Source organism: Mesorhizobium sp. M0028, assembly GCF_040323855.1.
In the GTDB taxonomy this organism is placed as follows: domain Bacteria; phylum Pseudomonadota; class Alphaproteobacteria; order Rhizobiales; family Rhizobiaceae; genus Mesorhizobium.
On the sequence record NZ_JAMYVG010000002.1, the window covers coordinates 390,085 to 499,521 of the forward strand.

Below are 109,437 nucleotides of genomic sequence, written 5' to 3' on the forward strand. Positions count from 1 at the left end.
CGCTGGCCCGCCAGATACCGGAGGCCAACGCCTCGACCCATGCCGGCAAATGGGAAAAGAACCGCTTCATGGGTGTCGAGATCACCGGCAAGACGCTGGGCATCATCGGCTGCGGCAATATTGGCTCGATCGTCGCTACGCGCGGCGTCGGCCTGAAGATGCATGTCATCGCCTTCGATCCGTTCCTGTCGGACAGCCGCGCCGAGGAGCTCGGCGTCGAAAAGGTCGAGCTCGACGAGCTGTTCGCCCGCGCCGACTTCATCACGCTGCACACACCGCTCACCGACAAGACGCGCAACATCATCGATGCCGCGGCGATCGCCAAAATGAAGACCGGTGTGCGCATCATCAATTGCGCGCGTGGCGGGCTGGTCGTCGAGGCCGACCTGATCGCGGCACTGAAAAGCGGCAAGGTGGCAGGCGCCGGCATCGACGTGTTCGAGGTCGAACCGGCGGAGTATAATGAACTGTTCGGCATGGAGAATGTCGTGGCGACGCCGCATCTCGGCGCGTCGACCACCGAAGCGCAGGAGAATGTCGCCCTTCATGTCGCCGAGCAGATGTCCGACTATCTGATCAAGGGCGCCGTTTCCAACGCCATCAACATGCCGTCGATCACCGCCGAAGAGGCGCCGCGGCTGAAACCTTTCGTCAAGCTTGCCGAAGTGCTCGGCGCCTTTGTCGGCCAGGTCACCGAGGATCCAATCAAGGAGGTCGAGATACTGTTCGACGGCTCGACCGCGACGATGAACACGCGCGCGCTGATCAGCGCCACCCTTGCCGGGCTGATCCGGCCGCAGGTCTCCGACGTCAACATGGTGTCGGCGCCGATCATGGTGAAGGAGCGCGGCATCATCGTCGCCGAGGTCAAGCGCGACAAATCCGGCGTGTTCGACGGCTATATCAAGCTCACGGTCAAGACCGAGCATAGGACACGCTCGATCGCCGGCACCTGCTTCTCGGATGGCAAACCGCGCTTCATCCAGATCAAGGGCATCAATCTCGACGCCGAGGTCGGCCAGCACATGCTCTACACGACGAATGCCGATGCGCCTGGGATCATCGGCCTGCTCGGCACGGTCTGCGGCGAGAACGGCGTCAACATCGCCAATTTCCAGCTCGGCCGCAACCGGCCGGGCGGCGATGCCATCGCATTGCTCTATCTCGATGCGCCGTTCCCGGAAAAGGTGTTGGCGCAGGTGCGCTCGCACAAGTCGATCGACTCCGCCAAGCGGCTGCACTTCGACGTCGGCGTGGCCTGAAATTCGGTCACCCCGTGTGCAGCAGCACGCGGGGCGCTTCCACGGTCGTTGATGGACCGCAGTCAAACGTCGCGGCAAGCGACTTCATTCAGCGGCGGATATCGCCGTCTTCCGTCCGCTGTATTCGGCGAGGCTGATGCCGCTGAGCACCAGCGCGAGTGCCAGCGCCTGATAGAGCTGGAATGTCTCGCCGACGATCAGCACCGACAGCAGCGTACCGAAGATCGGCACCAGATTGATGAACAGGCCGGCCCTGTTGGCGCCGATCAGTTCGTTGCCCCTGATATAGAAGATCTGCGAAATGACCGAGGCACCGATGGCGGTATAGAACGCGACCGCCCAGCCGCGGGCATCGGGGACGATGACCTTGCCGGCGGCAATCTCCCACAGGAAGAAAGGCAGCGATGTGATGAGTGCGGCAACCGACAGCGCCAGCATCAGGCTCTGCCAGCGGATGGCCGGCTTCAGCCGCAACCCGACCGAATAGAAGGAGTAGCAAAGCACGGCGATCAGCATGATGGCGTCGCCGAAGTTGAGATCCAGCCTGAGAAGCTGGCGTGGATCGCCATGGCTCGCCGTCACCGCGACGCCGGCGATGGTCAGCACGACGCCGATGATCTGCACGCCGTTGACGCGCAGGCGAAAGAACACGAAATTGGCGATGATGATGACGATCGGGATCGCCGCCTGCTCGATCGAGACGTTGATTGCCGTGGTGTAGTTAAGCGCCGTGTAGAAGATCGTGTTGAAGAAGGCGAAGCCGCAAGCGCCGAGCCCGCCAAGCAGCAACCAGTGCCTGCGCACCACCGACCAGTCTTGGCGCAGCGTTGCCCAGCCGATCGGCAGCAAGATCAGAACCGCCAGCAGCCAACGCAGGAAGACAAGTGTCATCGGCGAGATATGACCGACCGCCAGCTTCCCCGCCACGGAGTTGCCGCCCCACAGCAAGGTGGTGAACAGCAGGAACAGATAGGCGGCTCGATGCATCGTGAAGTCCCGGCCAGGCGGAGAGAAATGCGCGGTCGATGCGGGCCTATTGCGGCAGCTCGCGCAAGTAAATGATGTCAAAGGCGAAAATTGTTGTGCCTCGGAGCGTTTTGGGCGGCAAAGAATGGTCGCGCTCGCCCGGTCTTGACGCTATAGAGGCCTGTCGTTTCGAACCGTTTCAAGCTGCCTGGCGCGGCATCTCAAGGGAAAAGAAGCATGGCCAATGTGGTGGTCGTCGGCTCGCAATGGGGCGATGAGGGCAAAGGCAAGATCGTCGACTGGTTGTCCGAGCGCGCCGACGTTGTCGTGCGCTTCCAGGGCGGCCACAATGCCGGCCATACGCTGGTCGTCGATGGCAAGGTCTACAAGCTGTCGCTGCTGCCGTCCGGCGTGGTGCGGCAAGGCAAGCTGTCGATCATCGGCAATGGCGTCGTCTTCGATCCGCACGCTTTCGTCGCGGAGGTGGCGAAATTGAAGGCGCAGGGCGTCGAGGTGACGCCGGACCGCCTGAAAATAGCCGAAAACACCGCGCTTATCCTGTCGCTGCACCGGGAGCTGGACGGATTTCGCGAGGACGCCGCTTCCAATTCCGGAACGAAGATTGGCACGACCCGTCGCGGCATCGGTCCGGCCTACGAAGACAAGGTGGGCCGACGCGCGGTCAGGGTGATGGATTTGGCGGATTTGGAAACGCTGCCCTTGAAGGTCGACAGGCTGCTGACGCACCACAATGCGCTGCGCCGTGGGCTCGGCCATGCCGAGGTCACGCATGAGGCGATCATGAGCGAGCTGATCTCGGTCGCCGACGAGATTCTGCCCTATATGGACCGGGTCTGGAAAATCCTCGATGACAAGCGCCGCGCCGGCGAGCGCATCCTGTTCGAAGGCGCGCAAGGCACGCTGCTCGACATCGACCATGGCACCTATCCGTTCGTTACCTCCTCCAATACGGTTGCCGGCCAGGCCGCCGCTGGATCCGGCGTCGGCCCGGGCGCCATCGGCTATGTGCTCGGCATCACCAAGGCCTACACGACGCGCGTTGGCGAAGGCCCGTTTCCAACCGAACAGAAGAACGAGATCGGCGAGTTCCTGGGCACGCGCGGCCATGAATTCGGCGTCGTCACCGGCCGCAAGCGCCGCTGCGGCTGGTTCGATGCCGTGCTGGTCCGCCAGGCTGTCGCCGTCAACGGCATCAAGGGCATTGCGCTGACCAAGCTCGATGTGCTCGATGGGCTGGACGAGATCAAGGTCTGCACCGGCTACCGCCTCGACGGCGAGGCGATCGATTACCTGCCGGCCAGCCAGGGCGCGCAGGCGCGCGTCGAACCGGTCTACGAGACGCTGGAGGGGTGGAAAGGCACCACCGCCGGCGCGCGCAGCTGGAACGACCTGCCGGCCCAGGCGGTGAAGTACGTCCGCTACATCGAAGAGCTGATCGGCGCGCCGGTCGCACTCCTTTCCACCAGCCCTGAACGGGACGACACGATACTTGTGACCGATCCGTTTCAAGACTAGTTTCTCAGCCTTTCCGGGCATTGCGGCTGATTTGCGGGGGCCGGCCCAGAAACAAAATGCAGGTCGACTGAAGCATGGTAGATTTTGTTTCTGTTCTGAAAAAGACGCTCGACAATCTCGGCGAGCCGTCGGCGGAGGTGCGCGCCAGGGTCTACGACAAGGCCCGTTCGACGATTGCAAAGAAGATTGCCGAACGCGATCCACCGCTTGCGCCGTCGGACGTCGCCAGGCAGAAGCGTGCACTCGAAGATGCCATCGCAAGCATTGAGCGAGAGTATGGCAAACCGGCGCCGGCATCCGATCCGCTGGCGGAGCTGGAGGACATCTTCTCCTCCATCGACCGCAACAAGAACCAGCCCAGCCATGTCCGCCAGCCGGCCAAAACCGAGCCGGCCAAGACCGAGCCGGCAAAGACCGGGCCGGCACAGACTGGGCCGGCATGGCAGCCCACGCCCGCCAAGCCGGCGTCGAACTGGCAAAAGCCGCAGCCCGTCGCTCTTTCTCAGGAGCGCGCTGGTCCGCCGCCGTCCGACATGGATCTTCCGACAGCCGATGACCAAGACGGGGTTTTTCGGGGCGATGACTTTTCCAACGACGGCGACCCCGCGGAGGACAGGTTCCAGCGGCTCCATCCTGCCGAGCGCAGGCGCAGCTATGGCGGTGTGATTGCCGCTGCCGTCGCCTTGCTGGTCATTGCCGGTGGCGGTTACGGCATGTGGCTGAACAAGGATGCGTTCGGCAGCATGCTCGGCCTCGACGGGACCAAAACCGTCGCCACCGAACCGCTGGTAAAGCCAGCCCCGGCCAAGCCGGTGGCCGATGCGGCCGTCCCGGCCGCCGCGCCTCCGACGGAGGCCGGCGAAGGCGCGAAGTTCACGCAGCGCCTGACGCCCGAAGGCCACGAGGTCGATCCCGGCCCCGCGGCCGGGCAGGCGGGCATCGGCGAAGGCGAATCCGTCGCCGCGCTGACCACGCCGCCGTCGGCCGCACAAACGCCGACCAGCCCGGTACCCGCCGCGCCGGCACCGGCCGCGCCCGCAGACGCGCAAGCCACGGCCAATGCTCCAGCAGTCGACGGGTCCGCTGCACCAACTCCCGCAACGCCGCCCGCCAACGGGGCGGCAGCGCCGGCCGATGCTGCAGCTGTCCCGCCAGCGCCTGCAGCGGCCGCCACACCGCCCGTGGCGGCAGCGGCACCGACGGTAGTTCCGCCGGAAGCCGCGCTGGCCGTCGGCCAGAAAGCGATCTTCTACGAGGAGCGCACCAGCACCGCTCAAGGCTCGGCCGAGCCCGGCAATATCGTCTGGTCACTGGTGCAGGAATCGCCCGGCGGCGACCTGCCGCCCGAGCCGGCGATCCGCGCCGAGGCGACCATTCCAGGCAAGGATATCCAGTTGCGCATGACGATCCGTCGCAACACCGACCAGACACTGCCGGCCAGCCATATCATCGAGATGATCTTCCTGACGCCTGACGGCTTCGAGGGCGGCGGCGTCGACAACATCCTGCGTGTCGCCATGAAGGGCTCCGAGCAGGATGCCGGCAGCCCGCTGATCGGCATCCCGGCCAAGATCGCCGACGGTTTCTTCCTGGTTGCGCTCAACGATACCAAGGCAGATGAAGACGCCAATCTGACCTTGCTCAGGGGCCAGGACTGGATCGACGTGCCGGTCGTCTACAAGACCGGGCGGCGGGCGCTGCTCACGATGGAAAAGGGCATTCCGGGCGAGAAGGTGTTCGACGAGGCGCTGAAGGCCTGGCAAACCAAGACGGCGGGTTGAGGCCGGCTCACCAGCCCAACCCCTCTTTGGCTCAGAAGCCTTGGAACAACATGTCGATTGCGCTCACGATGTCGTCGTGATGGCGAGAAAGATTTCCTTCGGCAATGGGCAATTCAGATGTCATCAAGGCTGACATGAATTGAGTGACCATGACATGGTCCTTACCGTTGATGGTGAAGATAGGATTTAGCCGGCGGCCCGGCACTGGAGCCTTATTGGCTGGCATCAGCGGGACGACTACCTTGGTGTCGAGCCGTCCCAGAAGGTCGGACTGGAGATCGAGAAGATAACCGTCGCCTTCGGCAGTCTGGTAGAAATCATAACGCGCCATCAAAACAGCCGGTGCTTGGCCAGAGGCAAGCCGTTGCGCCTGACATAGTCATTGGAACTCTCGATCGCTTCCTTGTTTTCCTCCTGCCATCGCCGGGTTTTTTCGGCCGAAATCGCCTTGGCGATACCCTCTTCTGCAGCGCGGGATATATTGATGCCCAACGCCTTGGCGTCCTCGATCAATCCGGAGTCGATCGATGTATTAACCGACTTTCTTTGGGTTTTTGGATTCGATCGAGGCATGGAGCCGCTCCCATTTATGCGCATAATGTAGGCGCATATGAGCGTGCATTCAACCTCTCACCCCTCCATCTCTTCGCGCAGCATCTCGAGTTCCAGCCATTCCTCTTCGAGCGCTTCCAGCGTGGCGCGCTCCTTGTCGAGCGCGGCAATCGTCTTCTGGAACGACGCCGGGTCGCGCTCATAATAGGCCGGATCGGCGATGTTGTTCTCCAGCCGCGAGATCGAGGCCGACACCGCCTCGATCTTCTTGGGTAAGGTTTCCAGCGCGAATTTCTGCTTGAACGACAGTTTCTTGGCCAGGCCCCTGCTAGCGGCCGCTTCGCTCCTGCTTGCCGCCGTCGCCTCGCCGGTCTCTGCCTTCGGCCGCGCCTTGCGGTCGTCCAGCCTGGTGCCGCCGCGCTGCGCCAGCATATCGGAATAGCCGCCGGCATATTCGATCCAGCGGCCGTCGCCATCCGGCGCGATGATGCTGGTCACCGTGCGGTCGAGGAAATCGCGATCGTGGCTGACCAGGATCACCGTGCCGGCAAAGCCGGCGACCAGTTCCTGCAGCAGCTCCAGCGTCTCCATGTCGAGATCGTTGGTCGGCTCGTCGAGCACAAGCAGGTTTGCCGGCCGCGCCAAAACGCGGGCGAGGATCAGCCGTGCCCGCTCGCCGCCCGAAAGCTCGCGCACCGGCGTGCGCGCCTGTTCCGGCTTGAACAGGAAGTTCTTCATGTAGGACACGACGTGGCGCTGCTCGCCATTGATGACAAGGTTCTCGCCGCGTCCGTCGGTGAGATACTGCGCCAGTGTCTCCTGCGGATCGACGGCCTCGCGCTTCTGGTCGAGCGTGGCGATCTCCAGGTTGGTGCCGAGCCGCACCGTGCCTGCGTCCGGCTTCAATTCGCCGGTCAGCATCTTCAATAGCGTCGTCTTGCCGGCGCCGTTCGGCCCGACCAGACCGACGCGATCGCCGCGCTGGATGCGTGTCGAGAATCCCTTGACCAGGGTCAGATCGCCAAAGCTCTTCTCGATGTTCTTGGCCTCAATCACCAGCTTGCCGGATTCGGCGGCGTCGCTGGCTGTCATCGTCGCCGCACCCTCGGCGCCACGATGACCGCGAAAGCGCTGGCGCATGGTCTGCAACTCACCGAGCCGGCGCATGTTGCGCTTGCGCCTTGCCGTCACGCCATAGCGCAGCCAGTGCTCCTCGCGCACGATCTGGCGGCCGAGCTTGTGCTGCTCGCGCTCTTCCTCCTCCAACACCGTGTCGCGCCATTCCTCGAAATAGGCAAAGCCCTTATCGAGACGGCGGGTCTGGCCGCGGTCGAGCCAAATTGTGGCGCGTGACACGCGTTCGAGAAAACGGCGGTCATGCGAGATGACGACCAGGGCCGAGGAGGTGCGGGCAAGCTCCTCCTCCAGCCATTCGATAACCGAAAGGTCAAGATGATTGGTCGGTTCATCGAGGAGAAGAATGTCGGGCTCGGGCGCCATGACGCGGGCGAGTGCCGCGCGCCGCGTCTCGCCCCCGGAGAGGTCGTTCGGCCGTTCCTCGCCGGTCAGGCCGAGATGCTCTATCAGATAGGTGGCGCGGTAGGGATCATCGGCGGGCCCGAGCCCCGCCTCGACATAGGCGCGAACGGTCGCAAAACCGTCCATGTCGGGCATTTGCGGCAAATAGCGCACCGTCGCCGAAGGCTGGCGGAAGACTTCGCCGTCCTGCGGTTCGATCAGCCCGGCAGCGATCTTGAGGAGCGTCGACTTGCCAGAGCCGTTGCGCCCGACCAGGGCGATCTTGTCGCCAGCTGACGCCGTCAGGGCGGCACCGTCGAGCAGCGGCGCGCCGCCAAAGGTCAGCTTTATCCCGTCGAGATTGAGAAGCGGCGGCGCCATGTCAGCTTTCAGGTAGGGAAAAAGGATGCGCGAGCAGCAGCGCGCGGCCGCTGGCCAGCGCGATTTCCAGCCGGCCCTTGACCTCGTTGGAAATGGTCAGCGACGAGCCGAAGGCAACCTCGACATGGGCGAGCGGCCATTTGGCGCCGGTGACTGTCAGGCCGGCGAGATCCGAAAAGCCGAGCACCGAAAACAGCGTACCGTCGACATAATCGAAGCCAGTCTTTCCAGGCAGCAAAGGAATGCCTTCCTGTGCGCCGCTGGTCAAAAGCACTTCCGTTCCGCCTTCCGCCAGCCGGACGCTGAGCGCCAAATGCAGGAAGATGTGGTCGGTGCGTTTGCCGCCGAAGGCGCCTGCGAGCACAAGGCTGGTCGCACCGCGTTCGAGCGCGGCGGCGATAGCGAGTTCACCGTCGGTCTTGTCCTTTTCGGCGGGAAACACCTGCCGTGGCACGGCGGCCAGATCCTCCGGCAAATCGGCAGGCACGGAATCGAAATCGCCGACCCAGAGTTCCGGCATCAGGCCCAGCATAAGGGCATGGCCGATACCGGCATCGGCAGCGATGACGCGGGAGCCTTCGACCTGGCGGTCGAGCAGCGGCGTGCGGATGAGATCGCCGCCAAGCAGGATGGTGAATGTGCTCATATCTCGTGGCCCTTACCAGCCCTGCCCCGGAAACGGAAGATGAAACGGCAGATGAAACAGGACGCCGCGCTTTGGATGCCCGGCAAACTTCCGCTTGCGCAGCACTTCGGCCGGGCCTATGTGTCGAAACGCTCTAACGGGGTGCCGGACGCGATCTTCGCGGACCGGCTGAGAGGCAAGACTGCCAACCCGCTGAACCTGATCCGGTTTGTACCGGCGGAGGGATTAGACGTTTCGGACAGCCCGACGCCTCAATTCCTTTCAACGCGAACGAAGGAGGCGCCGATGCGCAGTTTTTTCCACTCTCTTGCCTCGATTATCCTGCTTGCGGCATCCGCGCTTGCCCTACCGGGGCAGGCATCGGCACAGGATAAGCTGACCGTCTATACCTATGAAAGCTTCACCGCCGATTGGGGTCCGGGACCGGCGGTGAAGAAGGCCTTCGAGGCCGAGTGCACCTGCGTCGTCGAATTCGTCTCGGTCGCCGACGGCGTGGCACTGCTCAACCGTGTGAAGCTGGAAGGGGCCGCGACCAAGGCCGATATCGTGCTTGGCCTCGATACCAATTTGACGGCGGACGCCAAGGCAACCGGCCTGTTTTCGCCGCATGGCGCCGTGACGGACGTCAGTGTGCCGGGTGGCTGGAGCGACGATATCTTCGTGCCGTTCGACTATGGCTATTTCGCTATCGTCTACGATAGCGAAAAACTGAAGAGCCCGCCGAAGAGCCTCAGGGAATTGGTCGAGGGCGATGCCGGCGACAAGATCGTCATCCAGGATCCGCGCACCTCGACGCCGGGCCTTGGCCTGCTGTTGTGGGTCAAGTCGGTCTATGGCGACAAGGCTCCGGAAGCCTGGGCCAAACTCAAGGCAAAGGTGCTGACGGTGACGCCGGGCTGGAGCGAGGCCTACGGCCTGTTCACCAAGGGTGAGGCGCCGATGGTGCTGTCCTATACCACTTCGCCAGCCTACCACATGGTTGCCGAAAACACCTCGCGCTACCAGGCGGCGTCCTTCGAGGAAGGCGAATATCTGCAGATCGAGGTCGCTGGGATCACCACCAAGGGCGCGAAGAACCCGCTGGCGGAAAAGTTCATCGCCTTCATGACCGGGCCGAAATTCCAGGATCTCATTCCCGAAACCAACTGGATGTTCCCGGCCGGCAAGACCGACAAGCCGCTCAATCCGGCGTTCGACAAGCTCGTCAAACCGACCAAAACCTTGCTGTTCAGCTCGGAAGAGGTCGCCGCAAATCGCAAGGCCTGGGTCGACGAGTGGCTGGCGGTGATGAGCAAGTAGCTCGGATTGAAAGATGATCGCCCTACGGCGCCCCCCTCTGTCCTGCCGGACATCTCCCCTACAAGGAGGGAGATTGGCCGTCATGCCGGCTTTCGCCAATCTCCGACATTGCCGGAATGAGCGGAGCGCTGAACCTGCCAATCTCTCCCCATGTGGGGGAGATGTCCGGCAGGACAGAGGGGCGCGCGAAGGAACGCAATCCTCGCTAAGAATCTCGAATCTGGTGGTCTAGCGTGCAACGCGCGCCATCATCGGATACCCGCGTCGCTGCCGGTATCGTCGCGCTCGCCGCCATCGCGCTGCTGATCGGCGGGGCATTCGCCGGGCTCGTCGTCGAAGCCATGCGCGACCTGTCGGGCGCCGCCTCCGCCTTTGATTCCTATCTCCTCCGTGTTGCGCGCTTCACGCTCTGGCAGGCTCTGTTGTCGACCCTGCTCTCCGTCGCACCGGCGCTGTTCGTCGCGCGCGCGCTGTCGCGGCATCCACAGTTTTTCGGGCGAGGCTTTGTCCTGCAGCTTTTCGCCGTGCCGCTGGCGCTGCCGGCCATTGTTGCCGCACTCGGTGTCTTGGCACTCTATGGCCGCGCCGGGTATTTCGCCGGCTTGCTCGGTGCGATTGGCGGCCAGAACTGGCCCGGCATCTATGGCCTATCGGGTATTCTCGTCGCCCACGTCTTTTTCAACCTGCCGCTGGCAACGCGACTGTTCCTGGAAGCGTTGCAGACGGTGCCGGCTAACCAATGGCGGCTGGCGAGCCAGCTTGGCATGGGTGCTGCGCCGGCCTTCCGGCTGATCGAATGGCCGGCGTTGCGTGCGGCCCTGCCGGGCGTTGCCGGGCTCGTTTTCATGCTGTGCATCACCTCCTTCACCATCGTGCTTACGCTCGGCGGCGGGCCGCGCGCGACGACGCTGGAGGTTGCCATATACCAGGCGCTGCGTTTCGACTTCGACCCGGCGCGGGCGGTGACGCTGACCTTGTTGCAGATTGCCCTGACCTTCGTCGTCGTGCTGGCACTAACGCGGCTTGGCGCCAATATGACCGGCGACGCCAATCTGCCGGTAGCCCCGCGCCGGTATTTTTCAGCCGGTGCGGCCGAGACCGTGCTGAACGCACTGGTGATCGGGCTGGCACTGCTGTTTGTCGCCGGACCGATGGCGGCTACGCTGTCGGCCGGGCTTGGCGCCGATCTCGGCCGCCTGGCCGGCGAGAGCGCGGTGCGGCAAGCGACGGCGACCAGTGCCGTGCTCTCCCTCCTATCGGCGCTGCTCTCCTTGGCGTTGTCGCTGTCGCTGGTTATGGCGCGCCGGGCGCTGGCGCTCACCCGGCGGACCGGCAGGCGGACGCTGCTCGAACACCTGGCCGACACCGGTGCGGGGTTCGTCCTGGTGGTGCCGCCCATCGTCATCGGTGCCGGCTGGTTCCTGCTCCTGCGCAGCGTCAGCGATGTCTTTGCGATCGCCCCTGTCATGGTGGTTGTGGTCAATGCGGTGATGGCGATGCCGTTCGCCATCCGCGCCATCCGCCCCGCCTATGACGCGGCGAGCGAACGCCACGAACGGCTCTGTGCACAGCTTGGCATCTCGGGCTGGAACCGGTTGCGTCTGGTCGACTGGCCGTCGCTGCGGCGGCCGCTCGCCACCGGCTTCGCCTTCGCCATGGCGCTGTCGCTCGGTGATCTCGGCGTCATTGCGCTGTTCGGCAGCGATTCCGTGCAGACATTGCCCTATCTGTTGCTGGCGCGCATGGGCAGCTACCGCACCGAGGATGCGGCCGGCCTGGCGCTGCTGCTCGGCCTTGTCTGCCTGGCGCTTGTGCTGACCGCGGACTGGCTGGGAAGGAGGGAGAAATCATGATGCCGATCAGCCCGGAACGGTCGATTTCGGTCGAAAAAGGCGCGGCCGTGCGGCTCGATAATGTCTCGTTCAGCTATGGTGAAACGCCGCTTATATTCGATGTCGATTTCCCGGCGTCGGAAATCACCGCCATCATGGGGCCGAGCGGTTCGGGAAAGTCGACGCTGCTCAATCTGGTGGCCGGTTTCGAGGCGCCGCGGTCAGGCCGCGTGCTCATCGGCGGCGCCGACGTCAGCACTGCGCCGCCATCAGCGCGGCCGGTGTCGATGGTGTTCCAGGAAAACAACCTGTTTGCCCATCTGTCCCTCGAGCAGAATGTCGGGCTCGGCCGCTCGCCTTCGCTCATGCTGAGCGAGGCTGACCGCGCCGCAATCGCCGCAGCGCTGAAGCGCGTCGGCCTTACCGGCAAGGAAAGCCGGCTGCCGCGCGAACTCTCCGGCGGTGAGCGGCAGCGCGTCGCGCTCGCTCGGGTCCTGGTGCGCGACCGGCCGGTGTTGTTGCTCGACGAGCCGTTCGCTTCGCTCGGACCGGCACTGCGCGACGACATGCTCGACCTGGTCGCCGACGTCCATTCGGAGCAGCGCATGACGGTGCTATTCGTCACGCACCAGCCGGACGATGCGCGCCGTATCGGGCAAAACATGGTTTTCCTGGATGGTGGCACGGTTGCCGCGACGGGCACTGCGGCCGATTTTTTCGTCGGGGCTGGACCGGAGGCATTCCGACGCTATATCGGCTCGGGTCCGTTTGCGGCTGGATCACGAGATGTTGCCCGGAAGCGGACATAATTTATGGTCAAACCGGCGGAAGGCGAAGCGGCGCTTGCTTGCCATGGTCGAGGTAGTGTGGCTAGGTCCGCCAGGAGCTGGTCCGGCTTAGACCGTGATTTGCCCTTGCTGCCTCGTATCTGTCGGACGCCGTAGCACTTGATTTTGCGCGTGATGCTTTCCGGAAATCGCGCCCGATTTTCGCGGTCACGTGCCAGGACTTGAAAGGAAGCCGATCTGCCGACCGGCATCGACAATCGGAGGGTGAAACCGCTGGCGCGCTTTCTGGCGCTGGCCGGTCTTGCCGTGGCGCTGGCAAGCTGCCAGATGTTCACGCCTCCCGACGTGCAGGAATCAGGCTTTCAGCCCTCAGACAAGCCGATCACGGTCGACAACGTCGCCGCCAACGGCAAGCTCGCCCAACTGGCGAAGGCGCAGCACCCGCGCATCCTCGCCACCTATGGCGGAGAATATTCCGACCCCAAGCTCGAGCGCATGGTGGCCAAGATCGTCGGCAGACTGACCGTAGTGTCGGCCAACCCGACCCAGACCTACCGCATCACCATCCTCAACTCGCCCAACGTCAATGCCTTCGCGCTGCCGGGCGGCTATCTCTACATCACCCGGGGCCTGCTTGCCTTGGCCAACGATTCAGCCGAGCTTGCCGCCGTCATTGCGCATGAAATGGGCCATGTTACGGCCAATCACGGCCTGCAGCGCCAGCAGCTGGAAGCCGAAGAGGGGTTGGCGACCAAGGTCGTTTCGGATGTGCTCGGCGACAACCCGACGGCCAAGGCGGCGCTGATCCGCGGCAAGCTGAGGCTGGCCCAGTTCTCGCGCAATCAGGAGCTGGAGGCCGACGCCATCGGCATCAAATCGATCGGCGAAGCCGGTTTCGATCCCTACGCCGCCGGCCGCTTCCTGCAATCGATGTCGGCCTATACCGATTTCCGCTCGATCAGCGGCGCCACCGACGCCAGCCTCGACTTCCTGGCGACGCACCCCAACACGCCGCAACGTATCGACCTCGCGCAGCGCCACGCCCGCCAATTCGGCGCGCCCGGTGTCGGATCGCGCGACCGCGATTCATTCCTTTCCGGCGTAGACGGGCTGCTTTACGGCGATACACCGGAGGAAGGCTATGTGCGCGGCGAAACTTTCCTGCATCCTGGCCTCGGCGTGTCGTTCTCGGTGCCCAATGGCTTCATCATCGACAATTCGGCAGCGGCGGTGACGGCGACAGGCCCGGGCGACATCGCCATCCGCTTCGACGGCGTTTCGATCGACAAGGGCCGCTCGTTGACCGACTACATCCGCAGCGGCTGGGTTGCCGGCCTCGACGACAGCAGCGTGCGCCAGGAGACGATCAACGGCAACGAAGCGGCAACCGCGCATGCTGGCGCCGATGGCTGGCAATTCGATATTGCGGTGATCCGCGCCGGCGGCCAGGTCTACCGCTTGCTGACCGCGGCGCCTTCGGCCAGCACCTCGCTGAGCACGGTGGCGCGCTCGGTCAGCGGCTCGTTCCGCATCCTGAGTGCTGCCGAGAAGGCGGCGTTGAAGCCGCTGCGTATCCGCATCGTCACGGTGCAGCCCGGCCAGACAATGGGCTCCCTGGCCGCACAGATGGTCGGCGTCGACCGCAAGCTGGATTTGTTCAGGGTGCTCAACGCGCTGTCGCCGGGCGCCGCCGTTTCGGCCGGCGACAAGGTCAAGATCGTCACCGACAAATAGCAGCCGACGCGATTCAGGCTGCGAGAAATTCCGGGTTCTGCTTCACCAGCGCCGCCTTGAGCTTTTCCATGGCGCGCGCCTCGATCTGCCGGACACGTTCCTTGGAGATGCCGAGCGTCTCGCCGAGCGCTTCGAGCGTCGCGCCCTCGTCGCTCAGCCGGCGCTCCTCGATAATCCTGAGTTCTCGCGCATTGAGCGCGCCGAGCGCCGTCTTCAGCCAGACAGAGCGGCGTTCGACATCGATCGTGTCGCCGACGACCTCGTCGGGCAGCGGGTCATCCGAAACCAGGAACTCCATCCGCTCGGTTGCGCCCGCATCGTCGGCAAGCGGCGTGTTGAGCGAGCTGTCGGGTGCCGAAAGGCGGGAATCCATCATCGCCACATCGGCCTCGGAAACGCCGAGAGCCGCCGACACTTCGCGGTAAAGCGTGGCATTCGACGTCTGCTCGGCGCCGTTTGCCAGGCGGGCGCGTAGGCGCCGCAGGTTGAAGAACAGCGCCTTTTGCGCCGAGCTGGTGCCGCCGCGCACGATCGACCAGTTGCGCAGGATATAATCCTGCATCGAGGCGCGGATCCACCATGTCGCATAGGTCGAGAACCGCACCTCGCGCTCGGGCTCGAAACGGGCCGCGGCCTCCAGCAGCCCGACATGGCCTTCCTGGATCAGATCGCCCAGGGGAAGGCCGTAGTGGCGGAACCGCGACGCCATAGAAATGACCAGCCGCATATGGGCGACGGTGATGCGGTGCAGCGCGTGCTGGTCATTGTTCTCCTTCCAGCGCAGCGCCAGGAGATGCTCTTCGTCGCGCTCCAGGTAAGGGGCTTTCATCGCCGCGCGAACCATGGTCCGTCCTGCACTGTCTTGCATCATGCCGCGCTCCTGCTTCAGGCGTTGCGGTGCGATCGCTGAATCGTGAGTTGGCGCCGATGGTTGAAATGGCGGCGCCGCGCCCTACAACAGCCAAGAACGTGCGATGCGGGGGAATGTTCCCCCGGACTGTCATGCCGATTGCGCTGTTCCAGGCGATTCGCCATCGGCCTTGACTCAGCCGGGTGGCGCCGGGAGGTGTTGGTTGAGAATGGGATTTCAAGGGCGCGAGATTTTTGAAATTTAGTTTCTTATTTTGGCATCGCGCATCTGTCATTTTCCGGCACTCGCAACGACGCCGGACATCGGCCAAGGACGGGATCACAGAAAAATGAAATGGCTCAAATCGCTCATTATCGCCGGAACGCTGCAGGTTCTGGCAATCGCCGCCGGTCATGCCGGCGCCAATCTCGACCAGATCAAGCAGTCCGGCGTCTTCAAGGTCGGCACGGAAGGAACCTATGCGCCCTTCACCTATCATGATGCTTCCGGCGCGCTGGTCGGCTTCGACGTCGAGATCGCCCGGGCCATCGCCGAGCGCCTCGGCGTCAAAGCCCAGTTCCTCGAAGGCAAATGGGACGGGCTGATCGCCGGTCTCGACGCCAACCGCTACGATGCCGTCATCAACGAGGTCGGCATCACCGAGGCGCGCAAGGCCAAATATGATTTCTCCGATCCTTACATCGCCTCCAAGGCGGTGCTGATCGTGCGCGGCGACAACACCGACATCAAGGGTTTCGCCGATCTCAAGGGCAAGAAGGCGGCGCAGTCGCTGACCTCGAATTTCGGCAAGCTGGCTGAAACCAATGGCGCCGAGCTCGTCGGCACCGACGGCTTCGACCAGTCGATCCAGCTTCTTCTCACCGGCCGCGCCGACGCCACCATCAACGACAGCCTGTCCTTCCTCGACTTCAAGAAGCACAAGCCCGACGCCAATGTGAAGATTGCCGCGCAGGAAGAAAACGCCGACTATTCCGGCGTCATCGTGCGCAAGGGCGATCCGGAACTGGTGGCCGCCATCAATAAGGCGCTGGCCGACATCAAGGCCGACGGTACCTACCAGAAAATCGCCGATACCTATTTCGGCCAGGACGTTTCGAAGTAAACGGCTTTTCTCGCGTGGGCCGAATGCCGGCCCGCGTCGTTCATGTCGCGGCGAGCTGTCTTTGACGGCCCGCCGCTTTCGCGTGATATGAGCGACGGCAATCTGGCAAGGAGGAGGCTTCGTGCCGCACTGGCTGCAATTGATGCTGGAATCCCTGCCTACGCTGCTGTGGGCTGCACTGATCTTCACCGTGCCGTTGACGCTGCTGTCGTTTGCATTCGGTCTTGTCCTCGGCCTGGTCGTGGCGCTTGTCCGGCTGTTCGGTCCCAAACCGCTGGTCGCCGTGGTCCGCTTCTATGTCTGGATCTTCCGCGGCACGCCGCTTCTCGTGCAACTGTTCCTTATCTTCTACGGCCTGCCATCGGTCGGCATCCTGCTCGACGCCTTTCCGGCAGCACTGATCGGCTTTACCTTGAACATCGGCGCATATTCGTCGGAAATCATCCGCGCCGTCATTGGTTCGGTGCCGAAGGGCCAGTGGGAAGCGGCCTATTCGATCGGCATGACCTGGGCCCAGGCAATGCGGCGCACCATTCTTCCACAGGCGGGGCGCGTCGCCGTGCCGCCGCTGTCCAACACCTTCATCTCGCTGGTCAAGGATACATCGCTCGCCGCCGCCATTACCGTGCCCGAGATGTTCCAGGCGGCGCAGCGCATTGTCGCCACCACCTATGAGCCGCTGATCCTCTATGTCGAGGCAGCGGCTCTGTACCTGGTCATGAGCTCCGTGCTGTCGGCCTTGCAGGCCCGATTGGAAACGCGGCTTAACCGCTATGGTGGCTTCCTGGAGGCGCGTGCATGATCGGCCTCACCAACATCGAAAAGCGTTTCGGCGACAATTTGGTGCTGAAGGGTGTGACCGTCACTATCGAGGAAGGCAGTGTCACCGCGCTTGTCGGGCCATCGGGCGGCGGGAAAAGTACGCTTTTGCGCTGCATCAACCTGCTCGAACTGCCGACTTCAGGCACGGTGCGGATCGGCGACGATGCACTCGAATTCCACCCCGGCGGCAGGGTCTCGACCAGGGATATCCAGCGGCTGCGGCTGCAGACCGGCATGGTGTTCCAGAATTTCCAGCTGTTTCCGCATCGCACCGCGATCGAGAACATCATGGAGGGGCTGGTGACGGTGCTTAAATGGCCCAAGGAAAGGGCGCGCGAACGGGCGCTCGCCCTGCTCGAAAAGGTCGGCATGGCGCACAAGGCCGACGCCTGGCCGGCGACGCTGTCAGGCGGCCAGCAGCAGCGCGTGGCGATTGCCCGGGCGCTGGCGCCGTCGCCGAAAGTGCTGCTCTGCGACGAACCGACCTCGGCACTCGATCCGGAACTGGCGCAAGAGGTGGTCGACGTGCTCGGCAAGCTCGCCAGCGAGGGCACGACCATGGTGATGGCGACGCATGATCTGAGGCTCGCCTCCAAGATCGCGCGGGAAGTGGTGTTCCTCGATGCCGGCAACATCGTCGAACAAGGGCCGGCCGCGGTGCTGTTCAGCAACCCGGAGCGCCAGCGGACCAAGCGGTTCATCGCCACGCTGAAGCAGGAGGCGGAAAGGGAGGGCGGTGTCGAAGGTTAGATATGCATTCGCCGATCCCAAAAATAAAAACCCGGCGCGAGGCCGGGCTTTTCTGAATTCGAAGGCGAAAAGGCTCAGGCGGCCTCTTCCTGCTCGGCTTCCTCGTTGTCGGCCTTGGCGCCGCGCTTCGGGCCCTTGTTGAGGTTCACCTCGATAAGGCGCACCGCTTCGGTCTCCGACATGCGGTTGACGGCCGCGATCTCGCGGGCCATGCGGTCGAGGGCCGCCTCGTAGAGCTGGCGCTCGGAATAGGACTGCTCCGGCTGGTTGTCAGCGCGATAGAGGTCGCGCACCACTTCCGAGATCGAGATCAGATCGCCGGAGTTGATCTTGGCATCATATTCCTGGGCGCGGCGCGACCACATGGTGCGCTTGACGCGGGCCCGGCCCTGCACGACCTTCAGCGCGCGCTCGACATAATCCTCTTCCGACAGCTTGCGCATGCCGATCGAGGTCGCCTTGGCGACTGGCACCTTCAGGCGCATCTTGTCCTTCTGGAAGTCGATGACGAACAGTTCCAGCTTGTGGCCCGCGACTTCCTGCTCATCGATCGAGACGATCTGGCCGACACCATGCGCCGGATAGACGATGTACTCGCCGGTCTTGAAACCGTGGCGCGCTGCGGTGGACTTCTTCTGCGGGGTGATCGTTGCCATTACGCCCTGAACTCCTTGTTGTGGTACCGGCATCGTGCCGGCCCGAACTCGTGCGACCGGGGTGACCGGTCCTTAGCCACACAACGATGAACTCACCGGAAGGCCAGGACCGGCAAATCGCAACATTGCGACCGCCTGCCCCAGATCGCTCTGGTCCGGATTGAGAAATTCACCTTTCAGTGATTTGGGGCGTTTGCGCCATAAATCGACGTTGTGTCACCGGCATGTTGGGCTGATATAACACAAAAAGTCGGAAGAATCAAGGTTTTGCTGCACGCGCGAAGGCCATGCGCCATCGCCGCCTGTCAAGGCAGTTAATGTATCACGTCTGTTACGCCGCGTCAGGCTGCCGCAATCAGCGCTCTCGTTAATCGCCTTCGCCGGGCTCCGGGGAGAAATATTTCTCGAATTTGCCAGCTTCCCCGTCGAAGGATTTGGCGTCGGCCGGGGGCTCCTTCTTGGCGGTGATGTTGGGCCATTTATCGGCATATTCGGTGTTGATCTGCAGCCATTTGTCGAGGCCCGACTCGGTGTCGGGCTTGATCGCGTCGGCCGGGCATTCCGGTTCGCAGACGCCGCAGTCGATGCACTCGTCCGGGTGGATGACGAGCATGTTCTCACCTTCGTAGAAACAGTCGACCGGACAGACCTCGATGCAGTCCATGTATTTGCATTTTATGCAATTGTCGGTCACGACATAGGTCATTGGTCGGCTCCGGGACGTCCCATTTTGTTGGGCTTTTTTGGTGAGGTAACGCCTTTGTCCGCCGCTGGCAAGGGCAGCCCTTGCCAGCGGTGCCGGGGTTTCCGGAATGGAATTCCAGAGGCCCGGCAAAGCGGAAGTTCGACCTTGCTCAATCGTCGCCGAGCAGGTGGTCGGTCTGGCGGCGTTCCTTCTTCGTCGGGCGACCGCTGCCGGCCTCGCGCAACGGCGGCACCGCATCCGGAAGCGCCTCGCCCTTGGGCGCGGGGGGCGGCGACATGTCCTCGTAAAGCAGGCGGGCTTCTTCGGCCGGGCCGCGCCGTGCGCCGGTGCCAAGGACTTTCCAGACGAAGATCCGCCGCTCGAGCGTGATGGTCAAAACGTCACCCGGCCGGACCGTATCGGATGCCTGCGCTGCTTTGTCGCGATTGATGCGGACGCGTCCGGTGACGACCAGCTTGGCTGCCAGCGTGCGTGATTTTACCGCGCGCGAGAAGAACAGCCACTTGTCGATGCGCTGGCGGGCATCAGTGACCATCGGACGAACAGCTTACTTCTTCAGCTGGTCGCGCAACGCGGCGAGCTTGGCGAAGGGCGAGTCCGGATCGAAGCGGACCGGGCGTTCCTCACGCGGCTTTGGCTGGAAGGCGGGCTTTGCGCCTTGGGCGCCGCCTTTGCCGTCCTGCCGTCCAGCCTTCCAGTCGGGCCGGTTTTCGCGCCGGTCGAGGCGTTCGCCTTGCGGCTTGCCGGCGCGCTGCTCTGCCGCCTCGCCTTGCGGCTTGGGCTTGAACTTGCTGCGGTCGAAGCGTGGCTTGCCGGCGCCGTCGCGCTGATCGTGGCGCCCTTGACGGGCGGGCCGGTCGCCCGGCGTCGGTTGCCCGCCGGCATCTACCGGCGCATCGCTGCGGCCGTCCGGCGCAGCTTGACCATTGCGCGGGCGACTGTCCCGATGATTGTCCCGGGGGCGGTTGTCATGCTGGCGATGACGCGGGCGCTGGTCGAAACGACCCTGCCGCCACAACAGCACAGGTTTTGGCTCCTCGGCTTCTGGGGCAGCTTCGCCGGCGACGGCTTCCGCCGTTGCTGCAGGTTCGGCCGGCGATGCTTCCATAGTGTCGGAAACCGGCGGCTCTGCCGGTGCCGTAGCCTCAGTTTCCGCCCCAAGTTCCGTCCTTGGCTCAGCCGCTGGTTCTGCAGCCGCTTCGGCGGCGGGCTGGGTCTCTTGCGTGACTTCTGCCGCAGCTTCAGGGGCTGGAGCTTCCGGCTGGTCTTCCGCGACAGGCTCTGCCGCCGCTTCGGTCACGGCTTCGGCCGCCTCCGCAACAGGAGCCGCATCCGACACAGGCTCCGAAGCCTCCGCCGAAACCTCCGCCGGCGGCTCTGCCGCGGCAGCTGCTTCCGCCATCCTCGCCTGCTCGGCTCGCGTTGCCTCTTCCGCCGCCTGCTTTGCAGCGGCCGCTTCACGCGCGGCATTGTCCTGTGCTTCGAGCCGCGCCTTGACCTCGGCCGCCGGCTTGGCATCGGCGCGATAGCCGAGCCCCTTCAGGATTTCTTCCATGTCGTCGGCGGTGGCGCCGAGGATCGACATCATCGGCGGCGTCACCATGAAGGACTGACCGTCATAGGCGCCGTCGGGGCGAGGTCCGAGGCCCGGCTTCCAGTTGGTCGCCGGCCGGATCAGGTCGGCCAGCCGTTCGAGAATATCGACGCGTACAGCACGCCGGCCAAGATTGCGGTAGCCCGCCAGCTTGTAGAAAGTCTTGTCGAAGGTTGGATCGATGACCACCGAGGTGCGGCCGGAGGCCAGTGCGTGAACGACATCGCCGAAGCCGGGCTTGTCCTTGCCGTCGTTTCTCAGCGCCCACAGCAGCGTTATCAACCCGGCCGGCGCCGGCTTGATCAGCGCCGGCACGAAGACATGGTAGGCGCCGAAGCGCACGCCGAGACGGCGAAGCGCCGCGCGGCCCTCCTGGTCGAGCGACTTCATCTCGTCGGCGATGTCGCGACGGTTGATGAGGCCGAAATGCTCGACGAGCTGGAAAGCGATGCCGCGGCCGATGCCGGTGATCTGCTCGGCATTCTTGAGATCGACTAGCGGCTTCAGCAGGGATTCGATCTGGAAATTGACGAAGCGCTCGGCGCGCGCCGCAACCTTGTCGCGGGCCGGGCCGGTGAGTTGCTCGTCGGCGAGCAGAACGAGACGCGGCTTCAAAGCGTCTTCGCCAGCGACCAGCGTGCCGATCGGCGCGCCGATCCAGCGCAGCGTGCCATCCGAACCCAGCGCGATGTCGCCATTGGCCGAGGCGCCGAAGCGTTCGGCCCGCGCCTCGAACTCGGCGGCAAGCGCCTTCTGCGCCGCCGCCCGCACCGCCTTGGCGTCCTCGCCGCCGGCGCTCTGGTCGGCGGTGAAGCGGAAACCCTGCAACTCGCCGACGTGATGGCCTTCGACGAGGACGGTTCCGGTTGGGCTGATTTCGGCTTCAGGCATCGTGTTTTCTCTAAGGCGCCGCATGAGGACGGAAGTCCTGCGGTCTACAAAACGTTTCGTCAACCGCTCATGCAGCGCATCCGACAATCTGTCTTCGATTTCGCGCGTCTTTTCCTGCCAGTGTGCCCGATCGGCCAGCCAGCCGGGCCGGTTGGAAACGAAGGTCCATGTGCGGATCTGGGCAATCCTGTGCGATAGCGTGTCGATATCGCCTTCAGTGGTGTCGGCGCGGCGCACCTGCTCGGCCATGTAGTTCTCGTCGACATGGCCGTGCCTGGCAAGGTCCATGTAGATGGAGGCGATCAAGTCGGCGTGCTGGGCCGGCGCGATCTTCCTGTAGTCGGGCAGCGCGCAGGCTTCCCACAGCAGCGCCACCCGCCTGGCGTCGGTGGTGAGTGCCCGGATGTCCTCGTCGCGCGACAGATGCTCGAGCGCCTGCGCGTCCACGGCCGGCAGTGCGCGCGTCAGGCCTTCGACCGGGGCGTTGGTCTCGATCGAGCGCTTCAGCGCATCGAGGTTGGCGAAATCGAAATGCGCGGTACGCCACTGCAGCACTTTCACCGGATCGAAATCATGCGCCTCGATCTTCTTGACCAATTCCTCATCCAGCGGATCGACCTGGCCGGTGACGCCGAAGGTGCCGTCGCGCAGATGCCGGCCGGCACGGCCGGCAATCTGGCCGAGCTCGGCCGCGGTCAGGTTGCGGTACTGGTAGCCGTCGAATTTGCGATTCTGGGCGAAGGCGACGTGGTCGAGGTCGAGGTTGAGGCCCATGCCGATGGCGTCGGTGGCGACGAGGTAGTCGACATCGCCCGACTGGAACAGCGCCACCTGGGCGTTGCGGGTGCGCGGGCTGAGCGCGCCGAGCACGACGGCGGCACCGCCCTGCTGGCGGCGGATCAGCTCGGCGATGGCATAGACCTCGTCGGCTGAGAAGGCGACGATCGCGGTGCGCCGCGGCAGGCGGGTCAGCTTCTTCGAGCCGGCATAGGCAAGATGCGACAGCCGTGGCCGGGTCACCACCGACACGCCCCGCAGCAGGCGCTGCAGAATGCCGTGCATGGTGGCCGCACCCAGCAGCAGCGTCTCCTGGCGGCCGCGCAGATGCAGGATGCGATCGGTGAAGATGTGGCCGCGTTCGAGATCGCCAGCGAGCTGGACCTCGTCGATGGCAACGAAGGCGGCGTCGGTCTCGCGCGGCATCGCTTCCACCGTGCAGACCGAGTATTTCGCGCCCGCCGGCTGGATCTTTTCCTCGCCGGTGATGAGCGCAACCTTATGGGCGCCGACCTTCTCGCAGACGCGCGTATAGACCTCGCGGGCAAGCAGCCTGAGCGGTAGGCCGATGACGCCGCTCTCATGCGCCACCATGCGTTCGATGGCGAGATGGGTCTTGCCGGTATTGGTCGGGCCGAGCACGGCCGTTACGTCTCGACCCGACAGGATCAGCGGTTCAGTGTGTTTCGGATGGATGTTCATCGGCCTGGAAATAAGGCTCTCTGCCTCGCATTGTCGGGAGCGCGCCCATATTGGCCGCGTATGACAGGCGACACATAGGGATTTCGGGCGCGAAGCGAAAGCGGAATGTGCCGAGGGCAGGCTGATTGGTCGGTTCGAAGCCAGAAATCTGTTCCCGATTAACAGTTGGAACGAGTCTGGAACGAATCAGCGACGAATCACTGACTCGCGCTGATTCAGGTTTTGTTCACGGCTACATCTGGGATTTCTGCCGGCGAGTCTCACCACATGCTGAATCACAGAAACTGGCCCGATTCATGCAGGCGGCATTCAAACGAGCACCACCGTTAACCTTTGCCGGTGAATGATCGTGGCCGGCCAATCTGCTTCGCCCAACATTATGAAATTATTGATGTTTCCTAATGCGCTTTAATCATTTCGAGGGTGTTTTCGGCTCTCGCCGTTAACGTTCCGCTCAAAGCCGGAACGAATCGGCGACGAATCAGCGATAGGCAAAGTTTCTTGGTTTGTTCACCGCAACATGTTGTGTTGTGAACAGCTTTTCCACCGAGAATCCACAGGCTGCCGGGCAGTTTTTGCACAGGCTGCGCAGCGGCCGTTAACCTTTGCGTGCCGGATTGGGGGGAGATCTTGCAACGGGAAGACCGCTATAGAAACGGGCCGTTTTGCAGGCCCGTTCGTCCAAGCGCGTATCTATCTCAACGTAAAGATAAACGGTCAGGCGATGTACTGCCCGCCATTGGCTGATATGGTCGAGCCGGTGATGAACCCGGCATCGTCGGAAGCGAGGAAGACGACGCAGCGCGCGATCTCCTCCGGCTCGCCGAGACGGCCGACCGGGATCTGCGGAAGGACACGCTCGTTGAGCACCTTCCCGTCCATCGCTTTGACCATCTCGGTGGCGATGTAGCCGGGGCAGATGACGTTGACGGTGATGCCGGCGCGCGCGCCTTCCTGGGCCAACGCCTTGGTGAAGCCGATATCGCCGGCCTTCGAGGCCGAATAATTGACCTGGCCGACCTGCCCTTTCTGGCCATTGATCGAGGAGATGGTGATGACGCGGCCGAATTTGCGGTCGCGCATGCCGCCCCACAACGGATGCGTCATGTTGAAGACGCCGGAAAGGTTGGTGTCGAGGACCTCTTTCCATTGCTCGCGCGTCATCTTGTGGAACATCGCGTCGCGCGTGATGCCTGCATTGTTGACCAGCACCGATACGGGACCGAGATCGGCCTCTACCTGTTTGATGCCGGCAGCGCAGGCCTCGTAGTCGGCAACCGACCATTTGTAGACCGGGATGCCGGTCGCTGCCTTGAACTTTGCTGCCGCTTCCTCATTGCCGGCGTAGTTTGCGGCAACCGAATAGCCGGCGCTTTTCAAGGCGACCGATATCGCCGCGCCGATGCCGCGCGACCCGCCTGTGACGATTGCAACCTTTGTCATGTGTCCTCCCGGGAAATGCAGATGACTGAGCGTTGAAGCGGTAGGTTTTGCCCTCTATTCCCTACTCGCTTTGCGCCAGTATCCTATTCGTATCGCTTATCTCATCACAATGCTTCCACGCACATGGCAACGCCCATGCCGCCGCCGATGCACAGCGTGGCAAGACCTTTCTTGGCACTTCTGCGACGCATTTCGTAGACCAGCGTGTTGAAGATGCGGGCGCCCGAGGCGCCGACCGGATGGCCGATGGCGATGGCGCCGCCATTGACGTTGACGATGGACGGGTCCCAGCCCATGTCCTTGTTGACGGCGCAGGCCTGCGCGGCGAAGGCCTCGTTGGCTTCGACCAGATCGAGGTCGCCGACCGACCAGCCGGCCTTGGCCAGCGCCTTGCGCGAGGAGGGGATCGGTCCCGTCCCCATGATCTGCGGGTCAACGCCGGCGGTCGCCCAGGAAACGATACGCACCAGCGGCGTGATGCCGCGCCTTGCGGCTTCCGCTTCGGTCATCAGCACCACGGCGGCGGCGCCGTCATTGATGCCGGAAGCATTGGCTGCTGTCACCGTGCCGTCTTTGTCGAAGGCGGGCTTGAGCTTGGTCATGGCGTCGATCGTCGCGCCATGGCGGATGTACTCGTCCTGGTCGACTATCGTGTCGCCCTTCCTGCCCTTGACTGTGAAGGCAACGATCTCGTCGTTGAATTTTCCGCCTTTCTGCGCAGCCTCGGCCTTGTTCTGGGAAGCCAGTGCGAACTGGTCCTGGTCGTCGCGGGTGATTTGGAACTGGCGGGCGACGTTCTCCGCCGTGTTGCCCATATGATAACCATAGAAGGCATCGGTCAGGCCGTCCTTGATCATGGTGTCGATCAGCTTGAAATCGCCCATCTTGACGCCACCGCGCAGATGCTGCGCATGCGGAGCCATCGACATCGATTCCTGGCCGCCGGCAACGATGATTTTTGCATCGCCCTGGGCGATCTGCTGCATGCCGAGCGCGATGGCGCGCAGGCCGGAGCCGCAGAGCTGGTTCAGGCCCCAGGAGGTCGCCTCCTGCGGCACGCCGGCGGCCATGGCCGCCTGCCGCGCCGGGTTCTGCCCTTGAGCCGCGGTCAGGATCTGGCCGAGAATGACCTCGTCCACCTCCTTGCCGTCGACGCCGGCGCGGGCAAGCGCTTCCCTGACGGCGACGGCACCCAGTTCATGAGCTGGCGTGTTGGCGAAGGCGCCGTTGAAGGAGCCGACAGGCGTGCGCGCCGCACTGGCGACAACGATGGCGTTGGAAGCGGACATGTTCTTCTCCAGACTTTCGGGGAGCGATTTCGGGTGCCGTCGGGGACTTTTCTTGCCCTTTCCACAACCCGAGTCAAACCCGAAATGGGCATGGCGTTCCTCCGCGGCAAGCAGGCCGCGCGTCGCTGCGATGACGGCCCATCCGTGCTGCGCAGCATAAAATGTTCCCGCACTGCACAAACAGCTTGGATTCATGACGCTTTTGCGCATATCCTTTAACAAGGCGCAATCGTTACCGGCGGCTTACTTAAGCTGGCCGGTGTCCGGGGAGGATGCAGATGGCCGCGAAAGACGAACCTATTGTTATCAAGAAATATGCCAATCGCCGTCTCTACAATACGGGCACCAGCACCTATGTGACGCTCGAGGATCTCGCAGAAATGGTCAAAAAAGGCGAGGACTTTACTGTCCAGGACGCCAAGACCGGCGACGACATCACGCATCCGGTGCTGACCCAGATCATCTTCGAGCTGGAGAACAAGGACGGGCAGAACATGCTGCCGATCCCGTTCCTGCGTCAGCTCATCGCCTACTACGGCGACCAGATGCAGATGATCGTGCCAAGCTTTCTCGAACAGTCGATGCTGGCCTTCTCGAAGGAGCAGGAACGCTTTCGCGAACAGATGAAAGATGCCCTCGGCAAGTCGCCGATGGACATGATGAAGATCGCGACGCCGATCAAGGTGCTGGAGGAGCAGACTCGGCGTAACATGGAAATGTTCCAGAACGCCATGCGGCTGTTCACGCCGTTCCCGCCTGCGGGGTCTGCGCCGGCAGCAGCACCGGCCGAACAGGCCAGGAAAGAAACACCGGAAAAACCGGACGACCTTCAGGAGCTGAAGGAGCAGATCGCCGCGATGCAGCGCAAGCTCGACACGATGTCGTGACTGCCGGCCGGCGAAGCGCCGGCCCAAAATTTCCCTCAGCAGGCCTGTGTCAGAAAACATCTTCGCCTCGAACGTGAAGATGTCATCCACGCTCTATTTTGTGGCACGCTCTATTTCGTGGCATGCCCTATTTCGTGGTCACCGTCACCAGAGCGGTAACAGGTTTGCCGTCTACTAGAATGGGCCGGTGATGATCATCGGCAAGAAGCACGCCGATCACGTGTCTGCCGGCGGCATCCGGGCAATGGCCGAAACGGGCCTTGATAAGATCACCGCCAAAGTCGCTGTTCATGCTGTTGTACGGCTTGCCGGGGATGTTGCAGGTGTCTCCGTTGGGATCGATCTTCATATGCACGTGGCCGCATTGCTTGATTTCCCCGCACTCACCCGCAGTGAGCAGCCTGAAGTTGCTCCTGACGACAACGCCTATCGCCTTCTCAGGAGAATTGCCCAGTTCGACAACTGAACCCGCCGTCGGCCAGACGACTTCCAGGGTGGGCCGATCCTCGGCCTCGGCAGATACGAGCGACAATAAGGAGAAAGCGAGGGCAGTCGTTGCGGTGATGCGAAACATGGTAACCTCCGTTGCGATGTAAACATTGATTACATACGCAGCGCTCGAACACAAGGGAAATAATCAGTGATTACATTCCGCTCTCGTGCTATTTGACTGAGATGACCAAGACAACTGATTCCGACGAAGCCGGAGATGCCAAGCGATACCATCACGGCAATCTCGTCGAGGCCTTGATCACGGCAACCGTGGAGATCATCGAGGAGCGGGGAGCCGAGCATGTGTCCGTACGCGAGGCCGCAAAACGTGCCGGCGTTTCGCCCGGCGCGCCATTCCGGCATTTTCGATCGAAAACAGCGCTGCTCACCGCGGTCGCCGAACAGGCCATGGATCGGCTGACAAAGGCCGTTGCCAAGGCGCGGTCGAAAATCGACAGCGCAGATCCCATTGAGGCCTTCGAAGCAATCGGACAAGGCTATCTGGAATGGGCAATTAGCAACCCCACGCATTTCCAGATCATCAGTTCCCGAACCCTGATTGATTTTGAAGGGTCGGACAGCCTTCGTGATCAGAATGAGGCTATTCGGCGGACGATGATCGACTTGCTGACGCAAGCGCAACAACAGGGTCGGCTTGCTCCCGGCACCGACTTTGATCATCTTGTGCTTGCCGCGCGTGCACTCGTTTATGGGTTGGCACGCATGGCGATCGATGGTCATTTCCGGGAATGGCATCCGTCCGAGCCGCCAGCCCTGGCCGCGCAGCGGGCTCTCCGACTTTTCATGAGCCGGATGACCATTCCATCTAAAGCTTAATCCGCCAGCACCCAAAAAAAGGGCCCGCGATTGCGTCGCCAGCTAATGGAACTCCGGCAGCGGTCCCTGGTAGCGGGCGCGTGGTCTGATCAGGCCGCTGCTTGTCACCTGCTCCACGGCATGCGCGGCCCAGCCGATGCTGCGGCCGAGCGCAAACAAGCGAAACGGCGCATCGGACGGCAAACGGAGGCTGCGCGTCAGCGCGGCCAAGGCGAAATCGACGTTCGGGCGCATGCCCGTTGCCGCAAAGGCCGCATCGCAAAGCCGTAACAGCCCATCATCGACATCGATCGCGGCCAGCAACGGTTCCGCACGCGGATCGCCGTCGGGATAAAGCGGATGGCCAAATCCGGGCAGTGGCCTGTCGTGACCGAGCCAGCGTCCGACAGCCGCATCCGGCCCCAATCTCTGCGCATCCTCCGCCAGCATCATGACCGCCTCCGCGGCGCCGCCATGGCGCGGACCGGAGAGCGTGGCGAGGCCAGCAAGCAGGCAGGCCGAAACAGGTGCACCGGTGGACGCGGCGACCCGCGCGGCGAAGGTCGATGCGTTCAGTTCGTGATCGGCCAACAGCACCAGCGAGCGGCGGATCAAGTCTGCGCCGGCTGCATCGAGGGACCAGCCCTGCGCCAGTCGTTCGTGCACGGCACCGATTCCGCGAACCGCGCCGAGCGCCTGGGCCAGAGCGGCGATGGCGCCGGCCGCATCGTGGTTGAGCGAAGCCGCCCTGCGGCCGAGCGAAGGCCGGCCCTTGGCCGCCAACGCGGCCAATTCCGCGAAGGCAGCCGGCCGGCCAGTTGCGCCGTTGCCATGGCGGCTCGCCGACACGAACGACACTGGTGCGTCAGATGCCCAAAGCAGGTTTGCCGTCTGCTCCAGCGTGGCAGTCTCGCAGAGTGCAACCGCATCCTGGCCACGATAGACGAGGCGGCCGTGCAAAACGGTCGAGATCGTGGTGGCGATCGCCGGCTCACCCCAGGCAATTGCACTTTCGGCGATTGCCTGGGGATTTCGGCCGCGCGCCCGGCGGCTCGCCAGCGCCGCGATGTCGTCGGCGCGATACTGGCTGCGGCGTGGGTCGGCCCGATCCGGCCGCATGCCGATGCGTCCGCGGCTGACATAGGCATAGAGCGTCTGGGCGCGCACCTTGAGGCGCTCCAGGGCTTCGTCCCGCGTCAGCCACTCAGTCATGTAAACCTGGCACGTTGATTCGGTTGATCAAGATTGATGGTCCAGCCGCCAACCCTTATCTACGACCCGGAAAGGGTCAAGGAGAAAACCAATGGCGAATGGGCTCGATGATGTGGTGGTGGCAGAAACGGTGCTCTCCGATGTCGACGGTCTTGGCGGCCGCCTGACCATCCGGGGCCATTCGTTGCCGGAACTGGCAGGCCGCTGGAAATACGCCGACGTGGTTCGGCTGCTGTTCGACGGCTCTTTCGACGATCTTCCCGGCGAAAAGGAGCTGGCGAAAGCGATCGGCCGGGCGCGCAGTGAAGTGTTCGAGCGGATCGAACCCTTGCTGCCGTTTCTCGCATCCCTCGATATCTACAGCGCGATGCGCGCCGGCATTGCCCTACTGCCGGACGGCGACAAATTGCCGGACGCGCTCAGGCTGGTTGCGGCACCTGCCGTGCTGACGCCGGCCTTGCTGCGCTTGCAGCGCGGCGAAAGCCCAATTGCGCCTGATCGCAAGGCCGATCATGCCGCCGACATGCTGCGGATGCTGACCGGCATGGCGGCCTCGCCGAAGTTGGCGAAAGCGCTCGATACCTATCTTGTGACGGTTTGCGACCATGGCCTCAACGCATCGACCTTCGCCACGCGCGTGGTCGCCTCGACGCAGGCGGGGCTTACTTCGGCGGTGCTGGCCGGACTCGGAGCACTCAAGGGGCCGCTGCATGGCGGCGCGCCAGGTCCGGTGATCGAGATGCTGGATGCGATAGAGGCGCATGGCGACGCCGCCATCTGGCTGCGCGACGAGATCGCGCGCGGCCGCCGCATCATGGGCTTCGGGCATCGCATCTACCGTGTGCGCGATCCGCGTGCCGACGTGCTGAAAGCGGTGGTGCGGCAACTCGGCGCCGAGGGCGAAGCCGGCCACCGGCTGGCGTTTGCCGAAAGCGTGGAGCAAGCGGCGCTTGAAGTGCTTCGCATCGCCAAGCCGTCGCGCTCGCTCCAGACCAATGTCGAGTTCTTCACAGCACTTCTGCTGGAGGCCGCGGGCTTTCCGAAAGAGGCGTTCACCAATGTCTTTGCTGCCGGGCGCGTCGCCGGCTGGATCGCCCACGCCCGCGAGCAGCAGACGAGCGGACGGCTGATCCGGCCGCAGTCGCGCTATATCGGGCCGGTGCCGGACCTCGTCGCCTAAGGATTTTCCCCCGCATGCTTTGCGGAAACCGGCCCCGCTACAGCCGGTGCCAGACACTCTCTCGTCAAGGTGAGAGAGGTCCTCATGACAAAAATTTCATGTCATTGCTCCACACATCCGCTGTTCTTGGGTGGCAGAGAGCCTATATGCTGCAGTGCAGCATGGTTCCGCGGGAGCCCGCCTCGAAAGGAATAAGCCGCCTTGACCGCCAGAAAAACCGCCATCGTCACCGGTTCCACCTCGGGCATCGGCCTGGCCATTGCCCACGCGCTCGCGGCCGAAGGCTGCAACATCGTCGTCAATTCCTTTTCCGACACCGCCGACGACCACGCCATCGCCGACGCAATTGCGAAACACCACAAGGTCCAGACCGCCTATGTCAAGGCTGACATGTCGAAGCCGGCCGAGTGCCGGGCTCTGGTCATGAAGGCAGCCGAGACATTCGGCTCGGTCGACATCCTGGTCAACAATGCCGGCATCCAGCATGTCGCGCCGGTGGAAAGCTTCCCGATCGAGAAGTGGGATGCGATCATCGCCATCAACCTGTCATCGGCCTTCCACACCATCGCCGCCGCCATCCCGTTGATGAAACAGGCCGGTGGCGGCCGGATCGTCAACGTCGCCTCGGCCCATGGGCTGGTGGCCTCGCCGTTCAAGTCGGCCTATGTCTCGGCCAAGCACGGCATTATGGGCCTGACCAAGACGGTCGCCCTGGAACTGGCGCGCGACAAGATCACCTGCAATGCCATTTGTCCCGGCTATGTGCTGACGCCGCTGGTCGAGGCGCAGATCCCCGACCAGATGAAGGCCAACAAGATGGACCGCGAGACTGTGGTCCGCGAGGTCATGCTCGAAAAGCAGCCGACCAAGGAGTTCGTCACCGTCGAGCAGGTTGCGGCGGCGGCAGTGTTCCTGTGCTCGGATGCGGCAGCGCAGATCAACGGCACGCACATCTCTGTCGATGGCGGCTGGACCGCTCAGTGAGCCGTCCAGCGGTCAAGGGTCACGCCATGCCGAAAAACGGCAAGGCGGAGGAGCCAAAGAAGATCAACATCGCGCTGCAAGGCGGGGGTTCGCACGGGGCGTTTTCCTGGGGCGTGCTCGATCGGCTGCTCGAGGACGGGCGCCTCGATATAACGGCGGTTTCGGGCACCAGCGCCGGCGCCATGAATGCCGTCGCGCTGGCCGACGGCTTCGTTCGCGGCGGCGTCGAGGGCGCACGGCGGAAACTTGATGATTTCTGGCGTGCGGTGGCGGCAAAGGGCCGCTTCAGCCCAGTGCAGCGCATGCCGTGGGACGTCGCCTGGGGCAATTGGTCGATCGAGAACACGCCCGGCTATTTCCTGTTCGATACGATGTCGCGAGTATTTTCGCCCTATGTCGCCAATCCGCTCGCCATCAATCCGCTGCGCGATGTGGTCGAACGTGAGATCGATTTCGACAATGTGCGCGCCTGCAAGTCGATGGAACTGTTCATTTCCGCGACCAATGTCGAGACCGGCCAGTTGCGTGTCTTCTCGGACGGCGAGATCGACCTCGACACGGTAATGGCGTCGGCCTGCCTGCCGCAATTGTTCCGCGCCGTCGAGATCAAGGGCGTGCCCTATTGGGATGGCGGCTATGGCGGCAACCCGGCACTGTTCCCGTTCTTCAAGACGGCGGCCACTGAGGACGTGCTTTTGGTGCAGATCAATCCGGTGGTCCGCGAAGGGACGCCGAAGAGCGCCAATGAGATCCAGAACCGCATCGACGAGATCACCTTCAATGCCGGGCTGTTGCGCGAATTCCGCTCGATCGCCTTCGTCAAGGAACTGATCGCCGCCGGCCGATTGCCGCACGGCGAATATCGCGACATCCGCATGCACCGCATCGATGCCGACGAAGCGTTCAAGGATCTGTCGGCATCGTCCAAGGTCAATGCCGAATGGGCGTTCCTTGCCTATCTGCGTGACCTCGGCCGCACCGCAGCCAGTGATTGGCTGGAAGAAAATTACGACGCCGTCGGCAAGCGGCCGACGATCGATCTGTCCGGCGAGCTCGACGACGGCTTGAAGCCGGTGCGCGGGCCGGCGCCGGGCCGGCGGGTCAAGGAGTTTCTTGCGGCGCGCAAGCAGCCCGAGGCCGCCCGCCGTCCGGCCTAGAACGATTTACCGTTTCACGGAAACGCCGAACCGCTCTATCTTTTTTGACGCAATTCCGGACGGAAAACCGTTTCACACTTTTCCTGGAATTGTTCTGGCTCCCCCGCAAAGCAGATGACATCGCAATCTGTCCAATCATCCTGACACTTGCTGCCATACCGCTGTTTTGGCGATCAACAGCCGATGCTGCAGCCGCATCTTTGCGGACAAAGCAACAATCCATCAACTTTTCTGACTATATTGCGACGCAACTTTAAGGTAGAAGCGCGCTTCGCCGATCACGGCAATTTGAATACGGCCTCGCGCGCACCCATATCGGCGACGCGCCCCAAGTAGAAGATGCGGCCTGGCCGAACCCCGCGCACTGGAAAAAATGACGATGCCGAAATTCAGGTTTCACAAGCTTGCAGCCATTATTGTGCTCATCGGGTTCGCCGGCTGGATGGCGACAGGCGAATTCTCGTCCGTCGGCAGCGCGTCCGCCGACAACAAGCCCAAGGCAGGAGAGGTGGAGCAGCCCAAGGCAGCCGACGCAGGCAAGCCCCAAACTGGCGAACAGGGAGCTGCCAAGCCGGGGACTGCCGACGCAGAACAGCCCAAGGCGCCGTTGCGCACGGTCGCGGTCATAACCCCGCCGCGGCGTACCTATGCACGCGCTATCCGCATTTCCGGACTGACCGAAGCCGATAAACGCGCCGTCCTGGCGACACGCGTAGCAGGCGTCATCGACAAGCTGCCGGTCAAGCAGGGTCAACACGTCAAGACAGGCGACCTCGTGCTAATGCTTGCCGCCGAGGAAAAAATCTCGGCGGTCGACAATGCCAAACAACTTGTCGTGCAGCGTGAGGCGGAACTGGCTGCGGCCTTGCGGTTGATGAAAACCGGCAATCTGCCGACGCTGCAGCTCGATACGGCCCGCTCCAACCTGTCGCTGGCCAAGTCGCAACTGGACGCCGCGCAAGCCGAACTCGACCGCAACGAGGTGAAGGCGCCCTTCGACGGTGTCATCGACCGGGTGCCGGTGGAGCTTGGCAGTTCCGTCATGCAGGGCGGCGAGGTGGCGACCATTCTGAAGCTCGATCCGGTGATCGCCCGCGGCGAAGTCAGCGAACGCGATCTCGGCTATCTGAAGATCGGTGACGAAGCCAACGTGCGCCTGGTCAGTGGCCAGATCGTCAAGGGTACGGTGCGCTACATCAGCCGGGATGCATCTTCGGCAACCCGTACCTTCCGGGTTGAAGTCGCTATCCCCAATGCCGATGGGTCCGTACCGGCCGGCATGACGGCAGAAATTGCGCTCAGCGCCCAGCCGACCGACGCCGTGATGCTGCCGCGATCGGTGGTGACGCTCGGCGACAAGGGCGACCTCGGCATCCGCGCCGTCGACAAGGATGACAAGGTCGTGTTCTTCCCGATCGACCTGGTCGACGACACGCCGACCGGCCTGGTGCTCGGCGGCATTCCGGCCGACGCCCGCATCATCGTCGCTGGCCAGGAGCTGGTGAAGGAAGGCGAAGTGGTCAAGCCGGTCGAGGCCGACCAGGCGACCATTCAAAAGCTGTTGGGCGAAGCGACCACCGGGACGCAGTAATCATGGACATCGTCAAACTTGCAATCAGCAATGCCCGGCTGACCATTGCGGTCCTGGTCTTTCTCATCCTTGCCGGTGCGGTCGCCTACCAGTCGACGCCGAAGGAAGCGGAACCCGACGTTCCGATTCCGATGATGTATGTCAGCCTGATCTACCAGGGGATCTCGCCGGAAGACTCCGAACGCCTCCTGCTGCGGCCGATGGAAGCCAAGCTGAAGAGCCTGAAGGGCCTCAAGGAGATGCGCTCGGCCGCCTTCCAGGGCGGCGGTTATGTGCTGGTCGAATTCCAACCACAGACGGATCTCGCCACCGCGCTGCAGGACACGCGCAGCAAGGTGCAGGACGGCAAGGCCGACCTGCCGCAAGCGGCTGAGGAGCCCGTGGTCTCCGAGGTCAACATCTCCGAGTTCCCCGTCCTGGTCGTGACGCTGTCGGGCGAGGTGCCCGAGCGCGTGCTGACGGCGGCGGCGCGCGAGTTGCGCGACCGCATCGAGGAAGTGCCTGGCGTGCTCGAGGGCTCATTGCAGGGTGCGCGCGACGACCTCGTCGAAGTGGTCATCGATCCGATGAAACTTTCGTCCTACGGGCTGCAGCTCGACCAGTTGATCGGTGCGGTCGGCGCTTCCAACAGTCTTGTCGCCGCCGGCAACATCGAAGGATCCGAGGGCAAATACGCAGTCAAGGTGCCCTCGCTTATCGAGACACCAGAAGATGTGGCGGCGCTTCCGGTCGTCGCCGGCCCCAACGCGGTGGTGCAGGCCAAGGATATCGCCACCATCCGCTCGACCTTCAAGGACGCCGAGACGGTTACCCGCCTGGACGGCAAGCCGGCGATTGCCATCGAGGTGAAGAAGCGCATCGGCTCCAACCTGATCGATACGATTGGCAAGGTCAGGGAGGTGTCCGACGCCTTCATCAAGACGATGCCGGAGGGCATGCACGTCACCTACACGCAAGACAAGTCCGTCTTCGTGAACCAGTTGCTCGGCGACCTTCAGAACCACGTGATGATCGCCGTCATCCTGGTGTTCATTGTCATTCTCTACGCGCTGTCTGGCCGTGCCTCGCTACTGATCGGATTGGCCATCCCCTCATCCTTCCTGATCGGCATCCTGTTGCTGGCGATGATGGGCTACACGATCAACATGATCGTGCTGTTCAGCCTCATCCTGGCGGTCGGCATGCTGGTCGACGATGCCATCATCGTCACCGAATTCGCCGAGCGACGCATGAGCGAGGGCATGCCGAAGGAACAGGCGTTCGCGCTTGCGGCCAAGCGCATGGCCGGCCCGGTCATCGCCGCGACGATGACGCGCATTGCCGCCTTCTCGCCGCTGTTGTTCTGGCCGGGCATCATCGGCGATTTCATGAAATACATGCCGATCACGTTGATCGTGACGCTCTCGGCCTCGATGCTCTATGCGCTGGTCTTCGCGCCGACGCTGGGCGCCATATTTGCCAAGGCGCCGGCTCATCACCCCGACGACAATCGCGACGGCTGGTACATGGCCGTGGTCAAGCAGGCGGTGCATTATCCCATCACCGTGCTTGTCCTTACCGTCGCGCTGTTGTTTGGCGTGGGCTACGCCTATTCGAAATTCGGCGCCGGCGTCGAATTCTTCCCGAATGTCGAGCCTGACTACGGCCTGCTCTATGTCCACGCCCGCGGCAATCTTTCGCTTGCCGAAATGGACGCGGCCACCAAGACGGCGGAAAACCGGCTGCTCGGCTGGCCGGGCGTGAAGTCTGTCTATACCCGTGTCGGCAAGACGCAGGGCGGCGGCCAGGACGTTCCGGAAGACGTGGTCGGCGTGATCCAGTATGAATTCGTCGACTGGCGCGAGCGCAAATCGGCGAACTCAATCCTCGACGAACTGCGCGGCGTGATGGCCGGCATTCCCGGTGTCGACGTCGAGGTTCGCGTGCCGGAAGCCGGCCCGCCTACCGGCAAGCCGATCCAGATCAGGCTTTCGGCCGTCGATCCGAAGGGTCTTGACGACAAGGCCCGCGCCGTCGCCGCGCGCATTGCCAAGGTGCCCGGCGTCATCGATATTTCCGATGGCCTGGCGCCGCCCGGGGTCGATTGGGCGCTCGAGGTCGATCGCGCCAAGGCGGCGCAGTACGGCATCAGCCCGACCGCGGTCGGAACGGTGGTGCAACTGGTGACCAACGGGCTGAAGCTCAGCGAGTACCGCCCCGCCGGCGCCGACGATGCAGTCGACATCAGACTGCGCCTGCCCGAGGATCGGCGCACGCTGTCGACGCTCGACGAACTCAGGGTTCAGACCGCGCAAGGCTCGGTGCCGATCTCGAACTTCGTCGTACGCAAGCCGGAGCCGACGGTCGGTATCCTCAATCGCATCGACGGCGCGCGAACGGTGGTCGTCCAGGCCAACGTCGCTGCCGGCGCCCAGGTGGCTGCCGTCCAGCAGGAGGTCACCAAAGCTGTCGCCGACATGAACCTCGGCAGCGGCATTCGCTGGAAGCTTGCCGGTTCCAATGAGGACAGCGCGGAGGCCGGGGCCTTCCTCAGCAAAGCCTTCGGTGCCGCGATCTTCCTGATCTTCATCGTGCTTCTGGCGCAGTTCAACAAGTTCACCAGCGTCTGGCTGGTGCTGTCCTGCGTGGTCATGGCGACGATCGGCGTGTTCCTAGGGCTGCTGCTGACGGGAGAGGCATTCGGCATCGTCATGTCGGGCATCGGTGTCATCGCGCTGGCCGGCGTGGTGGTGAACAACAACATCGTGCTGATCGACACCTACGACCGGTTGCGCGAAGAGGGCTGGGACAAATACGAAGCCGTTCTGCAGACCTGCCGCGAACGTGCCCGCCCGGTGGTGCTGACGGCGGTGTCGGCGATCCTCGGCGTGCTGCCGATCGCTTTCGGCCTCGGCCTCGAAATCTTCCATCACGAGACGACGATCAACGCGCCGTCGACGCAATGGTGGATTTCGCTGTCGTCGGCGATCGTCTTCGGCCTGTCCTTCGCCACCGTGCTGACGCTGGTGGTGACGCCGTCAATGCTGATGGTGTTCACCCGCGCCAAAGTAAAACCCAGTGCGCGTCGGGGCTGGTTCAGTCGCCTGTTCGGGCGCGGCAAGGCCGAGATCTCCTCGGAAGGCCTGGAGGCCGATCTGGGCGCCGAACCGGCGATCGCCTTCCCGAAGGCCGCCGAATAGAGGCTGAACCGCCGTCCTGATCAAGCAAAGGCCGCCCGGGAACAATGGGCGGCCTTCTGCATTGTTCCGTCATTGCAACCTCAAAGCGAGGATTTTCTGATGACGATAAGCACCATTCTCATCATTATCCTTATTCTTATCCTGATTGGCGCGGTTCCGGCGTGGCCGCATTCGCGGTCCTGGGGTTACGGACCATCCGGCATCGTCGGCGTCATCCTGATCGTTGTCCTGGTGCTGCTGTTGATGGGCCGGATCTGACCGCAATCATTGGTCCCCGACAAGCGGCGGATGACCGTCAGGCCATCCGCCTTTTTTCAGATTGCTTCTGCGCTGCCTTCACCGTGGCGATACCGATGTCTTCAAGCGCTTCCGACACTGCATTTTCCAGCGGCGTGTGGGGGATCGCACCGATAATGCCTTCAAGCCCGCCTGAAACCAGCCGGTGCGGCTCGAAGCGGAGATAGGACATCGAAACGATCTCGCGCCACATCGCCACAAACGGGCTGCCGGCACGCAGCACCCACCACGGCATCGACGTCAGTTTCAACGTGCGCCCGAGCGCCTTCTCAGCGGCCGCCTTGATCTCGAGATCGGTCACCGCATGGCCGGGAAAGTTCAGCGCCTCGTAGGAGCCGAGCTTGTCGAGATTGTCGGCCAGTCCGACGAAAGCCTTGGCCAGGTCGGGCAGATAGGCCCATTCATGCACGAGATCGACCGGCCCTGGGGCGGTATAGACGCCCTTGGTCATCTTGGCGGCAACGACCAGATCGAACCACGATCCGCTGCCGGTGCCGCCGAAGAAGTCACCGGCGCGCAGCAGGATGGTGCGCACCCGACCCGCGTCGGCCTCGCGGCGAAACAGGTCTTCCATGGCAACGCGGATGCGGCCCTTTTCCGTCGTCGGACGAAACGGCGTGTCCTCGGCGATCACCGCCGGCATCGGCGAGCCGTAATTGTAGACGGTGCCCGGGAAGAGATGCAGTGCGCCATTCGCCCGGCAGGCAGCCATCACATTCTCGGCCATCGGCAGGCATTTGCTCCAGTCGGTGTAGAGCGGGTTGAGGCCGTTGAAAATGATATCGACGCCTTCGGTCGCGCGGATCAGCGCAGCACGGTCGAGCGCGTCGCCGGCGATCGCCGTGGCGCCTTTGAGTTCCGCCGGCACCTTGCCGCTGCGGGTGACGGCACGGACATCGTAGCCGGCATTAATGAAGGCCTTGGCCACCGTGCGGCCGAGCCGGCCATTGGCGCCGAGAATTGCCATCTTGGTCATTGTTTGTCTCCATGTTTGCGTATGACCCAATATGATCTCCTCGCAAACGAATGGAAATTGACGAAAGCTGGTGGTCTGATATTCAATTTTGAATGGATATAGACTGGAACCTGATCAAGAGTTTCGTCACGGTGGCGGAGACCGGGAGCCTGTCGGCCGCCGCGCGAAAGCTTGCCGCAAGCCAGCCGACACTCGGCCGCCACATCGCCGAGCTGGAGCAGGCGCTCGGCGTCACCTTGTTCCGGCGCGGGCGGCGCGGCTATGCGCTCACGGAAGCGGGCAGCACGCTTTTTGAACGGGGCCGCGCGGTGAGCGAGCAGGCGAGCGCATTTTCGCTGCTGGCCCTGGGATCGGTCGAAGCGATCGAGGGCACGGTGCGCATTGCCGCCAGCGAGGTGGTGGCGGCCTATGTGCTACCCGAGATGACGGCGCGGCTTGCCGTCGAGGAACCCGGCATCGAGGTTGAGATCGTCGCTTCGAACCAGGTCGAGAATCTGCTGCGTCGCGACGCCGACATTGCCATCCGCATGGTCAAGCCGGCGCAGAATGAACTGGTCGCGCGCAAGGTGACCGACATTCCGCTCCGCGCCTGCGCGGCAAAATCCTATCTCGACCGGCGTGGCCGTCCGCGCGAGGCCCGCGATCTTGCCGAGCACGATCTGGTCGGCTTCGATCGCAGCGATGAAATCATTCGCGGCTTCGCTCAATTCGGGGTTCCGCTCAACCGCAATGCCTTCCGCTTCAGGACCGACAACCACATAGTTTTGTGGGAGGCACTGCGGGCGGGAAACGGCATCGGCTTTGGCCAGCAGCCGCTGGCCGAGCGCGATGCACTGGTGGAAATCGTGCTGCCGGACCTCCCGCTGCCGACGCTGCCGGTGTGGCTGGCCATGCACCGCGACGTGCGTACCAGCGTCCGCATCCGCCGCGTCGCGGATTTCCTCTACGAACAGTTCAAGCGCTATTCAGCCGGTGCAGGCTCGGCAGCAAATTCGGCGCGGTGAGCGAGCCCGGCCATCAACAGCACGACTATCAGCAACCCGGACAGAGCGACGAAGATCGGGCCGAAGCTCGAGTGTTCGGCGATGAAGCCGATCGCCGAAGGCGCCACCAGGATGCCTGAGTAACCCATTGTGGTGACGACGCTCATGCCGGTGCCGGGCGCCATGCGCTCCTGGTTGCCGCCGGCCGAAAAGATGATCGGCACCATATTGGCAATACCCAGGCCGCAAAAGGCAAAGGCGGCAATGGCCAGCCACGGCGAGGGAGCCAGCCCGGCCACCAGCATGCCGGCTGCAGCGGCAAGCGCCGACGCGCGCAGCGTCGTAACGGCACCGAAACGGTTGCGGACGCCATCGCCGAGAAAGCGCATGACGGCCATGACGCCGGAAAAGGCGGCATAGGCCAGGCCTGCGATAGCAAGATCGGCGCCGAGCTCCTGCCTGAGATACAGCGCTGCCCAGTCGAGCACCGCGCCTTCGGAGATCATCGTCAGCAGCGCCATCAGCCCGACCAGATAGACAAGCGGGTTTGCCGGCAGGGCGAATTTGTGATGCTCGGCGACCGGATGCTTGTCCTCGGCGATCAGGTAGCGGATCGCTACCGCGATGACAGCAAAGGCAAGCGCCGTCACCATCGCCGCATGCGCGAGATGACCATAGTTCTGGATGGCGAAACCGCCCAAAGCGCCGCCTGCGAAACCGCCAAGGCTCCAGAAACCGTGCGAGGACGACATGATGGCGCGGGACAGCCGCCGTTCCACCGCCACCGCATTGGCATTCATGGCGACGTCCATGCCGCCGATCGAACCGCCGAAGATGAACATGGCGATGGCCGCCAGGGGCACATTGGGGGCCAGAGCCACCATCAAAAGACCGAAGCTGCCGGCAAGTCCGAACCAGCGCAGCACGGTGCGCGAGCCATGCTTCGAGATCAGATGGCCGCACCAGGTCATGGCGGTGACGGCGCCGGCGCCGAACAACAGGATCAGCAGGCCGAGCGTGAATTTGCTGATGTCCAGCCGGGTCAGGAACACCGGGATCTGCGGCGCCCAGCTGCCGGTCAGGAAGCCGTTGGCGAGGAAGATGCCGGCCACGGCCCAGCGTCCACGAATCGCGATTTGCGTGATTTTCTGCGCGTCCATCGGGTAGAATCCGGTCCGGAAATGGCTTTGCGCGGCAAATTAGATCGATTCAATTCACAGTCAAGCGCTCTTCGCCGAAAGTGCTTGGACCAGACGGCGCCACAAGGCGCCGGTGGACGCTACGTCCTCTCGTGTCGGCCAACTACCTCGGTGGTCCACTCCAAAATCTCTACGGCTCGGGATAAGGCGCGCCATCCTTGTGCACAAACCGGCCGTCGGCGTTGGTGCTCATCATGTCGATGTCGGAGCAGGTGGTTACGTCGGCGGGCCAACGCGAACCAACTTCGAGATAGATCGCAACTGCGCCCGATTTGTTGATCATGTGATGGCCGTTGCCGGAGCCTTTCGGAAAGGCCGCGCAATCACCCGCGCGCAGCACCGTCTCGCCGGCATCTTCGACGAGCGTCAGCTCGCCTTCGAGCACGTAGACGAACTCGTCTTCGTGCGAATGCCAGTGGCGCTGGCTCGACCAGTTGCCCGGCGGCAGGCGCATGAGATTGATGCCGAAGTCGGTGAGCCCGCCGGCGTTGCCCAGCCGCTGCCGCACGCGTTCGGCACAGGGTGCATCGAACGGAGGTGGATAGGATGAGCCCTTGCGTCCGGGTACGTCGGCGACGTCGATCTTAGGCACGGCAGTCCTCCCATTTGGGGCAAAAACCATTCGTGAAGGTCGTTCAGTGCGATGGATTGTGACCCTGGAACGGTTCATCGTTTCACGGAAACGCCGAACCGTTCCATCCTTTTGTCTTGACGCAATTCCGGACGGAAAACCGTTCACACTTTTCCTGGAATTGCTCTAGTGGTCCCTGGGGCGTCTTGCCTCGAACTCGGCCTTCTTGGCATCGGAGGCCTCGATCTGGTTCAGTGCCTGCCACTCGGCATAGGCCATGCCGTAGATGATCTCGCGCGACTGGTCCTTGCTGAGTTCGACACCCTCGGCTTGCGCCGCATCGCGGTACCAGTTGGACAGGCAGTTGCGGCAGAAGCCGGCGAGGTTCATCAGGTCGATGTTCTGCACGTCGGAACGCTCGCGCAGATGCGCGACCAGCCGGCGGAAGGCAGCGGCTTCGAAATCGCGCTTTTGTACGTCGCTGAGTTCGGTCATGGCTTGTTGGCCTCCTTGGCCTCCATCATGCCGGCCCGGTGCGCGAGCCGAATATTTTCACTGCATGTATATCGGCACGTCGATCTATCGCGTCAACGATCGGCGCCAGCCGTTCGGCCCAGGCGAGCGCACCCTTCCGGTCGGCGATCAGGTCCTGGCGGATCTCGATAAGCGCATGGGCAAAGCCGTTGACGATAGCGTGCCTGAACATGGTATCGCCGCGCAGTGCGCCGTCATAGGGTTCGTTGTCGCCGACGACGAGGCTCTTGTCCTCGGCGAGCATGTCGATCAGCGGCCGCGCAACGCGATCGTCGAGATCCCATAATATGCCGACATGCCACGGCCGCACGACGCCCTGCATGGTCGGTGTGAAGGAATGCACCGAAAAAATGAAGGGCGCCTGCGCTGACGCTTGCGCCACCGAGGCGATCATGGCGCCGACGGCGTCATGATAGGGGCGGTAAAAGCGATCCAGCCGTCTTTCGCGTTCCTCCGGCGCCATGGGATAATTTCCCGGGATGACGGTGCCGTCATAGAGCTGGCGAATCAGCGTTGGATCGTCCTCGCCGCGATTGGGGTCGATCAGCAGTCGCGAAAAATTGGCAAGCACCGCCGGAACGCCGAGCAGACTTGCGAGTTCGCGGGTTACAGTCTCGACGCCGATGTCGTAGGCGATGTGGCGGTCGAACTCCGCCGCGGGCAGGCCGAGGCTGCCATACTCCTCCGGCAGGTCGCGGCGGGCGTGATCGGCCAAAAGCACCATGCCGCGCTTGCGATCGCCTTCGACGATGTCGAAAGGCGCGAAAACTGTGGATCGGGTCATTGGCGGGAAAGGTCTGTTCGCTGGCTTCCGGGGAGGGTGGTACCGTCATTCCACGAAGAGAACGCTCGCGCAATGCCGTTGTTTGGCCACGGTTTCTGCCAAAAAACTGAGCAGGGGCGACCGTAAGCGCGCCAGAGCCTTCTAAATCGATTGGAATTGGATAGATCGGCGCGTTGACATGCGTACGGACTTTTCCGAAAAGGGGCGTTGAGAGATGCAAATGTGGTTCTTGAGGGGTTTCAGGATGGGTTTCGCCGGCAGGCTGCGTGTGCGCCATGCCTTGGCCATGCCGCTCCTGATACCGGCCATGGGCCTTTTTGCGGTGATTTCGGCCTCGCCGGCACGGGCCGATTTCCGGGTCTGCAACGCCACGCAGAACCTGGTCGGTGTCGGCATCGGCTATCGCGCCAAAGCTGGCTGGATCACCGAAGGCTGGTGGCACATCGAAGGGTCGAGCTGCAAGACGCTGATCGAGGGACCGTTGTCATCAAGGTTTTACTATCTTTATGCAGAAGACGCCGAGCGCGGCGGACGCTGGGATGGCCCGATCAACATGTGCGTGGCCGAAAAAGAGTTCAAGATCGCCGGCGTTACCGATTGCGTCGCCCGGGGCTTTCAGCGCGCCGGATTCCAGGAATATGACACGGGCGAGCAGGCAAGCTGGATGGTCCAGCTGACTGACGAGCCCGCAACGGATGGCGCTCCAGCCGCCCCGGGAACAAACAGTCAATGAGACGCAGCCGCAAGGTCAAGATCCTCGCCACCATCGGTCCGGCCTCCTCGTCCGAGGAGATGCTGAAGAAGCTGTTCGAAGCCGGCGCCGACGTGTTCCGCATCAATATGAGCCACACCGACCATGAATTGATGCGGACGCTCGTCGGCCGCATTCGTGCCGTCGAGGAGGCCGTCGGCCGGCCAATCGGCGTTCTCGCCGACCTGCAAGGGCCAAAGCTGCGCGTCGGCAAATTCGCCAACGGCAAAGAGGTGCTGACCGTCGGCCAGACCTTCACGCTCGACGACAATCCCGAGCCCGGCAATTCGACGAGGGTCTACCTGCCGCATCCCGAAATCCTGCGTTCGGTCGAGGCTGGTCATCGCCTGCTGATCGACGACGGCAAGCTCGAGCTCAAGGCGGTCAGCAGCAACGGCAAGGCGATCGTCTGCACCGTCGTCGCCGGCACGATCATTTCCGACAAGAAGGGCGTCAGCCTGCCCGACACCGACCTGCCGGTCGGAGCGCTGACGGAAAAGGACCGCCGGGATCTCGACGCGGTTCTGGCGACCGGCGTCGACTGGGTGGCACTGTCCTTCGTGCAGCGGCCCGAGGACCTGGCCGAAGCACGCAAGATCGCACGCGGCCGGGCGCTGATCATGGCCAAGATCGAAAAGCCGCAGGCCGTCGCCCGGCTGGCCGAGATCATTGAACTTTCGGATGCGCTGATGGTTGCCCGCGGCGATCTCGGCGTCGAGATGCCGCTCGAAGCCGTGCCTGGCATCCAGAAGCAGATCACTCGCGCCGCGCGCCGTGCCGGCAAGCCGGTGGTGGTCGCCACGCAGATGCTGGAATCGATGATCACCGCGCCGGTGCCGACACGCGCCGAGGTGTCGGACGTTTCGATCGCCGTGTTTGAAGGCGCCGACGCGATAATGCTTTCGGCGGAGTCCGCCGCCGGCGCCTATCCGGTCGAGGCGGTGGCGATGATGAACCGGATCGCCACCAAGGTCGAAACCGACCCGACCTACGCCGGCATCATCAACGCGCAGCGCTCGGAACCGGAAGCGACGGGAGCCGACGCCATCTCGCTCGCCGCCCGCGAAATAGCCGAGACGCTTAAGCTGTCGGCGATCATCACCTATACCGCGTCCGGCACAACCGGCTTGCGCGCCGCGCGCGAGCGGCCGCAAGTGCCGATCGTGGCGCTGTCGCCGATCCTCAACACGGCGCGGCGGCTGTCGCTGCTGTGGGGCACGCATTGCGTCGTTTCTCCCGATGCCATCGACCTCGACGACATGGTCGATCGCGCCTGCCGCATCGCTTTGGACGAAGGCTTCGGCAAGCCCGGCGACCGCGTCATCATCACGGCCGGCGTGCCGCTGAGGACGCCGGGCTCGACCAACATGCTGCGCATCGCCTATGTCGGATCGGAAGTCGGCCGCTAATGTCGGCTGCGGCTGCCGGATGGGCGGCTGCATGGCGCGTCGTAAACGCGGCGCCAGCCCGGCGCATCGACCGCAGTCGGGTTAGGATCGACGCCGAACTCCGCCAGCTTGCATCAGCCTGTGGCCGGCCGTGAAGCGGTTCGAAGGCCCTATCCGACTTGAGCTGGAAGTCAGTTAAGGTAATCTCTCCTGGGAGAAAGAGGAGGGTGATCCAATGTGGATGCGCACTGATCTTCTGGAACTCCTCGGCATTGAACACCCGATAATCCAGGCGCCGATGAGCGGCATCACCACGCCGGAACTCGCGGCGGCAGTCAGCAATGCCGGGGCGCTTGGCTCGCTCGGATGCGGCATTCTGCCTGCGGCGGCTATCCGCGAGCAGCTCACGGCGACACAGCACGCCACCAATCGTCCGATCAACGTCAACTTCTTTGCGCACCCGGCGCCGGCACGCGATGATGCGGCAGCTCAAAGTATGCGAGACCGCCTTCGCGGCTGCTATGAGGAGGTCGGCCTCGGACCGGTGCCCGAGCCGGGCGAACCCTTCCCCAGCTTCGATCGTGAGCGTCTCGAAATTGTGCTCGAGCTTCGCCCGAAGGTGGTCAGCTTCCACTTCGGCCTACCCGACACCGCAATTGTGCAGCAGTTGAAAGCCGGCGGCTGTATTGTCCTGTGTTCGGCTACCACCGTCTCGGAAGCGCGCCAGCTTGAGGCAGGAGGGGTGGACGCCATTATCGCGCAGGGATACGAGGCGGGTGGGCATCGCGGCACATTCACTGGCGACCCTGCTATCGGCACAGCCGGCACTATGGCCCTCGTACCACAGATTGTTGATGCCGTGCGGGTGCCTGTAATTGCTGCCGGCGGTATCTTCGACGGTCGCGGCATTGCTGCCAGCTTTGCACTTGGTGCATCTGGTGTGCAGATCGGCACGGCTTTCCTGGCCTGTCCTGAAGCCAATGTGCAGCCAGTCTATCGCGTAGCATTGCGCTCGGCCAACGACGAGAGCACGTCGGTGACTCGCTGCTTCACTGGCCGCCCAGCGCGCGTGGTGCGCAACCGGTTTGTGATGGAAATGGCTGGTGAGGAAGATGCTGCGCTGGCGTTTCCGCTACAGGCGAGTCTGGTCATGCCGCTTTCAATGGCAAAGGATGAAAGCAAGCGGGCTGACTTCTTGCCTATTTGGGCCGGGCAGGGCGTTGCGAAGCTGCGGGAGATGCCGGCCGCCGCCCTTGTGGAGAAACTCGTCACGGAAGCAAGCGGCATAGATCGGGCCGATAGGGGAGTAGGGGATGTGTTCCGGAGTGCATCTACACCACTCACATACTGCCTTACTCCCCTATTCCCTTACTGGTCTCAAATGCCTTCGCCGGCAAGCTCTTCGGAAAGTGCGGCGACCTGGTCCTGGGCGCTGCGCATCATCGGATAGATGCCGAGAACGCGCTGCCAGGCCTCGAGCGCCGACTGCTTGTGGCCGGTTTCGGCCATGATCTGGGCCAGGCCGGAAAGCGCGCCGAAATGGCGTGGTTCGAGCTGCAGGGTACGGTCGATGTCCGACATCGACTTCCCGTAGTTCTTCATCATGAAATGAACCGTGGCGCGCCGGTTCCAGCCTTCCGCATAGGTCGGCTGCAGGGTTACCACCTGATCGAGGAAATCGAGCGCAACATCGAATTCCTGGTTTTCAGTCGCCTTTTGCGACCATTGCATCATCAGGTCGATCGAGGCACTGCCCGACTGGGACCACTCGCTGCCGATGCGCCCGGCGATGCGCTCGGCCGCCTTTTCGTTGCGTTCGCGCTTGAGATCGGCAAACAGCTGATCGAGCCGCGCCTGTTTCGTCATCACAACCGGAGGTGCTGTCGGCCGATTTGCTGTCGGATCTTCAGCCCACGCCGGCAGCGAGACAGCGCTGGAAACGAAGAAAGCCGTGAAAAATGCAAAAAGAATCCGCATCGCGGGAATCTAGCCCCCGACGCCGGATCGTCAAACTGAATTTAGCGTGAGAGGCGTATCATGCGCACGGAGGCACGCAGCCTCCGGTCAAAAACTCAACCCTGGCGCGCCTTGTAGCGCGGAGCGGTCTTGTTGATGATGTAGACGCGGCCCTTGCGACGAACCAGCTGGTTGTCGCGGTGACGCGCCTTCAACGCCTTGAGCGAATTCTTGATCTTCATGGTCTTGCCCGTCGGTCTGGGCCCGGTCCCGGGCCGAACTATTAAGGCGCGCCCACAGACGCGCCTTTGAACTGTGCGTGGCTCATAGACGAGGAGCCTTGCCCGTGTCAACCGCAAGCGCGTTGCCTAAACGATACGGACCGTTTCGTATCATCGAAATACCCGCCAACGGCGCCTTGCGGCATTGCGCGGGCTTGAGACGGCTGGAATGATGCGGTTGCGAATTGGAGATCATCATGCGCCGAATTCTTGTGTCCGCCTGTCTTGCCGTCCTTGCGGCAGGTTCTGTTGCCCATGCGCAGGAATGCGACCGCAACGACGACAGCCAGCAGATGATGAACATCTGCGCCGACGCGGACTACAAATCCGCCGACGCCAAACTCAACAAGGCCTACCAGGAGCTCATCAGCGCAAGCGATGCAAAAGCCAGGAAGCTGTTGCAGACGGCGCAGCGCGCGTGGATCGCCTTTCGCGACGCGGAATGCAGCTATTCCGCCGCGGACAGCGAAGGCGGCTCGATCTATCCGATGCTGATATCGGAATGCCTGACGCGGCTGACCGACGACCGCACCAAACAGCTCACCGCCGATTCGACCTACGCGGAAGGCGATGTGAGCTGCGCCAGCCCCGACGAGGACGAGAGCGGCGACATCCAGTAAGCGTAGGTTCTAACTTTTGTTTGAGCATGATCGTTCCCGAAAACCGGATTCCACTTTTCGGGATCATGCTCTAGCTGCGGCGGCTCACGCGCGTGAAATGGCCCATCTTGCGGCCGGGCCGCGCCTCGGCCTTGCCATAGAGGTGCAGCATCAGATCGGGCTCGGCGAGAAGTTCAGGAACGCGCCGGATGTCGTCGCCGATCAGGTTTTCCATGACGCAGTCGAACTGCCGTGCGGGATTTCCCAGCGGCAGGCCGGCGACGGCGCGGATGTGCTGCTCGAATTGCGAGATGGTGCAGGCGGCCTCCGTCCAGTGACCGGAATTGTGGACGCGCGGCGCAATCTCGTTGGCCAGCAGCGAACCGTCGGCCAGGACAAAGAATTCGACGCCGATGACGCCGACATAGTCGAGCGCTGCAAGTATCTCGGCCGCCGCCGTTTGAGCCGCAGCCGCCGTGTCGGACTTCACCCCGGCCGGCAGCGTCGAACTGTGAAGAATACCGTTGCGATGGACATTCCAGGCCGGATCGTAGGCGGCGAGCGAACCGTCGATGCCGCGCGCGGCGATCACCGAAATCTCGCGCTCGAAGGCGACGAATGATTCCAGGATCAACGGCACGTTGCCCATCGCCTCGCAAGTGCCGGCAAAGCCGCCTGTTTCCATGTTGCGGAAGACACGCTGGCCCTTGCCGTCATAGCCCATCCGGCGCGTCTTCAATATGCCGCTGCCGTTGAACTTTTTCAGCGCGGCCGTCAGTTCCTCGTCATTGTCGACGGGGCTGAAATCCGCGGTCGGTATGCCGATGCCGTTGAGGAATTTCTTTTCCGCCAGCCGGTCCTGAGCCACTTCCAGTGCGCGTGCCGGCGGATAGACCGGGACCGTGGTGGCAAGTGCCGCGGCGGCCGCAACCGGAACGTTCTCGAATTCGTAAGTAACGACGGCACTGGCCGCAGCCAACTCGCCGAGCGCGGCCGCGTCGTCATAGGCGGCGACGATCTGCCGGTTGGCGACCTGTGCCGCCGGGCAGTCCGGCTGCGGCTCCAGCACGACGATGCGGTAGCCGAGGCGGGCCGCGGCAATCGCCAGCATGCGGCCGAGCTGGCCGCCGCCAATGATGCCGATGGTCGATCCGGCGGGCCGGCTCACGGCGTGTCCGTCGGCTCGGCGGCCACCTTGGCGGTCTGCGCGGCGCGCCAGCTGTCCAGCCGGGCGGCAAGCTTTTCGTCGCTCAGCGCCAGCACCGCGGCGGCCAGAAGGGCGGCGTTGGCAGCGCCGGCCTTGCCGATGGCCAAAGTGCCGACCGGAATGCCGGCCGGCATCTGCACGATCGAAAGCAGCGAATCCTGGCCGGACAGCGTCTTCGATTCCACCGGCACGCCGAACACCGGCAGTGGCGTCATCGCTGCCGTCATGCCCGGCAGATGCGCCGCACCGCCGGCACCGGCGATGATCACCTTGTAGCCGGCGCCCTTGGCGCCCTTGGCGAAGTCATAGAGCCGGTCGGGAGTGCGGTGGGCCGAGACGATCAGCCGCTTGTGCGGAATGCCAAGCGCCTCAAGCGTTTCGGCGGCGTGGCGCATCGTCGCCCAGTCGGACTGGCTGCCCATGATGATGGCGACGTCGGCGCGGTGATTGTCCAAGCTTCTGCTCCCCGGCGGCAAACGCGCGCATTAGCGGAAATCGAGGGGAGCCGCAAGGATAGGAGCGTCCCGCACTCGGGCGAATGGCGCCATCGCTACCTAATCCGGCCAGCGCAAAGCCCCGGCAGACTGCTTGCGAGCGGACTTCATCGCATCCGCGGGCCGCTCAGCAGCGCTCAACACCGCCCGCAGGCGCTCGGCGACGATCTCCGCCTCGCCGGGGTGCAGATTGCACGGATCAAGGAAGAAGTGGCCGCGCTCGACCTCGTGGTTGCGAACGATAATGGGGGGCGAACCCGCCGCCAGTGCCGAGACCAGCCCGGCGGCGGTGAACCGGCTTTCGGGCGCAACAAACACCTGCAGGCGCTCGAGAGGATTTCCGGTCGGATCGGGAATGATGTTTGCTGCGATGCCGGGCAGGCCCTGCAATGCGGTTTGCCACAGATGCAGTGCGGCTTCTTCCCGCTGGCGGATGCCGGCATGGTCGCGCCGTTCCCAGGCTTCCAGGGCCGCCATGGTGCCGGCAATGCTCTCCTTGCCGACCTTCATGGCCCGCGCAACGCCGCGGTTCTGGAGATAGGCGGCCCGCACCAGATCCTTGCGGCCGGCAACGACGCCGCTTGTCGGCCCTGAGAGAAATTTGTGCCCGCTATAGACGACAATGTCGGCGCCGCGCGCCAGAAAGCCGCGCAAATCGTATTCCGAGGCGGCGTCGACGATCACCGGCACGCCCTTGGCGTGGCAGATCTCGCAGAACTCTTCGAGCGAGAGCATGCCGTATTGCACGGTGTGGTGCGCGACGACGTAGAGGGCTGCCGCCGTCCGGTCCTGGATCGCCTCGCCTACATGATAGTCCTGCGTAACGCTGACCGTGCCGGCGGGCACTGCCTTGGCTCCGGCAAGCCGGATCGACTGGTCGATCGGCGCGCCATAATTGACGATGTGGCCAAGCTGGACGATGACCTCCGATTTGAGGCCCTCGGTGTCGTCCGGCAGCCGCTCGATCGCAAGAAGGCTGGTTCCGGTCATCGCGCCGGCAATCGCCATGGTTATGCCGCTGGCGCAGCATGCGGTGATAAAGCCGGCCTCGCCGCCGGTGAGGCGTGCAATCACCGTGCTTGCGGCGCGCTGCAGATCGTCCATCTCGACCCATTGCGAGGCGATTTCCGACATTGCGGCAATCGCTTCCGGCACGATGATCGAAGCGCCGAGCGCCGTCATCGTTCCGGAAACATTAATGATCGGGCGAAGGCCGAGCCGTTCGCGGATTGTCGTATTGGAACGGTCAGCGGCATAGGTCGTCATCTCTGTAGATCCTGTTTTCAGGCGGCGATCTCGACGACCGCCTCGATTTCAACTGTGATGTTGCCCGGCAGCGAGCCGACACCGATCGCGGAACGGGCGTGTCCGCCAAGCGTATCAAAGACGGCCGCGAAAAGATCGGAACAGCCATTCACCACCTTGGGGTGCTCGCTGAATGTCGGCGTTGCATTGACAAAGCCAAGCAGCTTGACGACGCGCACGATGCGGCCGAGGTCGCCGGCCGCGGCATGCATGACGGCGAGCAGGTTCAGGCCGGTGAGACGGGCATGCCCATAGGCCTCCTCCACGGAGACATCCTCGCCAACCTTGCCGGTGCAGAGCGCGCCATCAGCGCGCAACGGCCCCTGGCCGGAGAGGAAGATCAGCCGTCCGCTCTCGGCATAGGTGACGAAGTTGGCGATGGGCTTCGGCGGCTCGGGCAGCGTCAGGCCCAATTCCGCGAGCCGGATGTAAGGCGTCATAAAAGCTCCTTGCGACAGCTTTCGCCGTCCGGTGTCAAAAATGCGAGGCGCGAAACCGCGCCAGGAAGCTGCGAAGGCGTTCATTGTCGAAGTCCGCAGCCAGGATCTCGGCGGGAGGTCCGACGGCACTGACGCCGCCATCCGCCATGAAAACGATGCGGCTCGATGCATCGCGTGCAAAAGCCATCTCGTGCGTGACCATCAGCATCGTCATGCCGTCTTCGGCGAGGCTGCGTACGACCTCGAGCACCTCGCCAACCAGTTCGGGGTCGAGCGCCGAGGTTATTTCGTCGAGGAGCAGGATCTTCGGCTCCATCGCCACAGCGCGGGCGATGCCGACGCGCTGCTGCTGGCCGCCGGAAAGCTCGGCCGGCAGACTGTCGGCCTTGTGGGCGAGCCCGACCCGGCCGAGCCAGTGCTCGGCAATGGTGCGGGCCTCGGCATTGCTCTTGCCGCGCACCTTGCGCAGGCCGAGCATGATGTTGCCGGCCGCAGTCAAATGCGGAAACAGATTGAAGCTCTGGAACACCATTCCGGTCTCGGCGCGCATCGCCGCCAGGTCGCGCTCGCTGCGTCGCTGGCGTGTTCCCGCCTCGCGGTAGCCGACCTCTTTACCGTCGATACGGATCGAGCCGTTATCATAGCTCTCCAGGAAGTTGACGCAGCGCAGCAGCGTGGTCTTGCCGCTGCCGGATGGCCCGATGACTGTCACCACCTCGCCGCGTGTCACCTTGAGGCTTACAGAGCGCAGGACCTCGACCGATCCAAAGGCTTTGGAGACCTCGGAGATATCGAGAAGCGCCGGATTTGCGTGCGAGGCTTTGGACATCTTGTTATTCCCGGATGAAGGAGAAACGCCGCTCCAGCCGCCGGCTGGCCAAGGAGAGGGCGTAGTTGACAGCGAAGTAGACGAGCGCGCCGAGGAGGTAGAGCGGCATCGCCTCATAGGTGCGGCCGATGACCTGGTTGATCGCTTGCATCAGGTCGGTGATGCCGAGCAGCGAGACCAGCGCGCTGCCTTTCACCGCGTCGGTGACGCCGTTGATCCAGGGCGGCAGGAAGCGCCTGAACGCTTGCGGAAAAATGACGTAGGCCAGCCGCTGGCGGAAGGTCAGCCCGATCGCCATCGCCGCCTCGGACTGACCCTTGGGAATCGAGCCGACGGCGCCCCTGAGATACTCGACGACTTGTGCGGTCTTGAAGAGGGTGAGGGCGAGTACGGCCGCCCAAAAGGACTCAAGATGCAGTCCCACCGCGGGCAGGCCGTAATAGACGAAGAAGATCAGCACCAGGATCGGAATGCCACGTATGGTGTCACTGAAGATGCGCACTGCCCAGCGCAGCGGAGCCGGACCATAGACGAGGCCGACACCCATCAGCACGCCGGCGATAAGCGATAACACTACGACCAGCAGCGACACCCACAAGGTTACGGCAAAGCCTTGGGCGAGGAACGGCAAGGCGTAGATGATCTGGCTCAGCATGTCAGCGCGCCGCCTTGAACCGGCGCTCGACCAGCCGCAGCGCGAAAAGCAGCGCGTAGCCGGTCAACAGGTACATCGCAGTCACCACCAGATAGACCTCGACAATGCGGAACGTGTTGAAGTTGATCCACTGGGCGCCATAGGTGAGCTCGGGTACCGAAATGACCGACGCCACCGACGTGTCCTTGAAGAGCGATATGAAAGTGTTGGAAAGCGCCGGCAGCGTTATGCGCAGCATCGTCGGCAGGCGCACATGGAGCAGCCTTTGCCATGGTGTCAGGCCGATTGCCTTGCCGGCGTCGAGCTGTCCGCGCGGCACCGCCTCGAGCCCCGAGCGAAATACCTCGACCAGATAGGCGCCGCTGTAGAGCGACAGCGTGGCAATGAACGAGGTTTGCGCGCTGTAGGCGATATCGACCACGGTCGGCAGGCCGTAGAAGACCAGGTAGACGAGCAGGATCAGCGGCACGTTGCGGATGAACTCGACATAGCCCGCGATGACGGTCCGCACCGCTCGCCCGGCCGACACGTACCAGACCGCCAGAAGCAGCCCGATGACGATGCCGATCGCGATGGAGATGACAGCCAGCTCAAGGCTGAGCAGCAGCCCCCCCCAGAGCTTGTCGAAATGCCGCCAGATCAGGTTGAAGTTGAGGGTATAGCCCATGCGTCCTGCTTAGTGCCGACAGTCCGGGAACGAGGCGGAAGGGCGCCGGAGGCATCCTTCCGCCTGATGGATCAGATAACCGGGAATCCAGGATGGCGGGCCGGCGGCTCCTGTCCGAAATAATCCTTGAACGCAGCGTCGTAGAGTGCCGTTTCATGGCCGAACATGGCGATGGTGAAGGTCTGGTTGACGAAGGTCAGCCAGTCGAGGTCGCCCTGCCGCAGTGCGGCACCATAAAGCATCGAGAACCAACTCTTGCCGGCATCGAAGTATTTGTCCGGATTGCGCGAGGCGAGCCAGCGGACCGTCGACAGATCGACGGCGGCGGCGTCGGATCGCTTCGATTCCAGTGCCTGCAGCACGTTGGCCTGCGTGTCTATCTGCATCACCTGCGCCTCCGGCAGGACGATGCGCACGTTTGCCTCGGCATCGACGTTTTGCAGGATGGAAATCCGGGTCGCCGAACCGGCGGCAAGAAGCTTGTCGAAGGTCTTATTCTCGGCGTTCGGAAGGGTCAGCAAGGCGATGCCTTCGACATAGTAGGGCCTGGAGAAGTGGATCAGCTGCGAGCGCTGGGCGGTCATGGTCATGAACTGGATGGTGATGTCGACCTTGTTGGTGGTCACGTTCGGAATGCGCTGAGCCGGATCCTGCATGACGAATTCGACTTTGGTCGGATCGTCGAAAAGCCCCTTGGCGAGAATGCGACCCATGGTTATGTCCATGCCCACCAGTTCGCCGGCATCGTTCTCGAAGTGCCAGGGCGCGTTGGTGCTGCCGGTGCCGACGATCACCTTGCCGCGCTCGAGAACGGTGCGCAGCAGGCTGTCAGGCGCTGCCTGGGCCGCAGCTTTCTGGACATCGACCGCAGTGGCGGCACTCATCACTCCGGCCGTTGCAAGCCCGGCCATTCCCAGTTTCAGAAATTCACGCCTTTTGGATGTGTCGTTCACGGCGACCTCCTTCGTGTTGTGTTCCCCGTTGGACCAGCAGCGCAGGCATCGGTTGCAACTGACGTCATTGTCCCTTACAAGGGACGCCTGTACTCTGTACAAGACAGATTAACATCAGGAATCGATAATGCAAGAAGGCAATGCCTTGGCCGCTCGACCGGACGCCGGTCTGGACGAAGACAAGAATTCGGGCTCGCGGGAGAAGGGCCTCAACCGGGTCCTCCAGATTCTGGAGTTTCTCCACGCGACCCAGCGCGCGATCGGCATTGGCGATCTTGCCAGAGGGGTGAACGCACCGCGGTCGACGACCTATACGCTGGTGCGCTCGCTGGTCGACGCAGGCCTGCTGGAGATGGCCGGAGACGGCAATCGGGTCTATTTTGGAAAGAAGCTCTATCTCTACGGAATGGACTATGTGCGGGGCAACGACCTGCTCAGGCGAGGGCGGCAGGAAGTCGACCATCTGTCACGCGAGTCCGGCGAGACCTCGGAGCTGTGCATGCTGCAAAGCGGCCGCTACACCATCGTCCATTCAAGCCCGGGAACCAGGCCATTCAGGATCAGCTCGGCGACGGGTCTGCAAATACCGCTTCCCTGGACAGCTTCCGGGCGGCTGCTCCTCGCCGGCTTCGACAGGGCAGCGATCGAGGATATGGTCTCGGAAGACGACCTCGTACTGCCGGACGGCCGCAGGTTGCAGCTCGACGATTTCATAGCCGATATCGCGGTGGCCAAGTCGGCCGGCTACTGCGTCACCTCCGGCCTTGTCGATGCCTACACGAAATGCCTGGCCGCGCCGGTCTTTTCGGCGCCGGGCAGGGTCGAGGCGACGATGTGCCTGGTGGTTCCCATCGATACCTCGACCGAAAAGACCGATGACCTGATAGAGCTGTTGCTCGAGCGCGCCGCGCGGCTTTCGATCGCGGCATAGGCCGCCTTTTCAGCAGGCCAGCGCCGGCGTCCATTCAAGCGATAATGTCTGGAATGATCTTGTCTTCCAGCGCCATCAGCCTGTCCTTCAGGAAAAGCTTCTTTTTCTTCATGCGCTGGATCTGCAGCGGGTCGCAATTCATGGCGATCATCGCATTGATGGCCGCGTCCAAATCGGCGTGTTCCTGCTTCAGCCGGGAATATTCGAGGCGGATATCTGCCTGTTCCTGATCGGACATTTTTACCGTCTGCACGTCTGCGGCGCCCAAACTATGGGCCTGATTGGGCGGGACCGGGGGTCTTCTTGCACCGGCGCGCAGCCCATACCACATTTCATATTGTCGTGGAATGCTACCACGCAGCATTCGACATCGGTGCGCGATGGTGGCACACTGTCATTATGCCGTCACAGAAGCGAGCCTGCGGTGGACGTGCCATGACGGCTGCAATCCGAGGAAACCATGAAAGGGAGAACCAATCATGTCTCTTGCATCCCATCTTGATGAGCTGCAGCGGAAACACGGCGACATCGAACGCGAAATCGACGATGCGATGACCCATCCGTCGGTAGACGACCTCGAAATCGTGAATCTCAAGCGGCGCAAGCTGGCGCTCAAGGACGAGATTGAAAAACTGAAGGCGAAACCGACGACGCACTGACGCCCATCCAGGACTAGCTGCGCCGCCTGGCGCGCGATTTCTTTCCGGTGGCATGTCTCTATGCTGCCGGAAACGCTTATGGATTTGCGGCAAGCTGCCGTCTTGTCATTTCCGATTTGCTAGGTCTGCGCGCCAGTCGCCATTGACAAGCCATCTTTGCTCCTCCACCTCATGCCCGGACCTTCAAGATTAAAGGCAGCCGGCATGACCGGATATTTTTCCTCACCCTTCCCGCGCCGCAGGTCGGTCGGTGTCGACGTCGGCGGCGTGATGGTCGGCGGCGGCGCCCCAGTCGTCGTCCAGTCGATGACCAACACCGACACGGCCGATGTCGACCAGACGGTGGCGCAAGTGGCGGCACTGCATCGCGCCGGCTCCGAGATCGTGCGCATAACGGTCGATCGCGACGAAAGCGCTGCCGCTGTGCCGGCCATCCGCGAGCGACTGGAGCGGCTCGGGATCGACGTGCCGCTGGTCGGCGATTTCCATTACATCGGCCACAAGCTCCTGGCCGATCATCCGGCCTGCGCTGAGGCCTTGGCCAAGTACCGCATCAACCCCGGCAATGTCGGTTTCAAGGACAAGAGGGATCGGCAGTTCGCGGCGATCGTCGAGATGGCGATCCGATACGACAAGCCGGTGCGCATCGGCGTCAACTGGGGTTCGCTCGACCAGGAGCTGCTGACCCGGCTGATGGATGACAACCAGGCCCAAGGCTTTCCGCTGACCGCGCAGGAAGTGACGCGCGAAGCGATCGTGCAGTCGGCGATCCTGTCGGCCGAAATGGCCGAAGAGATTGGCCTTGCGCGCGAGAAAATCATCCTCTCGGCCAAGGTCAGCGGCGTGCAGGATCTGATCGCCGTCTACACCGAGCTCGCCACCCGTTCCAACCATGCGCTGCACCTCGGCCTGACAGAGGCCGGCATGGGCTCGAAAGGCATTGTCGCATCATCGGCTGCGATGGGCATCCTGCTCCAGCAAGGCATCGGCGACACCATCCGCATCTCGCTGACGCCGGAGCCGAACGGCGACCGCACACGCGAAGTGCAGGTGTCGCAGGAACTGTTGCAGACCATGGGCTTCCGGCAGTTCGTGCCGATCGTCGCCGCCTGCCCGGGCTGCGGCCGCACGACCTCGACCGTGTTCCAGGAGCTTGCCCAGAACATCCAGGCCGACCTGCGCAAGAACATGCCGGTGTGGCGCGAACAATATCCCGGCGTCGAGAACCTCAAGGTCGCGGTGATGGGTTGCATCGTCAACGGTCCGGGTGAATCCAAACATGCCGATATCGGCATTTCGCTGCCCGGAACCGGTGAGACGCCGACCGCCCCGGTGTTCGTCGACGGCAAGAAGGCGGCGACCCTGCGCGGCCCGTCGATCGCCGCGGATTTCGAGAAAATGGTTTCCGACTACATCGAACGGCGGTTTGGCCAACACGGCAAAGCCGCGGCGGAGTAGTTCGATGCGGCGTTTGCTTGGGGCGACGCTGGTTGTCATTTGCTGGCTGGGCTGGGCGACAGCCGTCCAGGCCGATCCGCCGCGGCCCGCCAAGCAGAAGCTGATCGATCGAGTTTGCGATCTTATCGAGACGCATGCCGACCAGAACGGCCTGCCCCGGGATTTCTTTGCCCGGCTGATCTGGAAGGAGAGTCGCTTCGATCCCAATGCGGTCAGCCCCGTCGGTGCGGAGGGTATCGCCCAATTCATGCCGGGTACCGCCAAGATGCGCGGGCTCGCCAATTCGTTCGATATCGAGCAGGCTATCCCGGCCTCGGCAAAATACCTCGCCGAAATGAAGACCGGCTTTGGCAATCTGGGCCTCGCCGCAGCCGCATACAATGCCGGCGAGAGCCGGGTGACGCGCTGGCTGAATTCCGGCGGCTTCTTGCCGATGGAGACCGAAAGCTACGTTTTGGACGTCATGGGCGAGCCGGCCGACAGGTTCACCGATGCCGCGTATGCCGGCGTCATCCGGCCGCTCGACAAGAAGGCGAGCTTCGCTGCCGCCTGCCGCACGCTGCCGGTGATCATGTCCAGAACCGTGCCGATGTCGTCGATCAACATCAAGCCATGGGGCGTGCAGGTGGCCGGCAATTTCCGCCGCGCCGCGGCGCTCAATCAGTGGAGCAATGTGAGACGGCGGTTTCCAGCCTTGCTCAGCGGTCGCAATCCGGTGGTCAGCCGGGTGCGCACACCGATCGGCAGGCGCGGCATCTATGCGGTGCGGATCGGCGCCGACACCAAAGCCAAGGCCGACGATATTTGCCAGAAGCTGCACAGCGTCGGCGGCGCATGCATTGTGGTGCGCAACCGGTAAAGCCATATGTCGGCGCGTTTCGCGCCATTGCTGCCCATCTCGCTCCCGCTGGGCGCTTCATCTTCGACACGCGATCACATTTTCCGTGAACCCTTAAGCAGAACCGTCAGGCAGGTCTTGCATCGTCGTTGATGCGGGGTAAGGTCCCCGCGATTTTTCGCGAAAGGGATCAGCATGGCCGACTTCAAGACACTGGACGACATCGGCAATATCAGCGGCAAGCGTGTGCTGGTGCGTGTCGACCTCAACGTTCCCGTCACTGAGGGCAAGGTCACCGACGCCACCCGCATCGAGCGCATTGTACCGACCATCGCCGAGCTGTCCGGCAAGGGCGCCAAGGTCATCCTGCTTGCACATTTCGGTCGTCCCAAAGATGGACCGGCGCCGGAATTCTCGCTCGAGCCGATCGCCAAGGCGACGGCGGACGTGCTCGGCCGCCCGGTTGGCTTTGCCACCGACTGCATCGGCGACAAGGCCGCGAGCGCCGTCGCCGCCATGGAAAGCGGCGATGTGCTGCTGCTCGAGAACACCCGCTTCTACAAAGCCGAGGAGAAGAACGACCCGGCCTTCACCGAAAAGCTCGCCGCCAACGGCGACATCTTCGTCAACGACGCCTTCTCCGCTGCGCACCGCGCCCATTCGTCGACGGAAGGGCTGGCGCACGTGCTGCCGGCCTTCGCCGGGCGCACCATGCAGGCCGAGCTCGATGCGCTGGAAAAGGGCCTCGGCAATCCCGTCCGCCCGGTTGTCGCCATTGTCGGCGGGGCCAAGGTCTCGACCAAGATCGACTTGTTGATGAACCTGGTGAAGAAGGTCGACGCGCTGGTCATCGGCGGCGGCATGGCCAACACGTTTCTCGCGGCACGCGGCACCGACGTCGGGAAATCCTTGTGCGAGCACGATCTCGCGACCACCGCCAAGCAGATCATGATCGAGGCGGCCGAGGCCGGCTGCGCCATCATCCTGCCCGCCGACGCCGTTGTCGCCAGGGAGTTCAAGGCCGGTGCCGCAAGCGAGACCGTCGCCATTGCAGACGTACCAGCCGACGGCATGATCCTCGATGTCGGCGCGAAAACCGTGAAAACCATTGCCGAATGGATCGACCGTGCCGCGACGTTGGTCTGGAACGGGCCGCTCGGCGCCTTCGAGATCGAGCCGTTCGACCATGCGACGGTGGCGACGGCCAGGCACGCGGCAGCGCGCACCAAGGCCGGCAGGCTGGTCTCGGTGGCCGGCGGCGGCGATACGGTGGCCGCCCTCAACCATGCCGGCGTCAGCGATGATTTCACCTATGTCTCGACGGCCGGCGGCGCTTTCCTCGAATGGATGGAAGGCAAGCCCTTGCCCGGCGTCGACGTCTTGAAGCGCTGAGCGCGGCGTTAATAACAGCGCGAAGCAGTGCGCTCGCGATTTTCAATCGATTCGCGCTTCTCCGACGAAAGGGTTCGACTTGAACCTGCGTTGCTCTGGTGGTCTGCTGGGTACGGGTCAATTCTTTCAGGAGAAGCACGATGAGCGAACGTCTCGAGGACATTGCCGCCGCGATGGTGGCCAACGGCAAGGGCCTGCTGGCTGCCGACGAGAGCTCCGGCACTATCAAGAAGCGCTTCGACGTCATCGGCGTCGAGTCGACCGCCGACAGCCGCCGCGACTATCGCGAGATGATGTTCCGCGCCAGCGATGCAATGACCAAGTACATTTCCGGCGTTATCCTCTATGACGAGACCATCCACCAGAAGGCCGCCGACGGCACGCCGCTGGTCGACATCATCAAGGCATCAGGCGCCATTCCCGGCATCAAGGTCGACGCCGGCGCCAAGCCTCTGGCAAGATTTCCCGGCGATACCATCACCGAAGGCCTGGACGGCCTGCGCGAACGCCTCGCCGACTATTACAAGCTTGGCGCCCGCTTTGCCAAATGGCGCGCGGTAATCGACATCGATGTTTCCAAGGGGGTGCCTTCCGCCACCTCGATCGGCTCGAATGCCCATGCGCTCGCCCGTTACGCCGCGCTTTGCCAGGAAGCCGGCATCGTGCCGATCGTCGAGCCGGAGGTGCTGATGGACGGCGCTCATGACATCGACACTTGCTACGAGATCAGCAAGGCGACACTGACAAAGCTATACACCGAGCTCTATGCGGCCCGCGTCGTCCTCGAAGGCACCATCCTGAAGCCAAACATGGTTCTCGCCGGCAAGAAATCGGGCAAGGTCAGCAGCCCCGACGAGGTCGCCGAAAGGACGATAAAACTGTTCCGCGAGACGGTGCCAGCCGCGATCGGAGGCATCGCCTTCCTTTCGGGCGGACAATCGGACGAGCAAGCGACCGCCAACCTCAACGCCATCAACGCCATCGGCCCGCATCCGTGGAAGCTGACCTTCTCCTACGGCCGCGCCTTGCAGGCCGCTCCGCAGAAGGCCTGGAGCGGCAAGGCGGCGAACGTTGCCGCCGCGCAGGCCGCCTTCGCCCATCGCGCCCACATGAACCATCTGGCAGCGCTTGGACAATGGCAGCCGTCGCTGGAGCAAGCCGCTTAACCGAATCCATCTTGCGTTTCTCCCGACCCGGGCCACGTGCCCGGGTTTTGCTTGAAAGCAGCAAGGGCTGCAATTTTCTTGCAACTGAAATGCAGCTCGGTGTCGGCATTCCTCGCTGCCGAACGTCCTCCGTGAAAAGAGGAGCAGACCTATGCCAAACAACAAGACCGTTTCGCAGGAAGACTGGTATCAGGCGCACAAGGCGCATCTGGCGCGCGAAAAGGAATTGACGCGCTTTCGCGACCGCGTCGCCGCCGAACGCCGCGAATTGCCGTGGCTGAAGATCCGCAAGGACTACGTCTTCGAGACCGAGCAAGGGCCAAAGAAACTGCCCGACCTGTTTGGCGGCAACAGCCAGTTGATCGTCTACCATTTCATGTTCGGGCCGGGCGCCGATTATCGTTGCGAGGGCTGCTCGTTCCTTGCCGACCACATCGACGGCGCCAACCAGCATCTCAGGCACCACGATGTTTCGCTTGTCGTGGTGGCGCGGGCGCCGCTGGCCGAGCTTCTGCCCTACAAGCAGCGCATGGGCTGGAAATTCGACTGGGTGTCGTCCTACGCCTCGGACTTCAACTTCGATATGCAGGTGTCATTCACCGACAAGCAGATCGCGGCCGGCGACACGACCTACAATTTCGAGCGGCGCGCGCGGAGATCGAAGGACCTTCCCGGCACCAGCGTGTTCTATCGCGACGAGAAAGGCGACATCTTCCTGACTTTCATCTCGCGCTCCAGAGGCGGCGATCCGCTGATCGGCGCCTATCACTATCTCGACCTGACGCCGAAAGGCCGCAACGAAACCGGGCCGCATCATAGCCTCGCCGACTGGGTGCGGCTGCATGACGAGTATGAAGACCAATCCGGGACGCATGACTGCTGCCATTGAGGCGACAGGCTGTCGCTGCAAGGTCGTTCACCTTCAGTGCAACATGCGCTAAGTGCTGTTCGCTGTGCCCTAAAAGGGATTTGCCATGCGGCGCTTTCCGACCCTTCTCACCTGGCTCGCCTTTCCGGTCTATGTCTGGCAAGGACTTGGCGTGCGTCGCCGCACCACCCGCATGCTGCCGGCACAAGGTCCGGTCATGCACGAGATATCAGGCCAGGCGCCGGCAATCTCGCTGCTGGTGCTCGGCGATTCCTCCGCCGCCTCAGTCGGCATCGGCAATTCCGAAAACGGATTGGCCGCGCAACTGGCCGTTCTAATTGCGCAACGCACCGGCCGCACCGTGCGCTGGCGGGCAGCCGGCTTCAACTCGGCAACCTCTGGCCAGATCCGCGATCATGTGCTGCCCAATCTGTCGGCCGATCCGTGGACGCATATCGTGCTCGCCATCGGCACCAACGACACCAAGAATTTTCATTCGGTACCGCGCTTCAAGCGCGATTTTGGCGGCCTGCTCTACGCGCTGCGCGCCAAATGGCCGGAGGCGCGCGTGGTGTGGTCGCCGGTGCTGGAGTTCACCCGGGCGCCGGCAATGCCGCCGCTGCTCGGCAAGATCCTCGAGATCCGCGCCGGCGAGATGAACCGGATGGGCGAGCGCCTTTGCCTCGAGCGCGGCGCCATACCGGCGCCCCGCCTGCCGATCACCGACGCCGAGGCCGGCTTTGCGTCGGATGGATTTCATGCTTCGGAAGCCGGCTACCGCGCCTGGGCGGAACATCTGGCCGGCTTGGTGCTCGCCAACGAACCGGGCGTCGCGTAGCGGCTGCCGGCACTAAAGCGCGTCGCGTTCGATTGGCCTCATGCGACGCTACTTTAGGTTCTTTGTTTTATGTATGTCGTTGGCGCAAAACCGCTGCACACTTTTGCGCGACATGCATTACGTCCAGTGTCCGAGCACCGCCGTAATCGAAATCGCCGCCATAGCCAACAGCGCCAGCTTCCAGAAATCGCTGCGCCGCTTCAGCCCCGGCCAGCCGAGCGGCTTGATGAGCTGGATGACCATCATGGCGATGATGACGAGCGCGAGAAGTTTCGACATGCAGCCTTTGATCAGCATCGCGGCTGGCTGTCAAAGCGGCTCCGCGATCGCGGTCTTTCCACCGCGGCACGCCTCTTTTCAGCACTGTTCGATCACTTCGGTGGACAAATCGGAACGCCGGTCGCGAGAGCCGCACCCTCCTGACAGACTGCTGTCAGTAGGGGTGTGCGATAGTGCCTGCATCGAAAGAGAGGAGACCAGCCATGAACGGTTTTACCATTCTGCGTAGCGTGCAGCACTATGTCGGCAAGATCCGGACGATGCGCAATGAGATCCGCACCCAGCGTTTCATGAAGACCCTGCCGGCGGACATCCGCAAGGATATTGGCTGGCCGGACATGTATGGCGACCGCCACAATGGCGGCAATTGAGGCAATCTTTCTGCCCGGCGTTTGGATGCGGCCCGGCGATAAACAGGCATGCTGAAGCCTCCTGACAGTATGGTGTCAGGAGGCTCGTGCCATAGTGGGATGGCCGTCAGAGACGGACGGCCGAGAGGACGATCGATGAAAAGCTGGACCGACAGGCTGAACACGCCTGGCATCAACGGCATAACACCGTCGCCACGCACCATCGCTGATGTCGTCGAAGGCCAGCCGATGCTGGTTCCCACAGCTCGCCAGGTCGATGCATTCATCTGCGCCATCCCCGAAGGCATGGATATGGATATCCGGGCTTTGCGCACCGCGCTCGCCATCGAGCACGGTGCCGAGGTGACATGTCCGGTCACCATCGGCTATCATCTGCGTACCGTCGCCGAGGCCGCCAACGAGGATCTTGAGCGTGGCATGGCGCTGGGCGACATTGCGCCGTTCTGGCGGGTGCTCGACGCAAGCACGCCGACAACGAGGAAACTGTCCTTCGGCGCGGCCTCCGTCGCCGCGCGGCGCAAGCGCGAAGGGCTAGAGCAATAGACGCCGAGGGACCATACGATGCGCCGCGCCGACAGGCTCTTCCAGATCGTGCAGCACCTGCGCGGTGGCCGTCTGGTCACCGCCCAGAAGCTGGGCACGTGGCTCGAGGTTTCCGAGCGGACCATCTATCGCGACATCGCCGACCTGCAGTCGACCGGCGTGCCGATCGACGGCGAGGCCGGTGTCGGCTACATGATGAGGGAGGGTTTCGACCTTCCGCCGCTGATGTTCACGCGTGACGAGATCGTCGCGCTGGTCGCCGGCGCCCGCATGGTGCGCGCCTTTGGCGGCGCGGCCATGGCGCGAGCCGCCGACGAGGCGCTGGTCAAGATCGGCGCCGTGCTGCCCGACGCCGAAAAGGACCGCATCGCCCGCACCGAGATCCACACGCCGATGTGGGTGGTAAGCGACGCCGCCCGCGAAGCCATCGACCTGATTGAGCGGTCCATCGAGAAACGTCAGGTGCTGACCATCGACTATTCGGATGAGGCCGGCCGCAGCACCGCGCGCGACATCCGCCCACTCGGCCTGTGGTTCTGGGGCAAGGTGTGGACCTTGGTCGCCTGGTGCGAGATGCGCGGCGATTTCCGCGCCTTCCGCATCGACCGCATCGCCTCCGTGGTCATCGCCGGCCGCACCTTCAAGCCGGAGCGCGGCAAGCAGCTCGCCGATTTCTACCGCGCGGTGGAACGCAGCGAGGACTACGGCATGGCACCGGACCGGGCGGCGCGAAGCTGACACGGAAGATCGAAAAAAAAGCCCGCTTGAAAGCGGGCTTTTTGTTTTGGATGCGAGACCTCTATTCCTCTTCGCCCGTATCCTTGTCCTTCGACTTCAGCGCCGAGAGCTTGGCGAAGACGGCGTTGGCGTCGAGTTCGCGATCCTCGTCCTTTGGCTTTTCCGGCGCCGGCACCAGCCGTTCGGTCAAGGCGGCCGGCAGCAGCGTATCGCCGACCGGCTGCGCCTGCTCGCGGCCGCGCGAGGCGCGGTTGATTTCCATGTCGAGGTCGATCTGCGACGTCAGGCCGAGCGTCACTGGATCCATCGGCTGGAGATTGGCGGAGTTCCAGTGTTTTCTGTCGCGGATCTGGTCGATCGTCGACTTCGTCGTGCCGACAAGGCGGGAAATCTGCGCATCCTTGAGCTCGGGATGGTTGCGCACCAGCCAGAGGATGGCGTTGGGCCGGTCCTGGCGCTTGGACAGCGGAGTGTAGCGCGGACCCTTGCGCTTGGATTCCGGCACCCGCACCTTGGGGTCGGAGAGCTTCAGCCGGTGGTTCGGGTCCTTCTCGGCGCGCGCGATCTCGTCGCGAGTGAGCTGGCCGGTCATGATCGGGTCCATACCCTTGATGCCTTGCGCAGATTCGCCGTCGGCGATCGCCTTGACCTCAAGCGGATGCAGTCCGCAGAACTGCGCGATCTGCTCGAAGGAAAGCGCTGTGTTGTCAACCAGCCAGACGGCGGTCGCTTTTGGCATCAGCAGCGTATTGGCCATTACAAAAATCCTTCTCGTTCGCCCGCGTTCCCGCGCGGGCGGTGGTTTACAGCCACCAAAATGGGAAAATCGCGGTCTATATAACTGCTCACTCGCCATTTCGCAATGTTTTTGGCAGGCGCGCGTCAAGGACGGCATGGCGGCGCGACCAGCAGACCGCGAAGGGTCGGCACATGAAGCCATGCAGTCGAAAGCTTCAAAAAGACAAAGCCCGCCAGACCAAGGTCGGGCGGGCTCGGAACCGGCGACGGAAATCCGTCTGCTACGGCTCTGGCTTCTAAGGCTTGATCCCGAACCGCGGCTCGGCGTTGCGGAAAAGCAGCGCCCGGTCTTCGGACAGGATCGTGCTCGAGATCAAAGCCCTTGGCGGGCGATTCTCTCTATGTCGCCGCGGTTGATGCCGAGATCATTGAGCTGACGAGCGTTCAGCCGGTTCAGTTCGCGCACGGTTTCGTTGTACATGCGCCAGTTACGGAAAGCGCGGATCGGGTTCATGGTAGTCCTCCATCGTTTCGATGCCGCGTAAATAGGCATCGGCGATGAAAAATTGAACAGACGCTTTTGCATGGCGGCAATGCGTTTGTTGCATTGCACCATTAAGCCTTCGTTCAGCCTGTTTACCGGCCGTCAGGCGACATCGAGCACAATCTTGCCAATGTGCTCACCCTCCTCCATCCGCTCATGCGCCCGCCAGGCTTCCTTGAGCGGGAAGATCGTGTCCATCACCGGTGCAACCTTGCGCGTGCCGAGCAGCGGCCAAACCTGCGCCTCCAGCGCAGCCGCGACTGCCGCCTTGAACTCCACCGTGCGTGGCCTGAGCAGCGAACCCGTGTGCACGAGCCGCTTGGCCATGATTTTGAAGAAATCGGCGCTCGCCACCGCTCCGCCCTGCGTCGCGATCTGGACGATGCGGCCCTCCACGGCCGCAGCCTCGTAGTTTCGCGCGACATAATCGCCGCCGACCATGTCGAGGATGACGTTGGCGCCCTTGCCGCCGGTTGCCTCCTTGACCGCGGCGACGAAGTCCTCCTCGCGGTAGTTGACCGTCCGGTCGGCGCCGAGCTTGAGGCAGGCGTCGCATTTCTCCTTGCTGCCGGCGGTGGTGACGACATAAGCGCCGAAAGCGGCAGCAAGCTGGATCGCCGTCGTTCCGATACCCGATGAGCCGCCATGCACGAGCAGCGTCTCGCCGCTCTTCAGGCCGCCGCGCTCGAAGACATTGTGCCAAACAGTGAAGTAGTTTTCCGGCAGCGCCGCCGCTTCGGTGTAGGTAAAGCCGGCGGGCAGCGGCAGCACGCTGCCGGCATGAACCTTGACATATTCGGCATAGCCGCCGCCCGCCGTCAGCGCGCAGACCCGGTCGCCGACGCGCCAGCGCGATATCTCGTCGCCGAGGGCGGCGACTTCGCCCGCCGCTTCCAGGCCCGGCAGATCCGACGCACCCGGCGGCGGCGGATAGGCGCCCTTGCGCTGCTGCACGTCGGGCCGGTTGACGCCGGCGGCACGCACCCGGATCAGGATCTCGCCAGGGCCGGGTACCGGCACGTCGCGGGTTTCCGGTTTCAGCACCCGCGGCCCGCCCGGCTCCGAGATGGCGATCGCCATCATCCTGGTCGGAATTTTCTGTGCGTTCGCCATGAATTTTCCCGTCGTGTTTCGCCGGTTTCTAGCGCCAGCTGTTGCCGGCCATTTGCATCCATACCCCTGCCCTATGTATGCTCATTGGCAAATCAGGCAAATGGGCAATCACGGAGGAGCGACGATGGCGGTCTTCGACGACGAACCCAAGAAGAAAGCGCGCCCGCACGAGATCGGGCAGGATCTGTCGCTGCTTTCTGTCGATGAATTGTCCGAGCGGATCGGCATCCTGCGCGGCGAGATCGCCCGGCTGGAAGCCGAGCTCATGACCAAGGGCTCCACCAAGTCGGCGGCAGAGGCGCTGTTTCGCCGCGGATAGTACTGCGGGCAATTCCAAAAGCTCGGGCACGCCGCCGAAAAGCCCGAATGCCGCTGTCTCCAGACCTGTGCCCCGAACCCCAGCCGGATTGAACAATGTTCGCAAGCTACAGACCGATCCTCTCGCTGCTGCGCGGCACCGCGTTCCTGCTGGCGGCATCCGGGCTGCACGGGCTGCTGTTGCCGCTGCGCGGCCAGGTGGAGGGCTTCTCGACCGCATCGCTCGGCCTGATGGGCACGGCTTGGGCCGGCGGCTTCGTCACCGGCTGCTTCTTTGCGCCACGCATCGTGCGCCGCGCCGGTCATGTCAGGGCTTTCGGCGCCTTTGCCGCATCGGGAGCGATCGTCGCACTGCTCACCGGCCTGATCATTGATGAATATACCTGGATCCTGCTGCGCGCCTTCACCGGCTTCACCATGGCCGGTGCTTTCATGGTCATCGAAAGCTGGCTGAACGAGAAGGCCACCAACGAAAACCGCGGCACCGTCTTCGGCCTCTACATGATGGTCACCTATGCCTCGATCATGGGCGGTCAGATGATCGTTGCCGGCGGCGATGTGAAATCGGCGTCGCTATTCATGATCACCGGCATTCTGTTTTGCCTATCACTGATCCCGACGGCGGTCTCGACGGCGTCGCACCCCAAGCCGCTGCAGGACGTGTCGCTTGACGTCAAAGGGCTCTACGTCAATTCGCCGGTGTCGGCGATCGCCTGCGTGCTGATCGGCATCGCCAACGGCGCCTGGGGCACGCTTGGTGCCGTTTATGGAGCTCGCATCGGCATCTCGACGGCCGAGATCGCGCTCATGATGAGCCTGGTGGTCATCGCCGGCGCCGCCATGCAGCTTCCGGCCGGGCGGCTCTCCGACACGACGGACCGTCGTTTCGTGCTGGCGGGCGCGGCTTTCGGCGCTGCGCTGTTCGCCATCGCCATCTTCCTGTTCGAACCGCGCTCCGGCGGCTTCGTTATCGTCTGCACCGCCGCCTACGGCGCCTTCGCCTACACGCTCTATTCGATCGCGGTGGCGCATGCCAACGACCATGCCCGATCGGAAGACTTCGTCAAAGTGTCGGGCGGCCTGCTGCTGCTTTATGGCTTCGGCACGATGATCGGCCCGCTGCTGGCCGCCGGCCTGATGGGCTGGATGCGTCCCGAGGGGCTGTTCCTGGCTACTGCGTTGGCGCATCTCTGCCTGGCCGCCTATACGCTGCTGCGCATCAGCCGTCGCGCGCCGGTGCCAATCGAAGGCCGCGATGCCTTCAAGACCCAGCCGGCCGACCGCTCGGTGACGCCGGAAGCGTTGCGGCTCGACCCGCGCAGAAAAGCTGAAACCGACGGTTGAGATTCGAGACGCTTTGCCCCACAAATAAGGCATGATGCTTTCCGACGCCTTCATGGCGATTGCCGATCCCAACCGGCGCTATCTCTTGGAAGAGCTCCGGCGCGGACCGAAGACCGTCAACGAACTGGCCTCTGGCTTGCCGGTGTCCCGCCCGGCCGTTTCGCAGCATCTGAAGGTGCTGCTTGATGCCGGGCTGGTCAACGCCAAGCCGGAAGGCACCAGGCGCGTCTATACGGTCAGCAATGCCGGCTTCCTAAAGCTCAACATCTGGCTCGACCAGTTCTGGGATGCAGAGCAGCTCGGTTCACCCGGAAGCTGAGAGGCGTCGTCCGCGCGTCGGGCAGCTCGTGCAGCCTCGGGCCTGGAGCAATTCCAGGAAAAGTGTGAAACGGTTTTCCGTCCGGAATTGCGCAAAAAACAAAAGGATAGAGCGGTTCGGCGTTTCCGTGAAACGATGAACCACTCTCTAGCCGTTGTTGTAGGGGAAGAGCTTGAAATAGGGCTGCGCTTCCTCGATCACACGGGCAACCGACGGGCGCCGCAGCAGCCGGTCGTGATAGCGCCTCACCGCAGGATATTTGTCGCCGAACGGCTCGACCTTGTTAGCGTAGAACAGCGCGGGGGCGGCGGCGCAGTCGGCCATGGTGAAGCTCCCGCCCACCGCCCATGTCCTCGACTGCATGTCCTGTTCGATGACGGCGTAGGAGCTGCGCAGCTGGGCGCGCGCCTGCTCGACGCCGAACGGATCGGTCTTGCCCTCCGGCCGCAGCCGGTCGCCGACGATCTTCTGCATCGGTTCCTGGACGTAGAAGTCATAGAAGCGGTCGGCGAGCCGGGTCTGGCGAGCGAGATCGACATCGGCGGGGATCAGTTCGGCCGGCCCAGGATAATACGCGTTGAGATATTCGATGACGATTGTCGATTCCGGCACGGTCCGATCCAGCGCTTCATCACGCAGTACCGGCATCTTGCCGAGCGGCCACAATTTCAGAAACGCCACGCGCGACTGTTCATTGCCGAGATCGACGACAACGGATGTGAATGGCGTGCCGTTCTCATAGAGCGCGATCAGCGGCTTCCAGCAGAAGGAGGCCAGTGGATGAAGATGCATAGTCAGGGACATTGGTTGTCGTTCCTTGGGTGGTTCGTCTCGCGGAAATTCGGTGTTGAGGTCAGGCTTGGTACTATTTGGCTTGGCTGTGGGTGACGATGGCATCGATGATCGCGGCCCAGTCGTCGGGATGCAGCTCGTGGCCGCCGCTCTCGATCCGGACCAGCCTTGCGCCGGCGACCGCGTCGGCAAGAGCGGCGCCATGCTCGACTGGAAAGATCGGATCGTCGGTGCCGTGGATAACGAGGAGCGGGATCTTCATCTCGTGCAGCCGCCCCGTCCAGTCCTCGCCGCTCCGATCTTCGCCGCTCCCATCTTCGCCGCTCTTGAGCATGAAATGATTGGTGGCGCTTAGAAAGCCGCCGGACCGGTCGTAATCCTGTTCGACGAAAGCCCGCGTGCGCTGCTCGTCGAATGAGCGTGCGGTGCCGGTGAGCGCATACGCGTCCTTGACGATGAAATCGACCGCCTGGCCACGGTCAGACCAGTCGACCTTCGCGCCTTCGTCCGAATGTTTCCTGTAGGCCTCGGTGGTTCCGGGCAGATGCGACGTATCAATGCCCAAGGGCGAGCTGCTGATCACCGTAAGCGAAGTGACACGCGACGGGTATTTCAACGCAACGAGCTGCGCAATCACGCCGCCCATCGACATGCCGACCACGTGCGCCTTTCGGATTCCCTGGTCGTCAAGGACGCGGATGGCATCGTCCGCCATGTCGTCGAATGTATAAGGCGGCTCGCCCGGCGCGTATTTCGTCGAACGGCCGGTATCGCGATTGTCATAGCGGACCACGAAGCGACCCTCGCCGGCCAGCTTCCGGCAAAACGCTTCCGGCCACCAGAGCATGGAAGCCATGGCGCCCATGATCAACAATACCGCCGGATGTGCCGGATCGCCGAACGTCTGGGATACGATTTCGGGGTGTTCGGCGTTTCTCATGGCTTTCCTCCTCGGGTCGCGAATCTGATTGCAATTTGCAATCGGTTGCACGATATTAAAACCGATACGATAATGCAACCGGTTTTTGGAGATTCGCATGAACATCGATCGCCGGTCCGGATGTCCGATCAATCTGTCGCTCGAAGTGTTCGGCGATCGGTGGAGCCTGATCATCCTTCGCGACATCATCTTCGGCGGCAGACGCCACTTTCGCGAGCTGCTCAATGGCTCGATGGAGGGCATCGCCTCCAACATCCTCGCCGACCGGCTGAAACGGCTGATGGAGCTCAGCATGCTGACCAAGGCGGACGATCCCTCCCACAAGCAGAAGGCGATCTACAGCCTGACCGAAATGGCTATTACGCTGGTGCCGATCCTGGCGCATCTCGGCGCCTGGGGCCGCGTCTGGCTCCCGGTCAGCGAAGAGCTCTCTATCCGTGCCGAGCTTCTGGAAAAAGGCGGCCCGCCGATGTGGGATAAGTTCATGAACGAGTTGCGCCACGAGCATCTAGGTGCGTCTCCCGCCCCATCTGGACCCACCGTGCGCGCGACCTTGCAGGCCGCATACGATGCGGTGATCGCCCGCAATGCGGAGCGAGTCGGGTGCGATCCGGCGCCATGACCAACTTATTTTCCCAATTGCGGGCTGGCTCTGCTATCAAGGGACTGAAGATAATTTACCGGATTGGATAACGCTCTTGGTCGAGAACTCTAAGGACACTGCCCGTGCGCGGGCCGATTTGCGTTTCAAGAAACAGGAAGAGGCAGCCACGGTGCGCCAGAAGGCCATGGCGGAATATGTCGCCGAGAGCGACGCTCGCCAGGCCAAAACCAACAAGCTGCGGGCGCTGCGCCTCGCCAAGGAAGCGGAAGACCTGGCCAATGCGCCTCCGGCGCCGGTGAAGAAGTCCCGCGCCAAGAAGAAATAAGCCGGCGCTCCTTGGATCGCATTGCTTCGTTTCGTACGCGGAACAGTTTTCACCGCGATCTGTTCTGCCGGTTGATAACTGGCGCGTTTAGGAGGCGGCCATGACCGCACTGACGCTCGACAAAGCCCTTGAGATCATCGCCGCCGCCTTTGCCAAGGGTGCCGAGCTCAAGCTCAGGCCGCTTGGCGTCTCGGTGCTCGATGCCGGCGCCCATCTGGTCTCGTTCCAGCGTCAGGACGGCGCCTCGTTCCTGCGTCCGCAAATGTCGGCCGGCAAGGCCTATGGCGCGCTCGCTATCGGCATGGGCTCGCGCCGGGTGGAGGCTTTCGCCAAGGAGCGCCCGCATCTGATAGCCGGCGTCTCCGACGTGTCGGGCGGACGCGTCCTGCCGGTCGTCGGCGGCGTGCTGATCCGCGATAAGGCTGGCACGATCATCGGCGCCGTCGGCATTTCCGGCGATACGTCGGACAATGATGAAACGGCAGCCATCGCTGGCATCGAGGCGGCTGGCTTCACCGCCGACCCGGGCTGAGCCGGAATCCTTAATTCATGTTGATGTCGCGGCTGGCCGACCGCATCGACACCGAAAAGCCGGCCAGCACGTCGATCAGTGCTATGACCATCAGTGTGAAGAAAACGGAATGGGCGGCGCCCTTCACCAGCAGGAATTCGACCAGATAGGCCACAAAGACGAAGGTCGACAAAAGGTGGTCCATGATCGAGGCATTTGTCGTTCGCGTCGACTTCACCACTTCGACGAACAAGAAGATCAATGCGATCAGCACGATGAGATCGCCGAGGGTCATCGAGAACACCCCGCCCGACATCATCCGGACCGAAAACATTTCGGTCGCCCACGGGTCGTCGCCGCTGCCGAATATTCCCAGAAGCCCGAGATTGTAGAGAATGAAAGGCACGATCAGCAGCGGAATGGCACCGAACATGTGGCGGCTCCGGTTGGACTGATCTTTGTAGAGTGCGCCCGGCGTTCGCCGTCAAGAATTTTCGTGCGGCCCATAAACACGGACAAAGACGGCGTGAAACAACAATGTCAGCCCCGGTCGACACGATCAGTTGTCGACGAACGCAAAAAGACCGGCCAGTGGCCGGTCTTTTGCAATAATAAACCGTCGAAAGCTGTCTCAGCTTTCCTTCGGCTCCAGCACCTGGCGACCGCGATACATGCCGGTCTTCAGGTCGATATGGTGCGGACGGCGCATCTCGCCGGAGTTCTTGTCCTCGACATAGGTCGGGGCCTTCAGTGCGTCGGCGGAACGGCGCATGCCGCGCTTCGACGGAGAGGTTTTTCGTTTCGGAACGGCCATGGATATGCTCCACTACATGGTCAAAACGCCCCGGCGGCCCTCGTGAAAGGGCCACGTCAGGGGCCGGAATCTGAGAAAGTCGGCTGCCTATACACGCCCGATGGCGTTTTGGCCAGCGTCGCGGTGTTTTTTTTTGACACTATCGCAGGCAGCCGACATAGGCGCCGGCGCGGCCCGCGCGCCGTTCGATCAACGCGGCAAGCCGCCTCAGTCCCGGCCCGGGCTTCGCCGGATTGCGCACGATCGGGTTCGGCAAGGTGACGGCAAGCAGCGCTGCCTGTCGGCGCGACAGCTGTTTTGCCGAGACGCCGAAATGATGTTGGGCGGCGGCCTCGATGCCGTAGATGCCCGGTCCCCATTCGGCGATGTTGAGGTAGATCTCCATGATCCGCCGTTTCGACAGCACCGCATCGAAATAGACGGCCAGCGGCAGTTCGACGACCTTACGGACCGAGCCCAACGGCCGCGACCATAGATAAAGGTTCTTTACCGTCTGCATGGTGATGGTCGAGGCGCCACGCGTCATCTCGCCGGCGAGCGCATCGTCGACGACGCCGCGCAACTCGCCTAGATCGACGCCGCGATGGAAACAGAACTGCCCGTCCTCCGACATGATGACCGAATATGCCAGCACCGGCGCCACATCATCGATAGAAACCCAGCGCCGATCGTAGCCGGAAAACGTCGCGAGGTCCTTCAGCATCAATGTCGACACCGGGTGCACGAATGACGGCAGGTACAGAAAGGTCAGAACCACCGGCATCAGCGCCAGCACGATGGCGACAGCGATGCCGCGCCGGACCCAGCGTTGAAGACCGATGCGGCTGCCGCGTCTCGGTCTCGCCATGTCCAACCCTTCGGTTTCGTGATCGACGATCGGTTCCGCCAAGCCACCCAATCCGCGCTACTCCCTGCCCCCGGCATAATGGCGCTTGGCTTCTTGCGCAACGTCTGAGTGTCGGCTACCGCTCCCGACCATGACGAAAGACGACCAAATGGCGTTCGAGGCTGCACTTATTGCCCGGGCAGTTCCGCTCGAGGCGCTGCTGAGGCGGTTGCTCGACGGACGCACGCTTTCAGGCGAGATCGCGCGGCCGGAACGCCTGATGGCCGCGATGCGACATGGCGTTCTGAACGGCGGCAAACGACTGCGCCCCTTCCTGGTCATGGAAAGTTCTGCACTGTTTTCAGCCGACGTCGAGCCGGCGCTGCGCGTCGCGGCAGCGCTCGAATGCGTGCACTGCTATTCGCTCATCCATGACGATCTGCCGGCCATGGACGATGACGATATGCGCCGTGGCCAGCCGACCGTGCACAGGGCTTTCGATGAAGCGACCGCCATTCTTGCCGGCGACGCCTTGTTGACGCTTGCCTTCGACATCCTTGCCGACGAGGCGACAATGCTGCCGGCCGAGCGCAGGGCAGCGCTGGTGCTGGCATTGGCCCGCGCCGCAGGGGCCGGCAGCATGGTCGGCGGCCAGATGCTCGATCTCGAGGCCGAACAAAGCCGGCCGGACGAGGCTGGCATCATTCGGCTTCAGGCGATGAAAACCGGTGCGCTGATCCGCTTTGCCTGCGAAGCGGGCGCCATCGTTGCCGGCGCGCCGTCGGGCGACCGCGAAAGGCTGGCCGAGTTCGGCTCGGCGATCGGGCTTGCCTTTCAGCTTGCCGACGATCTGCTCGACCTGACCGCCGACGCGCATCAGATGGGCAAGGCAACCGGCAAGGATGCCGCGGCCGGCAAGGCGACGCTGGTCGCGCTGCACGGACCGGACTGGGCGCGGGACCAGCTCCATGGCCTCGTCGACCAAGCTCATGCGCTGCTCGAGCCCTATGGCGAACAAGCCGCGCTTCTGAAACAAGCGGCGCAGTTCGTTGCGGCCCGCAACAATTAAGCTGCCCCCTATGGCGCGCCGTACAGCCACGGAGAATTGGCGACTGTTCGGCCAGATGCCCTCGCAGCCGGCCGATCGGGATGATTTCCGGCGATGTCGGACCACATGGACTCGCCACGCCAGTTGCCGAACCATTCTTCAGCCTCGCGGCAGGGCTCCGCGGCTCGGGTCGACGCGGTCAGCCTTCGCCAGTTGTCTTTTCCACCACGGGCTGCGGAACCGGTTCCATTTCGGCCACCGCCTCGACCGCTCGCGCTTCGGCCGGCTTGCGCCGGTTGCGGATGAAGGCGGCGATACGGTCGCGGATTTCGCCGGCGCTGAGGAACACCGGAACGCGTGCCACCGGCGCGGTCGGCTCGAAGGATAGGCCAAGGCCGGTGATCCTGCCCTTGTCGTCGACGTCGCGGACGATCAGCTCGATCGGACCGAGCAGCACGCGGTCGGCATATTCGGCGTGGCCGCCGAGCCGCGCCGTGACCAGATCGCCAATGGTGAGCTTGCGTTCCGCTTCGGTCAGGCCCGGCGCGTAGGCGGTCTCCAGTTCCTCGGCGGAGCGTGACGGATCGACGGCAAAGGCGCCGAAGAAATCCGCATCCTCGGGATCGACCACGGCACGGCTGGCGAACAGCTTGTCGAGCAGGCGCGGATAGCGGTCCGGCACGAAGATGTAGACATGATCGCCAGCCGCCAGCCGGCCCATATCCTGGAAGCGCATCGAGCGTCCGTCTCGCAGCACAAGCGACGGCCGCGCCCAGCGCGGAATGCGTTCGCCCCGCGCCACCGGGCTGCCGGGTGCCACACGGTAGGCAAGAAGCTCATGATGGGCGGAGCCCGGCAGTTCCAATTCGACCTTGTCGAGCGGTCCCAGGCGGGCCGGCACGATAAGGCCGAGGCGGCGCGCCAGCGGCCCGACGGTCCATCCCTGGATGACCAGAGAGACCAGCACGATGATGAAGGCGGTGTTGAAGATGAGGCGGCCGTTCTCAAGACCGCCGAGCAGCGGCGTGATAGCAAGCAGGATCGACACGGCGCCACGCAGGCCAACCCATGAGACAAAGGCGACTTCCGGGCGTGGCAGACGGAACGGCACCAGGCATAGCCAGACGGCGACTGGCCGTGCGACAAATATCAGGAACAGTCCGAGCAGCACCGCCGGCACCAGGATCGCCGGAAATTGCGAAGGCGTCGCGAACAGGCCGAGGATCAGGAACATGATGATCTGCGCCAACCACGACATCCCGTCCTGAAAGCGCTTGAGGATGGTGACAGCCCGGATATCGGAATTGCCGGCGATCAGGCCCGCGAGATAGACCGCCAGGAAGCCGGAGCCGCCGACGGCGCCGGCGGCGGCAAACACCATCAGCGACAGCGTCAGCACGAAGATCGGCAGCAGGCCGTGATCTAGATTGAGGCGATCGACAAGGCGCACGATGGCCATGCCGCCGAGAATACCGATGACCGCACCGAGCCCCATGTTGACAAGGAAACCGACGGCAAGATCGGTAACCAGCACCTTGGCCTCGGGGTGGGTGTTGGCGGCGATGACCTCGACCAGCGTGATGGTCAGGAAGATGGCGATCGGGTCATTGGTGCCGGATTCCACCTCGAGCGTCGAACGCACGCGTTCGCGCAAATTGATCTCGCCGGCGCGCAGCAGGAAGAACACCGCCGCGGCGTCGGTCGAGGCGACGGCGGCACCGAGCAGGAAGGATTCCAGCCATGTCAGGTCGAGCAAATAATAGGCGGCGGCGCCGAACAGGCCAGTGGTCAAAAGGACGCCGAAGGTCGCCAGCGACAGCGCCGGCCCGGCCGCCTGCCGCAAGGCATTGAGCGGCGTGCCGAAGCCGGAATCGAAAAGGATCACCGCCAGCGCCAATGAGCCGGCAAAATAGGCAAATCGGGCATTGTCGAAATGGATTCCGAGACCGTCGGTTCCGGTGGCAAGGCCGATGCAGAGAAACAGCAGCAGGAGGGGGGCGCCGAAACGGAAGGCGATCAGGCTCGAAAACGCGGCGGCAACGACAAGTGCTGCGCCAACGAGCGTCACCAGATAGATACCATGCTCCATTCGTTGGTCGCCCCTAGTCGATATGCTCCGGCATCACGGGAGAGTGGGGCGAAGACATGGCCGCTGCAAGGCAGCAGCGCGGCTTTTCGCCCTACGCTGCCGATAGTCGAATGTTTTGGCACCTCCGAGCAGCGGAGGCTGCCTCGGGGGGGCGTGCTGCAACGAAAAACGCCCGGACTGAGCCGGGCGTTGTCCAAGTCGAGAAGATGGTTCTGCGATCAGGCGATGGTCTTGCCGAAGGCGACAGCGGTGTCGCCCATGCGGTTGGAGAAGCCCCACTCATTGTCGTACCAGGCCAGCACCGAAACGAAATTGCCGTCCATGACCTTCGTCTGGTCGAGCGCCACGATCGAGGAGTGCGGATCGTGGTTGAAGTCGATAGAAACATTGGGATGACGAGTGACGGCAAGGATGTCCTTCAGCTTGCCGTTCGAAGCGGCGATTACCGCGTCGTTGATTTCCTGGACGGTGGTCGACCGCTTGGCGATGAACTTGAAATCGACCAGCGAGACGTTCGGGGTCGGCACGCGGATGGAGATGCCGTCGAGCTTGCCCTTGAGCTCGGGCAGTACCAGGCCGATGGCCTTGGCGGCACCGGTCGAGGTCGGAATCTGCGAAAGCGCGGCGGCGCGGGCGCGGTAGAGGTCCTTGTGCATGGTGTCCAGCGTCGGCTGGTCGCCAGTATAGGAGTGGATCGTCGTCATCATGCCCTTCTCGATGCCGACGGCCTCATTCAGCACGGCCGCCAGCGGCGCCAAGCAGTTGGTGGTGCAGGAGGCGTTCGAGATGACGATGTGGTCCTTGGTCAGCTTGTCGTGATTGATGCCATAGACGACGGTCAGGTCGGCCCCCTCCGCCGGAGCGGAGACGAGAACGCGCTTGGCACCGGCGGTCAGATGGGCGGCGGCCTTGTCGCGGGCGGTGAAGATGCCGGTGCATTCGAGCGCGATGTCGATGCCGAGTTCCTTCCACGGCAGTTGCGTCGGATCCTTGATCGCGGTGACCTTGAATTTTTCCTTGCCGACGATGATCTGATCGCCGTCAACCGTCACCTCATGCGGAAAGCGGCCATGCACGCTGTCGAAGCGCAGCAGATGCGCGTTGGTCTCGACCGGGCCGAGATCGTTGACGGCGACGACGTCGATATCCTTGCGGCCGGATTCGTGGATGGCGCGCAGGATGTTGCGGCCGATGCGGCCGAATCCATTGATGGCAACTCTGACGGTCATTGTTCTCTCCCTGGGAGTTGGGGGCCGAAGATCAAGTCCGCAGCTTCATAACGGCGGACGGGCAAAGAATCCAGCCGCCGAGGCTCGGATTTAAATCGATTAGTGCTCCGCCGGCCGGCAAAACCGCTATGCCAGCCTTTGCGGATCGGGGCTTAATTTCATTTGCCGTGCAGACGGGCTTCCGCCGCCTTCACCGTTGCTTCGGCGGTGATGCCGAAATGCGGATAGAGCTGTTCGATCGTGCCGGAGGCGCCGAAGCCGGTCATACCGATAAAGATGCCTTCGGTGCCGATGAAATAATCCCAGCCCTGACGGATGCCGGCTTCGATGGCAATCTTGAGCGGCGCATTGCCGATCATCCTGCTGCGATAGTCGGCGCTCTGCTTGTCGAACAATTCGAAGCACGGCACCGAGACGACGCGGGTAGCATGGCCGTGCTTTTCCAGCGCCTCGCGCGCGGCCAGGGCGATCTCGACCTCGGAGCCCGAAGCGAAGATTGTCACCGCCGCCTCGCCACTTGCGGCGGCAAGTTCATAGGCGCCGCGGCTGGAGAGGTTTTCCGCAACGAAGTCGTTGCGTACCGTCGGCAGGTTCTGCCGGGTCAGCGCCAAAGTCGAAGGCGTCTTTTCCGATTCAATGGCCAGCTGCCAGCATTCCGCGGTTTCCACCGCGTCGGCCGGGCGGAAGACATTGTGGTTCGGGATGGCGCGAAGTGCTGCCAGATGCTCGACCGGCTGATGGGTCGGGCCGTCTTCGCCAAGGCCGATGGAATCATGGGTCATGACGAAGATCGAGCGGATGCCCATCAACGAGGCAAGCCGCATCGCCGGACGGGCATAATCGGAAAAGCACATGAAGGTGCCGCCATAGGCGACAATGCCGCCATGCAGCGTCAGCCCGTTGAGCGCGGCCGCCATGCCGTGCTCGCGAATGCCGTAGTGGACATAGCGCTGGCCGTAATCGTCGGCAGTGATGTTCTTGGTCTGGCTGGTCTTGGTGTTGTTGGAGCCGGTCAAATCGGCCGAGCCGCCGATGGTTTCGGGCACGGCGCCGTTGATGACCTCCAGCGCCATTTCCGACGATTTGCGGGTGGCGACCTTCGGCTTGTCGGCGGCGAGCTTCTTCTTGTAATCGCCAATGACAGCATCGAAGTTGGCCGGCAGCGTGCCACCGATGCGGCGTTCGAATTCGCCGCGCAATTTGGTGTCGGCCTTGGCAAGGCGGCTTTCCCAGTCGGTGCGCGCCTTGACGCCGGCCCGGCCGGCGGTACGCCATGCGTCGAGGATATCGGCCGGAACCTCGAACGGCGGATAATCCCAGCCGAAGAATTTTCTGGCGCCGGCGATTTCCTCGGCGCCGAGCGGCGAGCCATGCGCCTTGTTGGTACCGGCCTTGGTCGGCGCGCCGAAGCCGATCGTCGTCTTGCAGGCAATCATCGTCGGCTTGTCGGAGTGGCGGGCCGCTTCAATGGCATAGGCGATCGCTTCCGGGTCCTGGCCGTCGATATGGCTGGCGTTCCAGCCGGACGCCTGGAAGCGGGCGACCTGATCGGTGTTGTCGGCCAGCGACACCGGGCCGTCGATGGAGATGTTGTTGTTGTCCCAGAAGACGATCAGCTTGTTCAGCTTCAGATGTCCGGCAAGCGCGATGGCTTCCTGGGACACGCCTTCCATCAGGCAGCCGTCACCGGCCAGCACATAGGTGTAGTGGTCGACGAGATCGTTGCCGAAAGCGGCATTCATGATGCGCTCGCCGAGCGCGAAACCGACCGAATTGGCAAGGCCCTGGCCGAGTGGGCCCGTCGTCGTCTCGATGCCGGCGGCATGGCCGTATTCCGGGTGGCCCGCGGTCCTCGACCCCAATTGGCGGAACTGCTTGATCTGGTCGATGGTGATGTCTTCGTAGCCGGTCAGATAGAGCAGCGAGTAAAGCAGCATCGAGCCGTGGCCGGCCGACAGGATAAAGCGGTCGCGATCCGGCCAATGCGGGTTCTTCGGATCGTATTTGAGAAAGCGGGTGAACAGCACGGTGGCGATGTCGGCACAGCCCATGGGCAGCCCGGGGTGGCCGGAGTTTGCCTTCTCGACGGCGTCCATGGCGAGAAAACGGATCGCATTGGCCATCCGGTCATGTTGTTCGCGCGAGGTCATGCTTCCTCCAAAATGGGGGTTTGGGCCTTGGGAAAGCCCTTGAAAAGGGTGCGCGACACATAGCAGGCGCGGCCTTTTAGTCAACAAATCGGTGTGCTTTTGCCGGTCTTGTGATGGCCATGCACCACTTACATTAGCGTTAGCAGGGGACAGTCGCGATCGCTTTATTGACGTGCGGTTCACACGGCGCGTAATGTTTCAGGGATAACGCGTTCTGAACGTGGATGATTCGGTGATGGGCAGGGCGCAGGACGAAAGCCATGACCGGGGAAACGACCCTCAAGGAAGTCATTGCCAGGCTGGGTAAGGCCATCGAAGGGCTGGAAAACGCCGTCGCGGCCAAGCTCGAGCACGAGCGGGACTATTCGGAAGCCGAGGCCGAAGTGCAGCGGATGAACGCCGACCGCTCGCGGCTGGCGCAGGAACTCGACAATTCCGAGGCCCGCGCCGAACGGCTGGAAGATGCCAACAAGGAAGTGTCGCGAAGGCTGGTGACAGCCATGGAGACCATCCGCGCGGTACTGGACAGGTAGGCCAATGGCACAAGTCACGGTTTCCATCGACGGCAAGCAGTATCGGATGGCCTGCGACGAGGGCCAGGAAGAGCATCTGATCGATCTTGCCGAGCGCTTCGACCGCTATGTCTCGCATCTGAAGGATTCTTTTGGCGAGATCGGCGACCAGAGGCTGACCGTGATGGCCGGCATCATGGTCATGGACGAGCTTTCAGAACTGCAAAAGCGGGTCAAGGGCATGGAAAGCGAAGTGCTGACGCTGCGCAAGACGCGCGACGACGCACTGACCAAGGCCGACAAGAACGATTCCGTGCTGACCGGGGCGCTCGGCGCGTTGGCCCAGCGCATGGAAGACCTGACGACGACGTTAGCAGTGAGCAAGGCCTGAGCCAGCGCAGCGAAAATTCCTGCTGCATTTGCCGAGAAGCAATGAAAATATTTCGCCGCCGGCCTCGATGCCGGCGCAACAGCCGTTTGAAGGATGACGCCGGAGTGGTAGAAAGGCAAAAGCAGCGCCGGTCAACGCCGGCTGCGATCTGCACTCACAAGGTAGGGACATGTCATGAGCCTCCGCATCAACGATATCGCGCCGGACTTCACCGCTGAGACCACGCAAGGACCGATCAGCTTCCATGAATGGATCGGCGACGGCTGGGCGGTATTGTTCAGCCATCCGAAGAACTTTACGCCGGTTTGCACAACCGAACTCGGCACGATGGCCGGGCTCGAAGGCGAGTTCAGGAAGCGCAACGTTAAGATCATCGGCATCTCGGTCGATCCCGTCGAAAGCCATGGAAAGTGGCAGAACGACATCAAGACGGCGACCGGCCATTCGGTGAACTACCCGCTGATCGGCGACAAGGATCTCAAGGTCGCCAAGCTTTACGAGATGCTGCCGGCGGGTGCCGGCGAGAGCTCGGAGGGCCGCACGCCCGCCGACAATGCCACGGTGCGTTCGGTCTACGTCATCGGGCCCGACAAGAAGATCAAGCTGGTCCTCACCTATCCGATGACGACGGGCCGCAACTTCGACGAAATCCTGCGCGCCATCGATTCCATGCAACTGACCGCCAAGCACCAGGTGGCGACGCCGGCGAACTGGAAGCAGGGCGAGGACGTCATCATCACCGCTGCTGTCTCGAATGAGGATGCCATCAAGCGCTTCGGCGCCTACGAGACAATCCTGCCATATCTCAGGAAAACCAAGCAGCCTTCCGCCTGAGCAGGCAGAGGCGGCACGGAGAAATTTTTGGTTTTCCTAGCCGTGTGAGCACGGGGTGCTTGACGACGCCTGGTTGACGGACAACCATGCCTTTCATTTGCCGTGGCTGAGAAAATCATTCCTGCCACGGTGAGAGATCAAGGGGGCTGGGATTGGACGCATTATCGGCTAGGTCGCAGGTCACCGGCTTCTATGACAAGCCGAGCGGGTCCGTCCAGTATGTGGTCGCCGACATGGCGACCCGCAAATGCGCCATCATCGATCCGGTGCTCGACTTCGACGAAAGGTCCGGTGCAACGGCAACGAAAAACGCCGACGCCCTGCTCGACTTCGTCAGGGAAAGCGGGCTGGAGGTCGAGTGGATCCTCGACACGCATCCGCATGCCGACCATTTGTCCGCCGTCCATTATCTGAGGGGGAGAACCGGAGCGCCGACGGCAATCGGCGAGAGGATCATCGACGTCCAGAAATTGTGGAAGGTGATCTACAACTGGCCGGAATTCCCCGCCGACGGTTCGCAATGGGACAGGCTGTTCGCCGACGGCGCGACTTTTTCGGTCGGCGGCCTTCCGGCAAGAGTGCTGTTTTCGCCGGGCCACACCCTGGCCTCGATTACTTACGTCATCGGCGACGCCGCCTTCATCCACGACACGCTGTTCATGCCGGACAGCGGCACCGCAAGGGCAGACTTTCCCGGCGGCAGCGCCGAGCGGCTCTGGCGTTCGATCGAGGACATCCTGGCACTGCCGGACGAGACACGTCTGTTCGTCGGTCACGACTACCAGCCGGGTGACCGCGAAGCGCGCTGGGAAAGCACGGTCGCGGAACAGAAAGGCGGCAACATCCATGTTGCCGGCTGCAAGACGGAAGCCGACTTCGTCGCGCTCCGCCAAGCCCGCGACAGGACGTTGCCGATGCCGCGGCTGATCCTGCACGCGCTGCAGGTCAATATGAATGGCGGACGCCTGCCGGAACCGGAATCCAACGGGCGGCGCTATCTGAAATTTCCGCTCGATTGCCTGTGAGGAGATGGGTCGTTGGCACTACAATGCCATTCAAACTCTGCGATGGTCATCCAAGTTATTGATCCAGATTCGATTTTTGCGATGTTTGAATCCGAGAGGTCCATGCGGGAAGACGGTGGCGGCAGCCGGATGAGGAGCGGCGCAGACGCCAGCTAAGTGTTTAGTCCAGCGTCAGGGTTTTGTTCGGCGGGCTAAATGTTCATACGTGATTTGCCAAGGATCGCTCTCGGAAGATCTTTCCTCGCCGATCCAATGGAAGCTGTTGGCAGTGATCTCAGTGAAACGCCATCGAGTTTTCAGACCGCGCGAGTCATTGCCGAGCTGGACAATGTCCTTACCCTCGGCCCGGCCGATCTGGCGCGAGTGATCCCGGTTGAGCGGGTCGTTCCATATGATATGCCAGCCATCGATCCCAGGGTCGAAGATGCGCAAGGTTGTGCCATACATCGCGGACGGAGCAGGGCGCTTGGGCCTGATCCAAACGTCCTGAACCGCGCGGCCTTCGAGCACCCAGCCAAAATGGCATTCTCCATTCCATTTCTGGATTGTCCCGTCATCGAGGTAGTGGACCGTGTCCATTTCCCAGCTTCCAATTAGCCATCCATACAGGTCCATGTCTTTCGCTCGGTCGGCTGGGGGACCTTCGGATCCGAGAGCGGTCAGAAACGGAGAAATCGTCATCGTCATACTGCCTTTCGTTTCCGAACAGACGAGTTCAACTGCCCGGCGCGGCCCGGCGGCCCGTTGTCGCCCGCCTGCCGCAAGCGCCGCCTTGTGGAATTTTGCAACGGAAGCCCGTGTCGGCGCCGGAACATTGCCGCCACAGCTTGCAGCGTTGCGGTTTCCAGGGCTTGGGGAAAATTGCGGTAATGCCGCTATCGATGAGATCGTCTGCGGACACGATGGCGAGGCTACTGAGCAGTTTGTGGCAGTGGATCGGACATCCGCGAAGGCGCCGCGGAACTGGCAACCCTCTAAAATACAGGCGGCGCCAGTTACGTGGCGCCGCCGTTATTTGTTTCTATCGGGAGGCTTTACGCCGCCGGCTGCGCCTCGATGGTGCGAAGCGCCTGCATCTGGCGCTTGGCCGCGGCCTTGACCGCGTCCTGCACCTTCTCGAATGCGCGCACCTCGATCTGGCGCACGCGCTCGCGGCTGATATCGAACTCGGCCGACAGCTCTTCCAGCGTCAACGGCTCATCGGCGAGGCGGCGCGCCTCGAAGATGCGGCGTTCGCGGTCGTTGAGCACGGCAAGAGCGCCCGACAGCATGCCGCGCCGGTTTTCCAGCTCGTCCTGCTCGATCAGCATCTCTTCCTGGCTTTCGTGGTCGTCGACCAGCCAGTCCTGCCATTCGCCGGATTCGCCTTCGCTTGCCCGGATGGGCGCATTGAGCGAGGCGTCGCCCGACAGACGACGGTTCATCGACACGACTTCCGCTTCCGAGACGTTCAGCCGGGTGGCGATCTCGGTGATCTGGTCGGGCTTCAAATCGCCTTCGTCGAGCGCCTGGATCTTGCCCTTCACCTTGCGCAGGTTGAAGAACAGGCGCTTCTGGTTGGCGGTGGTGCCCATCTTAACCAGGCTCCACGAGCGCAGGATGTATTCCTGGATCGAGGCCTTGATCCACCACATCGCATAGGTGGCGAGACGGAAGCCGCGCTCCGGTTCGAATTTCTTGACGGCCTGCATCAGGCCGACATTGCCTTCCGAGATCACCTCGCCGATCGGCAGGCCGTAGCCGCGATAGCCCATGGCGATCTTGGCGACGAGCCGAAGGTGGCTGGTGACGAGCTTGTGCGCAGCCGTGGTGTCCTCATGCTCGGCGTAGCGCTTGGCGAGCATGTACTCTTCCTGCGGCTGAAGCATCGGAAAACGGCGGATTTCTTCCAGGTAGCGGCTGAGGCCGCCTTCGCCGGAAACGATACTGGGTAGTGACTGGGCCATTATAGCGCCCCCTCTCTATTGGAGTGATGCCCCCGAAACGCGGCAGGCATGTGGCGCGAATGCCAAAGGCACATTCGCGCCAACCGACATATATAGGAACAAAACCAGAAAGACAGGCATTTGTTCAACACGAAACAGTGTGTCACGCTGAAGTGAACAACGCCGGTCAGGTTTTCAGGTGGTTGGTTCAAAGCTTGCGGAAGCCGTCGACGAGGTTCTCCATGTCCCACGGTATCGGTGCTTCGAACCTCATCGTTAAATGGGTATCCGGATGCCGAAATGCAAGGAGGCGGGCGTGCAACGCTTGTCGCGGAAATGCTTTCACTTTGCTGGTTAGCGGCGCAGGCAACCGGTTGGCCTTGGTGCGGAAAGCCTGGCCGTATTCGGGGTCGCCAATCACCGGATGGCCGATATGGGCCATGTGGACGCGTATCTGGTGGGTGCGACCGGTTTCCAGCCGGCATTCGACCAGGCTCGCCGTGGCGAATTCCTGCTGCTGCTCGCCAAAGCGCTCAATGACGGTGAAATGCGTTATGGCGTGGCGGGCATCGTCGCGGCCTTGCGGCACCACGGCGCGGCGTACCCGGTCGGCGGCGCGGCCGAGCGGCGCGTCGACCATCCCCGTCGGCCTTGCCGGTATGCCCCAGACCAACGCCAGATAGGCGCGCTCGAGATCGCCGGTCAGGCCGTGGTCGGCAAAGGCCTCCGACAACGCCTTGTGGGCGCGATCGGTCTTGGCGACGACCATGACGCCACTGGTCTCCTTGTCGAGGCGATGGACGATGCCCGGCCGTCTCACCCCGCCGATGCCCGACAGGCTGTTGCCGCAATGATGGATCAGCGCGTTGACCAGCGTGCCGGTCCAGTTGCCGGCGCCGGGATGCACGACCAACCCGGCCGGCTTGTTGATGACGATCAGCTCGCTGTCCTCGTAGAGGACATCCAGCGCAATATCTTCGCCTTGCGGCTCCGCCGGTTCCGGCTCCGGCATGTCGACCGACACGCTGTCACCTTGTGCCATCTTGCGCTTCGTCTCGCTGGCTGGCCTGCCGCCGATCCTGACCGCGCCCTGCTTTATCAGCATCTGCACCCGGCTGCGCGACATGTCGGGGCCGAGCCTGGCCGCCAGCCATTGGTCGAGCCGTTGGCCGGCCGCATCGGCGCCGGCCTCCAGCACGATCTGTCTGGCCCCTATTAATTGTCTGACCTCTTCGTTATGAGCGCTCATCGAAAACAGTTCCGGAATCTGCTGCCATGGCCCAGCCGCTTGCCGACGAAGACGAGGAAAAGCCGCTCGACCCCGAGGTCGAAAAGGTGCGGAGGAAGCTCGTCCGCTTCGTCGCCATCAATCTCGGCCTGCTGTTCCTCGCCCTTATGGTGGTGATCGCGGCGCTTGTCTACAAAGCGCGCAATGCACCGCCTGCCGCCCCGCCGTTGACGAGCGACATCCAGGTGTCGGCAGGCGAGCCGGTCAGTGGCGACATCGTGCTGCCGGTCGGCGCCAGGGTGGTCAGCCAATCGCTCTCGGGCAATCGCCTGTCGATCGACGCCGAGTTGGCCGACGGCAGCCGCGCCATTTTCGTCTACGACACCACTGAGCGCCGCATCGTCGGCCGCTTTTCGATCAGGAACAAATGACCGGTTTTGCCGAACACCGCAGCATTGCCACGGTCGCGCTCGTCGTCGCAAATTATGACGAGGCGATCTCCTGGTATGTCGACCGGCTGGGTTTTGTCCTCACCGAAGATGTCGATCTCGGCGGCGGCAAACGCTGGGTCACGATCACGCCGGGCAACGGGCAGGGCGCGCGGCTGCTTCTCGCCGAGGCATCCGGCGATGCGCAAAGGCACGCCGTCGGCAACCAGACCGGCGGGCGGGTTTTTTTGTTCCTCGAAACCGACGAGTTTGCCCGTGACTATGCGCTGATGTTCCAAAAGGGCGTCGAGTTCCGCGAGGCGCCGCGCCATGAAGCCTATGGCACGGTCGCGGTTTTCGCCGATCTCCATGGAAATCTCTGGGACCTGATCGAGCCAAAACGCTAGGCTTGCAGCGGATATTTCACCGGCGCGACAGGCAGCCTTAAGCCTAGTTGCTTTTTCCCAGCCGTCAGCCTATATCGCCGGTTCTTGAACGCGCCCATCGTCTAGCGGTCAGGACACCGCCCTCTCACGGCGGGAACAGGGGTTCGATTCCCCTTGGGCGTACCAATCGTTTCAACTACTTAGCGGGCCGGCAGGTAAAACCGTCAAATAACGGTCAAATAAGCCATTCGTAGGATCCATTTTTGAGGTGCCTAGAGCGCCGTGAGCCGCGCCGCTTGGCAAGCAGTTGAGCAAAACCGTTGAGCAAGGATGGGGACCATCACTATGTGCCGCAGTTTCACCTCCGGCGGTGGGCCGACACTGCTGGCTATGTGACACAATGGGGCAGAATCAAGCACAATGGAAAACTGACTAGAAAGGGGGTAGCTCCTGCTGCCACCGGATACGTCCCAGGTCTTTACGCTTTGGAGCACGTCCCCGCGGACAAGGTCCACCTTGTGGAAGAACGGGTTTTCGGTTTCGTAGACGACAAAGCAGCACCCATCCTCGAGAAGATGGTCGTTCGAGGGGCAAAATCGCTCTCCATTGAAGAACGATACTGGTGGGCGATCTATCTGAACGCGGCGCTGCTGCGTGTCCCTCATGTTGTCGCGTCGATATCAAAGCGCATTGAAGAGATGCAGCAAAAAATACTTTCGGAACCCGATGCAGACTTCGACGCTGCAAAAGGGTCCGCACCCGAACGAAACCTACTCGAATGGGCTCAGAATCACGCACCTAGTGCATTGGCCAATTCTGGCATGGAAACCTTGTCCAAGATGATCGGCGAGAGCCGGCCAATTGAGCGCCTGCTTTCCTTCTGGTGGACAGTACGCGACGTCAGCAATTCAAGTCGGCCTCTCATGCTCGGCGACGACCCACTTGAACGCATTGGAGACCTCTACCGTCCGAAATGTCTCATAAATCTCCCCATCTCCCCTGGTCACGCCTTTTTCGCAACAAACGCGCGGTCAATCGCAGAAAACATCGCTAAGATGCCCGATAGGCGCGTGGTAGACGCCACGAACATCTCCACCATCTCCACAGCGAAGAAATTTGTGTATGGCGACGCAGAGCCCAGCTTCGTCGATCGTTACCTAACAAGAACGGAGTCGTCCTCACACTTGGTCTAACTCCCTTCGCGGGGAGGCGGCAAACCGTTGAGGGGCGCTTGCGCGCCCGGCAGAGCTGCGTCACTTTCAGCCGAAAGGCAGCGAGGAAGGAGACCCGATGGCCGCAACGAAAGACCAGTGGAAGGCTTTCCGCGAAGAACTTAGCCAGCAGCTCGAAGAGGAGCGCCGGTTCATCACCAATGCCGAAGCAGGGAAAACGGGCATTTGGACTGTTCAGCCAGGCAACGGAAAAGTCGATACCACGGCTGCTCATGTTGAGATATCGAGGCGCGCAGTCCAGGCTCTTGAGGGGGTAATTGCCAAGATCGATCAGGACCATCTGGCAGAATAACTCTTGCGGTCGAATTAGGAATATGGTCCTCATTTGCGCCGGTGCGGCGATCCACTTAACGGAGATCGCAAAATGGCCAGAACCAAACCATCCAAGCAACTTGCACAGGCCGAGATCGACCGCTTCATGGCGGCTGCGGAAGAGCTTGAGGCCGTAGCGTTGGAAGTACGCTAAACAACAGCAAGACGTCGTTGGCAACTTAGTACAGATTGAAACAGGTAAGATGCGGTTTTCGGAGGAATTGATGCATTACACACTTCATGCTGCGCCAGGCTCTTGCTCTTTTGCACCTCACATCGTCATGGAGGAGATTGGAAGGCCCTATTCGCTGGCGTTGATGTCGCCAGGTCATCCCGAAGCCAAGACCGACGAATTTCACCGCTTAAACCCGAAAGGGCGAATCCCTGTTCTCATTGCCGACAATTTCACTCTCACTGAAGCGCCGGCAATCTTATTTCACCTGGGCCTGACGAATCCAGACGCGCGGCTCCTGGGAGCGAATGCAGAAAACATCATCCGTTCCATCGAATGGTTTAACTGGCTATCGAGTGCGGTTCACGCGGTCGCCGTCCGAATGATCTGGCGCGCCGACTTTTTCTTACCGGATCAATCGATGTACGAGCCCTTGGTTCATAAAGGAAAGGAGCACTTGGCTTCCGCGTTTGCGCTTATAGAATCCAAGTTGACGGATCGAGATTGGGCCGTAGGAGAGTCCTATTCAATAGTTGATCCGTATTTGCTCGTATTCTACAGGTGGGGAAATCGCATGGCCGTAGACATGCGAAATACCTACCCCGCTTGGACCTCTCATGCACGTCGGTTGGAGGAGCGAGCGGCTGTGCAACGAGCCTTAACGCAAGAGGGAATATCCCTCTGGGAGTAGCTGTCGCGTTGCCGAATCCAAAAATTCGCAAGACCATCGATCCTACGCGGTCGTACTTAAATGTCTGGTAGCGTTGTTTAGCGGGAAACCAACGCTACGGCCTCAGCTTCACAAGAGCATTGTCCGGCCGCTGCTATCGCCTACCTGCGACCATTATCGGGCGCTTCGAGCGGTCCATGAACCCTGTTGAAATCGGTGAAGGACATTACCGGCAAGGATGCAGCTTTCATCCGATGGCACGGCTCGGGGCCAGCGATAGCGGCAGCGGGGAAGCGCCTCATTGCCACCTTAACGCCACCCATGTTGTTCTCCTTCCCTAAAATATAGCTCAAGTATCCCGGCCCCGAAACGGGGGCGACATATGTGAGTATTGGGTCCTCAGGAAACAAGATGGCGTCGTCCGTGTCGACTATCCGTTCCGTGACGCTGCCCGCCGCATGTCCGATGCCTGATTGGCGAGGATTCGGGCTTCCGTCCGTTTGAAGCTGTCCGGCTGATTTGACTCAGCGCACTATCCACGGCCCCGGCGACGCGATCGGCAAGCATGCCGACGGCATGGCTGGGCTCTAAACGCGCCATACTCCAGTTGCAGTATCGTAGCTTCTTTGCCGTTCGAATTTCTCTCAGTCATGGCTTCGCACGATACCAAGATATGCTGCGAACGACACATCCACGGCGGGCTCAACCATTCGATCTATTCCGGCAAGCCGAAAAGTGTTTGCGCGCCTGCTATTCCTCCGAGCGGATGACTGCCCATGGCGATCATCGGCTCGGTAGTTTCTGCCTCGAACACTGTCGACGCGAGCACCGTCCGTCCCAACGGCTTGCACAGCCCTTCGATGCGGCTGACAAGATTTACAGCCTTGCCGATCGCGGTGAAGTCCAACCTGCCGGCAGTGCCGATGTTCCCCCAGAGTATCTCGCCGACATGCAGGCCAATGCCATATCCGAGCTCAGGGCCGCCATTGCGGCGCCGAGTTTGGTTGAGATGATCTATCCCGGCGCGCGTGGCCTTCACGGCGCGTACCGCAGCGTCACATGCGGCATTTGCATCGCGCTCGCCAATCGGGAAAATCGCGAGGACGCCATCACCTATAAACTTGAGAACCTCACCACCAAATGCGTGCACCGCGCCCGCGACGCAATCGAACCAGGCATCAAGTACCAATACGATCTCGTCTGCATCATGAACCTCGGATAGATCGGTGAAACCTCGAAGGTCCGCGCACAGAAGCGCAGCCCGTATCGTCTCTCCCTTTACTCGACGAGAATGACCGTTGAGCACATGTGCTGCACTGCGCTTTCCCAAATATGCTTCGAGCAATGCGCGTTTCGCGGACCGTTCTGCGAGTGCGGTCATCGGAGCCGCAGCAAACCGGGAGATTTGCCGCAGCAGCTCTGACTGCGCCTCATCCGGAGTATGATCGAACGCCCACACCAAAGTCGGTGCGACACCGCCCGCTCGCTCGTCGAACACCATCGCCCGCGTCGTGCCAAGCCACTCCCGCAGCACGAGCCGGGGATCGGCATTCTGGCGGTCGGCGCCTATGCCCAAAGCCTCGACCACTTCATTCCCAGGCGCTCGCCAGAGCCAGATGCGGCGTGAAATGATCGGGTCGGGAGCATCCTGCGCCAGCGCGCCGGCAATGATCGGCAGGCCGTCTTCCATCAAATGCGTTGAGAGCTGCAATAGAAGTCGCCCACCGTCGCCAATATGCGCGGCGTCGTCCAGAAGGAATGAAAGCGAGTTTGCGAGAAGCATCGGCAGAAGGTCACTCGGCACAGGCTTATGCTTACGCCTCGAACATCTTCTTGCAACTCCCCACATTCGCTTCAATCATGCACGGTATTCGATGCGGATGTGACCTGGAGTGAGCGATGGCGGAATCGGTTTACATAGAGATTGAGGTCGCCGCGCCACAAGCGACCGTGTTCGCGCTTTTGACGGATCCGGACCAGATCGTGCGATGGATCGGGACCGAAGCGAATTTGGATGCATCGCCGGGCGGTCTGTTCCTCGTCAATGTCTGTGGTCGCCATATGGCCCGCGGTGAGTTCACCGAGGTGATCCCGGTCCACCGTCTTGCCTACAGTTTTGGCTGGGAAGACAACGAGACCGTGCCGCCCGGCTCCAGCCATGTCGAGATCGACCTGATCGCGAGGGATGCGGGGACACTGATCCGCTTCACGCACAGCGGACTGCCGAACGCAAAGGAGCGTGACAGCCACCGAAGGGGATGGGAGCACTACCTCTCACGGCTGAAGATCACTGCCGATGGGGGACATGTCGATCCCGACGTGCCGATGAAGAATATGTGATTTTCATCTAAGGGCCGCGGATGCCCGTAATCCGAACCAGGCGCGGCATGCGTCAACGAGGCCCCTTTGACCTGCCGTCGCCAAACCGGCCGCTCGGGAAACCCAGCGACCTGCGGGCTGCCGCACCATTACAGCTGCCGGCGACGGATCGTTTCGGCGAGCTCGGCGAAGGCGTCCGCGATCCCGGTGCCGCTCTTGGCGCCTGCGTGGAGTTCTTGAAACTCAGCGCTTCTGGCGCAACGCCTCGGATTGAATTAGCATCCGTTCATCAAAGCTCCGGCCGCAACTCCTGCAGGATGCGGAATGCGGAGCGCAGGCGAGCGAGGCCGGGCGCGGTCACATGCCGGGCGCTGATCCAAGCGCGACTGGGCATCCGAACTTCCGTTCGGCGGCAAGACGGCGTGGCCGGGAGGAGTCAGATGCAGAAGCTGCAATCACAAGGCGTCCATCACATCACGCTGGTCGGCGCCGATCGCCAGAGCTCCATCGATTTCTGGGAAGGCGTGCTCGGCATGCCTTTCATCTTCGAGCAGCCCAACCTCGACAAAGCCAGCGAAAGCCATCTTTATTTCGATCCGGGCGACGGCCGGCTGATCACCGTCTTCACCGACGAGAGCCGCACGCCGGTCAAGCGGCGCACGCCAACCGATACGGGCTGCGTCCATCACATTGCTTTCGCGGTGTCGCGCGTCACCTTTTTGCAGGCGGTCGGCCGGCTCGACGAGCGCGCCATCAAGCACAGCGGCGTCAAGGATCGCGGCTTCATGGACTCGATCTACTTCGAGGATCCGCTCGGCCTGCTGATCGAGCTCGCCTCCTACCGTTTCGAGCCGCCGGCGGGCTTCACCCATGCCGACGTGTTGATGCAGGCGCACAAGATCCGCGTCGCGCGCGGCGACTACGCAATAGCCGAGGTGCATCTCGCCGACGCGATCCAGGCGCTTGTCGAGCGCTCCCGCGCGACCTTGTCGGAAGACCGCGCTCCGAAAGATCCATACTGACGACAGGCCAAACAAAGGGAGGACACAATGGCAAAGACGACAACGAAGAGTGCGAAGAAGCCGGCCGCCAAGGCCGCTCCGAAACCAGCTGCCAAGGCCGCGACAAAGCCTGCTGCCAAGGCGTCGAAAGCGTCCGCCAAGTCGGCAACGAAAGCCGCCGCAAAACCTGCAGCCAAGGCATCCGCGAAGTCCGCGCGGAAGGCCGTAGCGAAATCAGCGAAAAAACCCGCGCTGATGCTCAGCATGCTGAAGCCGAGCGTCAACAATATGAGCGTACGGGTGTTTGCGCGCGCGGCCGGGCTCGACCATTCCGAGACCGACGTATGGGGCCACACGCGCTCGCCTGAATATATGGCGCGAAACCCGGCCCACCTGACCCCGATGATCGAGGACAAGGGCCTGCCGAGAGGTGTCTTGTGGGAAAGCTGCGCCATCATGCAGTACCTCGCCAACAAGCACGGGCTGGAAAAATTGTACCCTAAGGAACCCGCCAAGCGGGCAATGATCGACAGTGCCATGTTCTACCTGATCGGCACGCTCTACCCCTATGTGGCGCGCGCCACCTATCCAGCACTGAATTTCCCGCAATATGCCGGCGAGGTCGGCCACAGCGACGCTCATCCCGACAGGAAATCGGAAGCCCAGAAGGCCGCGGCGGCCGCAATTGCCGAGCCGCTGGAGGTCTTTCACAGCTTCTTCAGGAACGGCAAGCCGTTCATCGGCGGCAAGAACCCGTCGATCGCCGACATCCGTCTGGCGGCGACGCTCGAGTTCCTCGCCGTCATCGACTATGCGCTGCCCCAATGGGCAAAAGACTATATGACGGCGATCGAGAAGAAGCTCGGCAAGGCCTATGCCGAGCCGGCCGGCGATGTGCGCGGCTATATCGCCTATGTGCGGTCGCAGGCCAACGCCTGAGGCACGTGCAGGCCGGCGATCGTCCGTACGTTCTGCAGGAGCCGGTAACGATCTGGGGTAATTCTTTTTACTCTCCCCTGTTTGCACGATGTGGGGAGCTTAAGGTTTCGTTAACCGAAACCCTTTCTACTGTATCCACCTCCAGCCCGCGACCACGGATGTACTGGCGCGGATGGAAAGCAAAGGTCGGCTGCTCGCCGGCCTTTTGCTTGTTGCAGCCCTGCCGAAGTTGCGGCCGACGGCGCTTCCCGACGCCTGCATGGCTGATGAAGCGCGTTGCTGGCACCTTGTCATCGCCGATGTCGGCCCTACCATCGAAGTTAGTCACGTCCTCGAGGGCGGTTCAAGGACAGAGGCCCTGTCATGAAAAGCATTGCTGGAATGGTGGTGATTGCAGGCGCCATGCTGGCGGGTGCAGCCGGTCAATCGAATGCAGCGACGCTCAACACCATGCCCGAGGTCGGGGCTGCCATCCAGGCGTGCTGGACCCCCCCAGCGAATGCCGGGAATTCCACCGTCACCCTGAGCTTCAGCTTCAGGCGCAATGGCACGCTGATCGGCCGGCCCAAGCCGACCGCCATCCGCGTGGCCGGCGACGACAAGGCGCGGCAAGCTTTTGTCGACGCGGCGATTGCGGCCGTGGACCACTGCCTGCCGTTGAGCCTTTCACCGGCGCTGGCTGAAGGCATCCCGGGCAAGGTGTTCACTCTGCAATTCAACTCGCCCAAACAAAAACAGCCTGCAACGCGAGTGCAGGCTTCGCCTTGATCTTTTCCGACAACCGGATTCTACTTTTCGGGATCTAGCGCATGTCGAGCAAAAGTGTGCAGCGGTTTTGCGACAACGACATGCATAAAACAAGAACCTAAGCGCGTCGCATGAGGCCGGGTCGACCGCGATGCGCTTTAGTGGCGGCTTCGTCTGGCCTCGACATGTCGCGCCAGTTCCGGCATTTCGAAGACATAGTCGCTCCAGGCCGATTCCGGAATCTGGCCGGCGAGATAGCACTCCAGCAAAAGCCTCTGCTCGTGGTCGAGCGGCCTCGGTGTGCGTTCATGGTCCAGCCCAAGTGAATGGAACAGATTCCTGGTCAGGCCCGCGACAGTGAAATGAATCGACATTTGCGGTCTCCTCCTTGGCCGCTCAACGCCGAACGTGGGGCTAAGGTTTCAGCAACGGCCGGCCGGTAACGCCGGATTGATCGCGGTGCGGATCCGGCCGGGTGCTTCAAACTTCGCCGTGGCGCGAGTTCGCCGGCGCTGCTGCCGGTTCGTCTCAATCTTGAAATAAAAATGTAATATTGAATTTACGCCAGCGGATATAATACACTAGAACTAAAGTCTCTGGTGGCGGTGCGGTCTACTTCAATTAGGTAAAACTGATTTAGCCAGTACTTATCCATAGTCGACAAAGAAATCCTGTTCTCGGCGCAACAAGGACAATGGTCGCTCCAATGACACGCTTCTGGCTTCTCACGATTCTGATGCTGGTGTCGGCAATAGCCGTTGCGCTCGGCACGTCCTCCTCCTATGCGGATAGCTGCGGCGCGATCAGGAGCCAATTGCTTTCGGCGGGGCGTGGCGCCGGGACCAGCCCCGAGCTTGCCCAACTACGCCGGCAACTCGCCGCGATTCAAAGGCTGGAGAGACAGCGCCGATGCACGGCGAAAACGGCCGGGTTCTTCTTCAACCCCTGCGCCGACCTCGTAAGCAGCAAGGCGGAGGTGCAACGGCAGATCGCCAGACTGTCGAATTCGGGCAGGGACACCTCCGGCCTGAAGGCCAGGTTCGTCGCGCTAGGCTGCGCCGCCCCCGCTGCCAAGAAGCAGCAGGCGCAGCAGAACCAGCCGCAGGCACAGCAGCGCACAGCACCAAAACCTCAGTCCGCAGGCGCAATAATGGGTGGCAATCGGATGCTGTTTTGCGTTCGCTTGTCGGACGGATATTTCTTCCCCGCGCCAAAATCGCAGTTCGCCAAGAACGACGATCTGAAGGAAACGGTCGATCAGTGCCGCTATATCTGCGACGATGCCGGCGTCGAACTCTATACGCTGAGCGATGCCACCCGCGAGACCGAAGAGATGATCGCGCTCGAGACGCAAAAGCCCTATGTGGAGCTTGCGACCGCCTTCAGGTACCGCGACGACGCGAACTTCAAGGCCTGCGATGTCAAGCGCTATTACCAGCGCGTCGCCGAACTCAGGGCACGAACCGTGACACCGGCCAACATGAGCAACGCCATCATTCCGTTGCCGACGGCAAAGCCGGATTTTGGCATCGTCGCGGAAATTCCTGAATCCGGGATCCAAACCGCCGGTACCGCTCTCGCAGGGGAAAAAACGCTGGTTGCCGAGGTACCAGGGGCTGCCCAGCATCAGTCGGTCGAAAGAGCGATCGGCGCGCGGCCGGTGAGAGTGGTCGGGCCGGCCTTTTTCCCGGCGGACTGACCAAGGCAGGCGATGTCCCGAGACGGCGAACGGCTGGCCGGATAGCCGCTTCAAGGCCTACAGCCGCACGCATCGACCGACGGCCGGTTGGTTATTCGCAGACCATGCGGGCCCGTTTGCCGGGCTGGCTGACATTCCTGCAGGTGAGCGGCTTCGCCGGCTCCGATGACAGCATGGGCGGATTGGCGACCTTCCTTCGTGGCGCTGCAACGGAAGCTGCGCTCCGGCGCACCGCCGGCCTTTTCGGCGTTTGAGGCGCCACAGGAAAGACATCGGTCTCCAGCTGCGACTGTTCGGCTTGCGCCTGCGGAGAAGGCCGGTCCCAGAAACGGCGAACATCGAGCGGCTTGGGAATGATCACGGTGCCGTCATAGCTGCGCGCGCAGCCGGTTCCCAGAAGCAGCGCCAGGCACAGGAAGACAGGCAGAATCCGTCGAAACATCAGCAACACCCCTGCAAGCTTATAACGCTGCTTCGGCCCAACCGACAACCGGCGGAATAGTGCAGAGGGAGTAGGTAAGGTGAAGTAGAAATCGTCGCACTTCCAGTCGAAGGCCCCGCTCGAAAGATCGAGCGCCGGGTCGGGCGCGGATGGAGGTCCAGCGCGAGGCGAGTTAAAACCTTGCGATTCGTCACCGCTTCCAGCGTAAGGCCATGGTGCGATCGCACCATACCCAATGGCGCGCTCAGTCGCGACAATGGGATATTCGAAGTTCCGCTCCTCCAGTTACGGGCGGGAGCAGCGACCGCCGGCAAGAAACAGGGTCAGATTTACCCCAACGGACCTGTTTCGGCGATGGCGCGGCCATGACACGTTCTGGCTGCATGCAATGCGCTCCCGTCCGGCTTTTTTCTTCTCAAGGTCAGTGGCTGCTATCGTCGAGCGGACAAAGCCGGCCGGAATTCACGCAAGCTGCTGATTCCAGCGGCAAACCGCGGCCCATGCCGACAAAGCCCGCGGCCGTTCCTTCTTAACCCGGCTGGACGACGTTACCGGAGCGACATGAAACTGTCATGCGACTGTAATAATCGGGGGCTATTGGCCTCAGCGGGCGCCGGAGGAATGGCGCCGAGAGACCATATTCCGAACAGGAGCAGGCCACATGAGACATTTCATCCGCTCGGCGGCCGTTGCGATTGCAATGGCTGCGGCGACGACTACCCTCACCCTGTCCGCCGCGCTCGCCGCGGACATCTCCGGCGCCGGCGCCACCTTCCCCTACCCGATCTATGCGAAGTGGGCCGACACTTACAAGAAAGACACCGGCATTGGGCTTAACTATCAGTCGATCGGTTCCGGCGGCGGCATCAAGCAGATCAAAGCCAAGACCGTTACCTTCGGCGCTTCTGATGCGCCGCTGAAAGGCGAAGAGCTTGAATCGTCCGGATTGGCTCAGTTCCCGATGGTGATGGGCGGCATCGTTCCCGTCGTCAACCTCGAAGGCATCAAGCCGGGCGAGTTGGTTCTCGACGGCCCGACGCTGGCCGACATCTTCCTCGGCAAGATCACGAGCTGGGATGACGAGGCGATCAAGAAGCTCAATCCCGACGTCAAGCTGCCTTCGCAGGCGATCGCGGTCGTTCACCGTTCCGATGGGTCGGGCACGACGTTCAACTTCACATACTACCTCGGCGACGTCAGCGCGGACTGGAAAGAAAAGGTCGGCGTCGACAAGGCCGTGGAATGGCCCGTGGGCATCGGCGCCAAGGGCAATGAGGGCGTTGCCAACAACGTCTCCCAGACCGGCGGCGCGATCGGCTATGTCGAATACGCCTATGCCAAGCAGAACAAGCTCACCCACACCGATATGATCAACAAGGACGGCAAGAAGGTCGAACCCACCGCGGCGGCATTCTCGGCGGCAGCGGCCAATGCCGACTGGAGCTCGCAGCCGGGCTATGGCGTCATCCTCGCCAACGAGCCGGGCGCCGAGTCCTGGCCAATGACGGCGGCGACGTGGATCCTCCTGTACAAGAAGCCGGACGACGCGGCGACCACCGGCGAAGCGCTCAAATTCTTCGCCTGGGCATACGACAAGGGCGACGAGATGGCCGGCGAGCTGGACTACGTTCCGATGCCCGACAAGGTGGTCGAGAGCGTCAAGGCCATGTGGGCCAAGGAAGTCGTCGGCAGCGACGGCAAGCCGCTCTACTCGGCTATGTAATCTCCTCCAGGGAGGGCGTCGACGGCGCCCTCCCTGTTGCCTTCAATCGCGAGGACCCAATGACCATCGCTTCCGATGCCATGCTATCATCTGCAGCCCGGGCCAGGGAAGCTACGGTGCGGCGCTTCGCGCTCACAGACGCCATATTCCGCGGACTCACCCGCGCTTCCGCAATTCTTGTGCTGGTCATCCTCGGTGGTGTCGCAATCTCGCTGTTTGCCGGCTCATGGCAGGCCCTGTCGTCCTTCGGGTTCTCTTTCCTGACGACTGAAAGCTGGAATCCGGTAACGGAAAAATTTGGCGCGCTGGCGCCGATCTACGGCACGCTGGTCACGGCGGCCATCGCCATCCTGATCGCGGTTCCGATCGGCATCGGCATTGCCGTGTTTCTCACCGAACTCTGCCCGCGCCCGCTCAGGCGCCCGATCGGCATAGCGGTCGAGCTGTTGGCCGGCATTCCCTCGATCATCTACGGCATCTGGGGCCTGTTCGTGTTCGCGCCGTTCCTGCAGACGACGATACAGCCCTTCATCATCAACATCTTCCACGGCGTGCCGGGACTATCCAGCCTTTTCGCCGGCCCTCCTTACGGCATCGGCCTTCTGACCTCGGCGCTGATCCTCGCCATCATGGTGCTGCCCTTCATCACCTCGATCACCAAGGACGTCTTCGATACGGTGCCGGCGGTGCTGAAGGAATCGGCCTACGGCATCGGTTGCACGACCTGGGAAGTGACCCGGCGCGTGGTCATTCCCTATACCCGCATCGGTATCATGGGCGGCGTCATGCTTGGCCTCGGCCGCGCGCTCGGCGAAACCATGGCGGTGACCTTCGTCATCGGCAACGCCCACCGCATCAGCGCCTCCCTGTTCGCGCCGGGCACGACCATCTCGGCGACCATCGCCAATGAATTCACCGAGGCCGACGGCGATCTCTACACCTCTTCCCTGGTTTCGCTCGGCCTGATCCTGTTCGTCATCACTTTCCTGATCCTTGCCGCCGCCCGCTATATGCTGATGCGGATCGACGCCCGTACGGGAGCCTGACCGATGTCGACATCCTCATCGCTCCACAGCCGCCGCAAAGCCAGAAATTCGGTGATGATGGCGCTTTGCGTCGTCGCCGCCGGCATCGGGCTTGCCTGGCTGGCGCTCATTCTCGGTGCACTGGTCTATAAGGGCACAGCCGGGCTTTCGTTCGCGGTCTTCACCGAGATGACGCCACCGCCAGGCGAGGCCGGCGGCCTGCTCAATGCAATCGCGGGCAGCCTGCTGATGACGATCATCGCCGTTGTCGTCGGCACGCCGATCGGCGTGCTGGCGGGAACCTACATGGCCGAATATGGGCGTTTCTCGCGCATCACCACCGTCGTGCGCTTCATCAACGACATCCTGTTGTCGGCGCCGTCGATCATCATCGGCTTGTTCGTCTATGAGTTGATGGTGCGGCCAATGGGGCATTTCTCGGCCATAGCCGGCGCCGTTGCGCTTGCCATCCTGGTCATTCCGGTGGTCGTGCGCACCACTGAAGACATGCTCAACCTGGTGCCGAACGCGTTGCGTGAAGCCGGCGCCGCGATCGGCGCGCCGCGCTGGGTGGTGATCCGTTCGGTCGCCTACCGCGCCGCATTGTCCGGCATCGTCACCGGCATATTGCTGGCGATAGCACGCATTTCCGGCGAGACGGCGCCGCTGCTCTTCACCGCGCTCAACAACCAGTTCTGGAGCAGCAATATCAACGCGCCGATGGCCAGCCTGCCGGTGACCATCTTCCAGTTCGCTCTCAGCCCTTACGAGGAATGGCAGCAACTGGCGTGGAGCGGCGCACTCATAATCACCCTGACGGTTCTGGGCTTGAGCATCCTCGCCCGCAGCCTTACCGGACGCAGAGAGGACAGATGACACAGATGTTGTCCGCGGACATGACGATGACCGAGACGGTCGCCGAGAAGACGAAGATCGAGGTCAAGAACCTCAACTTCTACTACGGCCAGAGCAAGGCGTTGAAGGACATCACCTTGTCGCTGCCCGAGCGCAGCGTCACTGCCTTCATCGGCCCTTCGGGCTGCGGGAAATCGACGCTGCTGCGTGTGTTCAACCGCATCTACGAACTCTACCCGAAGCAGACAGCCGAGGGCCAGGTGCTGCTCGACGGCAAGAACATTCTCGACCGCTCGCAGGACCTCAATCTCCTGAGGACCAAGATCGGCATGGTGTTCCAGAAGCCGACGCCGTTCCCGATGTCGATCTACGAGAACATCGCCTTCGGCGTCAGGCTTTATGAGAATCTGGGCAAGTCCGAAATGGACGGCCGCGTCGAACAAGCGTTGAAGCGGGCCGCGCTGTGGGGCGAGGTCAAGGACAAGCTCAACGCCAGCGGCTTGAGCCTGTCAGGCGGCCAGCAGCAGCGGCTTTGTATTGCCCGCACCGTGGCGGTGAAGCCGGAAGTCATTCTGCTCGACGAGCCGGCTTCGGCACTCGACCCGCTGTCGACCGCCAAGATCGAGGAACTGATCGACGAATTGCAAGCCGACTACACGATCGTCATCGTCACCCACAACATGCAGCAGGCGGCGCGCGTATCGCGCCAGACCGCCTTCATGTATCTGGGTGAACTGGTAGAGTTCGACCGGACCGAGAAGATCTTCACGTCGCCCCGCGAGAAGCGCACGCAGGATTACATCACCGGCCGCTTCGGCTGAGCCGTTCCGATCACGCATATGAGGACAGGACCATGGGCGAACACACAGTCGCTTCTTTCGACGAGGATCTCGAGCAGATCAGCAAGCTGATCCGCGACATGGCCGACCTCGCCGGTTCGATGGTCGGCGGGGCGACCAAGGCCCTGTTGAATTCTGACAACGTGCTGGCGCAACGCGTCGTTTCCGACGATGCCATCATGGATGCGCGTCAACGCGAACTGGACGACCGCGCCATCACCCTGATCGCCAAGCGCCAGCCGATGGCCCACGATCTGCGCCATGTCGTCGGGGCGATCCGCATGGCCGGCGATCTCGAACGCATCGGCGACCTTGCCAAGAATATCGCCAAGCGTGTGAGTGCGGTCGGCCTTAGCGTCACACCGCGCGACCTATCGCATTCCATCGATGCGATGGCGCAGCTGGTGCTCATCCAGGTGCAGGGCGTCATCGAGGAGTATGCTGCAGGCGATGCGGCCGCGTTGGCCAAGCTACGCGCCGCCGACGAGCGCATCGACGTCAAATATACGTCGGTGTTCCGCGAACTGTTGACCTACATGATGGAAGACCCGCGCAACATCACCGCTTGCACGCATCTGCTGTTCTGCGCCAAGAATCTGGAGCGGATCGGCGACCATGTCACCAACATCGCCGAAAATGCGTATTATGTGCTGACCGGCGAGCAATTGCCGGTCAATCGTCCGAAGCAAGACGAAACGACAATGTCCGCACCGGCGACATGATGGGGGTGCCCAGCCGATGATCGCACCACGCATAATGGTGGTGGAGGACGAGGAGCCGTTGGGTGTGCTGCTCCGCTACAATCTCGAATCCGAAGGCTACCAGGTCGAGGTGGTGACACGCGGCGACGAAGCCGAGATCCGTTTGCAGGAGAATGTGCCCGATCTTCTGGTGCTCGACTGGATGATACCAGCGGTTTCCGGCATCGAGCTCTGCCGCCGGTTGCGGGTGCGCCCCGAAACCGAACGGCTGCCGATCATCATGCTGACCGCGCGCGGCGAGGAGAGCGACCGGGTACGCGGTCTTTCGACCGGCGCCGACGACTATCTGGTCAAACCGTTTTCGACACCGGAATTCATGGCCAGGGTCAAGGCGCTGCTGCGCCGCGCCAAGCCGGAAGTGCTGTCCAGCGTGCTGAAGGTCGGCGACATCGTGCTCGATCGCGAATCGCACAGGGTGTATCGCAAGAAGACCGAGATCCGGCTCGGGCCGACCGAATTCCGGTTGCTCGAATTCATGATGCGGCATCCGGGCCGCGTCTTCTCGCGCAGCCAGTTACTCGATAATGTCTGGGGCGAGACGATCTATATCGACGAACGCACCGTCGACGTGCATGTCGGGCGGCTGCGCAAAGCCGTCAACAACGGCCGCATGCCTGATGTCATCCGCACCATCCGCGGTGCCGGCTACGCGATCAGGGAAGATTGACCCGCCCAGTCAGGCTACGTTCTTTCTGACGCCGGGCCTCATTTGCGCGCCCGGCGCGAAAATCTGCTGGTCGACGAAGCTTAACGCCCGCATTGCACAGCCTTCGCGGATCAGCGGCAATTCGTTCGGCTCGGTATCGAAGGAGATCGAGCCCGAATGCTGGCCGCCGGCGGTCTGGGCGATGGCCTTCCGCAAGGCCGGCTCGATCAGATCAAAGGCGGCGGCACTGGCGCCGACCATTGCGACCGGTGCCGGATCGATCAGCGCGAACAGCGAGCCGAGACCGAAACCCAGCGCTTCGCCGGCCTTGCGGTAGGCTTCGCGTTCCGGCCCGTCCTTCTCGCGCGCCCGAACCGCCAGCGCGCGCATGTCGGCGTCGCTGACGTCGGCGACCGGTTGGCTGTCTTCGCTCATCTGCGTGGCGTTGCGCCAGATGGCGTAATTGCCGGCATAGGCCTCGATGCAGCCGCGCCGCCCGCAACGGCAGAGCGCGCCGCCCGGACGATGGATCATGTGGCCAAACTCGCCGCCCGAGGAATGCGTGCCGGTGAACAGCTCGCCCTTCAACACCAGCCCCATGCCGATGCCGTGCGAAAGCAGGATGGCGATGAAGTCGTCGCGATAGCGATCCGGATCGCGCCAGCGCAAAGCCACCGCCATCATATTGCAGTCGTTCTCCACCGTGGCCGGGATGCCGAATTCATCTTCCAGCATGTCGGCAAAGGCGATGTCCGTCTGGGGCGTGATCGGCGACCACAGCATGGCGCGTGCAGGGGAGTCGGTAATTCCCTGAATCGCCAGGGCGATGCGGGCGACACTGCGGACGTCAAGATCTGGATCGTCCAGCCGGCGCCGGACGATGGCCATGCATTCGCGGATCAGTTCGTCGCGCGGCATGGTCAGCGTGTCCAGCCGGCGCTGTTCCTCGGCGACCACCTGCCCCGCATAGTCGATGATGGCGGCCGACAGGAAATTCAGCGACAACACCACGGTCAGCACCGCCGCCGCTTCCGGATTGAGGGCGAGGCCGACCTGCGGACGACCGCGTTTCAACGAAACGGGTTCGCTTGCCTTGCTCTCGGCGAGGATGCCTTCCCGTATCAGGTCGGAGGAGATCGCCGATATGGTCGAGTGGCTGAGGCCGGTGGTTGCGGCGATCTCCGTACGCGATGGCTGGCCGGCCCGGCGCACGGCCGAGATCACCATCGCCCGGTTGCGCCGGCGCAAATCGTCATGGCGGATTCCGACCGACATCGTTTTGCTTTCCTCCCGGTTTGCCGCGGCCGCTCATGAACCGGAAGCCGTCGGTAATGCCGACAAATAGTGTCGGATGAGGCAAATAGTGTCAGATGCAGGTGGCGCTGTCATCGTTTATTCCGAAGCTCGAAAAAAGTCGCAGCAACATCAAAATCCATCAGAATCGATGTTGACAGCAGCGGGAGATCGGGCCAGTATTTTTTCGAGGCTCGAAAAAATTAGCGCCTCTAAGCTGGCCTTTGGGGCCAATTGGTCACGCCGTACGCGGCGCAGGGAGGATATGATGAAGAAATTCACGACCGCCATTCTGGCGGGTGTCGCCATGACGCTGGCGCTTGCGTCGGTGGCGCAGGCTAAAGACAAGGTCATCGGCGTTTCCTGGTCGAACTTCCAGGAAGAGCGCTGGAAGACCGACGAAGCCGCAATGAAGGCGGCCATCGAGGCTGCCGGCGACAAGTATATCTCCGCCGACGCACAGTCCAATCCGGGCAAGCAGCTCACCGACGTCGAGAGCCTGATCTCGCAGGGCGCCAACGCACTGATCATCCTGGCGCAGGACGCCTCGGCGATAGGGCCGGCCGTGCAAAAGGCGCTGGACGAAGGTATTCCGGTTGTCGGCTACGACCGGCTGATCGAGAACAAGGACGTCTTTTACCTGACCTTCGACAACAAGGAAGTCGGCCGCATGCAGGCCCGCGACGTGTTCAAGGTGAAGCCGGAAGGCAACTATGTCTTCATCAAGGGCTCGGGCGCCGATCCGAATGCCGATTTCCTTTTTGCCGGTTCGATGGAAGTGCTGAAGGACGCCATCGACAGCGGCAAGATCAAGAATGTCGGCGAGGCCTATACCGACGGCTGGCTGCCGGCCAACGCCCAGAAGAACATGGAACAGTTCCTGACCGCGAACGACAACAAGGTCGATGCGGTGGTCGCCGCTAACGACGGCACTGCCGGCGGCGTCGTCGCCGCACTGACGGCGCAAGGGTTGGCTGGATCGGTTCCGGTCTCGGGCCAGGACGGCGACCACGCCGCGCTGAACCGCATCGCGCTCGGCACACAGACGGTCTCGGTGTGGAAGGACGCGCGCGAGCTCGGCAAGAACGCCGCCGAGATCGCCTCGCAATTGGCCGACGGCAAGCAGACGACCGACGTTGCCGGCGTGAAGGATTTCACCACGCCCGGCGGCAACACCGTAAAGTCCCTGTTCCTGACCCCGGTCGCCATCACCAAGGACAACCTCAACGTCGTCATCGACGCCGGCTGGATCAAGAAAGAAGAGGTCTGCGCGGGCGTGGCGGCGGGCGCTGTTCCGGTCTGCAACTGATCCGAGTTTCCGAGAAGTCCGAACGCCGCGGCCGCTTGCCGCGGCGTTTTTTCAAGAAAGAATTGTTTTTCCGCTTCCGGCGGATAACTTCCAGGCTGCTTCCGGCATCCGCGGCAGACGGCAACCCGGCGGGAGAAACATCATGACCGACACGACTTCCAACACGCCGGTCGACAGCTCGACGGCAGACCGGGCGCGGGAATCGGAGGCCGGCGTCGTTGCCCGATTTCTCAAGGCAACCGAACTCGACACGCGCATGCTCGGCATGGTCGGCGCGCTGCTGGTCATCTGGGTCGGGATCCACATACTGTCGGGCGGGCTCTTCCTGACGCCGCGCAATCTCTGGAACCTTTCGGTGCAGACCTCGTCGGTGGCGATCATGGCGACCGGCATGGTGCTGGTCATCGTGATGCGTAACATCGATCTTTCCGTCGGCTCCGTGGAAGGCGTGATCGGCATGGTGATGGGCGTGGCGCAGGCCGAATTCCTCGTCCGCATCATGGGATTTCAGCTTGGCAGCCCCTGGCTATGGGTCATCGCACTGGCCGCCGGCCTGGTGCTCGGCCTGGCTATCGGAGCGTTTCAGGGTTTCATCATCGCCTATCTCCAGGTTCCTGCCTTTATCGTGACGCTCGGCGGATTGCTGGTCTGGCGCGGCATGGCATGGCTGATCACCAGCGGGCGCACCGTTGCGCCGCTGGACAGGACCTTCCAGCTGATGGGCGGCGGACCATGGGGCTCGATCGGCGCCACCTGGAGCTGGATCGTCGGTGTCCTCGCCTGCGCGGCCGTTGCCTTCATGCTCTTCAACGGCCGCTCGCAGCGCAAGCGCTTCAACTTTCCGCTGCGCCCTGTCTGGGCGGAAAGCTTGCTCGGCGTGATAGCCTGCGCCGCCATCCTCGGCGCCGTGTGGATCGCCAATTCCTATCGTTGGCCGGTCGGCATCGTACGCCAATATGCCCAGCAGAACGGCATCACCGTTCCCGAGGGCGGGTTGTTCATCGCCCACGGCATCGCCATACCTGTGCTGATGGCCGTGGCCGCGGGCATCGTCATGACCTTCATCACCAGACGCACCCGTTTCGGCCGCTATGTCTTTGCCATAGGCGGCAATCCGGAAGCGGCCGAACTCGCCGGCATCAACACACGCTGGGTCACCATGAAGGTGTTCATGATCATGGGCGTGCTGGCCGCGATTAGTGCGGCGATCGCATCGGCGCGCCTCAACGCGTCGACTAATGCGCTGGGGACCCTGGACGAGCTGCTGGTCATCGCGGCGGCCGTGATCGGCGGCACGTCGCTCGCCGGCGGCTCCGGCACGGTGCTCGGCGCCATGCTCGGCGCGCTTTTGATGCAGTCGCTGCAATCCGGCATGGTGCTGCTCGGCATCGATTCGCCGCTGCAGAGCATCGTTGTCGGCGCCGTGCTGGTGGTCGCGGTGTGGCTCGATACCGTCTATCGCAAACGGGTCTAGTGAGGAGAACGAGCATGGCAGACAGGACCGCTCCCACGGGCACGCCGCTGATCGACATGCGCAACATCTCGATCGCCTTCGGCGGCATTCGCGCCGTCGACGATGCCTCGGTCGATCTTTTTCCGGGCGAGGTGATGGCTTTGCTCGGCCATAACGGTGCCGGCAAATCGACGTTGATAAAAATCCTGTCCGGCGCCTACAAGCGCGATGCGGGCCAGATTTTCGTCAACGGCGAGGAGGCTTCGATCTCCAATCCCCGCGACGCCAAGAAGTACGGTATCGAGACGATCTACCAGACGCTGGCGCTGGCCGACAATGTCGACGCGGCTGCCAACCTGTTTCTCGGCCGTGAGCTGATGACCGGCTGGGGTACGCTCGACGACGTCGCCATGGAGGCTGAGGCGCGCAAGGTGATGGGCAGGCTCAATCCGCGCTTCCAACGCTTCAAGGAGCCGGTGGTAAAGCTTTCGGGCGGCCAGCGGCAGTCGGTTGCGATCGCCCGCGCCATCCTGTTCAACGCCCGCATCCTGATCATGGACGAGCCGACAGCGGCACTCGGGCCGCAGGAGACGGCACAGGTCGGCGAACTGGTCAGGCAGCTCAAGGCCGACGGCATCGGCATCTTCCTGATCAGCCATGACATCCATGACGTGTTCGAGCTTGCCGACCGCGTCTGCGTCATGAAGAACGGTCGGGTTGTCGGCACGGCGCGCACGACCGATGTCACCCAGGACGAGGTGCTCGGCATGATCATCCTCGGCAAGTGCCCGCCCGGCGCCATCCCAGGGCCGGGCGCCCTGAAGATCGCGGCCTGAACGAGAATTAGCCGGCTAATCACAAGTCGCCAAAATGTGCCAGCAGTCACCATGCTTTGGCCTCGCCATTGTGTTGGCGTCGGGAGTTGCCCATAAAGATGCCGAACCGTCCACGGGACGTATCGGCAATTGAAGAAACTCTTTCCGACCGTAGCTTTCATCGCCGTCGCGCTGATCAGCCTGACGATGGCGGGTTTTGCCTATTTTGCCACCCAGGAAGCCGCCCGTATAAAATTCGAGGCGACGGCGGACGACGCGCTTAACCGGATCGAAAGCCGCATCGACCTGGACCTGTCGCTGCTGCGCTCAACCCGGGCATTGTTCGATGCGCGCAATGGCGGTATCTCGCAAGGCGAGTTCAAGGCTTTCTTCGACGCGCTCGACATCGACAATAATTTCGCCGGCCTGCGCGGCATCGGCTTCCTCCGCCTGGCGAAAACTGAAAACGAGGCGGCGGTCGAGCGCGATATCCTGCACGATCACGGCGCAAGCCATCCGATCTATCCCGACACGAACTTGCCGTGGCGTACGCCCATCGTGCTGTTCGAGCCGCTGGACCCGTCCAATAAATCCAGCATCGGTTATGATATGTTCACCGGGCCGGTGCGGCGCGAGGCGATCGAAAAGGCGATGGTCGACGACCAGCTGCACGCCAGCGGGCTCGTGCAGCTCGGCAAGGATACGGGTGCCGCGCAGACCTTCACCGGGTTCCTCGTCTTCGTCCGGCTCAATGTCGAAACCGCGCCGGACGCCGTCAACGCATCGAGATCTTCGACTGCCGGCTTCCTCTATGCGGCCTTCCGCTCCCGGGACCTGTTCCAGGCTGCGCTCAGCCGGGCACCTCTGTTGCCGGTCAACACCGAAATCTATGACGGCGCTGTGAACAGTGACAACCTGCTGTTCCAGTCGGAAACGCCGCCTTTTTCAGCCCTTGGCGACAGGCTGCTGATCACCCGCAAGATCACCGTTGCCGGTCGGCCGTGGGTCGTCCTGTTCAGGCCGACAAGTGCTTTCTCGCAACCTTCCTCGCGTGCCATTCCGGTGATGCTCGGATTGTTCGGGCTACTGCTTGCGGGCGCCATCGCGCTGGTGGCCCGCTATCAGGAGCGGGCCTATGAGGCGGTCTCGCTGCTTCACGAAACGACCGAAAAGAGCCTGCTGGAAAAAGACCTGATGCTGCAGGAGATGAAGCATCGCATCAAGAACTCGATCACTCGGGTGCTGGCAATCGCGCGCCAGACAGCATCGCACACCGCCGACGTCCAAGAGTTCTCGGCATCATTTTCGGCTCGGCTGCAGGCGATGGCGGCTTCCCAGGACATGCTGACGCGCTCACGCTGGCAGAAAGCCGATCTCGGCGACCTGCTGCGCATCGAGCTTGGCCAGGTGTTCGGAAGCGAGCTTCCTGAAGGGCTGTTGTCGGGACCGGAGGTTCTTCTCGACGAAAAGACGACGCAGGCACTCGGCCTCGTCTTTCACGAACTGGCGACGAATGCGCTGAAGCATGGCGAAGCCGGCAATTCAGTCGGTGCGCTCAAGGTCGACTGGTCGCTCGAAGGCCGCGGCGGAGCCCGGACATTGGCTCTCAACTGGCGCGAGGCCGGGCAGAGGAAGCTCGAGACACCGGCGAAGAGCGGTTTCGGCACCAGACTGATCGATCTCAACGTCACACGCGAGTTGCGTGGCACAATCAGGCGCGATTTTCACGAAAACGGCTTGAACGTGGAAATCAAGGTTCCGCTGCCGGCTTGAAACGCCGTCTCGTGAGCCGCATCGCGACAGCGCTTTGGAAGTGCAAACGCGGAGACAGGTGGTCTGCCTCCGCGTTTGCTGTTCGCCTGGAGCTCGAAACTAGTTGCAGCGAGCTGTGTAGATCCGGCCGTGACGATCTCTGTATTGGCAGTAGCCATTTTGCAGGCGGCGAACCAGCAGACCGCCAATCGCACCAGCGCCAGCGCCGATCAAAGCGCCCTTGCCGCCGCCGACAGCGCCACCAATAAGCGCGCCGCCCACAGTGCCGATACCCACGTTCTCTTCCGTGGTGGTGCAGCCGCTGACCGCAACCACGGCAACCATGGCAATAATCATCTTCCGCATGGAGTCATCCTCACTTTGTCCTCACTTTAACAAGCTCCAGCCGCCATCTAGCATGAAAGTGCGGCCTCTGCGCGCACGATTTCATTGTTGATTAAGATAGTCTTTTCGGACGTGCGCCGTTCGATGCTACCACGAACTCGGAAATCTCCAAGGACGCATCGAGCGTGGCGTCGGGATGCACATTCCAGACAATCCTGTCATAGCCGTCCTCGAGCGCAGGATCGACGGCAAGACATTTGGCGCCGACATGTTGGGCTTGGCCCTGCCGGTCGATGACCGCGAACGGGC

General features: G+C 62.6%; 115 protein-coding genes, 1 tRNA gene and 1 riboswitch (1 of these 117 only partly in view). Of the genes, 66 read left to right on the forward strand and 50 right to left on the reverse strand.

Annotated features, from left to right (window positions below; translation table 11 throughout):
* A protein-coding gene (serA, locus tag NKJ93_RS06940; protein WP_352480909.1) for a phosphoglycerate dehydrogenase crosses the window boundary here: on the forward strand, positions 1 to 1,262 show its 3' portion. 337 nt of this gene lie to the left of the window's left edge; 1,262 of the gene's 1,599 nt are visible here — the last part of the coding sequence; the start codon falls outside the window, past its left edge; the stop codon is at positions 1,260 to 1,262.
* An 84-nt stretch (positions 1,263 to 1,346) separates the two neighbouring features.
* Here the strand turns inward: serA and NKJ93_RS06945 are convergent, their stop codons facing one another.
* Positions 1,347 to 2,249: a DMT family transporter gene (locus NKJ93_RS06945; protein WP_352480908.1), complete on the reverse strand. Its 903-nt coding sequence runs from the start codon at positions 2,247 to 2,249 to the stop codon at positions 1,347 to 1,349.
* Between the two features lie 216 nt (positions 2,250 to 2,465).
* On the opposite strand from NKJ93_RS06945, the gene NKJ93_RS06950 reads away from it, so the two are divergent.
* Complete coding sequence (locus tag NKJ93_RS06950; protein ID WP_023680654.1) at positions 2,466 to 3,764, forward strand: adenylosuccinate synthase; 1,299 nt, start codon at positions 2,466 to 2,468, stop codon at positions 3,762 to 3,764.
* A 74-nt stretch (positions 3,765 to 3,838) separates the two neighbouring features.
* Positions 3,839 to 5,545 (forward strand): hypothetical protein, encoded by a 1,707-nt coding sequence (locus tag NKJ93_RS06955; RefSeq protein WP_352494167.1) that lies wholly within the window; start codon positions 3,839 to 3,841, stop codon positions 5,543 to 5,545.
* Positions 5,546 to 5,576: 31 nt separating this feature from the next.
* Here the strand turns inward: NKJ93_RS06955 and NKJ93_RS06960 are convergent, their stop codons facing one another.
* Genes NKJ93_RS06960 through NKJ93_RS06975 form a run of 4 tightly spaced genes read right to left on the reverse strand, consistent with a single transcriptional unit; the run spans position 5,577 to position 8,642 of the window.
* Complete coding sequence (locus NKJ93_RS06960) at positions 5,577 to 5,876, reverse strand: CcdB family protein (RefSeq protein WP_352480906.1); 300 nt, start codon at positions 5,874 to 5,876, stop codon at positions 5,577 to 5,579.
* Positions 5,876 to 6,118, reverse strand: a complete 243-nt coding sequence (locus NKJ93_RS06965) for a type II toxin-antitoxin system CcdA family antitoxin (RefSeq protein ID WP_352480905.1) — start codon at positions 6,116 to 6,118, stop codon at positions 5,876 to 5,878. The genes NKJ93_RS06960 and NKJ93_RS06965 overlap by 1 nt, the downstream gene beginning before the upstream one ends.
* 57 nt (positions 6,119 to 6,175) lie before the next feature.
* Entirely contained in the window at positions 6,176 to 7,996 is a 1,821-nt protein-coding gene (locus NKJ93_RS06970) for an ABC-F family ATP-binding cassette domain-containing protein (protein WP_352588265.1), read from the reverse strand.
* 1 nt (position 7,997) lies between these two features.
* A complete protein-coding gene (locus NKJ93_RS06975) occupies positions 7,998 to 8,642 on the reverse strand; it encodes a thiamine diphosphokinase (RefSeq protein ID WP_352494169.1) in 645 nt (214 codons plus the stop codon).
* 127 nt (positions 8,643 to 8,769) lie between these two features.
* Positions 8,770 to 8,884: riboswitch (TPP riboswitch) on the forward strand.
* Positions 8,885 to 8,927: 43 nt separating this feature from the next.
* Here NKJ93_RS06975 and thiB point away from each other — a divergent pair.
* The 4 genes from thiB to NKJ93_RS06995 all read left to right on the forward strand — a co-directional run bounded on the left by thiB (position 8,928) and on the right by NKJ93_RS06995 (position 14,295).
* On the forward strand, positions 8,928 to 9,941 hold the full coding sequence (thiB, locus tag NKJ93_RS06980) for a thiamine ABC transporter substrate binding subunit (RefSeq protein ID WP_352480903.1): 1,014 nt from the start codon (positions 8,928 to 8,930) through the stop codon (positions 9,939 to 9,941).
* A 233-nt stretch (positions 9,942 to 10,174) separates the two neighbouring features.
* Positions 10,175 to 11,794: a thiamine/thiamine pyrophosphate ABC transporter permease gene (gene thiP, locus NKJ93_RS06985; protein ID WP_352480902.1), complete on the forward strand. Its 1,620-nt coding sequence runs from the start codon at positions 10,175 to 10,177 to the stop codon at positions 11,792 to 11,794.
* Positions 11,791 to 12,582: a thiamine ABC transporter ATP-binding protein gene (gene thiQ, locus NKJ93_RS06990; RefSeq protein WP_352494170.1), complete on the forward strand. Its 792-nt coding sequence runs from the start codon at positions 11,791 to 11,793 to the stop codon at positions 12,580 to 12,582. Before thiP ends, thiQ begins: the two co-directional genes overlap by 4 nt.
* A gap of 243 nt (positions 12,583 to 12,825) precedes the next feature.
* Positions 12,826 to 14,295, forward strand: coding sequence for a M48 family metalloprotease (locus NKJ93_RS06995; RefSeq protein WP_023721023.1), 1,470 nt, complete (start codon positions 12,826 to 12,828; stop codon positions 14,293 to 14,295).
* Positions 14,296 to 14,308: 13 nt separating this feature from the next.
* Here NKJ93_RS06995 and NKJ93_RS07000 read toward each other — a convergent pair whose 3' ends face one another.
* Entirely contained in the window at positions 14,309 to 15,166 is an 858-nt protein-coding gene (locus NKJ93_RS07000) for an RNA polymerase factor sigma-32 (RefSeq protein ID WP_031194549.1), read from the reverse strand.
* 328 nt (positions 15,167 to 15,494) lie between these two features.
* On the opposite strand from NKJ93_RS07000, the gene NKJ93_RS07005 reads away from it, so the two are divergent.
* The 3 genes from NKJ93_RS07005 to NKJ93_RS07015 all read left to right on the forward strand — a co-directional run bounded on the left by NKJ93_RS07005 (position 15,495) and on the right by NKJ93_RS07015 (position 17,840).
* The gene (locus tag NKJ93_RS07005; protein ID WP_023721021.1) at positions 15,495 to 16,268 is read left to right on the forward strand and encodes an amino acid ABC transporter substrate-binding protein; all 774 of its coding nucleotides are present in this window, start codon (positions 15,495 to 15,497) and stop codon (positions 16,266 to 16,268) included.
* A 121-nt stretch (positions 16,269 to 16,389) separates the two neighbouring features.
* Positions 16,390 to 17,070 carry an ABC transporter permease subunit gene (locus tag NKJ93_RS07010; RefSeq protein ID WP_023721020.1) on the forward strand — a complete coding sequence of 227 codons (681 nt, stop codon included), beginning with the start codon at positions 16,390 to 16,392 and terminating at the stop codon, positions 17,068 to 17,070.
* Positions 17,067 to 17,840, forward strand: a complete 774-nt coding sequence (locus NKJ93_RS07015) for an amino acid ABC transporter ATP-binding protein (RefSeq protein WP_352588268.1) — start codon at positions 17,067 to 17,069, stop codon at positions 17,838 to 17,840. The genes NKJ93_RS07010 and NKJ93_RS07015 overlap by 4 nt, the downstream gene beginning before the upstream one ends.
* 74 nt (positions 17,841 to 17,914) lie before the next feature.
* Here NKJ93_RS07015 and NKJ93_RS07020 read toward each other — a convergent pair whose 3' ends face one another.
* The 6 genes from NKJ93_RS07020 to NKJ93_RS07045 all read right to left on the reverse strand — a co-directional run bounded on the left by NKJ93_RS07020 (position 17,915) and on the right by NKJ93_RS07045 (position 25,898).
* Positions 17,915 to 18,496, reverse strand: coding sequence for a CarD family transcriptional regulator (locus NKJ93_RS07020; protein ID WP_006327799.1), 582 nt, complete (start codon positions 18,494 to 18,496; stop codon positions 17,915 to 17,917).
* A 367-nt stretch (positions 18,497 to 18,863) separates the two neighbouring features.
* A complete protein-coding gene (gene fdxA, locus NKJ93_RS07025; protein WP_023721018.1) occupies positions 18,864 to 19,202 on the reverse strand; it encodes a ferredoxin FdxA in 339 nt (112 codons plus the stop codon).
* Positions 19,203 to 19,350: 148 nt separating this feature from the next.
* Positions 19,351 to 19,737, reverse strand: a complete 387-nt coding sequence (locus NKJ93_RS07030) for an RNA-binding S4 domain-containing protein (RefSeq protein WP_023721017.1) — start codon at positions 19,735 to 19,737, stop codon at positions 19,351 to 19,353.
* 12 nt (positions 19,738 to 19,749) lie between these two features.
* Positions 19,750 to 23,166, reverse strand: a complete 3,417-nt coding sequence (locus NKJ93_RS07035; RefSeq protein ID WP_023721016.1) for a helicase-related protein — start codon at positions 23,164 to 23,166, stop codon at positions 19,750 to 19,752.
* Positions 23,167 to 23,883: 717 nt separating this feature from the next.
* Positions 23,884 to 24,609, reverse strand: a complete 726-nt coding sequence (gene phbB / locus NKJ93_RS07040) for an acetoacetyl-CoA reductase (protein ID WP_352588271.1) — start codon at positions 24,607 to 24,609, stop codon at positions 23,884 to 23,886.
* A 104-nt stretch (positions 24,610 to 24,713) separates the two neighbouring features.
* Complete coding sequence (locus NKJ93_RS07045) at positions 24,714 to 25,898, reverse strand: acetyl-CoA C-acetyltransferase (RefSeq protein WP_352480897.1); 1,185 nt, start codon at positions 25,896 to 25,898, stop codon at positions 24,714 to 24,716.
* A gap of 278 nt (positions 25,899 to 26,176) precedes the next feature.
* Here NKJ93_RS07045 and phaR point away from each other — a divergent pair, with 278 nt between their 5' ends.
* Positions 26,177 to 26,785 carry a polyhydroxyalkanoate synthesis repressor PhaR gene (phaR, locus tag NKJ93_RS07050; protein ID WP_023721013.1) on the forward strand — a complete coding sequence of 203 codons (609 nt, stop codon included), beginning with the start codon at positions 26,177 to 26,179 and terminating at the stop codon, positions 26,783 to 26,785.
* A 127-nt stretch (positions 26,786 to 26,912) separates the two neighbouring features.
* On the opposite strand, the gene NKJ93_RS07055 is transcribed toward phaR, so the two are convergent.
* Positions 26,913 to 27,359: a hypothetical protein gene (locus NKJ93_RS07055; RefSeq protein WP_023721012.1), complete on the reverse strand. Its 447-nt coding sequence runs from the start codon at positions 27,357 to 27,359 to the stop codon at positions 26,913 to 26,915.
* A gap of 101 nt (positions 27,360 to 27,460) precedes the next feature.
* Between NKJ93_RS07055 and NKJ93_RS07060 the strand changes: the two genes are divergently transcribed.
* Entirely contained in the window at positions 27,461 to 28,114 is a 654-nt protein-coding gene (locus NKJ93_RS07060) for a TetR/AcrR family transcriptional regulator (protein WP_352494173.1), read from the forward strand.
* Between the two features lie 42 nt (positions 28,115 to 28,156).
* On the opposite strand, the gene NKJ93_RS07065 is transcribed toward NKJ93_RS07060, so the two are convergent.
* Positions 28,157 to 29,305 (reverse strand): citrate synthase, encoded by a 1,149-nt coding sequence (locus NKJ93_RS07065; RefSeq protein WP_023721010.1) that lies wholly within the window; start codon positions 29,303 to 29,305, stop codon positions 28,157 to 28,159.
* Between the two features lie 91 nt (positions 29,306 to 29,396).
* On the opposite strand from NKJ93_RS07065, the gene NKJ93_RS07070 reads away from it, so the two are divergent.
* The 6 genes from NKJ93_RS07070 to NKJ93_RS07095 all read left to right on the forward strand — a co-directional run bounded on the left by NKJ93_RS07070 (position 29,397) and on the right by NKJ93_RS07095 (position 37,654).
* Positions 29,397 to 30,485, forward strand: coding sequence for a citrate synthase/methylcitrate synthase (locus tag NKJ93_RS07070; RefSeq protein ID WP_352480894.1), 1,089 nt, complete (start codon positions 29,397 to 29,399; stop codon positions 30,483 to 30,485).
* A gap of 201 nt (positions 30,486 to 30,686) precedes the next feature.
* On the forward strand, positions 30,687 to 31,469 hold the full coding sequence (locus tag NKJ93_RS07075) for a 3-hydroxybutyrate dehydrogenase (RefSeq protein WP_023721008.1): 783 nt from the start codon (positions 30,687 to 30,689) through the stop codon (positions 31,467 to 31,469).
* A gap of 26 nt (positions 31,470 to 31,495) precedes the next feature.
* Positions 31,496 to 32,626, forward strand: coding sequence for a patatin-like phospholipase family protein (locus NKJ93_RS07080; protein ID WP_023721007.1), 1,131 nt, complete (start codon positions 31,496 to 31,498; stop codon positions 32,624 to 32,626).
* 379 nt (positions 32,627 to 33,005) lie between these two features.
* Positions 33,006 to 34,217, forward strand: coding sequence for an efflux RND transporter periplasmic adaptor subunit (locus tag NKJ93_RS07085; protein ID WP_352588274.1), 1,212 nt, complete (start codon positions 33,006 to 33,008; stop codon positions 34,215 to 34,217).
* Positions 34,218 to 34,219: 2 nt separating this feature from the next.
* Positions 34,220 to 37,396 (forward strand): efflux RND transporter permease subunit, encoded by a 3,177-nt coding sequence (locus NKJ93_RS07090; protein ID WP_352588277.1) that lies wholly within the window; start codon positions 34,220 to 34,222, stop codon positions 37,394 to 37,396.
* 99 nt (positions 37,397 to 37,495) lie between these two features.
* On the forward strand, positions 37,496 to 37,654 hold the full coding sequence (locus NKJ93_RS07095) for a DUF3309 family protein (protein WP_023678456.1): 159 nt from the start codon (positions 37,496 to 37,498) through the stop codon (positions 37,652 to 37,654).
* Between the two features lie 37 nt (positions 37,655 to 37,691).
* Here the strand turns inward: NKJ93_RS07095 and NKJ93_RS07100 are convergent, their stop codons facing one another.
* Positions 37,692 to 38,669, reverse strand: a complete 978-nt coding sequence (locus NKJ93_RS07100; RefSeq protein WP_023721004.1) for an SDR family oxidoreductase — start codon at positions 38,667 to 38,669, stop codon at positions 37,692 to 37,694.
* Between the two features lie 92 nt (positions 38,670 to 38,761).
* Here NKJ93_RS07100 and NKJ93_RS07105 point away from each other — a divergent pair, with 92 nt between their 5' ends.
* Positions 38,762 to 39,673: a LysR family transcriptional regulator gene (locus tag NKJ93_RS07105; protein WP_023721003.1), complete on the forward strand. Its 912-nt coding sequence runs from the start codon at positions 38,762 to 38,764 to the stop codon at positions 39,671 to 39,673.
* Here the strand turns inward: NKJ93_RS07105 and NKJ93_RS07110 are convergent.
* The 4 genes from NKJ93_RS07110 to NKJ93_RS07125 all read right to left on the reverse strand — a co-directional run bounded on the left by NKJ93_RS07110 (position 39,631) and on the right by NKJ93_RS07125 (position 42,740).
* The gene (locus tag NKJ93_RS07110; protein ID WP_352588280.1) at positions 39,631 to 40,812 is read right to left on the reverse strand and encodes an MFS transporter; all 1,182 of its coding nucleotides are present in this window, start codon (positions 40,810 to 40,812) and stop codon (positions 39,631 to 39,633) included. The two genes, NKJ93_RS07105 and NKJ93_RS07110, sit on opposite strands and share 43 nt — an antisense overlap.
* 169 nt (positions 40,813 to 40,981) lie before the next feature.
* Positions 40,982 to 41,443, reverse strand: a complete 462-nt coding sequence (locus NKJ93_RS07115; protein ID WP_352480892.1) for a cupin domain-containing protein — start codon at positions 41,441 to 41,443, stop codon at positions 40,982 to 40,984.
* Positions 41,444 to 41,608: 165 nt separating this feature from the next.
* Positions 41,609 to 41,917, reverse strand: coding sequence for a DUF1244 domain-containing protein (locus NKJ93_RS07120; RefSeq protein ID WP_023721000.1), 309 nt, complete (start codon positions 41,915 to 41,917; stop codon positions 41,609 to 41,611).
* Between the two features lie 25 nt (positions 41,918 to 41,942).
* On the reverse strand, positions 41,943 to 42,740 hold the full coding sequence (locus NKJ93_RS07125) for an N-formylglutamate amidohydrolase (protein ID WP_352588284.1): 798 nt from the start codon (positions 42,738 to 42,740) through the stop codon (positions 41,943 to 41,945).
* Positions 42,741 to 43,026: 286 nt separating this feature from the next.
* Here NKJ93_RS07125 and NKJ93_RS07130 point away from each other — a divergent pair, with 286 nt between their 5' ends.
* The 3 genes from NKJ93_RS07130 (at position 43,027) to NKJ93_RS07140 (ending at position 46,329) form a co-directional block, all read left to right on the forward strand.
* Complete coding sequence (locus NKJ93_RS07130) at positions 43,027 to 43,473, forward strand: DUF1036 domain-containing protein (RefSeq protein ID WP_473505739.1); 447 nt, start codon at positions 43,027 to 43,029, stop codon at positions 43,471 to 43,473.
* Positions 43,470 to 44,900, forward strand: a complete 1,431-nt coding sequence (gene pyk, locus NKJ93_RS07135) for a pyruvate kinase (protein ID WP_352494178.1) — start codon at positions 43,470 to 43,472, stop codon at positions 44,898 to 44,900. Before NKJ93_RS07130 ends, pyk begins: the two co-directional genes overlap by 4 nt.
* A gap of 214 nt (positions 44,901 to 45,114) precedes the next feature.
* Positions 45,115 to 46,329, forward strand: a complete 1,215-nt coding sequence (locus tag NKJ93_RS07140; protein ID WP_352588286.1) for an NAD(P)H-dependent flavin oxidoreductase — start codon at positions 45,115 to 45,117, stop codon at positions 46,327 to 46,329.
* Here NKJ93_RS07140 and NKJ93_RS07145 read toward each other — a convergent pair.
* Positions 46,257 to 46,856: a tetratricopeptide repeat protein gene (locus tag NKJ93_RS07145; protein WP_352588289.1), complete on the reverse strand. Its 600-nt coding sequence runs from the start codon at positions 46,854 to 46,856 to the stop codon at positions 46,257 to 46,259. The genes NKJ93_RS07140 and NKJ93_RS07145 overlap by 73 nt on opposite strands.
* 95 nt (positions 46,857 to 46,951) lie before the next feature.
* The gene (gene ykgO, locus NKJ93_RS07150; protein ID WP_006327841.1) at positions 46,952 to 47,077 is read right to left on the reverse strand and encodes a type B 50S ribosomal protein L36; all 126 of its coding nucleotides are present in this window, start codon (positions 47,075 to 47,077) and stop codon (positions 46,952 to 46,954) included.
* A gap of 236 nt (positions 47,078 to 47,313) precedes the next feature.
* On the opposite strand from ykgO, the gene NKJ93_RS07155 reads away from it, so the two are divergent.
* Complete coding sequence (locus tag NKJ93_RS07155) at positions 47,314 to 47,736, forward strand: lysozyme inhibitor LprI family protein (RefSeq protein ID WP_352588292.1); 423 nt, start codon at positions 47,314 to 47,316, stop codon at positions 47,734 to 47,736.
* Between the two features lie 70 nt (positions 47,737 to 47,806).
* Here the strand turns inward: NKJ93_RS07155 and NKJ93_RS07160 are convergent, their stop codons facing one another.
* The 8 genes from NKJ93_RS07160 to NKJ93_RS07195 all read right to left on the reverse strand — a co-directional run bounded on the left by NKJ93_RS07160 (position 47,807) and on the right by NKJ93_RS07195 (position 54,265).
* Entirely contained in the window at positions 47,807 to 48,883 is a 1,077-nt protein-coding gene (locus NKJ93_RS07160; protein ID WP_352588295.1) for a 5-(carboxyamino)imidazole ribonucleotide synthase, read from the reverse strand.
* A complete protein-coding gene (gene purE / locus NKJ93_RS07165) occupies positions 48,880 to 49,377 on the reverse strand; it encodes a 5-(carboxyamino)imidazole ribonucleotide mutase (RefSeq protein ID WP_023720992.1) in 498 nt (165 codons plus the stop codon). The genes NKJ93_RS07160 and purE overlap by 4 nt, the downstream gene beginning before the upstream one ends.
* A 99-nt stretch (positions 49,378 to 49,476) precedes the next feature.
* Positions 49,477 to 50,682, reverse strand: coding sequence for an aminotransferase class V-fold PLP-dependent enzyme (locus NKJ93_RS07170; protein ID WP_352588298.1), 1,206 nt, complete (start codon positions 50,680 to 50,682; stop codon positions 49,477 to 49,479).
* A gap of 17 nt (positions 50,683 to 50,699) precedes the next feature.
* Positions 50,700 to 51,161, reverse strand: a complete 462-nt coding sequence (locus NKJ93_RS07175) for a RidA family protein (protein WP_023678474.1) — start codon at positions 51,159 to 51,161, stop codon at positions 50,700 to 50,702.
* A gap of 34 nt (positions 51,162 to 51,195) precedes the next feature.
* Positions 51,196 to 51,990 carry an amino acid ABC transporter ATP-binding protein gene (locus NKJ93_RS07180; protein WP_023720990.1) on the reverse strand — a complete coding sequence of 265 codons (795 nt, stop codon included), beginning with the start codon at positions 51,988 to 51,990 and terminating at the stop codon, positions 51,196 to 51,198.
* 4 nt (positions 51,991 to 51,994) lie between these two features.
* Positions 51,995 to 52,645 carry an amino acid ABC transporter permease gene (locus tag NKJ93_RS07185; protein WP_023720989.1) on the reverse strand — a complete coding sequence of 217 codons (651 nt, stop codon included), beginning with the start codon at positions 52,643 to 52,645 and terminating at the stop codon, positions 51,995 to 51,997.
* 1 nt (position 52,646) lies between these two features.
* Positions 52,647 to 53,312, reverse strand: coding sequence for an amino acid ABC transporter permease (locus NKJ93_RS07190; protein ID WP_023720988.1), 666 nt, complete (start codon positions 53,310 to 53,312; stop codon positions 52,647 to 52,649).
* A gap of 71 nt (positions 53,313 to 53,383) precedes the next feature.
* Complete coding sequence (locus tag NKJ93_RS07195; RefSeq protein WP_031194546.1) at positions 53,384 to 54,265, reverse strand: transporter substrate-binding protein; 882 nt, start codon at positions 54,263 to 54,265, stop codon at positions 53,384 to 53,386.
* Positions 54,266 to 54,392: 127 nt separating this feature from the next.
* On the opposite strand from NKJ93_RS07195, the gene NKJ93_RS07200 reads away from it, so the two are divergent.
* The gene (locus NKJ93_RS07200; protein ID WP_023720986.1) at positions 54,393 to 55,196 is read left to right on the forward strand and encodes an IclR family transcriptional regulator; all 804 of its coding nucleotides are present in this window, start codon (positions 54,393 to 54,395) and stop codon (positions 55,194 to 55,196) included.
* Positions 55,197 to 55,230: 34 nt separating this feature from the next.
* On the opposite strand, the gene NKJ93_RS07205 is transcribed toward NKJ93_RS07200, so the two are convergent.
* On the reverse strand, positions 55,231 to 55,434 hold the full coding sequence (locus tag NKJ93_RS07205; protein ID WP_352588301.1) for a YdcH family protein: 204 nt from the start codon (positions 55,432 to 55,434) through the stop codon (positions 55,231 to 55,233).
* A gap of 241 nt (positions 55,435 to 55,675) precedes the next feature.
* Between NKJ93_RS07205 and NKJ93_RS07210 the strand changes: the two genes are divergently transcribed.
* The 7 genes from NKJ93_RS07210 (at position 55,676) to NKJ93_RS07240 (ending at position 62,415) form a co-directional block, all read left to right on the forward strand.
* Positions 55,676 to 55,855, forward strand: coding sequence for a YdcH family protein (locus NKJ93_RS07210; RefSeq protein ID WP_023678481.1), 180 nt, complete (start codon positions 55,676 to 55,678; stop codon positions 55,853 to 55,855).
* A 204-nt stretch (positions 55,856 to 56,059) separates the two neighbouring features.
* Positions 56,060 to 57,313, forward strand: a complete 1,254-nt coding sequence (gene ispG / locus NKJ93_RS07215; protein ID WP_352480886.1) for a flavodoxin-dependent (E)-4-hydroxy-3-methylbut-2-enyl-diphosphate synthase — start codon at positions 56,060 to 56,062, stop codon at positions 57,311 to 57,313.
* Between the two features lie 4 nt (positions 57,314 to 57,317).
* Complete coding sequence (locus tag NKJ93_RS07220) at positions 57,318 to 58,172, forward strand: lytic transglycosylase domain-containing protein (RefSeq protein WP_352494180.1); 855 nt, start codon at positions 57,318 to 57,320, stop codon at positions 58,170 to 58,172.
* Between the two features lie 174 nt (positions 58,173 to 58,346).
* Positions 58,347 to 59,543, forward strand: a complete 1,197-nt coding sequence (locus tag NKJ93_RS07225) for a phosphoglycerate kinase (RefSeq protein WP_023720983.1) — start codon at positions 58,347 to 58,349, stop codon at positions 59,541 to 59,543.
* Positions 59,544 to 59,683: 140 nt separating this feature from the next.
* A complete protein-coding gene (locus NKJ93_RS07230) occupies positions 59,684 to 60,709 on the forward strand; it encodes a class I fructose-bisphosphate aldolase (protein WP_352588304.1) in 1,026 nt (341 codons plus the stop codon).
* 151 nt (positions 60,710 to 60,860) lie between these two features.
* Positions 60,861 to 61,598: a DUF899 domain-containing protein gene (locus NKJ93_RS07235; protein ID WP_352588307.1), complete on the forward strand. Its 738-nt coding sequence runs from the start codon at positions 60,861 to 60,863 to the stop codon at positions 61,596 to 61,598.
* An 85-nt stretch (positions 61,599 to 61,683) separates the two neighbouring features.
* Positions 61,684 to 62,415 (forward strand): SGNH/GDSL hydrolase family protein, encoded by a 732-nt coding sequence (locus tag NKJ93_RS07240; protein ID WP_023720980.1) that lies wholly within the window; start codon positions 61,684 to 61,686, stop codon positions 62,413 to 62,415.
* A 117-nt stretch (positions 62,416 to 62,532) separates the two neighbouring features.
* Here NKJ93_RS07240 and NKJ93_RS07245 read toward each other — a convergent pair whose 3' ends face one another.
* The gene (locus NKJ93_RS07245; protein ID WP_008873884.1) at positions 62,533 to 62,694 is read right to left on the reverse strand and encodes a hypothetical protein; all 162 of its coding nucleotides are present in this window, start codon (positions 62,692 to 62,694) and stop codon (positions 62,533 to 62,535) included.
* Positions 62,695 to 62,897: 203 nt separating this feature from the next.
* Between NKJ93_RS07245 and NKJ93_RS07250 the strand changes: the two genes are divergently transcribed.
* The 3 genes from NKJ93_RS07250 (at position 62,898) to NKJ93_RS07260 (ending at position 64,346) form a co-directional block, all read left to right on the forward strand.
* On the forward strand, positions 62,898 to 63,065 hold the full coding sequence (locus NKJ93_RS07250; RefSeq protein ID WP_352588310.1) for a hypothetical protein: 168 nt from the start codon (positions 62,898 to 62,900) through the stop codon (positions 63,063 to 63,065).
* A 135-nt stretch (positions 63,066 to 63,200) separates the two neighbouring features.
* The gene (locus NKJ93_RS07255; protein WP_352588312.1) at positions 63,201 to 63,608 is read left to right on the forward strand and encodes a hypothetical protein; all 408 of its coding nucleotides are present in this window, start codon (positions 63,201 to 63,203) and stop codon (positions 63,606 to 63,608) included.
* An 18-nt stretch (positions 63,609 to 63,626) separates the two neighbouring features.
* The gene (locus tag NKJ93_RS07260; protein WP_023678491.1) at positions 63,627 to 64,346 is read left to right on the forward strand and encodes a helix-turn-helix transcriptional regulator; all 720 of its coding nucleotides are present in this window, start codon (positions 63,627 to 63,629) and stop codon (positions 64,344 to 64,346) included.
* 61 nt (positions 64,347 to 64,407) lie between these two features.
* On the opposite strand, the gene NKJ93_RS07265 is transcribed toward NKJ93_RS07260, so the two are convergent.
* The 3 genes from NKJ93_RS07265 to NKJ93_RS07275 form a co-directional block, all read right to left on the reverse strand.
* On the reverse strand, positions 64,408 to 65,103 hold the full coding sequence (locus NKJ93_RS07265) for a DUF1013 domain-containing protein (RefSeq protein ID WP_352480882.1): 696 nt from the start codon (positions 65,101 to 65,103) through the stop codon (positions 64,408 to 64,410).
* Positions 65,104 to 65,457: 354 nt separating this feature from the next.
* Positions 65,458 to 65,598 (reverse strand): DUF1127 domain-containing protein, encoded by a 141-nt coding sequence (locus NKJ93_RS07270; protein ID WP_023720976.1) that lies wholly within the window; start codon positions 65,596 to 65,598, stop codon positions 65,458 to 65,460.
* Between the two features lie 132 nt (positions 65,599 to 65,730).
* On the reverse strand, positions 65,731 to 66,741 hold the full coding sequence (locus tag NKJ93_RS07275) for an NAD(P)H-quinone oxidoreductase (RefSeq protein WP_352588315.1): 1,011 nt from the start codon (positions 66,739 to 66,741) through the stop codon (positions 65,731 to 65,733).
* A gap of 124 nt (positions 66,742 to 66,865) precedes the next feature.
* On the opposite strand from NKJ93_RS07275, the gene NKJ93_RS07280 reads away from it, so the two are divergent.
* From NKJ93_RS07280 to NKJ93_RS07290, 3 genes are all read left to right on the forward strand, one after another.
* The gene (locus NKJ93_RS07280; RefSeq protein WP_023720974.1) at positions 66,866 to 67,060 is read left to right on the forward strand and encodes a DUF1192 domain-containing protein; all 195 of its coding nucleotides are present in this window, start codon (positions 66,866 to 66,868) and stop codon (positions 67,058 to 67,060) included.
* A 95-nt stretch (positions 67,061 to 67,155) separates the two neighbouring features.
* Positions 67,156 to 68,403 carry an MFS transporter gene (locus NKJ93_RS07285; RefSeq protein WP_352588317.1) on the forward strand — a complete coding sequence of 416 codons (1,248 nt, stop codon included), beginning with the start codon at positions 67,156 to 67,158 and terminating at the stop codon, positions 68,401 to 68,403.
* A gap of 31 nt (positions 68,404 to 68,434) precedes the next feature.
* Positions 68,435 to 68,722, forward strand: coding sequence for an ArsR/SmtB family transcription factor (locus NKJ93_RS07290; RefSeq protein ID WP_023720972.1), 288 nt, complete (start codon positions 68,435 to 68,437; stop codon positions 68,720 to 68,722).
* Positions 68,723 to 68,869: 147 nt separating this feature from the next.
* Here NKJ93_RS07290 and NKJ93_RS07295 read toward each other — a convergent pair whose 3' ends face one another.
* Together NKJ93_RS07295 and NKJ93_RS07300 are read right to left on the reverse strand one after the other, a co-directional pair.
* A complete protein-coding gene (locus NKJ93_RS07295; protein ID WP_023720971.1) occupies positions 68,870 to 69,526 on the reverse strand; it encodes a glutathione S-transferase family protein in 657 nt (218 codons plus the stop codon).
* Between the two features lie 61 nt (positions 69,527 to 69,587).
* Positions 69,588 to 70,454 (reverse strand): alpha/beta fold hydrolase, encoded by an 867-nt coding sequence (locus tag NKJ93_RS07300; protein WP_352588320.1) that lies wholly within the window; start codon positions 70,452 to 70,454, stop codon positions 69,588 to 69,590.
* 97 nt (positions 70,455 to 70,551) lie between these two features.
* Between NKJ93_RS07300 and NKJ93_RS07305 the strand changes: the two genes are divergently transcribed.
* The 3 genes from NKJ93_RS07305 to NKJ93_RS07315 all read left to right on the forward strand — a co-directional run bounded on the left by NKJ93_RS07305 (position 70,552) and on the right by NKJ93_RS07315 (position 71,915).
* A complete protein-coding gene (locus NKJ93_RS07305; RefSeq protein ID WP_023720969.1) occupies positions 70,552 to 71,076 on the forward strand; it encodes a winged helix-turn-helix transcriptional regulator in 525 nt (174 codons plus the stop codon).
* Between the two features lie 76 nt (positions 71,077 to 71,152).
* Positions 71,153 to 71,383, forward strand: a complete 231-nt coding sequence (locus NKJ93_RS07310) for a hypothetical protein (RefSeq protein WP_023720968.1) — start codon at positions 71,153 to 71,155, stop codon at positions 71,381 to 71,383.
* A gap of 100 nt (positions 71,384 to 71,483) precedes the next feature.
* Complete coding sequence (locus NKJ93_RS07315; RefSeq protein ID WP_023720967.1) at positions 71,484 to 71,915, forward strand: GlcG/HbpS family heme-binding protein; 432 nt, start codon at positions 71,484 to 71,486, stop codon at positions 71,913 to 71,915.
* A gap of 10 nt (positions 71,916 to 71,925) precedes the next feature.
* Here NKJ93_RS07315 and NKJ93_RS07320 read toward each other — a convergent pair whose 3' ends face one another.
* From NKJ93_RS07320 to NKJ93_RS07330, 3 genes are all read right to left on the reverse strand, one after another.
* Positions 71,926 to 72,327: a hypothetical protein gene (locus NKJ93_RS07320; RefSeq protein ID WP_023720966.1), complete on the reverse strand. Its 402-nt coding sequence runs from the start codon at positions 72,325 to 72,327 to the stop codon at positions 71,926 to 71,928.
* A 198-nt stretch (positions 72,328 to 72,525) separates the two neighbouring features.
* Complete coding sequence (gene rpmF, locus NKJ93_RS07325; RefSeq protein ID WP_006203806.1) at positions 72,526 to 72,708, reverse strand: 50S ribosomal protein L32; 183 nt, start codon at positions 72,706 to 72,708, stop codon at positions 72,526 to 72,528.
* 139 nt (positions 72,709 to 72,847) lie between these two features.
* On the reverse strand, positions 72,848 to 73,606 hold the full coding sequence (locus tag NKJ93_RS07330; protein WP_031194544.1) for a transglycosylase domain-containing protein: 759 nt from the start codon (positions 73,604 to 73,606) through the stop codon (positions 72,848 to 72,850).
* A gap of 79 nt (positions 73,607 to 73,685) precedes the next feature.
* Between NKJ93_RS07330 and NKJ93_RS07335 the strand changes: the two genes are divergently transcribed.
* Entirely contained in the window at positions 73,686 to 74,603 is a 918-nt protein-coding gene (locus NKJ93_RS07335) for a polyprenyl synthetase family protein (RefSeq protein ID WP_352494184.1), read from the forward strand.
* Between the two features lie 178 nt (positions 74,604 to 74,781).
* Here the strand turns inward: NKJ93_RS07335 and NKJ93_RS07340 are convergent, their stop codons facing one another.
* The 3 genes from NKJ93_RS07340 to tkt all read right to left on the reverse strand — a co-directional run bounded on the left by NKJ93_RS07340 (position 74,782) and on the right by tkt (position 80,050).
* On the reverse strand, positions 74,782 to 76,671 hold the full coding sequence (locus NKJ93_RS07340; protein WP_023720962.1) for a potassium/proton antiporter: 1,890 nt from the start codon (positions 76,669 to 76,671) through the stop codon (positions 74,782 to 74,784).
* A gap of 218 nt (positions 76,672 to 76,889) precedes the next feature.
* Positions 76,890 to 77,900 (reverse strand): type I glyceraldehyde-3-phosphate dehydrogenase, encoded by a 1,011-nt coding sequence (gene gap, locus NKJ93_RS07345; protein WP_023720961.1) that lies wholly within the window; start codon positions 77,898 to 77,900, stop codon positions 76,890 to 76,892.
* 158 nt (positions 77,901 to 78,058) lie between these two features.
* The gene (gene tkt / locus NKJ93_RS07350) at positions 78,059 to 80,050 is read right to left on the reverse strand and encodes a transketolase (protein WP_352480874.1); all 1,992 of its coding nucleotides are present in this window, start codon (positions 80,048 to 80,050) and stop codon (positions 78,059 to 78,061) included.
* A 260-nt stretch (positions 80,051 to 80,310) separates the two neighbouring features.
* Between tkt and NKJ93_RS07355 the strand changes: the two genes are divergently transcribed.
* The 4 genes from NKJ93_RS07355 to NKJ93_RS07370 all read left to right on the forward strand — a co-directional run bounded on the left by NKJ93_RS07355 (position 80,311) and on the right by NKJ93_RS07370 (position 82,812).
* Positions 80,311 to 80,583, forward strand: coding sequence for a DUF4164 domain-containing protein (locus NKJ93_RS07355; RefSeq protein WP_006200774.1), 273 nt, complete (start codon positions 80,311 to 80,313; stop codon positions 80,581 to 80,583).
* A gap of 4 nt (positions 80,584 to 80,587) precedes the next feature.
* On the forward strand, positions 80,588 to 80,953 hold the full coding sequence (locus tag NKJ93_RS07360; protein ID WP_023720959.1) for a cell division protein ZapA: 366 nt from the start codon (positions 80,588 to 80,590) through the stop codon (positions 80,951 to 80,953).
* A 174-nt stretch (positions 80,954 to 81,127) separates the two neighbouring features.
* The gene (locus NKJ93_RS07365) at positions 81,128 to 81,787 is read left to right on the forward strand and encodes a peroxiredoxin (RefSeq protein ID WP_023720958.1); all 660 of its coding nucleotides are present in this window, start codon (positions 81,128 to 81,130) and stop codon (positions 81,785 to 81,787) included.
* A gap of 152 nt (positions 81,788 to 81,939) precedes the next feature.
* Positions 81,940 to 82,812 (forward strand): MBL fold metallo-hydrolase, encoded by an 873-nt coding sequence (locus NKJ93_RS07370; protein ID WP_023720957.1) that lies wholly within the window; start codon positions 81,940 to 81,942, stop codon positions 82,810 to 82,812.
* 171 nt (positions 82,813 to 82,983) lie between these two features.
* Here NKJ93_RS07370 and NKJ93_RS07375 read toward each other — a convergent pair whose 3' ends face one another.
* From NKJ93_RS07375 to NKJ93_RS07385, 3 genes are all read right to left on the reverse strand, one after another.
* A complete protein-coding gene (locus NKJ93_RS07375; protein ID WP_036245367.1) occupies positions 82,984 to 83,499 on the reverse strand; it encodes a hypothetical protein in 516 nt (171 codons plus the stop codon).
* A 347-nt stretch (positions 83,500 to 83,846) separates the two neighbouring features.
* Positions 83,847 to 84,758 carry an RNA polymerase sigma factor RpoH gene (gene rpoH, locus NKJ93_RS07380; protein ID WP_023720954.1) on the reverse strand — a complete coding sequence of 304 codons (912 nt, stop codon included), beginning with the start codon at positions 84,756 to 84,758 and terminating at the stop codon, positions 83,847 to 83,849.
* 187 nt (positions 84,759 to 84,945) lie between these two features.
* Positions 84,946 to 85,986 (reverse strand): RluA family pseudouridine synthase, encoded by a 1,041-nt coding sequence (locus NKJ93_RS07385; RefSeq protein WP_023720953.1) that lies wholly within the window; start codon positions 85,984 to 85,986, stop codon positions 84,946 to 84,948.
* Positions 85,987 to 86,012: 26 nt separating this feature from the next.
* Between NKJ93_RS07385 and NKJ93_RS07390 the strand changes: the two genes are divergently transcribed.
* The 6 genes from NKJ93_RS07390 (at position 86,013) to NKJ93_RS07415 (ending at position 89,186) form a co-directional block, all read left to right on the forward strand.
* Positions 86,013 to 86,396 (forward strand): fimbrial protein, encoded by a 384-nt coding sequence (locus tag NKJ93_RS07390; RefSeq protein ID WP_352494185.1) that lies wholly within the window; start codon positions 86,013 to 86,015, stop codon positions 86,394 to 86,396.
* Complete coding sequence (locus NKJ93_RS07395; RefSeq protein ID WP_352494186.1) at positions 86,393 to 86,800, forward strand: VOC family protein; 408 nt, start codon at positions 86,393 to 86,395, stop codon at positions 86,798 to 86,800. Before NKJ93_RS07390 ends, NKJ93_RS07395 begins: the two co-directional genes overlap by 4 nt.
* A 90-nt stretch (positions 86,801 to 86,890) precedes the next feature.
* Positions 86,891 to 86,965: transfer RNA gene (locus NKJ93_RS07400), tRNA-Glu, on the forward strand.
* Positions 86,966 to 87,126: 161 nt separating this feature from the next.
* Positions 87,127 to 87,972 carry a DUF4238 domain-containing protein gene (locus NKJ93_RS07405; protein ID WP_352588427.1) on the forward strand — a complete coding sequence of 282 codons (846 nt, stop codon included), beginning with the start codon at positions 87,127 to 87,129 and terminating at the stop codon, positions 87,970 to 87,972.
* 97 nt (positions 87,973 to 88,069) lie between these two features.
* Positions 88,070 to 88,303, forward strand: a complete 234-nt coding sequence (locus NKJ93_RS07410) for a hypothetical protein (RefSeq protein ID WP_352588323.1) — start codon at positions 88,070 to 88,072, stop codon at positions 88,301 to 88,303.
* Between the two features lie 244 nt (positions 88,304 to 88,547).
* The gene (locus tag NKJ93_RS07415) at positions 88,548 to 89,186 is read left to right on the forward strand and encodes a glutathione S-transferase family protein (protein WP_352588326.1); all 639 of its coding nucleotides are present in this window, start codon (positions 88,548 to 88,550) and stop codon (positions 89,184 to 89,186) included.
* A 694-nt stretch (positions 89,187 to 89,880) separates the two neighbouring features.
* Here the strand turns inward: NKJ93_RS07415 and NKJ93_RS07420 are convergent.
* Complete coding sequence (locus tag NKJ93_RS07420) at positions 89,881 to 90,948, reverse strand: adenylate/guanylate cyclase domain-containing protein (RefSeq protein ID WP_023720940.1); 1,068 nt, start codon at positions 90,946 to 90,948, stop codon at positions 89,881 to 89,883.
* Between the two features lie 116 nt (positions 90,949 to 91,064).
* Between NKJ93_RS07420 and NKJ93_RS07425 the strand changes: the two genes are divergently transcribed.
* From NKJ93_RS07425 to tolA, 4 genes are all read left to right on the forward strand, one after another.
* Positions 91,065 to 91,505 (forward strand): SRPBCC family protein, encoded by a 441-nt coding sequence (locus NKJ93_RS07425; RefSeq protein WP_352588329.1) that lies wholly within the window; start codon positions 91,065 to 91,067, stop codon positions 91,503 to 91,505.
* 419 nt (positions 91,506 to 91,924) lie between these two features.
* Positions 91,925 to 92,506: a VOC family protein gene (locus NKJ93_RS07430; RefSeq protein WP_023720938.1), complete on the forward strand. Its 582-nt coding sequence runs from the start codon at positions 91,925 to 91,927 to the stop codon at positions 92,504 to 92,506.
* A 27-nt stretch (positions 92,507 to 92,533) separates the two neighbouring features.
* On the forward strand, positions 92,534 to 93,424 hold the full coding sequence (locus NKJ93_RS07435) for a glutathione S-transferase family protein (protein WP_352588332.1): 891 nt from the start codon (positions 92,534 to 92,536) through the stop codon (positions 93,422 to 93,424).
* Between the two features lie 381 nt (positions 93,425 to 93,805).
* Positions 93,806 to 94,192 carry a cell envelope integrity protein TolA gene (gene tolA, locus NKJ93_RS07440; protein WP_352480865.1) on the forward strand — a complete coding sequence of 129 codons (387 nt, stop codon included), beginning with the start codon at positions 93,806 to 93,808 and terminating at the stop codon, positions 94,190 to 94,192.
* Positions 94,193 to 94,329: 137 nt separating this feature from the next.
* Here the strand turns inward: tolA and NKJ93_RS07445 are convergent, their stop codons facing one another.
* Positions 94,330 to 94,545 carry a hypothetical protein gene (locus NKJ93_RS07445; protein ID WP_023720934.1) on the reverse strand — a complete coding sequence of 72 codons (216 nt, stop codon included), beginning with the start codon at positions 94,543 to 94,545 and terminating at the stop codon, positions 94,330 to 94,332.
* Positions 94,546 to 94,877: 332 nt separating this feature from the next.
* Between NKJ93_RS07445 and NKJ93_RS07450 the strand changes: the two genes are divergently transcribed.
* Positions 94,878 to 95,870, forward strand: coding sequence for a DUF2865 domain-containing protein (locus tag NKJ93_RS07450; RefSeq protein ID WP_352588335.1), 993 nt, complete (start codon positions 94,878 to 94,880; stop codon positions 95,868 to 95,870).
* A 91-nt stretch (positions 95,871 to 95,961) separates the two neighbouring features.
* On the opposite strand, the gene NKJ93_RS07455 is transcribed toward NKJ93_RS07450, so the two are convergent.
* Positions 95,962 to 96,312, reverse strand: coding sequence for a hypothetical protein (locus tag NKJ93_RS07455; RefSeq protein ID WP_023720932.1), 351 nt, complete (start codon positions 96,310 to 96,312; stop codon positions 95,962 to 95,964).
* A 661-nt stretch (positions 96,313 to 96,973) separates the two neighbouring features.
* Between NKJ93_RS07455 and pstS the strand changes: the two genes are divergently transcribed.
* From pstS to phoB, 6 genes are read left to right on the forward strand one after another with little or no spacing between them, the layout of a single operon-like run.
* Positions 96,974 to 98,035 carry a phosphate ABC transporter substrate-binding protein PstS gene (pstS, locus tag NKJ93_RS07460; RefSeq protein WP_031194537.1) on the forward strand — a complete coding sequence of 354 codons (1,062 nt, stop codon included), beginning with the start codon at positions 96,974 to 96,976 and terminating at the stop codon, positions 98,033 to 98,035.
* A 59-nt stretch (positions 98,036 to 98,094) separates the two neighbouring features.
* A complete protein-coding gene (gene pstC / locus NKJ93_RS07465; RefSeq protein ID WP_502896305.1) occupies positions 98,095 to 99,081 on the forward strand; it encodes a phosphate ABC transporter permease subunit PstC in 987 nt (328 codons plus the stop codon).
* A 3-nt stretch (positions 99,082 to 99,084) separates the two neighbouring features.
* Entirely contained in the window at positions 99,085 to 99,936 is an 852-nt protein-coding gene (gene pstA, locus NKJ93_RS07470) for a phosphate ABC transporter permease PstA (RefSeq protein ID WP_352588338.1), read from the forward strand.
* Entirely contained in the window at positions 99,933 to 100,736 is an 804-nt protein-coding gene (gene pstB / locus NKJ93_RS07475; protein ID WP_352494192.1) for a phosphate ABC transporter ATP-binding protein PstB, read from the forward strand. Before pstA ends, pstB begins: the two co-directional genes overlap by 4 nt.
* Positions 100,737 to 100,768: 32 nt before the next feature.
* A complete protein-coding gene (gene phoU / locus NKJ93_RS07480; RefSeq protein ID WP_023720927.1) occupies positions 100,769 to 101,476 on the forward strand; it encodes a phosphate signaling complex protein PhoU in 708 nt (235 codons plus the stop codon).
* A gap of 16 nt (positions 101,477 to 101,492) precedes the next feature.
* Complete coding sequence (gene phoB, locus NKJ93_RS07485; protein WP_031194536.1) at positions 101,493 to 102,182, forward strand: phosphate regulon transcriptional regulator PhoB; 690 nt, start codon at positions 101,493 to 101,495, stop codon at positions 102,180 to 102,182.
* A gap of 9 nt (positions 102,183 to 102,191) precedes the next feature.
* Here phoB and NKJ93_RS07490 read toward each other — a convergent pair whose 3' ends face one another.
* The gene (locus NKJ93_RS07490; protein ID WP_023720925.1) at positions 102,192 to 103,436 is read right to left on the reverse strand and encodes an ROK family protein; all 1,245 of its coding nucleotides are present in this window, start codon (positions 103,434 to 103,436) and stop codon (positions 102,192 to 102,194) included.
* 286 nt (positions 103,437 to 103,722) lie between these two features.
* Between NKJ93_RS07490 and xylF the strand changes: the two genes are divergently transcribed.
* The 4 genes from xylF to NKJ93_RS07510 all read left to right on the forward strand — a co-directional run bounded on the left by xylF (position 103,723) and on the right by NKJ93_RS07510 (position 108,804).
* Positions 103,723 to 104,763 (forward strand): D-xylose ABC transporter substrate-binding protein, encoded by a 1,041-nt coding sequence (gene xylF, locus NKJ93_RS07495; RefSeq protein ID WP_352588341.1) that lies wholly within the window; start codon positions 103,723 to 103,725, stop codon positions 104,761 to 104,763.
* A 142-nt stretch (positions 104,764 to 104,905) separates the two neighbouring features.
* Positions 104,906 to 106,237, forward strand: a complete 1,332-nt coding sequence (locus tag NKJ93_RS07500; RefSeq protein ID WP_352588344.1) for a sugar ABC transporter permease — start codon at positions 104,906 to 104,908, stop codon at positions 106,235 to 106,237.
* Positions 106,238 to 106,251: 14 nt separating this feature from the next.
* Positions 106,252 to 107,052, forward strand: a complete 801-nt coding sequence (locus NKJ93_RS07505; protein ID WP_023720922.1) for an ATP-binding cassette domain-containing protein — start codon at positions 106,252 to 106,254, stop codon at positions 107,050 to 107,052.
* Between the two features lie 129 nt (positions 107,053 to 107,181).
* The gene (locus tag NKJ93_RS07510) at positions 107,182 to 108,804 is read left to right on the forward strand and encodes a CHASE domain-containing protein (protein ID WP_352588347.1); all 1,623 of its coding nucleotides are present in this window, start codon (positions 107,182 to 107,184) and stop codon (positions 108,802 to 108,804) included.
* Positions 108,805 to 108,903: 99 nt separating this feature from the next.
* Here the strand turns inward: NKJ93_RS07510 and NKJ93_RS07515 are convergent, their stop codons facing one another.
* On the reverse strand, positions 108,904 to 109,149 hold the full coding sequence (locus NKJ93_RS07515; protein WP_006328050.1) for a YMGG-like glycine zipper-containing protein: 246 nt from the start codon (positions 109,147 to 109,149) through the stop codon (positions 108,904 to 108,906).
* Between the last annotated feature and the right edge of the window lie 288 nt (positions 109,150 to 109,437).

Excerpts from the sequence above, each read along its gene's own strand:
- NKJ93_RS06945 (WP_352480908.1), bottom strand. The coding sequence starts at position 2,249 with ATGCATCGAGCCGCCTATCTGTTCCTGCTGTTCACCACCTTGCTGTGG.
- NKJ93_RS06950 (WP_023680654.1), top strand. The coding sequence starts at position 2,466 with ATGGCCAATGTGGTGGTCGTCGGCTCGCAATGGGGCGATGAGGGCAAA.
- NKJ93_RS06955 (WP_352494167.1), top strand. The coding sequence starts at position 3,839 with ATGGTAGATTTTGTTTCTGTTCTGAAAAAGACGCTCGACAATCTCGGC.
- NKJ93_RS06960 (WP_352480906.1), bottom strand. The coding sequence starts at position 5,876 with ATGGCGCGTTATGATTTCTACCAGACTGCCGAAGGCGACGGTTATCTT.
- NKJ93_RS06965 (WP_352480905.1), bottom strand. The coding sequence starts at position 6,118 with ATGCCTCGATCGAATCCAAAAACCCAAAGAAAGTCGGTTAATACATCG.
- NKJ93_RS06970 (WP_352588265.1), bottom strand. The coding sequence starts at position 7,996 with ATGGCGCCGCCGCTTCTCAATCTCGACGGGATAAAGCTGACCTTTGGC.
- NKJ93_RS06975 (WP_352494169.1), bottom strand. The coding sequence starts at position 8,642 with ATGAGCACATTCACCATCCTGCTTGGCGGCGATCTCATCCGCACGCCG.
- thiB (WP_352480903.1), top strand. The coding sequence starts at position 8,928 with ATGCGCAGTTTTTTCCACTCTCTTGCCTCGATTATCCTGCTTGCGGCA.
- thiQ (WP_352494170.1), top strand. The coding sequence starts at position 11,791 with ATGATGCCGATCAGCCCGGAACGGTCGATTTCGGTCGAAAAAGGCGCG.
- NKJ93_RS07000 (WP_031194549.1), bottom strand. The coding sequence starts at position 15,166 with ATGATGCAAGACAGTGCAGGACGGACCATGGTTCGCGCGGCGATGAAA.
- NKJ93_RS07005 (WP_023721021.1), top strand. The coding sequence starts at position 15,495 with ATGAAATGGCTCAAATCGCTCATTATCGCCGGAACGCTGCAGGTTCTG.
- NKJ93_RS07015 (WP_352588268.1), top strand. The coding sequence starts at position 17,067 with ATGATCGGCCTCACCAACATCGAAAAGCGTTTCGGCGACAATTTGGTG.
- NKJ93_RS07020 (WP_006327799.1), bottom strand. The coding sequence starts at position 18,496 with ATGGCAACGATCACCCCGCAGAAGAAGTCCACCGCAGCGCGCCACGGT.
- fdxA (WP_023721018.1), bottom strand. The coding sequence starts at position 19,202 with ATGACCTATGTCGTGACCGACAATTGCATAAAATGCAAATACATGGAC.
- NKJ93_RS07030 (WP_023721017.1), bottom strand. The coding sequence starts at position 19,737 with ATGGTCACTGATGCCCGCCAGCGCATCGACAAGTGGCTGTTCTTCTCG.
- NKJ93_RS07035 (WP_023721016.1), bottom strand. The coding sequence starts at position 23,166 with ATGAACATCCATCCGAAACACACTGAACCGCTGATCCTGTCGGGTCGA.
- phbB (WP_352588271.1), bottom strand. The coding sequence starts at position 24,609 with ATGACAAAGGTTGCAATCGTCACAGGCGGGTCGCGCGGCATCGGCGCG.
- NKJ93_RS07045 (WP_352480897.1), bottom strand. The coding sequence starts at position 25,898 with ATGTCCGCTTCCAACGCCATCGTTGTCGCCAGTGCGGCGCGCACGCCT.
- phaR (WP_023721013.1), top strand. The coding sequence starts at position 26,177 with ATGGCCGCGAAAGACGAACCTATTGTTATCAAGAAATATGCCAATCGC.
- NKJ93_RS07055 (WP_023721012.1), bottom strand. The coding sequence starts at position 27,359 with ATGTTTCGCATCACCGCAACGACTGCCCTCGCTTTCTCCTTATTGTCG.
- NKJ93_RS07060 (WP_352494173.1), top strand. The coding sequence starts at position 27,461 with ATGACCAAGACAACTGATTCCGACGAAGCCGGAGATGCCAAGCGATAC.
- NKJ93_RS07065 (WP_023721010.1), bottom strand. The coding sequence starts at position 29,305 with ATGACTGAGTGGCTGACGCGGGACGAAGCCCTGGAGCGCCTCAAGGTG.
- NKJ93_RS07070 (WP_352480894.1), top strand. The coding sequence starts at position 29,397 with ATGGCGAATGGGCTCGATGATGTGGTGGTGGCAGAAACGGTGCTCTCC.
- NKJ93_RS07080 (WP_023721007.1), top strand. The coding sequence starts at position 31,496 with ATGCCGAAAAACGGCAAGGCGGAGGAGCCAAAGAAGATCAACATCGCG.
- NKJ93_RS07085 (WP_352588274.1), top strand. The coding sequence starts at position 33,006 with ATGCCGAAATTCAGGTTTCACAAGCTTGCAGCCATTATTGTGCTCATC.
- NKJ93_RS07090 (WP_352588277.1), top strand. The coding sequence starts at position 34,220 with ATGGACATCGTCAAACTTGCAATCAGCAATGCCCGGCTGACCATTGCG.
- NKJ93_RS07095 (WP_023678456.1), top strand. The coding sequence starts at position 37,496 with ATGACGATAAGCACCATTCTCATCATTATCCTTATTCTTATCCTGATT.
- NKJ93_RS07100 (WP_023721004.1), bottom strand. The coding sequence starts at position 38,669 with ATGACCAAGATGGCAATTCTCGGCGCCAATGGCCGGCTCGGCCGCACG.
- NKJ93_RS07105 (WP_023721003.1), top strand. The coding sequence starts at position 38,762 with ATGGATATAGACTGGAACCTGATCAAGAGTTTCGTCACGGTGGCGGAG.
- NKJ93_RS07110 (WP_352588280.1), bottom strand. The coding sequence starts at position 40,812 with ATGGACGCGCAGAAAATCACGCAAATCGCGATTCGTGGACGCTGGGCC.
- NKJ93_RS07120 (WP_023721000.1), bottom strand. The coding sequence starts at position 41,917 with ATGACCGAACTCAGCGACGTACAAAAGCGCGATTTCGAAGCCGCTGCC.
- NKJ93_RS07125 (WP_352588284.1), bottom strand. The coding sequence starts at position 42,740 with ATGACCCGATCCACAGTTTTCGCGCCTTTCGACATCGTCGAAGGCGAT.
- NKJ93_RS07130 (WP_473505739.1), top strand. The coding sequence starts at position 43,027 with ATGCCGCTCCTGATACCGGCCATGGGCCTTTTTGCGGTGATTTCGGCC.
- pyk (WP_352494178.1), top strand. The coding sequence starts at position 43,470 with ATGAGACGCAGCCGCAAGGTCAAGATCCTCGCCACCATCGGTCCGGCC.
- NKJ93_RS07140 (WP_352588286.1), top strand. The coding sequence starts at position 45,115 with ATGTGGATGCGCACTGATCTTCTGGAACTCCTCGGCATTGAACACCCG.
- NKJ93_RS07145 (WP_352588289.1), bottom strand. The coding sequence starts at position 46,856 with ATGCGGATTCTTTTTGCATTTTTCACGGCTTTCTTCGTTTCCAGCGCT.
- ykgO (WP_006327841.1), bottom strand. The coding sequence starts at position 47,077 with ATGAAGATCAAGAATTCGCTCAAGGCGTTGAAGGCGCGTCACCGCGAC.
- NKJ93_RS07155 (WP_352588292.1), top strand. The coding sequence starts at position 47,314 with ATGCGCCGAATTCTTGTGTCCGCCTGTCTTGCCGTCCTTGCGGCAGGT.
- NKJ93_RS07170 (WP_352588298.1), bottom strand. The coding sequence starts at position 50,682 with ATGACGACCTATGCCGCTGACCGTTCCAATACGACAATCCGCGAACGG.
- NKJ93_RS07175 (WP_023678474.1), bottom strand. The coding sequence starts at position 51,161 with ATGACGCCTTACATCCGGCTCGCGGAATTGGGCCTGACGCTGCCCGAG.
- NKJ93_RS07180 (WP_023720990.1), bottom strand. The coding sequence starts at position 51,990 with ATGTCCAAAGCCTCGCACGCAAATCCGGCGCTTCTCGATATCTCCGAG.
- NKJ93_RS07185 (WP_023720989.1), bottom strand. The coding sequence starts at position 52,645 with ATGCTGAGCCAGATCATCTACGCCTTGCCGTTCCTCGCCCAAGGCTTT.
- NKJ93_RS07190 (WP_023720988.1), bottom strand. The coding sequence starts at position 53,312 with ATGGGCTATACCCTCAACTTCAACCTGATCTGGCGGCATTTCGACAAG.
- NKJ93_RS07200 (WP_023720986.1), top strand. The coding sequence starts at position 54,393 with ATGCAAGAAGGCAATGCCTTGGCCGCTCGACCGGACGCCGGTCTGGAC.
- NKJ93_RS07205 (WP_352588301.1), bottom strand. The coding sequence starts at position 55,434 with ATGTCCGATCAGGAACAGGCAGATATCCGCCTCGAATATTCCCGGCTG.
- NKJ93_RS07210 (WP_023678481.1), top strand. The coding sequence starts at position 55,676 with ATGTCTCTTGCATCCCATCTTGATGAGCTGCAGCGGAAACACGGCGAC.
- ispG (WP_352480886.1), top strand. The coding sequence starts at position 56,060 with ATGACCGGATATTTTTCCTCACCCTTCCCGCGCCGCAGGTCGGTCGGT.
- NKJ93_RS07220 (WP_352494180.1), top strand. The coding sequence starts at position 57,318 with ATGCGGCGTTTGCTTGGGGCGACGCTGGTTGTCATTTGCTGGCTGGGC.
- NKJ93_RS07225 (WP_023720983.1), top strand. The coding sequence starts at position 58,347 with ATGGCCGACTTCAAGACACTGGACGACATCGGCAATATCAGCGGCAAG.
- NKJ93_RS07230 (WP_352588304.1), top strand. The coding sequence starts at position 59,684 with ATGAGCGAACGTCTCGAGGACATTGCCGCCGCGATGGTGGCCAACGGC.
- NKJ93_RS07235 (WP_352588307.1), top strand. The coding sequence starts at position 60,861 with ATGCCAAACAACAAGACCGTTTCGCAGGAAGACTGGTATCAGGCGCAC.
- NKJ93_RS07240 (WP_023720980.1), top strand. The coding sequence starts at position 61,684 with ATGCGGCGCTTTCCGACCCTTCTCACCTGGCTCGCCTTTCCGGTCTAT.
- NKJ93_RS07245 (WP_008873884.1), bottom strand. The coding sequence starts at position 62,694 with ATGTCGAAACTTCTCGCGCTCGTCATCATCGCCATGATGGTCATCCAG.
- NKJ93_RS07250 (WP_352588310.1), top strand. The coding sequence starts at position 62,898 with ATGAACGGTTTTACCATTCTGCGTAGCGTGCAGCACTATGTCGGCAAG.
- NKJ93_RS07255 (WP_352588312.1), top strand. The coding sequence starts at position 63,201 with ATGAAAAGCTGGACCGACAGGCTGAACACGCCTGGCATCAACGGCATA.
- NKJ93_RS07260 (WP_023678491.1), top strand. The coding sequence starts at position 63,627 with ATGCGCCGCGCCGACAGGCTCTTCCAGATCGTGCAGCACCTGCGCGGT.
- NKJ93_RS07265 (WP_352480882.1), bottom strand. The coding sequence starts at position 65,103 with ATGGCCAATACGCTGCTGATGCCAAAAGCGACCGCCGTCTGGCTGGTT.
- NKJ93_RS07270 (WP_023720976.1), bottom strand. The coding sequence starts at position 65,598 with ATGAACCCGATCCGCGCTTTCCGTAACTGGCGCATGTACAACGAAACC.
- NKJ93_RS07275 (WP_352588315.1), bottom strand. The coding sequence starts at position 66,741 with ATGGCGAACGCACAGAAAATTCCGACCAGGATGATGGCGATCGCCATC.
- NKJ93_RS07280 (WP_023720974.1), top strand. The coding sequence starts at position 66,866 with ATGGCGGTCTTCGACGACGAACCCAAGAAGAAAGCGCGCCCGCACGAG.
- NKJ93_RS07285 (WP_352588317.1), top strand. The coding sequence starts at position 67,156 with ATGTTCGCAAGCTACAGACCGATCCTCTCGCTGCTGCGCGGCACCGCG.
- NKJ93_RS07290 (WP_023720972.1), top strand. The coding sequence starts at position 68,435 with ATGATGCTTTCCGACGCCTTCATGGCGATTGCCGATCCCAACCGGCGC.
- NKJ93_RS07295 (WP_023720971.1), bottom strand. The coding sequence starts at position 69,526 with ATGTCCCTGACTATGCATCTTCATCCACTGGCCTCCTTCTGCTGGAAG.
- NKJ93_RS07300 (WP_352588320.1), bottom strand. The coding sequence starts at position 70,454 with ATGAGAAACGCCGAACACCCCGAAATCGTATCCCAGACGTTCGGCGAT.
- NKJ93_RS07305 (WP_023720969.1), top strand. The coding sequence starts at position 70,552 with ATGAACATCGATCGCCGGTCCGGATGTCCGATCAATCTGTCGCTCGAA.
- NKJ93_RS07315 (WP_023720967.1), top strand. The coding sequence starts at position 71,484 with ATGACCGCACTGACGCTCGACAAAGCCCTTGAGATCATCGCCGCCGCC.
- NKJ93_RS07320 (WP_023720966.1), bottom strand. The coding sequence starts at position 72,327 with ATGTTCGGTGCCATTCCGCTGCTGATCGTGCCTTTCATTCTCTACAAT.
- rpmF (WP_006203806.1), bottom strand. The coding sequence starts at position 72,708 with ATGGCCGTTCCGAAACGAAAAACCTCTCCGTCGAAGCGCGGCATGCGC.
- NKJ93_RS07335 (WP_352494184.1), top strand. The coding sequence starts at position 73,686 with ATGACGAAAGACGACCAAATGGCGTTCGAGGCTGCACTTATTGCCCGG.
- NKJ93_RS07340 (WP_023720962.1), bottom strand. The coding sequence starts at position 76,671 with ATGGAGCATGGTATCTATCTGGTGACGCTCGTTGGCGCAGCACTTGTC.
- gap (WP_023720961.1), bottom strand. The coding sequence starts at position 77,900 with ATGACCGTCAGAGTTGCCATCAATGGATTCGGCCGCATCGGCCGCAAC.
- tkt (WP_352480874.1), bottom strand. The coding sequence starts at position 80,050 with ATGACCTCGCGCGAACAACATGACCGGATGGCCAATGCGATCCGTTTT.
- NKJ93_RS07355 (WP_006200774.1), top strand. The coding sequence starts at position 80,311 with ATGACCGGGGAAACGACCCTCAAGGAAGTCATTGCCAGGCTGGGTAAG.
- NKJ93_RS07360 (WP_023720959.1), top strand. The coding sequence starts at position 80,588 with ATGGCACAAGTCACGGTTTCCATCGACGGCAAGCAGTATCGGATGGCC.
- NKJ93_RS07365 (WP_023720958.1), top strand. The coding sequence starts at position 81,128 with ATGAGCCTCCGCATCAACGATATCGCGCCGGACTTCACCGCTGAGACC.
- NKJ93_RS07375 (WP_036245367.1), bottom strand. The coding sequence starts at position 83,499 with ATGACGATGACGATTTCTCCGTTTCTGACCGCTCTCGGATCCGAAGGT.
- rpoH (WP_023720954.1), bottom strand. The coding sequence starts at position 84,758 with ATGGCCCAGTCACTACCCAGTATCGTTTCCGGCGAAGGCGGCCTCAGC.
- NKJ93_RS07385 (WP_023720953.1), bottom strand. The coding sequence starts at position 85,986 with ATGAGCGCTCATAACGAAGAGGTCAGACAATTAATAGGGGCCAGACAG.
- NKJ93_RS07390 (WP_352494185.1), top strand. The coding sequence starts at position 86,013 with ATGGCCCAGCCGCTTGCCGACGAAGACGAGGAAAAGCCGCTCGACCCC.
- NKJ93_RS07395 (WP_352494186.1), top strand. The coding sequence starts at position 86,393 with ATGACCGGTTTTGCCGAACACCGCAGCATTGCCACGGTCGCGCTCGTC.
- NKJ93_RS07410 (WP_352588323.1), top strand. The coding sequence starts at position 88,070 with ATGGCCGCAACGAAAGACCAGTGGAAGGCTTTCCGCGAAGAACTTAGC.
- NKJ93_RS07415 (WP_352588326.1), top strand. The coding sequence starts at position 88,548 with ATGCATTACACACTTCATGCTGCGCCAGGCTCTTGCTCTTTTGCACCT.
- NKJ93_RS07420 (WP_023720940.1), bottom strand. The coding sequence starts at position 90,948 with ATGCTTCTCGCAAACTCGCTTTCATTCCTTCTGGACGACGCCGCGCAT.
- NKJ93_RS07425 (WP_352588329.1), top strand. The coding sequence starts at position 91,065 with ATGGCGGAATCGGTTTACATAGAGATTGAGGTCGCCGCGCCACAAGCG.
- NKJ93_RS07430 (WP_023720938.1), top strand. The coding sequence starts at position 91,925 with ATGCAGAAGCTGCAATCACAAGGCGTCCATCACATCACGCTGGTCGGC.
- NKJ93_RS07435 (WP_352588332.1), top strand. The coding sequence starts at position 92,534 with ATGGCAAAGACGACAACGAAGAGTGCGAAGAAGCCGGCCGCCAAGGCC.
- tolA (WP_352480865.1), top strand. The coding sequence starts at position 93,806 with ATGGTGGTGATTGCAGGCGCCATGCTGGCGGGTGCAGCCGGTCAATCG.
- NKJ93_RS07445 (WP_023720934.1), bottom strand. The coding sequence starts at position 94,545 with ATGTCGATTCATTTCACTGTCGCGGGCCTGACCAGGAATCTGTTCCAT.
- NKJ93_RS07450 (WP_352588335.1), top strand. The coding sequence starts at position 94,878 with ATGACACGCTTCTGGCTTCTCACGATTCTGATGCTGGTGTCGGCAATA.
- NKJ93_RS07455 (WP_023720932.1), bottom strand. The coding sequence starts at position 96,312 with ATGTTTCGACGGATTCTGCCTGTCTTCCTGTGCCTGGCGCTGCTTCTG.
- pstS (WP_031194537.1), top strand. The coding sequence starts at position 96,974 with ATGAGACATTTCATCCGCTCGGCGGCCGTTGCGATTGCAATGGCTGCG.
- pstC (WP_502896305.1), top strand. The coding sequence starts at position 98,095 with ATGACCATCGCTTCCGATGCCATGCTATCATCTGCAGCCCGGGCCAGG.
- pstA (WP_352588338.1), top strand. The coding sequence starts at position 99,085 with ATGTCGACATCCTCATCGCTCCACAGCCGCCGCAAAGCCAGAAATTCG.
- pstB (WP_352494192.1), top strand. The coding sequence starts at position 99,933 with ATGACACAGATGTTGTCCGCGGACATGACGATGACCGAGACGGTCGCC.
- phoU (WP_023720927.1), top strand. The coding sequence starts at position 100,769 with ATGGGCGAACACACAGTCGCTTCTTTCGACGAGGATCTCGAGCAGATC.
- phoB (WP_031194536.1), top strand. The coding sequence starts at position 101,493 with ATGATCGCACCACGCATAATGGTGGTGGAGGACGAGGAGCCGTTGGGT.
- NKJ93_RS07490 (WP_023720925.1), bottom strand. The coding sequence starts at position 103,436 with ATGTCGGTCGGAATCCGCCATGACGATTTGCGCCGGCGCAACCGGGCG.
- xylF (WP_352588341.1), top strand. The coding sequence starts at position 103,723 with ATGAAGAAATTCACGACCGCCATTCTGGCGGGTGTCGCCATGACGCTG.
- NKJ93_RS07500 (WP_352588344.1), top strand. The coding sequence starts at position 104,906 with ATGACCGACACGACTTCCAACACGCCGGTCGACAGCTCGACGGCAGAC.
- NKJ93_RS07505 (WP_023720922.1), top strand. The coding sequence starts at position 106,252 with ATGGCAGACAGGACCGCTCCCACGGGCACGCCGCTGATCGACATGCGC.
- NKJ93_RS07515 (WP_006328050.1), bottom strand. The coding sequence starts at position 109,149 with ATGCGGAAGATGATTATTGCCATGGTTGCCGTGGTTGCGGTCAGCGGC.